The organism is Salinimicrobium tongyeongense (genome assembly GCF_026109735.1).
Lineage (GTDB): Bacteria > Bacteroidota > Bacteroidia > Flavobacteriales > Flavobacteriaceae > Salinimicrobium > Salinimicrobium tongyeongense.
The window spans coordinates 1,036,644-1,151,986 of sequence record NZ_CP069620.1 but is presented as its reverse complement, the minus strand read 5'-3'; the positions used below and the strand labels follow the sequence as shown (position 1 = coordinate 1,151,986).

At 44.3% G+C, this 115,343-nt stretch carries 105 protein-coding genes, 2 tRNA genes and 1 pseudogene (2 of these 108 cut by a window edge); 56 read left to right on the top strand and 52 right to left on the bottom strand.

Annotated features, from left to right (window positions below):
- The 5 genes in view from JRG66_RS05035 to JRG66_RS05015 are tightly spaced (at most 11 nt apart) and all read right to left on the bottom strand, a layout consistent with a single transcriptional unit that may run on beyond the window.
- Positions 1 to 484: the 5' portion of a TPM domain-containing protein gene (locus JRG66_RS05035; protein WP_265164689.1), read on the bottom strand. It extends 311 nt beyond the left edge of the window; the window shows 484 of its 795 coding nt (coding positions 1-484); its start codon is at positions 482 to 484; its stop codon lies off the left edge, out of view.
- Positions 484 to 918, bottom strand: coding sequence for a TPM domain-containing protein (locus tag JRG66_RS05030; RefSeq protein ID WP_265164688.1), 435 nt, complete (start codon positions 916 to 918; stop codon positions 484 to 486). The genes JRG66_RS05035 and JRG66_RS05030 overlap by 1 nt, the downstream gene beginning before the upstream one ends.
- Positions 919 to 929: 11 nt before the next feature.
- Positions 930 to 1,526, bottom strand: coding sequence for a LemA family protein (locus JRG66_RS05025; protein ID WP_265164687.1), 597 nt, complete (start codon positions 1,524 to 1,526; stop codon positions 930 to 932).
- Position 1,527: 1 nt separating this feature from the next.
- On the bottom strand, positions 1,528 to 1,860 hold the full coding sequence (locus tag JRG66_RS05020) for a MerR family transcriptional regulator (RefSeq protein WP_265164686.1): 333 nt from the start codon (positions 1,858 to 1,860) through the stop codon (positions 1,528 to 1,530).
- Positions 1,860 to 2,837 (bottom strand): M23 family metallopeptidase, encoded by a 978-nt coding sequence (locus JRG66_RS05015; protein ID WP_265164685.1) that lies wholly within the window; start codon positions 2,835 to 2,837, stop codon positions 1,860 to 1,862. Before JRG66_RS05015 ends, JRG66_RS05020 begins: the two co-directional genes overlap by 1 nt.
- A 123-nt stretch (positions 2,838 to 2,960) precedes the next feature.
- Between JRG66_RS05015 and alaS the strand changes: the two genes are divergently transcribed.
- The 3 genes from alaS to JRG66_RS05000 all read left to right on the top strand — a co-directional run bounded on the left by alaS (position 2,961) and on the right by JRG66_RS05000 (position 7,320).
- A complete protein-coding gene (gene alaS, locus JRG66_RS05010) occupies positions 2,961 to 5,573 on the top strand; it encodes an alanine--tRNA ligase (RefSeq protein ID WP_265164684.1) in 2,613 nt (870 codons plus the stop codon).
- Between the two features lie 133 nt (positions 5,574 to 5,706).
- Entirely contained in the window at positions 5,707 to 6,648 is a 942-nt protein-coding gene (locus JRG66_RS05005; protein ID WP_265164683.1) for a GSCFA domain-containing protein, read from the top strand.
- A gap of 57 nt (positions 6,649 to 6,705) precedes the next feature.
- Positions 6,706 to 7,320 (top strand): DUF4230 domain-containing protein, encoded by a 615-nt coding sequence (locus tag JRG66_RS05000; protein ID WP_265164682.1) that lies wholly within the window; start codon positions 6,706 to 6,708, stop codon positions 7,318 to 7,320.
- Here JRG66_RS05000 and JRG66_RS04995 read toward each other — a convergent pair whose 3' ends face one another.
- The 6 genes from JRG66_RS04995 to JRG66_RS04975 all read right to left on the bottom strand — a co-directional run bounded on the left by JRG66_RS04995 (position 7,321) and on the right by JRG66_RS04975 (position 12,610).
- On the bottom strand, positions 7,321 to 9,078 hold the full coding sequence (locus JRG66_RS04995; RefSeq protein ID WP_265164680.1) for an aromatic amino acid hydroxylase: 1,758 nt from the start codon (positions 9,076 to 9,078) through the stop codon (positions 7,321 to 7,323).
- A 12-nt stretch (positions 9,079 to 9,090) separates the two neighbouring features.
- Complete coding sequence (locus tag JRG66_RS15640; protein WP_371875335.1) at positions 9,091 to 9,387, bottom strand: type II toxin-antitoxin system RelE/ParE family toxin; 297 nt, start codon at positions 9,385 to 9,387, stop codon at positions 9,091 to 9,093.
- Entirely contained in the window at positions 9,372 to 9,605 is a 234-nt protein-coding gene (locus JRG66_RS04990) for a hypothetical protein (RefSeq protein ID WP_265164678.1), read from the bottom strand. The genes JRG66_RS15640 and JRG66_RS04990 overlap by 16 nt, the downstream gene beginning before the upstream one ends.
- A 221-nt stretch (positions 9,606 to 9,826) precedes the next feature.
- Entirely contained in the window at positions 9,827 to 10,363 is a 537-nt protein-coding gene (locus JRG66_RS04985) for a DUF4136 domain-containing protein (RefSeq protein ID WP_265164677.1), read from the bottom strand.
- 18 nt (positions 10,364 to 10,381) lie between these two features.
- On the bottom strand, positions 10,382 to 12,430 hold the full coding sequence (gene hutU, locus JRG66_RS04980) for a urocanate hydratase (RefSeq protein ID WP_265164676.1): 2,049 nt from the start codon (positions 12,428 to 12,430) through the stop codon (positions 10,382 to 10,384).
- 6 nt (positions 12,431 to 12,436) lie between these two features.
- Positions 12,437 to 12,610, bottom strand: a complete 174-nt coding sequence (locus JRG66_RS04975) for a C1orf53 family protein (RefSeq protein WP_265164674.1) — start codon at positions 12,608 to 12,610, stop codon at positions 12,437 to 12,439.
- 33 nt (positions 12,611 to 12,643) lie between these two features.
- Between JRG66_RS04975 and JRG66_RS04970 the strand changes: the two genes are divergently transcribed.
- On the top strand, positions 12,644 to 12,970 hold the full coding sequence (locus JRG66_RS04970; RefSeq protein WP_265164672.1) for a hypothetical protein: 327 nt from the start codon (positions 12,644 to 12,646) through the stop codon (positions 12,968 to 12,970).
- A gap of 16 nt (positions 12,971 to 12,986) precedes the next feature.
- On the opposite strand, the gene JRG66_RS04965 is transcribed toward JRG66_RS04970, so the two are convergent.
- Positions 12,987 to 14,354 carry an FAD-containing oxidoreductase gene (locus JRG66_RS04965; RefSeq protein ID WP_265164671.1) on the bottom strand — a complete coding sequence of 456 codons (1,368 nt, stop codon included), beginning with the start codon at positions 14,352 to 14,354 and terminating at the stop codon, positions 12,987 to 12,989.
- Between the two features lie 119 nt (positions 14,355 to 14,473).
- On the opposite strand from JRG66_RS04965, the gene JRG66_RS04960 reads away from it, so the two are divergent.
- The 3 genes from JRG66_RS04960 to hemL are packed head-to-tail and all read left to right on the top strand — an operon-like array spanning position 14,474 to position 17,515.
- Positions 14,474 to 15,412, top strand: a complete 939-nt coding sequence (locus JRG66_RS04960; protein ID WP_265164670.1) for a 1-aminocyclopropane-1-carboxylate deaminase/D-cysteine desulfhydrase — start codon at positions 14,474 to 14,476, stop codon at positions 15,410 to 15,412.
- Positions 15,413 to 16,216 carry a glucosaminidase domain-containing protein gene (locus JRG66_RS04955; RefSeq protein WP_265164669.1) on the top strand — a complete coding sequence of 268 codons (804 nt, stop codon included), beginning with the start codon at positions 15,413 to 15,415 and terminating at the stop codon, positions 16,214 to 16,216.
- A gap of 9 nt (positions 16,217 to 16,225) precedes the next feature.
- Positions 16,226 to 17,515 carry a glutamate-1-semialdehyde 2,1-aminomutase gene (hemL, locus tag JRG66_RS04950; protein ID WP_265164667.1) on the top strand — a complete coding sequence of 430 codons (1,290 nt, stop codon included), beginning with the start codon at positions 16,226 to 16,228 and terminating at the stop codon, positions 17,513 to 17,515.
- A gap of 103 nt (positions 17,516 to 17,618) precedes the next feature.
- On the opposite strand, the gene JRG66_RS04945 is transcribed toward hemL, so the two are convergent.
- Positions 17,619 to 19,136 (bottom strand): GH3 auxin-responsive promoter family protein, encoded by a 1,518-nt coding sequence (locus tag JRG66_RS04945; protein WP_265164666.1) that lies wholly within the window; start codon positions 19,134 to 19,136, stop codon positions 17,619 to 17,621.
- A gap of 107 nt (positions 19,137 to 19,243) precedes the next feature.
- Between JRG66_RS04945 and JRG66_RS04940 the strand changes: the two genes are divergently transcribed.
- Positions 19,244 to 20,038, top strand: coding sequence for a DUF2797 domain-containing protein (locus JRG66_RS04940; protein WP_265164665.1), 795 nt, complete (start codon positions 19,244 to 19,246; stop codon positions 20,036 to 20,038).
- A 130-nt stretch (positions 20,039 to 20,168) separates the two neighbouring features.
- On the opposite strand, the gene JRG66_RS04935 is transcribed toward JRG66_RS04940, so the two are convergent.
- Positions 20,169 to 22,826, bottom strand: coding sequence for an AsmA family protein (locus JRG66_RS04935; protein WP_265164664.1), 2,658 nt, complete (start codon positions 22,824 to 22,826; stop codon positions 20,169 to 20,171).
- Between the two features lie 173 nt (positions 22,827 to 22,999).
- On the opposite strand from JRG66_RS04935, the gene folK reads away from it, so the two are divergent.
- Positions 23,000 to 24,124, top strand: coding sequence for a 2-amino-4-hydroxy-6-hydroxymethyldihydropteridine diphosphokinase (folK, locus tag JRG66_RS04930; protein WP_265164663.1), 1,125 nt, complete (start codon positions 23,000 to 23,002; stop codon positions 24,122 to 24,124).
- Positions 24,125 to 24,230: 106 nt separating this feature from the next.
- Here folK and JRG66_RS04925 read toward each other — a convergent pair whose 3' ends face one another.
- From JRG66_RS04925 to JRG66_RS04915, 3 genes are all read right to left on the bottom strand, one after another.
- Complete coding sequence (locus tag JRG66_RS04925) at positions 24,231 to 25,061, bottom strand: IS3 family transposase (protein WP_265163187.1); 831 nt, start codon at positions 25,059 to 25,061, stop codon at positions 24,231 to 24,233.
- An 8-nt stretch (positions 25,062 to 25,069) separates the two neighbouring features.
- Positions 25,070 to 25,468 carry a transposase gene (locus tag JRG66_RS04920; protein WP_265163188.1) on the bottom strand — a complete coding sequence of 133 codons (399 nt, stop codon included), beginning with the start codon at positions 25,466 to 25,468 and terminating at the stop codon, positions 25,070 to 25,072.
- 103 nt (positions 25,469 to 25,571) lie between these two features.
- Positions 25,572 to 26,114: an RNA methyltransferase gene (locus JRG66_RS04915; RefSeq protein ID WP_265164662.1), complete on the bottom strand. Its 543-nt coding sequence runs from the start codon at positions 26,112 to 26,114 to the stop codon at positions 25,572 to 25,574.
- Positions 26,115 to 26,333: 219 nt separating this feature from the next.
- On the opposite strand from JRG66_RS04915, the gene mutS reads away from it, so the two are divergent.
- From mutS to JRG66_RS04900, 3 genes are all read left to right on the top strand, one after another.
- On the top strand, positions 26,334 to 28,919 hold the full coding sequence (mutS, locus tag JRG66_RS04910) for a DNA mismatch repair protein MutS (protein ID WP_371875343.1): 2,586 nt from the start codon (positions 26,334 to 26,336) through the stop codon (positions 28,917 to 28,919).
- Positions 28,920 to 29,037: 118 nt separating this feature from the next.
- Positions 29,038 to 29,110: transfer RNA gene (locus tag JRG66_RS04905), tRNA-Gly, on the top strand.
- Between the two features lie 85 nt (positions 29,111 to 29,195).
- Positions 29,196 to 29,281 (top strand) — tRNA-Leu (locus tag JRG66_RS04900).
- A gap of 162 nt (positions 29,282 to 29,443) precedes the next feature.
- Here the strand turns inward: JRG66_RS04900 and JRG66_RS04895 are convergent.
- Positions 29,444 to 30,670, bottom strand: a complete 1,227-nt coding sequence (locus JRG66_RS04895) for a multidrug effflux MFS transporter (RefSeq protein WP_371875334.1) — start codon at positions 30,668 to 30,670, stop codon at positions 29,444 to 29,446.
- 131 nt (positions 30,671 to 30,801) lie between these two features.
- Positions 30,802 to 31,137: an ArsR/SmtB family transcription factor gene (locus JRG66_RS04890; protein WP_265164658.1), complete on the bottom strand. Its 336-nt coding sequence runs from the start codon at positions 31,135 to 31,137 to the stop codon at positions 30,802 to 30,804.
- Between the two features lie 268 nt (positions 31,138 to 31,405).
- Between JRG66_RS04890 and JRG66_RS04885 the strand changes: the two genes are divergently transcribed.
- Positions 31,406 to 34,030: a PAS domain-containing sensor histidine kinase gene (locus JRG66_RS04885; protein WP_265164656.1), complete on the top strand. Its 2,625-nt coding sequence runs from the start codon at positions 31,406 to 31,408 to the stop codon at positions 34,028 to 34,030.
- Between the two features lie 2 nt (positions 34,031 to 34,032).
- Positions 34,033 to 34,410: a response regulator gene (locus JRG66_RS04880; protein WP_265164654.1), complete on the top strand. Its 378-nt coding sequence runs from the start codon at positions 34,033 to 34,035 to the stop codon at positions 34,408 to 34,410.
- Positions 34,411 to 34,843: 433 nt separating this feature from the next.
- Here the strand turns inward: JRG66_RS04880 and JRG66_RS04875 are convergent, their stop codons facing one another.
- The 3 genes from JRG66_RS04875 to JRG66_RS04865 form a co-directional block, all read right to left on the bottom strand.
- Positions 34,844 to 35,089, bottom strand: coding sequence for a hypothetical protein (locus JRG66_RS04875; RefSeq protein WP_265164653.1), 246 nt, complete (start codon positions 35,087 to 35,089; stop codon positions 34,844 to 34,846).
- A 173-nt stretch (positions 35,090 to 35,262) separates the two neighbouring features.
- A complete protein-coding gene (locus JRG66_RS04870) occupies positions 35,263 to 35,502 on the bottom strand; it encodes a hypothetical protein (protein ID WP_265164652.1) in 240 nt (79 codons plus the stop codon).
- Positions 35,503 to 35,604: 102 nt separating this feature from the next.
- Positions 35,605 to 36,843, bottom strand: a complete 1,239-nt coding sequence (locus JRG66_RS04865; RefSeq protein ID WP_265164651.1) for a 3-deoxy-D-manno-octulosonic acid transferase — start codon at positions 36,841 to 36,843, stop codon at positions 35,605 to 35,607.
- Between the two features lie 83 nt (positions 36,844 to 36,926).
- Here JRG66_RS04865 and JRG66_RS04860 point away from each other — a divergent pair, with 83 nt between their 5' ends.
- Positions 36,927 to 38,060 (top strand): DegT/DnrJ/EryC1/StrS family aminotransferase, encoded by a 1,134-nt coding sequence (locus tag JRG66_RS04860; RefSeq protein WP_265164650.1) that lies wholly within the window; start codon positions 36,927 to 36,929, stop codon positions 38,058 to 38,060.
- A 137-nt stretch (positions 38,061 to 38,197) separates the two neighbouring features.
- Here JRG66_RS04860 and fabD read toward each other — a convergent pair whose 3' ends face one another.
- From fabD to JRG66_RS04835, 5 genes are all read right to left on the bottom strand, one after another.
- Positions 38,198 to 39,079 carry an ACP S-malonyltransferase gene (gene fabD / locus JRG66_RS04855; RefSeq protein WP_265164649.1) on the bottom strand — a complete coding sequence of 294 codons (882 nt, stop codon included), beginning with the start codon at positions 39,077 to 39,079 and terminating at the stop codon, positions 38,198 to 38,200.
- 184 nt (positions 39,080 to 39,263) lie between these two features.
- Complete coding sequence (locus JRG66_RS04850) at positions 39,264 to 39,764, bottom strand: pyridoxamine 5'-phosphate oxidase family protein (RefSeq protein WP_265164648.1); 501 nt, start codon at positions 39,762 to 39,764, stop codon at positions 39,264 to 39,266.
- Positions 39,765 to 39,855: 91 nt separating this feature from the next.
- Positions 39,856 to 40,752 carry a fructosamine kinase family protein gene (locus JRG66_RS04845; protein WP_265164647.1) on the bottom strand — a complete coding sequence of 299 codons (897 nt, stop codon included), beginning with the start codon at positions 40,750 to 40,752 and terminating at the stop codon, positions 39,856 to 39,858.
- Entirely contained in the window at positions 40,700 to 41,191 is a 492-nt protein-coding gene (locus JRG66_RS04840) for a dihydrofolate reductase (protein ID WP_265164646.1), read from the bottom strand. Before JRG66_RS04840 ends, JRG66_RS04845 begins: the two co-directional genes overlap by 53 nt.
- 2 nt (positions 41,192 to 41,193) lie before the next feature.
- Positions 41,194 to 41,643 (bottom strand): 2TM domain-containing protein, encoded by a 450-nt coding sequence (locus JRG66_RS04835; RefSeq protein ID WP_265164644.1) that lies wholly within the window; start codon positions 41,641 to 41,643, stop codon positions 41,194 to 41,196.
- A 64-nt stretch (positions 41,644 to 41,707) separates the two neighbouring features.
- On the opposite strand from JRG66_RS04835, the gene JRG66_RS04830 reads away from it, so the two are divergent.
- On the top strand, positions 41,708 to 42,778 hold the full coding sequence (locus JRG66_RS04830) for an aminotransferase class V-fold PLP-dependent enzyme (protein ID WP_265164643.1): 1,071 nt from the start codon (positions 41,708 to 41,710) through the stop codon (positions 42,776 to 42,778).
- Between the two features lie 125 nt (positions 42,779 to 42,903).
- On the opposite strand, the gene asnA is transcribed toward JRG66_RS04830, so the two are convergent.
- The 10 genes from asnA to JRG66_RS04780 form a co-directional block, all read right to left on the bottom strand.
- Positions 42,904 to 43,926, bottom strand: a complete 1,023-nt coding sequence (asnA, locus tag JRG66_RS04825) for an aspartate--ammonia ligase (RefSeq protein ID WP_265164642.1) — start codon at positions 43,924 to 43,926, stop codon at positions 42,904 to 42,906.
- Between the two features lie 329 nt (positions 43,927 to 44,255).
- On the bottom strand, positions 44,256 to 44,537 hold the full coding sequence (locus tag JRG66_RS04820) for a DUF427 domain-containing protein (protein WP_265164641.1): 282 nt from the start codon (positions 44,535 to 44,537) through the stop codon (positions 44,256 to 44,258).
- A complete protein-coding gene (gene egtD / locus JRG66_RS04815; protein ID WP_265164640.1) occupies positions 44,534 to 45,508 on the bottom strand; it encodes an L-histidine N(alpha)-methyltransferase in 975 nt (324 codons plus the stop codon). Before egtD ends, JRG66_RS04820 begins: the two co-directional genes overlap by 4 nt.
- 120 nt (positions 45,509 to 45,628) lie before the next feature.
- Positions 45,629 to 46,042, bottom strand: coding sequence for an energy transducer TonB (locus JRG66_RS04810; protein ID WP_265164639.1), 414 nt, complete (start codon positions 46,040 to 46,042; stop codon positions 45,629 to 45,631).
- A 15-nt stretch (positions 46,043 to 46,057) separates the two neighbouring features.
- Positions 46,058 to 46,432: an energy transducer TonB gene (locus JRG66_RS04805; protein WP_265164638.1), complete on the bottom strand. Its 375-nt coding sequence runs from the start codon at positions 46,430 to 46,432 to the stop codon at positions 46,058 to 46,060.
- Between the two features lie 31 nt (positions 46,433 to 46,463).
- Entirely contained in the window at positions 46,464 to 47,288 is an 825-nt protein-coding gene (locus tag JRG66_RS04800; protein WP_265164637.1) for a thymidylate synthase, read from the bottom strand.
- A gap of 278 nt (positions 47,289 to 47,566) precedes the next feature.
- Entirely contained in the window at positions 47,567 to 49,279 is a 1,713-nt protein-coding gene (locus tag JRG66_RS04795; RefSeq protein WP_265164635.1) for a nucleoside transporter C-terminal domain-containing protein, read from the bottom strand.
- Positions 49,280 to 49,291: 12 nt separating this feature from the next.
- Complete coding sequence (locus JRG66_RS04790; RefSeq protein WP_265164634.1) at positions 49,292 to 49,912, bottom strand: bifunctional nuclease family protein; 621 nt, start codon at positions 49,910 to 49,912, stop codon at positions 49,292 to 49,294.
- 84 nt (positions 49,913 to 49,996) lie between these two features.
- Positions 49,997 to 50,965 (bottom strand): electron transfer flavoprotein subunit alpha/FixB family protein, encoded by a 969-nt coding sequence (locus JRG66_RS04785; protein WP_265164633.1) that lies wholly within the window; start codon positions 50,963 to 50,965, stop codon positions 49,997 to 49,999.
- Positions 50,966 to 51,059: 94 nt separating this feature from the next.
- Positions 51,060 to 51,806: an electron transfer flavoprotein subunit beta/FixA family protein gene (locus JRG66_RS04780; RefSeq protein WP_265164632.1), complete on the bottom strand. Its 747-nt coding sequence runs from the start codon at positions 51,804 to 51,806 to the stop codon at positions 51,060 to 51,062.
- Between the two features lie 165 nt (positions 51,807 to 51,971).
- Here JRG66_RS04780 and JRG66_RS04775 point away from each other — a divergent pair, with 165 nt between their 5' ends.
- The 4 genes from JRG66_RS04775 (at position 51,972) to JRG66_RS04760 (ending at position 57,621) form a co-directional block, all read left to right on the top strand.
- Entirely contained in the window at positions 51,972 to 52,952 is a 981-nt protein-coding gene (locus JRG66_RS04775) for a pyruvate dehydrogenase complex E1 component subunit beta (protein WP_265164631.1), read from the top strand.
- 315 nt (positions 52,953 to 53,267) lie between these two features.
- Positions 53,268 to 53,783, top strand: coding sequence for an inorganic diphosphatase (locus JRG66_RS04770; protein WP_265164630.1), 516 nt, complete (start codon positions 53,268 to 53,270; stop codon positions 53,781 to 53,783).
- A gap of 326 nt (positions 53,784 to 54,109) precedes the next feature.
- On the top strand, positions 54,110 to 56,476 hold the full coding sequence (locus JRG66_RS04765; protein ID WP_265164628.1) for a sodium-translocating pyrophosphatase: 2,367 nt from the start codon (positions 54,110 to 54,112) through the stop codon (positions 56,474 to 56,476).
- A gap of 113 nt (positions 56,477 to 56,589) precedes the next feature.
- Positions 56,590 to 57,621, top strand: a complete 1,032-nt coding sequence (locus tag JRG66_RS04760) for an App1 family protein phosphatidate phosphatase (protein ID WP_265164627.1) — start codon at positions 56,590 to 56,592, stop codon at positions 57,619 to 57,621.
- Between the two features lie 82 nt (positions 57,622 to 57,703).
- On the opposite strand, the gene JRG66_RS04755 is transcribed toward JRG66_RS04760, so the two are convergent.
- From JRG66_RS04755 to JRG66_RS04730, 6 genes are all read right to left on the bottom strand, one after another.
- The gene (locus tag JRG66_RS04755; protein WP_265164626.1) at positions 57,704 to 58,357 is read right to left on the bottom strand and encodes a sterol desaturase family protein; all 654 of its coding nucleotides are present in this window, start codon (positions 58,355 to 58,357) and stop codon (positions 57,704 to 57,706) included.
- A gap of 204 nt (positions 58,358 to 58,561) precedes the next feature.
- On the bottom strand, positions 58,562 to 59,179 hold the full coding sequence (locus JRG66_RS04750; protein ID WP_265164624.1) for a deoxynucleoside kinase: 618 nt from the start codon (positions 59,177 to 59,179) through the stop codon (positions 58,562 to 58,564).
- A gap of 257 nt (positions 59,180 to 59,436) precedes the next feature.
- The gene (locus JRG66_RS04745) at positions 59,437 to 59,802 is read right to left on the bottom strand and encodes a DUF6122 family protein (protein WP_265164622.1); all 366 of its coding nucleotides are present in this window, start codon (positions 59,800 to 59,802) and stop codon (positions 59,437 to 59,439) included.
- Positions 59,803 to 60,023: 221 nt separating this feature from the next.
- Entirely contained in the window at positions 60,024 to 60,341 is a 318-nt protein-coding gene (locus JRG66_RS04740; protein WP_265164620.1) for a hypothetical protein, read from the bottom strand.
- Positions 60,342 to 60,388: 47 nt separating this feature from the next.
- On the bottom strand, positions 60,389 to 60,742 hold the full coding sequence (locus tag JRG66_RS04735; protein WP_265164618.1) for a DUF4870 domain-containing protein: 354 nt from the start codon (positions 60,740 to 60,742) through the stop codon (positions 60,389 to 60,391).
- Positions 60,743 to 60,864: 122 nt separating this feature from the next.
- The gene (locus JRG66_RS04730; RefSeq protein WP_265164616.1) at positions 60,865 to 61,368 is read right to left on the bottom strand and encodes an outer membrane protein; all 504 of its coding nucleotides are present in this window, start codon (positions 61,366 to 61,368) and stop codon (positions 60,865 to 60,867) included.
- 313 nt (positions 61,369 to 61,681) lie between these two features.
- On the opposite strand from JRG66_RS04730, the gene JRG66_RS04725 reads away from it, so the two are divergent.
- Positions 61,682 to 62,446 (top strand): LytR/AlgR family response regulator transcription factor, encoded by a 765-nt coding sequence (locus tag JRG66_RS04725; protein WP_265164615.1) that lies wholly within the window; start codon positions 61,682 to 61,684, stop codon positions 62,444 to 62,446.
- On the top strand, positions 62,424 to 64,547 hold the full coding sequence (locus JRG66_RS04720; protein WP_265164614.1) for a tetratricopeptide repeat protein: 2,124 nt from the start codon (positions 62,424 to 62,426) through the stop codon (positions 64,545 to 64,547). The genes JRG66_RS04725 and JRG66_RS04720 overlap by 23 nt, the downstream gene beginning before the upstream one ends.
- Before the next feature lie 1,125 nt (positions 64,548 to 65,672).
- Here the strand turns inward: JRG66_RS04720 and JRG66_RS04715 are convergent.
- On the bottom strand, positions 65,673 to 68,954 hold the full coding sequence (locus tag JRG66_RS04715) for an amidohydrolase family protein (protein ID WP_265164613.1): 3,282 nt from the start codon (positions 68,952 to 68,954) through the stop codon (positions 65,673 to 65,675).
- Between the two features lie 154 nt (positions 68,955 to 69,108).
- Here JRG66_RS04715 and JRG66_RS04710 point away from each other — a divergent pair, with 154 nt between their 5' ends.
- Both JRG66_RS04710 and JRG66_RS04705 read left to right on the top strand, forming a co-directional pair.
- Positions 69,109 to 69,738 (top strand): transposase, encoded by a 630-nt coding sequence (locus JRG66_RS04710; RefSeq protein WP_265164612.1) that lies wholly within the window; start codon positions 69,109 to 69,111, stop codon positions 69,736 to 69,738.
- A 241-nt stretch (positions 69,739 to 69,979) separates the two neighbouring features.
- Complete coding sequence (locus JRG66_RS04705) at positions 69,980 to 72,427, top strand: zinc-dependent metalloprotease (protein ID WP_265164611.1); 2,448 nt, start codon at positions 69,980 to 69,982, stop codon at positions 72,425 to 72,427.
- Positions 72,428 to 72,738: 311 nt separating this feature from the next.
- On the opposite strand, the gene JRG66_RS04700 is transcribed toward JRG66_RS04705, so the two are convergent.
- The 5 genes and pseudogenes from JRG66_RS04700 to JRG66_RS04680 form a co-directional block, all read right to left on the bottom strand.
- Positions 72,739 to 73,185: a universal stress protein gene (locus JRG66_RS04700; protein ID WP_265164610.1), complete on the bottom strand. Its 447-nt coding sequence runs from the start codon at positions 73,183 to 73,185 to the stop codon at positions 72,739 to 72,741.
- A 107-nt stretch (positions 73,186 to 73,292) separates the two neighbouring features.
- On the bottom strand, positions 73,293 to 74,123 hold the full coding sequence (locus JRG66_RS04695) for an IS3 family transposase (RefSeq protein WP_265163187.1): 831 nt from the start codon (positions 74,121 to 74,123) through the stop codon (positions 73,293 to 73,295).
- 8 nt (positions 74,124 to 74,131) lie between these two features.
- Positions 74,132 to 74,530 carry a transposase gene (locus JRG66_RS04690; RefSeq protein WP_265163188.1) on the bottom strand — a complete coding sequence of 133 codons (399 nt, stop codon included), beginning with the start codon at positions 74,528 to 74,530 and terminating at the stop codon, positions 74,132 to 74,134.
- A 70-nt stretch (positions 74,531 to 74,600) separates the two neighbouring features.
- A pseudogene (locus tag JRG66_RS04685) lies at positions 74,601 to 75,235 on the bottom strand (NAD(P)-dependent oxidoreductase).
- A gap of 630 nt (positions 75,236 to 75,865) precedes the next feature.
- The gene (locus JRG66_RS04680; protein WP_265164608.1) at positions 75,866 to 77,230 is read right to left on the bottom strand and encodes an acyl-CoA dehydrogenase family protein; all 1,365 of its coding nucleotides are present in this window, start codon (positions 77,228 to 77,230) and stop codon (positions 75,866 to 75,868) included.
- Positions 77,231 to 77,358: 128 nt separating this feature from the next.
- On the opposite strand from JRG66_RS04680, the gene JRG66_RS04675 reads away from it, so the two are divergent.
- From JRG66_RS04675 to JRG66_RS04665, 3 genes are all read left to right on the top strand, one after another.
- Positions 77,359 to 77,739, top strand: coding sequence for a PH domain-containing protein (locus tag JRG66_RS04675; RefSeq protein WP_265164607.1), 381 nt, complete (start codon positions 77,359 to 77,361; stop codon positions 77,737 to 77,739).
- 122 nt (positions 77,740 to 77,861) lie between these two features.
- A complete protein-coding gene (locus JRG66_RS04670; RefSeq protein WP_265164605.1) occupies positions 77,862 to 78,758 on the top strand; it encodes an SDR family oxidoreductase in 897 nt (298 codons plus the stop codon).
- A 28-nt stretch (positions 78,759 to 78,786) separates the two neighbouring features.
- A complete protein-coding gene (locus JRG66_RS04665; protein ID WP_265164603.1) occupies positions 78,787 to 79,398 on the top strand; it encodes a phosphatase PAP2 family protein in 612 nt (203 codons plus the stop codon).
- 82 nt (positions 79,399 to 79,480) lie between these two features.
- Here the strand turns inward: JRG66_RS04665 and metK are convergent, their stop codons facing one another.
- Positions 79,481 to 80,737 carry a methionine adenosyltransferase gene (gene metK / locus JRG66_RS04660; RefSeq protein WP_265164601.1) on the bottom strand — a complete coding sequence of 419 codons (1,257 nt, stop codon included), beginning with the start codon at positions 80,735 to 80,737 and terminating at the stop codon, positions 79,481 to 79,483.
- A gap of 385 nt (positions 80,738 to 81,122) precedes the next feature.
- Complete coding sequence (locus tag JRG66_RS04655) at positions 81,123 to 81,755, bottom strand: porin family protein (RefSeq protein WP_265164600.1); 633 nt, start codon at positions 81,753 to 81,755, stop codon at positions 81,123 to 81,125.
- Between the two features lie 1,087 nt (positions 81,756 to 82,842).
- Between JRG66_RS04655 and JRG66_RS04650 the strand changes: the two genes are divergently transcribed.
- From JRG66_RS04650 to JRG66_RS04585, 14 genes are all read left to right on the top strand, one after another.
- Positions 82,843 to 84,147, top strand: coding sequence for an O-acetylhomoserine aminocarboxypropyltransferase/cysteine synthase family protein (locus JRG66_RS04650; RefSeq protein ID WP_265164599.1), 1,305 nt, complete (start codon positions 82,843 to 82,845; stop codon positions 84,145 to 84,147).
- Between the two features lie 54 nt (positions 84,148 to 84,201).
- Positions 84,202 to 85,215, top strand: a complete 1,014-nt coding sequence (locus tag JRG66_RS04645) for an alpha/beta fold hydrolase (RefSeq protein WP_265164598.1) — start codon at positions 84,202 to 84,204, stop codon at positions 85,213 to 85,215.
- A complete protein-coding gene (locus JRG66_RS04640) occupies positions 85,178 to 86,248 on the top strand; it encodes a homoserine dehydrogenase family protein (RefSeq protein ID WP_265164597.1) in 1,071 nt (356 codons plus the stop codon). Before JRG66_RS04645 ends, JRG66_RS04640 begins: the two co-directional genes overlap by 38 nt.
- Positions 86,249 to 86,258: 10 nt before the next feature.
- Positions 86,259 to 87,428, top strand: coding sequence for a trans-sulfuration enzyme family protein (locus tag JRG66_RS04635; RefSeq protein WP_265164595.1), 1,170 nt, complete (start codon positions 86,259 to 86,261; stop codon positions 87,426 to 87,428).
- Positions 87,429 to 87,509: 81 nt separating this feature from the next.
- Positions 87,510 to 87,923: an RrF2 family transcriptional regulator gene (locus JRG66_RS04630; protein ID WP_265165406.1), complete on the top strand. Its 414-nt coding sequence runs from the start codon at positions 87,510 to 87,512 to the stop codon at positions 87,921 to 87,923.
- A 121-nt stretch (positions 87,924 to 88,044) separates the two neighbouring features.
- Positions 88,045 to 88,296, top strand: coding sequence for a DUF2061 domain-containing protein (locus JRG66_RS04625; protein ID WP_265164594.1), 252 nt, complete (start codon positions 88,045 to 88,047; stop codon positions 88,294 to 88,296).
- A 2-nt stretch (positions 88,297 to 88,298) separates the two neighbouring features.
- Positions 88,299 to 88,928, top strand: a complete 630-nt coding sequence (locus tag JRG66_RS04620; RefSeq protein WP_265164593.1) for a phosphoadenosine phosphosulfate reductase domain-containing protein — start codon at positions 88,299 to 88,301, stop codon at positions 88,926 to 88,928.
- Between the two features lie 31 nt (positions 88,929 to 88,959).
- On the top strand, positions 88,960 to 91,053 hold the full coding sequence (locus JRG66_RS04615) for a ferredoxin-like domain-containing protein (RefSeq protein WP_265164592.1): 2,094 nt from the start codon (positions 88,960 to 88,962) through the stop codon (positions 91,051 to 91,053).
- Positions 91,046 to 91,831: a uroporphyrinogen-III C-methyltransferase gene (gene cobA, locus JRG66_RS04610; RefSeq protein ID WP_265164591.1), complete on the top strand. Its 786-nt coding sequence runs from the start codon at positions 91,046 to 91,048 to the stop codon at positions 91,829 to 91,831. Before JRG66_RS04615 ends, cobA begins: the two co-directional genes overlap by 8 nt.
- An 11-nt stretch (positions 91,832 to 91,842) precedes the next feature.
- Positions 91,843 to 92,436: a precorrin-2 dehydrogenase/sirohydrochlorin ferrochelatase family protein gene (locus JRG66_RS04605; protein ID WP_265164590.1), complete on the top strand. Its 594-nt coding sequence runs from the start codon at positions 91,843 to 91,845 to the stop codon at positions 92,434 to 92,436.
- Positions 92,429 to 93,490, top strand: coding sequence for an NAD(P)/FAD-dependent oxidoreductase (locus tag JRG66_RS04600; protein WP_265164589.1), 1,062 nt, complete (start codon positions 92,429 to 92,431; stop codon positions 93,488 to 93,490). The genes JRG66_RS04605 and JRG66_RS04600 overlap by 8 nt, the downstream gene beginning before the upstream one ends.
- A 148-nt stretch (positions 93,491 to 93,638) precedes the next feature.
- Positions 93,639 to 94,064, top strand: a complete 426-nt coding sequence (locus tag JRG66_RS04595) for an OsmC family protein (protein ID WP_265164587.1) — start codon at positions 93,639 to 93,641, stop codon at positions 94,062 to 94,064.
- A 14-nt stretch (positions 94,065 to 94,078) separates the two neighbouring features.
- Entirely contained in the window at positions 94,079 to 95,167 is a 1,089-nt protein-coding gene (locus JRG66_RS04590; protein ID WP_265164586.1) for an acyloxyacyl hydrolase, read from the top strand.
- Positions 95,164 to 95,934, top strand: a complete 771-nt coding sequence (locus JRG66_RS04585) for a head GIN domain-containing protein (RefSeq protein ID WP_265164584.1) — start codon at positions 95,164 to 95,166, stop codon at positions 95,932 to 95,934. Before JRG66_RS04590 ends, JRG66_RS04585 begins: the two co-directional genes overlap by 4 nt.
- A 513-nt stretch (positions 95,935 to 96,447) precedes the next feature.
- Here JRG66_RS04585 and gldA read toward each other — a convergent pair.
- Positions 96,448 to 97,347 (bottom strand): gliding motility-associated ABC transporter ATP-binding subunit GldA, encoded by a 900-nt coding sequence (gene gldA, locus JRG66_RS04580; protein WP_265164582.1) that lies wholly within the window; start codon positions 97,345 to 97,347, stop codon positions 96,448 to 96,450.
- Between the two features lie 304 nt (positions 97,348 to 97,651).
- On the opposite strand from gldA, the gene JRG66_RS04575 reads away from it, so the two are divergent.
- The 15 genes from JRG66_RS04575 to JRG66_RS04505 form a co-directional block, all read left to right on the top strand.
- The gene (locus JRG66_RS04575) at positions 97,652 to 98,479 is read left to right on the top strand and encodes a prephenate dehydratase (RefSeq protein ID WP_265164581.1); all 828 of its coding nucleotides are present in this window, start codon (positions 97,652 to 97,654) and stop codon (positions 98,477 to 98,479) included.
- Positions 98,476 to 99,624 carry a pyridoxal phosphate-dependent aminotransferase gene (locus JRG66_RS04570; protein WP_265164580.1) on the top strand — a complete coding sequence of 383 codons (1,149 nt, stop codon included), beginning with the start codon at positions 98,476 to 98,478 and terminating at the stop codon, positions 99,622 to 99,624. Before JRG66_RS04575 ends, JRG66_RS04570 begins: the two co-directional genes overlap by 4 nt.
- Positions 99,621 to 100,469 (top strand): prephenate dehydrogenase, encoded by an 849-nt coding sequence (locus JRG66_RS04565; RefSeq protein WP_265164579.1) that lies wholly within the window; start codon positions 99,621 to 99,623, stop codon positions 100,467 to 100,469. The genes JRG66_RS04570 and JRG66_RS04565 overlap by 4 nt, the downstream gene beginning before the upstream one ends.
- Before the next feature lie 7 nt (positions 100,470 to 100,476).
- A complete protein-coding gene (locus tag JRG66_RS04560; RefSeq protein ID WP_265164578.1) occupies positions 100,477 to 101,559 on the top strand; it encodes a bifunctional 3-deoxy-7-phosphoheptulonate synthase/chorismate mutase type II in 1,083 nt (360 codons plus the stop codon).
- Positions 101,560 to 101,716: 157 nt separating this feature from the next.
- Complete coding sequence (gene rsgA, locus JRG66_RS04555) at positions 101,717 to 102,673, top strand: ribosome small subunit-dependent GTPase A (RefSeq protein ID WP_265164577.1); 957 nt, start codon at positions 101,717 to 101,719, stop codon at positions 102,671 to 102,673.
- Positions 102,670 to 103,122 (top strand): D-aminoacyl-tRNA deacylase, encoded by a 453-nt coding sequence (gene dtd, locus JRG66_RS04550; protein ID WP_265164576.1) that lies wholly within the window; start codon positions 102,670 to 102,672, stop codon positions 103,120 to 103,122. The genes rsgA and dtd overlap by 4 nt, the downstream gene beginning before the upstream one ends.
- 104 nt (positions 103,123 to 103,226) lie before the next feature.
- A complete protein-coding gene (locus JRG66_RS04545) occupies positions 103,227 to 105,149 on the top strand; it encodes a transglutaminase family protein (protein WP_265164574.1) in 1,923 nt (640 codons plus the stop codon).
- Positions 105,150 to 105,159: 10 nt separating this feature from the next.
- A complete protein-coding gene (locus JRG66_RS04540) occupies positions 105,160 to 107,142 on the top strand; it encodes a DUF3858 domain-containing protein (protein ID WP_265164573.1) in 1,983 nt (660 codons plus the stop codon).
- Positions 107,142 to 107,468: a nucleotide pyrophosphohydrolase gene (locus JRG66_RS04535; RefSeq protein WP_265164572.1), complete on the top strand. Its 327-nt coding sequence runs from the start codon at positions 107,142 to 107,144 to the stop codon at positions 107,466 to 107,468. Before JRG66_RS04540 ends, JRG66_RS04535 begins: the two co-directional genes overlap by 1 nt.
- Entirely contained in the window at positions 107,469 to 107,729 is a 261-nt protein-coding gene (locus JRG66_RS04530) for a hypothetical protein (protein ID WP_265164571.1), read from the top strand.
- Between the two features lie 2 nt (positions 107,730 to 107,731).
- Positions 107,732 to 108,964 (top strand): 3-phosphoshikimate 1-carboxyvinyltransferase, encoded by a 1,233-nt coding sequence (locus JRG66_RS04525; RefSeq protein WP_265164569.1) that lies wholly within the window; start codon positions 107,732 to 107,734, stop codon positions 108,962 to 108,964.
- A 130-nt stretch (positions 108,965 to 109,094) separates the two neighbouring features.
- Positions 109,095 to 110,144 carry a tRNA preQ1(34) S-adenosylmethionine ribosyltransferase-isomerase QueA gene (gene queA, locus JRG66_RS04520; protein WP_265165405.1) on the top strand — a complete coding sequence of 350 codons (1,050 nt, stop codon included), beginning with the start codon at positions 109,095 to 109,097 and terminating at the stop codon, positions 110,142 to 110,144.
- Positions 110,145 to 110,460: 316 nt separating this feature from the next.
- The gene (rlmN, locus tag JRG66_RS04515) at positions 110,461 to 111,516 is read left to right on the top strand and encodes a dual-specificity RNA methyltransferase RlmN (RefSeq protein ID WP_265164567.1); all 1,056 of its coding nucleotides are present in this window, start codon (positions 110,461 to 110,463) and stop codon (positions 111,514 to 111,516) included.
- Between the two features lie 66 nt (positions 111,517 to 111,582).
- Entirely contained in the window at positions 111,583 to 112,560 is a 978-nt protein-coding gene (locus JRG66_RS04510; protein ID WP_265164566.1) for a polyprenyl synthetase family protein, read from the top strand.
- Between the two features lie 177 nt (positions 112,561 to 112,737).
- Positions 112,738 to 115,343, top strand: partial view of a helix-turn-helix and ligand-binding sensor domain-containing protein gene (locus JRG66_RS04505; RefSeq protein WP_265164565.1) — the 5' portion only. 139 nt of this gene lie beyond the right edge of the window; only the first 2,606 of its 2,745 coding nucleotides appear in the window; its start codon is at positions 112,738 to 112,740; its stop codon lies beyond the right edge, outside the window.

The following is a 115,343-nucleotide window of genomic DNA, read 5'->3' as shown; positions in this document are numbered from 1 at the left end:
GTACCTGGAAAATTGCAGTTGTACCCGCATCTAATCCGCGGTAATAACTTCCGGAGCGAAATTCAGGGAGTATAACGCCTTCAATAATTTGTTTGGAGAGGGCATCGGTAAGTGTACTTTCAATTCCGTAGCCGGTGGAGATCCAGATCTTGCGTTCGGTTTCAGCAAGTAAAATCAATATTCCGTTGTCTTCTTCGGCCTGCCCCACGCCCCATTCATGAGCCCATTCGGCAGCATAGGTGCCAATGTATTCGCCCTGCAAAGATTCTATTGTGGCAATAACGATTTGCGTAGAGGTAGTATCGGCGTAATTGATAAGCTTTCGTTCCAGGGCCTGCTCTTCCTGCGAAGAGAGTACTTCAGCTTCATCATAAACACTGGTTTCCAAAGAAGGCCTGGGAGGAATATCCCTTTGCGCATAAGCCGTAAGGCCAAGGCTGAAAAGGGCGATTAGAAGAAGGGAATTCCGAAGTAAATTGTTCATTATTTGGATATTTTATCCGAGAGTTCATTGGTGTCATCTTCGCTCCAGGGAAAATGTTCCTGTAATTCCTTGCCGGCCATAAGAATACCGTCTATAAGGCCCTGTTTGAATTCACCATTTTTGAACCTTGAAGCAATGGCATCTTTGGTAGTTTCCCAAAAATCCGGGGGCACAACTTTATTGATGCCTTTGTCGCCGTAGATCACAAACTGCCGGTCATCTATGGCAACGTAAATGAGCACCCCGTTATCTTCTTTGGTGTTGTCCATCTTCAGTAAGTGGAAAACTTCCATTGCGCGGTCCCAGATCTTGCCTTTGCTGGTCTTTTCAATATGTACCCGAATTTCTCCCGAAGTTTTATTCTCTGCCGCTCTAATGGCTGCCACCACTTCGGCTTCATCGGCTTCAGAAAGAAATTCTTCTATTTTTGACATTTTTGGGACTTTTAGGAATCAAAATCTACTTCGGGTGCGCTTTCAGAACCAGGATCGGCTTCAAAAAGAGGCATTCTCTCAAAACCATACATGCCTACAATAAGGTTATTAGGAAACTTCCTGATGTAGGTGTTGTAATCCCTTACCTGTTCGTTGTACCGGTTTCTCTCTACGTTAATTCGGTTCTCTGTGCCCTCAAGTTGTGACTGTAACTGCTGAAAATTCTGGGTTGCCCTAAGTTCGGGATACCTTTCTACGGTTACGAGCAATCGCGACAAAGCTGAAGAAACTTCTCCCTGTGCCTGCTGAAACTGCTGAAGGTTCTCCTGGGTGATATTGCTGGCATCAACGTTCACAGAAGTTGCTTTTGCACGGGCTTCTATCACATCGGTAAGCGTTCCCCTTTCAAAGTCTGCCGCGCCTTTCACGGTGTTGACCAGGTTAGGGATGAGGTCGCTTCGGCGTTGGTAGGCGCTCTCAACCTGTGACCAGGCAGTTTGTGCTGTTTCCTGCTTTACTACGGCATTGTTGTATTTTCCAACGGTTAACAGGTAAAGACCTAAGACAATAGCCCCAATGATCAATACGGGGACGAGCCATTTTTTCATATTACAGTTCCTTTTTTAAATTGTTTAAAGTGGATTTTATATTCTCCAGCTTTCTAATGATTTCAAAGTTAGACAATGTTTTCCGGCTTTTCTCTTCCTTGAGATGGATTTTTGCGCCCTCGAGGGTAAAGCCTCTTTCTTTTACCAGGTGGTAGATCAACTCCAGGTTCTTGATGTCTTCTTTGGTAAACTTGCGGTTGCCTTTTGCGTTCTTCCGGGGTTTTATGGCATCAAATTCCTTCTCCCAAAACCTGATGAGGGAGGTGTTCACCTTAAAGGCTTCGGCCACTTCGCCAATAGAGTAGTACAGTTTATCTGGAAGGTCTACATGCATTAATCCAGAGATTGGTTTTCAAGTTGTGCCTGCTCCAGGATATCGTCATATTCGGCCGGAGATAAATGTCCGTAATAGAAGTTGATGGGATTGATCTTCACATCATCCTTAAAGATCTCGTAGTGCAGGTGCGGCGCCTGTGAACGCCCTGTGCTGCCCACAAAACCTATAAGATCTCCGCGCTGTACCTTTTGCCCTCTCCTCACGTTGTACTTGTAAAGGTGGGCATAAAGGCTCACGTAGCCATAACCGTGATCTATCCTTATATGGTTTCCGTACCCGCTGGAACGGTTATCGGCCCTTTCCACAACCCCGTCGCCGGTTGCGTATACAGGAGTTCCCCGGGGAGCTGTAAAGTCCATTCCGTAATGGAATTTTCTCACCTTGGTAAAAGGGTCTGTGCGCCAGCCGTAACCCGAAGCCATCCTTTTAAGGTTCTCATTCTTTACCGGGATAATGGCCGGGATAGAAGCCAGCAGGTTCTCTTTATCATTGGCCAGTTCAATGATCTCATCTAGGGAACGCGATTGCACCACCAGCCTTTTGGTAAGCATATCCAGCTTTTTGTGGCTTTCAATAATAAGTTTAGAATTGTCAAAGCCCTCCAGGTCTTTATAGCGGTTTATCCCTCCAAAACCGGCAAGCCGCTGTTCTTCGGGGATGGGGTTGGCTTCAAAGTAAAGGCGGTAAATGTTGTTGTCGCGATCTTCTACATTGGCCAGTACGCTCTCAATTTGCTCCATTTTGCGGTTGAGAAGGCTGTACTGTAATTTCATATTTTCAAGTTCCCGGGAAAGTGCTTTTTCCTTGGGGGTCTCGAGCTGCGGGATGTTGAGGTAGATCACCAGGAGAATAAAGCCGGCCAGGAAGGTCCCCAGCACACTAAGAGCAGCAATTCCAAGGCGGCGGCCTTTCTTGCGCTCAATCTTTTTGTAAGATAGCGTCTCGCTGTCGTAATAATATTTAACCTTAGACATAAGTTAAATTATTCTATTTTTGCGTTACTTAATATGTTGCAAAAACAGTGCAACAATCAGCTTGAGAAACGAACAAATATAAAAATTGTTTTCCCGACAGCATAATATTAAATTTTAGCCTTCATGAAATCCCAGGAGATACGTTCTAAATTCCTCGAATTCTTTCAAAATAAATCCCACAGCATAGTACCATCTGCGCCCATGGTGGTCAAAGACGACCCCACGCTCATGTTCACCAATGCAGGGATGAACCAGTTCAAGGAATTCTTTTTAGGTAACGGGACACCTACCAGCCGTCGCATCGCCGATACCCAAAAATGCCTGCGCGTGAGCGGGAAGCACAACGACCTTGAAGAGGTGGGCAAAGACACTTACCACCATACCATGTTCGAGATGCTTGGCAACTGGAGCTTTGGGGATTATTTTAAAAAGGAAGCCATTCACTGGGCATGGGAACTGCTTACCGAAGTTTATAAACTAAATAAAGCAGACCTGTATGTTTCGGTTTTTGAAGGCAGTGAGGAAGAAGATTTGCCTGTAGATCGGGAAGCTTTAGATCTATGGAAGGCAATAGTGCCCGAAGACCGCATTATCTACGGAAATAAAAAAGATAATTTCTGGGAAATGGGCGATCAGGGGCCGTGCGGACCTTCTTCTGAAATCCATATCGACCTTAGATCGGCTGAAGAGAAGGCGAAAACTCCCGGAAGGGAGCTGGTAAACAATGACCATCCGCTTGTAGTGGAGATCTGGAACCTGGTTTTCATTCAGTTTAACCGAAAAGCCGATGGTTCCCTCGAAAAACTTCCGGAGAAACATGTAGATACAGGCATGGGCTTTGAGCGCCTTTGTATGGCGTTGCAGGGCGTAAAATCAAATTATGATACCGATGTTTTCACCCCGCTCATCAAGAAGATTAGCGAGGTGACAACTTCAGAATACGGGAAGAACGAAGAGACCGACATTGCAATCCGTGTAATTGCCGATCATGTGCGGGCGGTATCTTTTGCCATTGCCGACGGGCAGTTGCCAGGTAGTACCGGCGCCGGTTACGTGATTCGTCGTATCCTTAGAAGGGCCATTCGCTATGGCTTCACTTTCCTCAACCAAAAAGAAGCCTTTGTTTATAAACTGGTTGAGACGCTGGCAAGCCAGATGGGAGAAGCATTTCCCGAACTGCGTTCTCAGCAAAACCTCATCACAAACGTAATTAGGGAAGAAGAAAATTCCTTTTTACGCACACTTGACCAGGGGTTGGTGCTGTTGGACCAGATCATGCAGGAGAGCAAAGACAAAAAAGTTTCAGGCCAAAAAGCCTTTGAATTATATGACACTTTTGGATTCCCAATTGACCTTACCGCGCTTATCCTGAGTGAAAAAGGCTACAGCCTTGACCAAAAGGAATTTGAAGCCGAGCTGCAGAAGCAAAAAGATCGTTCCAGGAATGCCTCGAAAGTAACTTCCGGCGACTGGCAGGTGGTGAAGGAAGCAGAGACCGAAGGTTTTGTGGGCTACGACAGCCTTGAAGCCGAGGTGGAGATCTTGCGCTACCGCAAAGTGGAATCTAAAAAAGAAGGGGAGCTGTACCAGCTAGTCTTCAGCAAAACGCCATTTTATCCTGAAGGTGGAGGCCAGGTGGGCGACAAAGGAACTCTGGAGTCAAAAAATGGTGCTGTAAATTACATTTTAGACACCCGCAAGGAGAACAACCTTATCATTCACCTCACCAAAGAACTTCCCGAAGATCTTTCGGGTACTTTTTCGGCCAAAGTAAATGCTGCACAAAGAGCGCGTACCGCAGCCAATCATAGTGCCACGCACTTATTGCACCAGGCGCTCAGGGAAATCCTGGGGCCGCACGTGGAGCAAAAAGGTTCCATGGTACAAAGTGATTATTTAAGATTTGACTTCTCTCACTTCAGCAAGGTTTCTTCGGAAGAATTGCAGCAGGTAGAGGATTTCGTGAATTCAAGGATTGCTGAAAAACTTCCGCTTGTTGATAATCGCGAAATGACCTATCAGCAAGCAATAAACGACGGCGCAATTGCCCTTTTTGGGGAGAAATACGGGGACAAAGTTCGCGCTATTCGCTTCGGAAAATCCATGGAGCTCTGTGGTGGTACGCATGTTGGGAATACCGCCGATATATGGCATTTTAAGATCATTTCTGAAGGGGCTGTTGCTTCAGGAATCCGCAGGATCGAAGCTATTACCAATGAAGCTGCCAAAGAATATTTTACTGCACAAACCCAAACTTTTGGCGAGATCAAAGTCGTGCTCAAGAACGCCAAAGATCCCGTGAAAGCAGTGGTGAACCTGCAGGAAGAAAACGCCGAATTAAAAAAACAGATCGAAGCTTTGCTTCGTGATAAAGCCAAAAACCTGAAAGGGGATCTTAAAAATCAGATCCGGGAAATTAATGGCATCAACTTCCTCGCTCAAGAAGTAGATTTGGATATAGGCGGCATCAAAGACCTTTCTTTCCAGTTGGGGGATGAAATGGAGAATCTATTTCTACTTTTTGGTACCCGGCAGGATGAAAAAGCAATGCTCTCCTGTTACATTTCAAAGAACCTGGTACAGGAAAAAGGTCTAAATGCCGGAAAGGTAGTAAAGGAACTCGGTCGTTACATCCAGGGCGGCGGCGGCGGACAACCTTTTTACGCGACTGCCGGAGGTAAAAATCCGGGAGGATTGAACGAGGCCCTGCAAAAGGCTGAGGAGTTTGTGAAATAAGATTTGTAAATCGTCTAAACCTAACAGGTCTCCAAGACCTGTTAGGTTTTTAATAAGGATATCAGAAATTAGATTTCAGACCTCACAGGTTTCAAAAACCTGTGAGGTCTTTAAAGAGGATATTTAAAATCAAATGGAATTCCGTACTCAAGTTCCCGTAACTCCGCAAGAACCAAAAATCGGTTACTCTTCAAAAGTGCTGCTTTTAGGTTCCTGTTTTGTGGAAAATATCGGAAATAAACTGGAGTACTTCAAGTTCCCAAACCTGCTTAATCCCTTCGGAATTCTTTTTCATCCTGCGGCCATTCACAACTTCTTAAAAAGGGTAAAAGAGCAGTACATTTTTACTGAAGCCGATATTTTTTACCACAATGAGACCTGGAAATGTTACGAAGCCCATTCCGATCTTAATTCCGTAGAAAAAGAGGAGATCCTGAACAAACTGAACGCCGCCGTGCAGGAAACCCGGGAGTTTTTGAAGACGGCCACTCATGTGGTCATCACGCCGGGAACAGCCTGGGGATATAAACTGAATGAAACAGGGCAGCTGCTGGTGGCCAATTGCCATAAAGTGCCGCAGGCGAAATTTAGCAGGGAAATAACAGAGGTGAAAAATGCCCTTTTTGACACCTCAGAAATTGTGAGGTCGCTAAATCCTTCAGCCCAGATTATCTTCACGGTTTCCCCAGTGCGACATTTAAAGGATGGTTTTGTTGAAAATCAGTTAAGCAAAGCCAAATTGATCACTGCAATCCAGGAAAGGGTGGCTTCAGAAGAAAATTGTTCCTATTTTCCTTCGTATGAGATCATGATGGACGAGCTGAGGGATTACAGGTTCTATGCTGAAGATATGCTGCATCCTAATATTGTGGCGGTAGATTACATTTGGGAGAAATTCAGGCAGGGCTGGATAGCTTCAGCAGCTTCCGAAGTCATGAAGCAGGTGGATACCATCCAAAAAGGGCTTTTACACCGGCCTTTTAATGAAACTTCTGAAGCGCATCAGAAATTCCGAAGAAATCTTCAGCAAAAAATAGAAAAACTCGAAAAAGAAGTACCTCAGATTCGTTTTTGAGAGAAATCTTCACATTTTCTTCAAAAAAAGCCTCCTCCTAATTCGTATTTTTAGAACATGAAGAAATACATTCTTGGTGCCCTTGCAGTACTGCTTATTTTCATGGTTTACCGCTATTTTGAGAACCGGAATGCCGAAAGAGACTGCCTGGAGGAAAGTACTGCGCTTATTCAGCAGCAAATTAAGAACGTTGGGAAACTTGTGGTGACCGAGGGGACTTTTTCTCAGGTCTACACTTATAAAGACACTAAAAACAGGTTTCTGGATGTGCTCCCAGCCCGAAAAAGGGCACTAATTATCGTGAATACGAAAGCGACGGTGGCGTACGACCTGAGTAAACTGGTCACTGAAGTTGATGTTGAAAATAAAACTGTGCACATAAAACATATTCCGGAAGAAGAGATCAATATCTATCCCGATATTAAATACTACGACATCACCCAGGACTACCTGAACCAGTTCACGGCCGATGATTACAACAAGATTAAAACGCGCATCAATAGATCAATGCGGGAAAAAGTGGAGAATTCCACTTTAAAATCCAACGCCAAAAACCGGCTGATAAGTGAGCTGCAAAAGATATATATCCTCACTAACACGCTTGGCTGGACGCTTACCTATAACGACCAGGAATTTAGCGCAGAACAGGAAATGCAGGAGCTAAAACTTTAATTAGGACGTTACCAGCTCAGGTTTAACCAAACCGATGCCGTTATCGATAAGGTGTGAAACTTCTGGCCTCCTTTGTTTAACATCTTCGAGATGTTCCAATACTGCCGAAGCCAGTTTCTCATCCTTCCCGCTGGCAAGTTCAAAGATCTCTACGGAAAGCAGCCAGTCTTTAGGGTGGTATTTTTTAGCAAGATCAAAAGCTGCTTCAAGGGAGAATTTGGTGTTCCTGCCCTGCCTTATATTTCTAACAGATTCGTAGAGGGATTCCAATTCCTCCCGCTCCGCTGTTTTTTTACTTTTAATGGTAGTCGAGGAAGGAGTGTGGGTGATTAGGTTAAAGGATTTGGCATCTGCAGGTCCTGCAAAAGCCGAGATCACTTCTTTTCCAATGGCCATATCATAATTTCCCCACTCTGGCTTAAACAGCACCTCATCTTTCCAGGTGACGGTGCAATTCTTTAAACTAATAAGTATAATCTTTCCCTGTAAATTCCTGGTGCCGGTGATGATCTCCCCCTTAACAGTTATCCCGCCTTCAAACTCAAAATTCACCTGTTCGCCTTCATAAATATCGTAAGCTCGCAGGTCTCGCGGACTCATATCTTCAATGGCAAGGTTGATGCCTTTTAACCTTCCAACGGGAGAGCCAAAGCCATCGGGATGGTTTTTCCTGCCGTGGCCCACCAGTTCTTTTTCTCTGGCAGCCAGGGCAGTTTCTCCGGTTGTTTGGAAATAAACCGGTTTTCCATGATCTTCGATCACGCGGGTGAAATTACCCGAGATCTGTATCCCGGTGCTGAGTTCTATTGTCCCAATATTTTTGGAATTTATAAGTTTTTGAAGGCCTTCCAGGCCGCCAACACGCAGCGCCATTTTATTGGCAAACTGTTCCAGGACAAGGCTTAAGTGAGCAAAGTCGGGTGTTACGTACAGCTGTGGCTGGGGTTTTGTAATGTCGAATTCCTGCTGTGCAGCTTCAATGGTATAAGGTATTTTCTTCACCTTATCGGTCATGCACCAGGCACTCTCCCCAATCGAGGAAAGGAGGCCGGCGCCATAGATTTTAGGGTTTTCGGGCGTGCCTATGAGGCCGTATTCTACGGTCCACCAGTGCAGGTTTCTTATCTGCGCCATTTCGCTTTGTTCCCGCTGGTCGTTTTGTAATTCATCTACCTTTTTTTCGGCAGCTTCGATCTCTTCCTGCGGAGTATCTTCGGCTTCTTTAATGATGGAAAGGTGGCGAATGGCTTCATAGATTTCGTAATCTTTTGCGCTGGAAATGGCTTTGCAACCAATCTCTCCAAAGCGGCGGAGGTATTCGGCGTATTCGGGATTTGCAATGATGGGGGCGTGGCCGGCACCTTCGTGGATAATATCGGGTGCCGGGGTGTATTCTATGTGTTCGAGTTGCCTGATGTCACTGGCGATCACCAGTACATTAAACGCCTGAAATTCCATAAAAGCTGCAGGCGGAATAAAACCATCAACCGCTACTGCGGCCCAGCCAATTTCTTTGAGGATCCTGTTCATCCCGTACATATTGGGGATATGATCTATGGAAATCCCTGTTTGTTTTAGTCCGTCGAGGTAAGAGGAGTGGGCAACTTTGCTAAGGTAATCTACATTTTTGCGCATCACATATCTCCACACTGCCTGATTAATTGGCGTGTAGTCCTCATAATTCTGAGGTTTTATGAACTGCTTCAGGTGTGCCGGAAGCCTGTCAATAATTTCATTTGACTCAAATTCTTTTTCCATAGCTATATAAATTTACGGAAGTCTAAATTTCTCTGGATCCTGCCTGGAATCCCAAATAGTTAGAATATAAACCTTATTATTTTTGAGTTCGTAAAACATGAGATAATGGAGGATAATCTTAAACCGAACATTACCATTTGAAGTAGGTTTTCCTATGCCTGAATGTTTGGATATTAAATGGCTGGCTTCCTTGAACAGTTTATTTAATTTTTTACTGTAGGTATCAGATTTATTCTTTTTAATCCAGAATTTCAAAATTTCTGAGCGTTTTTGTACAGCTAAAGGAGACCAGACTATTTGTTTAGCCATTCATCAAAATCTTTTTCAACCTGATCAGATGATATTCCTTCTCCACGACTCAATTCTTCCCTGGCCTGAGTTATTTGGGCCTCTTGATCTTCGTTTAACTGATAAAAGGTATCATCAAAATTTAGGTTAAGAAGTCTCTTAACTTCATCAAGAACATTCTTATCATCAATTTTTCTGATTCTATTAATCAAAGCCTCGCGATCTTTTAAATTTCCCATACTTAAATATAATAATCACTCAACCAACTCCTGGGTAACCCGTGTTAAAAATCAAAAAATAAAATCTTCTGCTGTTTACCAGTTGAGTCAACAACAGGTTTTAAAGATACAAAAATATTAGGTTTGTAATATATTGGTTACCACATGAATAGGTCTCATGAAGAAACAAAAAAGCCGCTAATCTTTTAATATTAGCGGCTTTAGTTTGGGGGGCATTCATCTTAATTCATGGAAGGCGGATATTTCTCCAGGATCTCTTCCACAATTTCATTTATTCTCTCTTGTTTTTGTTCCACTTTGGTAGAAAGGGCTGCAGTGCCCATACCCTGCCAAACCAGTTCTTTCTTTTCGGCATCTACAAGATCAATGTAAAGGGTGCCTTCGGTAGTAGAGCTTACGGTGTTATATCCAGAACCCCAATACCATGGGTGCCAGCCCCACCCATAACCATAGCCGTAGGCGTTGTTGTAGATGTTCACGTTCTCTTTGGTCTTGGTGAAAATGCTGATAAGTAGATCGGGATTGTCAGACTTGGAGAAACCTTTTTCCTGCATTTCCTGGTCTATGGCCCTTAGGATACGTTTTTTGTCAAGATCAGAAATTTCTGCCTTGTCAATACCGGGTTTAAAGAAAGCATAGGTTTGATACTGTGAAAAGTTCACTTCCCTGTCGTAATCTGTCGCCACTTTCACGCTACTGCAGGAAGTCATTACCAGCACGAACAGAACAAGGATTGAAGTAATTTTAATCGCTCTCATATAAATAGTGTTTTAAGGTTAAGTGTCCAATAAGCGGTCGTCCACAAGGTTGGGTATGGTTACTTTTAAGCGGGGTTCTGCTTTCATCGCGCGTTTTATGGCGAACACAGCGCCTTCGTTTCGGGCCCATGATCTACGGGCGATCCCGTTGTTTACATCCCAGAATAACATTGAGTTAAGCCGCCTCTCCGACTCTTTATTACCCTCAAGAACCATACCGAATCCGCCGTTGATCACTTCACCCCAGCCTACACCGCCTCCGTTATGGATGCTCACCCAGGTGGCACCTCTAAAGCTGTCGCCAATAACATTCTGGATGGCCATATCAGCTGTATAGCGGGAACCGTCGTAAATATTGGAGGTTTCGCGGTAAGGAGAATCGGTGCCTGAAACATCGTGATGGTCACGCCCCAAAATTAACGGTCCAATTTGCCCCTTTTCGATAGCTTTGTTGAAGGCTCTTGCAATTTCTATGCGACCTTCAGCATCGGCATAGAGAATCCGGGCCTGTGATCCCACTACCAGTTTGTTGGCCCTGGCACCTTCGATCCACCTGATGTTGTCCTGCATTTGCTGCTGAATCTCTTCGGGAGCTTTTTCCTTTAATTTCTGAAGCACTTCCCGTGCAATCTGGTCGGTTTTCTCCAGGTCTTCTTTTTTTCCTGAAGCACATACCCAGCGGAAGGGGCCAAAACCATAATCAAAGCACATGGGCCCCATGATGTCCTGCACATAACTTGGATATGCAAATTCTTTGTCTTCTCCTGCTGAAGTTCCGCTCACAAAATTACCTGCCTCATCTTTGTAGATTTTAGCACCTGCCCTTGAAGCCTCCAGTAAAAAGGCGTTTCCATAGTCGAAAAAGTAAGTGCCTTTTTTGGTGTGGCGGTTAATGGCTTCGGTTTGCCTTCGCAAACTCTCACGTACTTTTTCTTTAAAGGCTTCCGGATCGTGGCTCATCATCCCGTTTGCTTCCGAAAAGCTTAACCCGGCAGGATAATAGCCTCCTGCCCAGGGGTTGTGCAGGGAAGTTTGGTCACTGCCCAGGTCTATATGAATGTTTTCTTCATCGAATTTTTCCCATACATCTACCACGTTTCCGAGGTAAGCAAAAGAGATGGTTTTGCCTTCCTTTTTTGCTGCAGAAACTTTTTGTGCCAGCACATCCAAATCTTCAACAACTTCATCTACCCAGCCCTGGGAGTGGCGGGTTTCTACTGCTTTTGGATTCACTTCGGCACAAACCGTAATGCAGCCGGCGATGTTCCCGGCTTTGGGTTGTGCGCCGCTCATGCCGCCCAGTCCTGAAGTAACAAACAGAGCAGACCCTTCCCCCGGCTCCCTCCCTGGAATGGAGGGGGAGTTTTTAGCTATTTTACGCAAGGCATTCAGCACCGTGATCGTAGTGCCGTGAACAATTCCCTGCGGCCCAATATACATGTAGCTTCCCGCAGTCATTTGTCCGTACTGGGTTACGCCAAGGGCATTGAATTTTTCCCAGTCGTCCTGTTTAGAGTAATTGGGGATCATCATCCCATTGGTGACCACTACGCGTGGTGCATCTTTGTGTGACGGGAAGAGTCCCAGCGGGTGACCTGAATTCATGACCAGCGTTTGCTCTTCGGTCATTTCGGCTAAATATTTCATCACCAGCCGGTACTGTGCCCAATTCTGAAAAACAGCCCCATTTCCGCCATAGGTAATCAATTCATGCGGATGTTGGGCCACTTTAGGGTCCAGGTTGTTCTGTATCATGAGCATTATGGCCTTTGCCTGCTCACACTTTCCGGGATATTCCGAAACTGGCCGGGCGTACATTGCGTAATTGGGGCGCAGGCGGTACATATAGATCCTGCCGTAGGTGTCAAGTTCCTTGCGGAATTCGGGTAGCAGCTCTTCGTGATGTTTGCTGTCAAAATACCTGAGCGCATTGCGCAGGGTGAGTTTTTTTTCTTCAGCAGAGAGAATGTCCTTGCGTTTTGGAGCGTGGTTTATATTGTAATCATAATCTTGTGCAGGAGGCAGGTTTGCCGGAATACCTTCTAAAATGGCATTTTTGAAGTCCATATAGAATTATTTTTTCTGTTGATTGGTTTTTTTGTTGAAGCCGTAAGGGCAGTGGCGGCAGCCGCTTTCGCAGCAATAACCCCGCTTGAGGTGGTATTGTTCGGTAAAACAGCGGTAGCCTTCGGGGGTGAGATAATAATCCCCTTCTTCAAGAGGAATTTTTTTTCTTGAAAAACTCATATCACAAAAATAGCATTTTCTTATCTTGCCCTAATGTTTGTGGTGGTAAATAAATTTATTCTTGCCAAACACTTTGATGGCGTAGTCCTTTGGCCGTTCATTGTGGTAAAGCGGGAAGAGCTGAAAAAGAACCCTGTTTTTATGAACCACGAGCGCATTCACCTCAAGCAACAGCTGGAGCTACTGGTGATCTTCTTCTTTGTATGGTACTTTTTTGAGTATTTCATCAGGCTCATAAAGTACAGGGATTCCTACAAAGCCTATAACCGGATTTGTTTTGAGCGCGAAGCCTATGCTAACGAAAGAAACCTGAAGTACATTCCCAACCGTAAGTTCTGGGATTTTAGAAAATACCTTTAAAAAGCCTTTTTCAATGCTATAGATCCCGAAGCTTTTCAAGCATGGTGGGAATGAGTTCGCTCACCGTGGGATGAATATGTACGGCATCCCGCATTACCTGGTAGGTCGCACCTGCATACATCTGGTCAATAACGGAGTGGATGTATTCATCTGCCCCGGTTCCTAAAAATGTTGCTCCCAGGATCCTGTCGGTTTCGGCATCAATGAAGATCTTCATTTTTCCGGCGGTCTCTCCTTTTTCTTTGGCGCGGGCAACCTTCTCCATGGGCATTTCAGCAACTTTGGCTTTTATTCCCTGGGCTTTGATCTGTTTTTCATCGAGACCCACCCTGGCAAGCGGAGGATCAATGTACGCGGCATAGCAGGGAAAACGATCAGACAGTTTTCTCTTTCTCTCCTCAAAAAGCTGGGAATTCACTATTTGAAAATCGTTAAAAGAGGTGTGGGTAAAAGCCCCTTCGCCGTTACAATCTCCCAGAGCCCAAATGTGCGGGACTGATGTCTGTAGCTCATCATTTACTTTAATGAATCCGCGGTCGTCCAGTTCCACGCTGGTTTTTTCCAGCCCTAGCTCATCGGTATTTGGAACTCTGCCCACGGCCAGCAGTAAATGCGAGGTCTGTATGGTTTTGCTTCCTTCTTCACAGTTATAGGTCACTTCAATCTCTCCATCTTTTTCAGCAGCCTTGATACAATCAGAGTTCAGCAGCACATTGATGCCGCTTTTTCTGATGATCTCTGTAATGGCTTCAGCAATATCGTCGTCCTCTTTTTTCATGAGGGCCGAACCCCGTTCCAGGATGGTCACTTTGCTTCCAAAGCGGCTGAACATCTGGGCAAATTCCAGCCCCACATAGCCGCCGCCAATCACCACCAGGTTTTCTGGCACCTCATCGAGCTGAAGCATACTGCGGTTGGTGAGATAATTGACAGCTTCAAAATCTTTGGGCACCCTGGGCCTGCCGCCCACGTTGATAAAGATCTTTTTCGCCGTTAATTCTTCCCCGTTAACCAAAATTGTGTGATCATCGAGAAACATAGCTTTTCCACGGAAAAGGCTAATATGCTCATCCTTTTCAAAAGTTTTTTCGAGACTTTTATGAGAATCAGCTATTAGTTGATCTTTTCGGGCCTTGATTGTTTTGAGATCTATCTGCACCTTTCCTTCAATATTCACGCCCATTTCGCGGCTGTTCCCGGCGATAAAAGCCCTGCGCGCCGAGGCAACATAGGCTTTTGTGGGGGTACAACCCGTGTTGACGCAGGTGCCCCCCAGAGCCCCTTTCTCAATAATGGCAGTTTTCAATCCGTTTCTGGCGAGGCTGGCAGCCAGGGGCGGGCCTGCCTGTCCCGTTCCAATGATAATGGCATCAAATTTTTTCATGAAGCTGAATTAATTTCAGAAATTAAATATACTTTTTGACAAACCGGTGTTTGTTTCTTATAATTAGTTCTTAATATTTGCAGCATTGTGGTTAGCCCGCAATAGTTTATTTTCTGAAAATGATTCAACCCGCAAATCTTTTTAGCAATCCCTCAAAAGTGCCCAATCAGTTTATTGCTGAAGTAAATGGCGTTTCAATCTACCTGAAGCGGGAAGACCTTTTGCACCCTGAAGTATCGGGCAACAAATTTCGAAAGCTGAAGTATAACATCAACGAAGCTACCTCTCAAAAAAGGCAAATTCTGCTCACCTTTGGCGGGGCTTTTTCGAACCATATTTCGGCCACTGCGGCGGCGGGAAAACTTGCGGGTTTTAAAACTATTGGCGTTATAAGAGGTGAAGAGCTGGGAAAAGACCTTGAGAAGACCCTTCAGGAAAATCCAACTTTAAGGTTTGCCCATGCCTGCGGAATGGAATTCCATTTTATAAGCCGGAGCGATTACAGGGAGAAAACTTCCGAAGTATTTATTGAAGACCTGCGGAAGAAATTCGGAGATTTTTACCTGGTACCGGAAGGCGGCACCAACGAGCTGGCGGTAAAAGGCTGTGAGGAAATTTTGCTTCGGGGAGATGCCGAATTTGATGTGATTTGTTGCGCGGTGGGCACAGGTGGAACGATTAGCGGGATCATTAATGCTTCCGAAGAACATCAGCAAATATTGGGATTTCCGGCTCTAAAAGGGGATTTTTTGAAGCCGGAGATAGCACGCTTCAGCAAAAAAAATAACTGGGACCTTATAACAAATTACCATTTTGGAGGTTATGCTAAGGTAGACCGGGAGCTAATTACATTTATCAATACCTTCCGAAGCAGCTACGGCGTACAGCTGGATCCGGTTTATACGGGAAAGATGCTGTACGGTATTTTTGACCTGGCCCGGGAAGGATATTTTTTGAAAAATACTCGTATTTTAGCCATTCATACGGGAGGCCTGCAGGGAATTTCCGGAATGAATAAGGTGCTCGAAATGAAAAATTTACCCACAATTTTGATGTAGATGAAAGTTGCTTTAAAAATCCTCACTCTTCTCTTGCTGATTTTCAGTGTGGCTTGTGGCTCGGGAAAGAAAGCCAGGAAGGCCTCTAAAAAAGAAGTGCCTGCTGTTGTAGACAGAAATGCCCCCCGCCAGGCTAAGACCCAGGTGCCATCAACCCCGCGTACTTATTCCGACAAAATCGAGGCATATATCCATGAATTTGCACCTATTGCCCAGGAAGAAATGCGACTTTACCATATTCCTGCCAGTATCACTTTAGCCCAGGGAATCCTGGAGAGTGGGGCGGGAGAAGGGCAGTTGACCCGCAGGGCAAACAACCACTTTGGGATTAAATGCCATGGCTGGACCGGTCAAAAGGTCTATCACGATGATGATGAAAGGCAGGAATGCTTCAGGAAATACAAGGATCCGAAATATTCTTACAGGGATCATTCGCTTTTTTTAGCCGAAAGAAGGCGCTACGCAGCTTTATTTGATCTCGACATCAAAGATTATAAGGGCTGGGCCAGGGGCTTGAGAGCTGCAGGCTATGCTACCGACAGGAAGTACCCCGATAAACTTATTAGCCTTATTGAAAGGTACCAGTTATACCTTTATGACGGCGATGCCTCTGCACGCGACATAGCATATTCGGCGCCGCAAAATGCCGGGAATTCCTCAGCCAGGGAGTACACGGTGCAGCGGGGAGATACGTTGTATTCTATCTCTAAAAAGCACAATATCACTGTAGAACAGTTACAAAAAATGAACAACCTTAGAGGTACGAACATTGGCATTGGCCAAACGCTTTACGTGCCTCAATAAATCAAAATTATGATCTATAAAAGAAGCAGCGAATTGTTTGCTGCAGCTAAAAAAGTTATTCCCGGCGGAGTGAACTCTCCCGTGAGGGCGTTTAGTGCCGTGGGCGGAGAGCCTATATTTATAAAAGAAGCCAGGGGAGCCTATATTTATGATGAAGACGGAAATAAATATATAGACTATATCAATTCCTGGGGGCCGCTTATTCTTGGCCACGCTTTTGAACCCGTGGTGAATGCGGTGGTTGAAAAGGCCAAAAAAGGGACTTCTTTTGGAACGCCAACAGAACTAGAGACGACTATTGCCGAACTCGCAGTTTCTATGGTGCCAAATATTGATAAAATACGCATGGTGAATTCGGGTACCGAGGCCACCATGAGCGCGGTACGCCTTGCCCGTGGCTTCAAGAACAGGGATAAGATCATCAAATTTGCAGGCTGCTATCACGGGCACTCAGATTCATTTTTGATTCAGGCAGGCAGCGGGGCAGTGACCTTTGGAACGCCCAATAGTCCGGGGGTTACCAAAGGAACGGCAAAAGACACTTTGCTGGCAACCTATAACGATCTTGAGAACGTAGAGGAGCTGCTTGAAGCCAACAAAGGCGAAGTAGCCTGTATTATTTTAGAACCTGTGGCAGGGAACATGGGATGTATCCCTCCAAAAAAGGGATTTTTGGAAGGTCTTCGCCAGCTTTGTGACGAGCATGATGTGCTGTTGATATTTGATGAGGTAATGACCGGCTTCAGGCTTGCAAAAGGCGGGGCACAGGAAGCTTACGGAGTGGATGCTGATATCGTCTGCTTCGGAAAAGTGATTGGTGGTGGATTACCCGTGGGAGCCTTCGCCGCCCGGAATGAAATAATGGATTACCTCGCACCAACCGGACCTGTTTACCAGGCGGGAACCTTGAGCGGGAATCCGCTGGCAATGGCAGCAGGATTGGCCATGCTCCAGGAACTGAATAAAGATGCTGAAATTTATAACAGGCTGGAGGAAAAAACTGCTTACCTGCATAAGGGAATCGGGAATGTGCTTAACCGGAATAAGGTTGTCCACACTATCAATCGAAAGGGGTCTATGATCTCGGTACATTTTGGAGAAGAACCGATAATAGATTTTGCATCTGCAGCACGATCTGCGGGCAATGGAAAATTCAAGAAATTCTTCCACGGGCTGCTGGATCATGGTGTCTACATTGCACCGAGTGCTTTTGAAACCTGGTTCATTACAGATGCGCTCTCTTATGAAGATCTTGATGCGACCATAGAGGCAGTGCATCAGGTGTCGAAGGAGTTGTAGGACTACATTACATATGAAGCTAAACCTCACAGGTTTTCAAAACCTGTGAGGATTTCTTTTTTAAAACATGAGCTTATAGCCTTAGGACACTCACTACTCAGTCCTACTTCCCATTCATCTCCAGCAATTCCTCAAGATACGTGCGTTGGTTGGAGAGCCTGGGAATTTTGTGCTGGCCGCCCAGTTTATCTCTCTTTTTAAGCCAGTCATAGAAGAGTTTTTGCCTTGCTTTATGAACTTTGGGAGGGTTGAGGGTCATGTTATTAAAACGTTTTGCCTCATAATCGCTGTTAATGCTTTGCAGGTGATTGTCAAGACATTCAGCAAAGAAGCTGAAATCCTGCGGCGGTGTCTTAAATTCGATCATCCATTCATGCGCGCCTTTTTCCTTGTTGTGCATAAAGATTGGGGCAGCCGTATAATCAACAATCTCGCAATCGGTTTGTTGAGAAGCTTTCTTCAGGGCTTCTTCGGCGTTTTCAATGATAAGTTCCTCCCCAAAAACATTGATGTGGTGTTTTGTTCTGCCCGTAATTTTTATGCGGTAAGGGTTTACCGAGGTAAAACGTACCGTATCCCCAATCTTATAGCGCCACAATCCGGCGTTGGTGGTGATGAGCACCGCATAGTTTTTTCCCAGCTCCACTTCAGAAAGCGGAATGACCCTTTCTTGAGGAGTGCCAAAGCCTTCCATGGGAATGAATTCATAAAACACACCGTAATCGAGCATTAGCAGCAGTTCTTTAGATTCATTGGAATCCTGGATGGCGAAGAATCCTTCCGAAGCATTATAGATCTCAAAATACTTGAAGTTGCTTGAAGGCAATATCTTTTGATATTGATCTACATAGGGTGCAAAGTTTACGCCGCCATGAAAGTAGACCTCCAGGTTTGGCCATATCTCAAAGAGGTTGTTCCTTCCCGAAGCCTCAAGGGCATTGTTGAGCAGTACCAGCATCCATGAAGGTACCCCGGCAAGGCTGGTGACATTTTCTTTAATGGTCTCGTTGACAATTGCCGGCATCTTCACTTCCCAGTCGCTAAGCAGAGAGATTTCGTTGCTGGGGGTGCTGCTGAATTCTGCCCAAAACGGCATATTGTCGATTAGAATGGCCGAAAGGTCACCGAACTGGGTGCCGTTTTGCCTGTAAAGTTCTTTGCTGCCGCCAAGCCTTAGGCTCTTTCCGCTAAATAACTGTGAATCGGGATTGTTGTTGAGGTACATGCACAACATATCTTTACCTGCGGCATAGTGGCAGTTCTCCAGCGACTCATCGCTCACCGGGATAAATTTGCTTTTGGCGTTGGTGGTGCCGCTCGATTTTGCGAACCATTTAATGGGCGTGGGCCAGAAGATGTTGGTTTCGCCGCGGCGGCTGCGTTCTATTTGAGGTTCAAAATCTTCGTACTGTTGTAGGGGTACCCGTTCTGCAAATTCGCGGTAGGTCTTCATGGAAGCAAAGTCGTATTTTTGCCCCACTTCGGTATTTTTTGCTTTCTGAAGGAGTTTCTTTAGCAGTTCCAGCTGGACGTCATGCGGATATTTTATGAACAATTCCATTTGGTGAATACGCTTTTTGAGAAACCAGGAAGCGATTGAATGTACTAACGGAATTGGCATTTTTTCTTTTTATCTTTAGCCCCTTTAAACCGGGTTGTAAACGGTTAAAATTAAAACTATTCTTACAGCTGGCAAAAAAATTAAACAGCGATAAAATACTCTTTTCTATGACTTATGAAGGCGTGCTCAAAAAAATGAAAACCGAACTGGCAGAAACCGTGCAGTATTATCTCATTTTTGAGCAGGATTTCCTCAATGTGAACCAGGTGCTCGATAAGCGCATTGCTATCAATTTTCTCAATTATGAATGTTTGGGCTGTGGCAAAAAAAAGAAGGTTTTCGCCAACGGAGTTTGTTATAACTGTTTTATGGAACTGCCCGAAATGGGCGAATGGGTAATTCGCCCCGAACTTAGTAAGGCGCATTTAGACCAGGAGCACCGCGACCTGGAGTTCGAAAAGCGGGTGCAGCTGCAGCCGCATGTGGTATATCTTGCCAATTCCAGTAATGTGAAGGTGGGCGTGACCCGCAAAACCGAAATCCCAACCCGCTGGATCGACCAGGGGGCTCATGAAGCCATTGAAGTGGTTGAGGTGCCCAACCGCTACCTCGCCGGGATTACCGAAGTTGCCCTCAAGGAACATCTTTCAGACAAGACTAACTGGCGCAGCATGCTCACCAACGATCTTAAAGATCTTGATCTTGCGGCTATTCGCGACAACATGAGGCAGTACCTGCCGGAAGAAGTTCAGGATTATTACCTGGCAAATTCAACAGAGCTCGAGATTAAATTTCCGGTGCTTGATTATCCTGCAAAATGTAAATCCCTCAACCTCGCAAAAACGTCATTTTACGAAGGGGTTCTAAAAGGCATCAAAGGCCAGTACCTCATTTTTGAAGACGGGATGGTGTTTAACGTGCGAAAACATGAAGGTTTCAATGTTAATCTTTCCCTTAAATAAGTGATCAGTTAGCAGTCATCAGTGGTCGGTGATCAGAAAAATTTGATCATGCCTTCCGGAGAGTTAGAGAGCATGTACTCTCCGGTTTTACAGCATATGTAAAGTTATTTGCGACAACTACACTAAAGCATTATTGATTTTGGGTAGTATCTTTTTTCTTTCTGGAACCACCCAAAATTCCACCCAAAATGTCTCTTGCAGTTTCTTTTACAGCATCACTGGTATTCTTGCGCGCAATTGAATCTTTTTGCGTGGGAGTCCGTGTGGTCGTGGTATCGGCGGTGTCCTTGTTTTTTCCGCCGCTAATGAGTTCGCTTAGAACATCCCGGCCTTTTTCCTTCAGGTTCTCTTTCTGCGTGTCAACAATTTGCTGGGTAAGGTTGCCTACGGCCTGCTGAACGTTGACGTTGATATTGGGGTTGCTAAAGCTTCCGGTAATGTTCACGGGTAAACCAACAGTCATTTTTTCCTGTTCCTGGGCGCTAAGACGCGAAAGCGTGGTGCCTATCTGGCTGCCAAGATATTTTGCAGGTATTTCTAGGGCCACCTTGTAATTCATGTCCATATCAAATCCATGCGTGCCCGAAGCCCTGGCTTTAATTCCTTTTATATTAAAATCGAACGGCTGTACTTCTACCTGCCCGTTATTGAAGCTTAGCCTGGTCTCCAGATCCTTTAAATTAAGATCGTTAAGGTCAACAAAGGTAAGGCTCTGGTCAAGCTGTGAAAGTAGCGCGGTCTGCGCTGGGTTCACCCTTGCACCAAGCACTTTTGCAAGCGCGTTTCCGGTTAGGGTTTGCAGCTGCGGGGTGAGGTCATCGTTCAGGTTTCCCCGCAGGTCGATGTTGGTGGTAAGTTCTCCCTGCAAAGCCTGTGCAATTGGGGCAAGATTCCTTAGCAGCTCCATATCTTTAAAGGCCTGTACAATATCAATAGACTGTAAACCAAGTTGCATGGAGAAATTCGGGATGGCATCTTTGGTGGAAACCAGTCCGTTTAAAAGGATATTTCCGGCAAAAATACTTGAGGAAACATTAGATAAAGTAGCCGTCTCGTCTACAATTCTTAAACTTCCGCTGGTGTTTTCCAGAACCAGATTGTCATAACGGACTTTCTTTGCTGAAAAGTCTATGTTGGCATCCAAAAATGACGGGATTTTAATGGCTTCATCTCCCGGCACTTCAGTGGTGGTAACAGGTGTAGCTTCAGCTTCTTCACTTACAGTTTCTTTGACCATAAAATCATTGACAGAAAAAGTATTGGAAGTAGCAGTAAAGTTTCCTTTAAGCTTTTGATCAGTGAACAAGTAGCCCATTAGGTTTTGTATGGTTCCGTTAACGGCAAGATCGGTTTGGCCTGTGGTCAATACGGTATTTTCGAGGCTCACCGTACTTGGATTGAACTTCAGGTTTGCAGCAGAGAGTTTTATCTCATTGGGAATTTCGGGGGAGGTGTAACTAAAATCTCGTATTACTGCTGTACCGCTGCTCTTCACGTTTTGATACTGTTCATTTTCGAGGGAATTCATGTCAAAACTTGTAGTGAGATTGGCAGTGACAATCCCGTTGAGGTCCTGCTCCAGGTCAAGCGGGTAGGCCCGGGTGATGTTCGCGAGGTTGATGGTACCCTGCAGTGCCAGGTTCACGAGCATATTTTCGGTAAGGTTTTTAATGCTTCCGCTGGCTCTAAAGGCATCCTGGTCTATCCTGAAGTTGAGTTTGTCGATATTCAGGTAAGTGTCTTCCACCAGCCCGGTGTCATTCTTTAACACGGCGGCAATAGTTATGTCTTCCACAGCCTTCGGAAGGTCGGGGTACTTAAATGCGGCATTGTTTGACGCCACATTGATCTGCATTTTAGGAATGTAAGTCTCATCTACAATCCCCCGGATGAAGCCATCTACCACAAAATCTCCCGTAGTTTCGACGTTCTCAATATTTTTTGCGTATTCTTCAGGCATCACCGCCAGGAAATTCTTGAAAGAGGAAGTGGGGGTCTTAAAACTGAGGTCTACTTCATTATTCTCTTCATTGACCTGCACATAGCCGTTAAAAGTAAGCGGGAGCTGATTGATAAGGGCTTCGTTTTCCAGAAAAGTGTATTTCTGGTTTTCTAGATCCATTTCAAAATCGGCTTCCAGTTGCAGTTTGTTCCGGTTCAGGTAATTTACGCTGTCCATCTCAAAGCTCACAAGGGCGGTAGAGTAGGTGCTAAGGGTTGAGGTGCTGGCCGAAAAATCGCCGGTTCCGCGGTGGTTTAGATCTTCCACCAAAAATACCATTTTTGAGCCCTTATCTACGTATTTCACCCGTGAATTGTTGATTTCATAGTGCTCCACATCAAAGCTAAAGCCACCGCCCTGTGAAGTGGTGGTAGTAATGGTGTCCTGTACGGCAATGTCGTAGTTGCTGTTTCCCAGACTATCAACAGCGATGTTCAGAAAGGTATTGTCGATCTTTAAAGCGTCAATCTTTTTGGGTTCACTTCCGCCTTTAAAAAGTTGGGCCAGCGACATTTCAAGCGTGACCTCTTCGCTTAAAACCAGCGTGTCCCCTTCAAAAGGTGCCTGGTTAATGATCTTTAAATTCTGAATGGCCAGGGTGGCATCGGGGAAGTTCCTGAAAATGCTCAGGTCAATATCTTCAAAAGTGACCGTGGCATTCACGTTTTTGTTGATGGTTTCCTGTACCAGGTCTTTCAGCTGCCTTTCAAACAAGAAGGGCGTTAAGAACAACAGAAGCAAGATTACTCCTAAAACAATTCCCAGTATTTTTAAAAACTTTTTCATTTTGTGGTCTTTTTTGGTTTCATCTTCCTGAAAACCTGCTTAAAATAACAAGTAGCCGAAGGTCTTCATTTTGTTGAAACTCTTTAAAACAAAGTTAAGGGTATGTGCTTTTGTTTTGTTTAATTTGCTGTGAAATACTTGATCCCGTCTTACTAAAATTTTCTTAAGATCTCTTGAACCCTTTAAAAACAGTATTTATAGCTCTTGGAAGCAATGAAGGTGCCAGATTTGCTTTTTTACAGCAGGCCGTTGAAGAAATTCAGAAAAAAACAGGAGAGGTAAGGGCGGTTTCAAAAGTGTATGAGACGCCGGCAATGGGTTTTGAGGGCGGGGCTTTTCTCAACGCCTGTATTGCCGTAGAAACCCGTTTTAAGCCCCGCAAAATCTTAAAACAGCTGCTCGAAATTGAAAAAAAGCTGGGGCGGGAGAGAAAACCTGGCAGCGGATACCAAAACCGGCCCATAGATCTAGATATTTTACTTTTTGGAGATGAAATCATCACATCGGAAGAGCTTACGGTGCCGCACCCGCAAATGCACCAGCGCGATTTTGTGCTGGCGCCGCTGGCCGATATTGCTTCGGAAGTAAAACATCCCCTAAAAAAGCTGTCTGTAAATGCCCTTTTTGACACCTTAGAAAAATCGGATTTAAAGCTTATTTCTGAAGAACTTCAGCTTCCGAAGAAATTTTCTTTTTCCAATTTTAATTACATCGCGGTTGAAGGGAACATCGGGGCAGGAAAAACCAGTTTTGCCACTATGGTCTCCCAGGATTTCAATGCAAAACTGATTTTGGAAAGGTTCAAAGACAACGCATTCCTTCCGAAGTTTTACGAAGACAAATCGCGTTACGCCTTCCCGCTGGAAATGTCATTTTTGGCCGACAGGTATCAGCAGCTTTCAGACGATCTTGCGCAATACGACCTGTTTAAAGATTTCGTGGTTTCCGATTATGATGTTTTTAAATCCCTCATTTTTGCAAAGATCACCCTGCACGAAGACGAATATTCGCTTTACCAGAAGCTGTTTCACATCATGTACAAAGAGCTGGTGAAGCCCGATCTTTACGTGTATTTCTATCAAAATACCGAAAGGTTGCTCGTAAATATCAAAAAGCGCGGCAGGGAATACGAACAAAATATTGAAGCCGATTACCTGGCAAATATTAACCGCAGTTATTTGTCCTTTATCAAGTCGCAGCCGGGGCTGAACGTAAAGATCATCGATATTTCTGACCTGGATTTTGTAAAAAGAAGGGAAGATTATTTGCAGTTACTGGAGGAAATTACTTTACAGTGATCAGTGATCAGTGCTCAGTCTTCAGTGATCAGTCTTCAGTGATCAGTCTTCAGTGTGCAGTTTAAAACTTTAAACTTCCCTGATTAGTGTTGACCGGTTTTAGATATTAATTTTCATTATCAAAAATAGTAATAATTGGTCTTTCTTCTGTTTTGAGGGTTGACCAATAACTAATGAACTCTTCAGGGTTTCTTTTCTCTAAATGATCATGGGATCTTTTGGTGTTATAATTTTTTACTGCTTTGTTCACCTGGTTCTTGAGTTGGCTAAAGGATTGTGGCTTCCAGTGATCCAGATACTCCTCTTTTATTGTTCTATTGATCCTCTCGGCATATGCATTGTCCTGAGCACTTAAGGCCATACTTATAGTGGTCGTATTTGATTGTAAGAGTTCAGTATAAGATTTGTACGTATACTGGCTTCCTCGATCTGAGTGATGGATCTTAGGAGCTTTGTTTTGTTTTAAAGCCATCTTCAAAGCTTTTAAATTTGCTGTCCCTCTCATATGATCAGAGACTTCATAACCGACTATTTTCTTGGTGTAAACATCAATTATAAATACTGCATAATAAAATTTGTCTCCTACCCGATAGTAAGTAATATCGCTTTGCCATACTACCGAAGGTGCATTGATCTTTATTCCTTTAATTTTATTCGGATAGTAGATATTACCGGCAATGGTTGTGCGTCTATAATTCTTCTTTCTTTTGAGACGATAACCTAATTGCATAAAAGTCTCTACAAAACGATCTCTCCCAATAAAATCAGGCTTTAAAGTATAGTACATTTTTTCCACCCCACAACCAGGATGATCTCTACGAATATCATCAGCTTCAGACATTAATTCCATCAAACGATGATCAAAAATTCTTTGTCTTCTAGCATATTGATGGACAGCTTGTTTACTGATCCCAATGCCTTCATAGAATTGATTCATGGAATAACTCACTTTTTCTTTGTTTTTCCTGAACCAGTTGATTGTGGGGTGCTGTAGTTTTTTTTAATGTCGATATCGAGTTCTGACTTAGCCAGTTCGATCATCTTTTCTAAATAATCCAACTGTATCTGTTTACGCCCTAAAGCTGCTTCCAGTTCCTTGTTTTTGGCCTCCAGCTCTTGCATCTTTTTACTGCTACTGTCTTTCATTTCTACAACTCTATAACCTTTCTCGTTAAAGGTAGAAAATTTATGAATCCAGTTATAGATCATAGACCGTGACATTCCGTGAAGCTTAGACAGTTGAAATACACTGTACCTGCCACTTTCATAATCATTCACAATTTGTCTTTTGAACTCATCGGAGAATTTCCGATGTTTACTGAGCAATCGAATATTTGACTTCATGTAAGTTGATTTTATGGTCAACCTATATCAGGGACGTACAACTTATATCTAGAACAGGTCAACATTAATCAGGGAAGTTCTATTTTTTACTTTCCACTTTCCACTATTCCAGAAGTTTCATTTTAGAAAACACATCCCACATTACAACGCCTGCGCTTACAGAGATATTGAGAGAATGTTTACTGCCAAGCTGTGGGATTTCAAGTACGCCGTTACTGACAGAAACTACTTTTTGCTGCACGCCTTTTACTTCGTTCCCAAATATGAGGGCGTATTTTTGCCCTTTTTGAGGGGTGAAAGCATCGAGGAATTCGGCACCTTCGGCTTGTTCTACCGAGTACACCCGCACTTCCTGCTGCTGCAGCTCTTTCACCAGTTCAAGCGCATCTTCGCGATACTCCCAGGCCACGGTTTCGGTGGCTCCCAAAGCGGTTTTCTGGATATCTTTATGAGGCGGGCAGGCTGTGATGCCGCAGAGATAGATCTTTTCAATCAAAAAGGCATCGGCAGTGCGAAAAACGGAGCCTATGTTATTGAGGCTCCTCACGTTGTCTAAAATGACAATTACCGGCGTCTTTCTGGCCGACTTAAATTCTTCAGTAGATTTTCTATCGAGCTCGCTGTTTTTCAGCTTTCGGTTTTCCATAGGGCAAAAATAGAGAATTCAGCAGTACTTTCAGAAAATAGCGGGGCGGCGAATTTCACTTCAGCTTAAATTTAAAATGATGGTTGACAGGTTGTGGATAAAAGTTTGAAAATGAGAAAAGGGAAGATTATCTTTAAAGGGAGAGAATGTATATTTTAGCCCTCAGCAAAAAAAATGAGTCCAGTGTCAGGAAAAGCAGAGAAGAAGATCACGCCCTTAATGCAGCAGTACAACAAGATCAAGACGAAATATCCTGATGCCATGTTGCTGTTTAGGGTGGGCGATTTTTACGAGACTTTTGGGGAAGATGCTGTAAAGGCCTCCCGAATTCTCAATATTGTGCTCACTAACCGCAACAATGGGAGTGAGCGCAGTGAACTGGCCGGTTTTCCACATCATTCCCTTAACACTTACCTGCCAAAACTGGTGAAAGCCGGGGAGCGGGTAGCCATTTGCGACCAGTTGGAAGACCCCAAGCTCACCAAAAAGATCGTAAAGCGAGGGGTGACCGAGCTGGTAACGCCGGGAGTGGCCATGAATGATGAGGTACTGCAAAGCAAGACCAACAATTTTTTATGTGCGGTTCACTTCGGAAAAAAGGCTTTGGGAATATCTTTTCTGGATGTTTCTACGGGAGAATTCCTGGTTGCTGAAGGCACCGCTGATTATATAGACAAGTTGTTGCAGAATTTTAGCCCCAGTGAAGTGCTGGTGCCAAAGCAAAAGAAAAAGGAGTTCTACAACAGCTTTGGGCAGGATCACCATGTCTTCTTTTTGGAAGACTGGGTGTTTAAACACGATTATGCTTACGAAAACCTCAATACCCACTTCAACACAAAATCTTTAAAGGGATTTGGGGTAGAGCATTTGCTAGAGGGCATTGTTGCGGCAGGGGCTGTACTTTATTATCTGGGCGAGACCCAGCACCATCGCCTGCAGCACATTACCGGCATTACACGCATTGCCGAGGAGGAATATGTGTGGATGGACAGGTTTACCATTCGCAACCTGGAGCTTTACACTTCTAACGCTCAAAACGCGGTTACGCTGCTCGATGTGATAGACCACAGCATTTCGCCAATGGGCGGCAGAATGTTAAAACGCTGGCTGGCCTTACCGCTTAAGAATTCAGAAAAAATAAAAAGACGGCACCGGGTGGTGGCTCACCTGGTAGAGAATACCGATAGGCTCGAAAAAACGAGGAGCCACATCAAAAAGATCAGTGACCTGGAGCGTCTTATTTCAAAAGTGGCCACCGGGAAGGTATGTCCGCGCGAAGTAGTTCAGTTAAAGAATTCTTTGGAGGCAGTGATCCCTGTAAAGGCCCTGGCAACGGGCTCGGGAGAAGAGGCACTTAAAGTGCTGGGGGAGAATTTGCAGAGCTGTGATTTGCTTCGGAATAAAATAAAAGAGACGCTCTACGAAGATGCGCCGGTGAATATTCAGAAAGGGAATACTGTTGCTGAAGGTTTTTCAGCCGAACTGGATGAACTTCGAAAAATAGCATTTTCGGGTCGCGATTATTTAGACAAGCTGCTGGAGCGGGAAAGTGCAGCCACCGGCATCACTTCCCTTAAGATTGGGAGCAACAATGTCTTCGGGTATTATATAGAGGTGCGTAACGCCCATAAAAACAAGGTGCCCGAAAGCTGGGTGCGAAAGCAAACTTTGGTTAACGCCGAACGTTATATTACTCAGGAGCTAAAAGAGTATGAGGCAAAGATCCTGGGGGCCGAAGAGAAAATCCTGCAGCTGGAACAGGAGATCTTTACAAAGCTGGTCACCTGGATTGGAGATTACATTCAGCCGGTACAGCAAAACGCTACCATTATTGGGCAGTTAGACTGTTTGTGTTCTTTTGCACAACAGGCACTTCTTGAAAATTACAGCAAACCCGAAATAGACGATTCTTTTGATCTTGAGATCATTAACGGGCGGCACCCAGTTATTGAAAAGCAGCTGCCGCTTTCGGAAGCTTATATTGCCAACGATGTTTATCTTGACCGGGAGAATCAGCAAATCATCATGATCACGGGGCCAAACATGAGTGGTAAGTCGGCCATCCTGCGGCAAACGGCTTTAATAGTACTCATGGCCCAGATGGGAAGTTTTGTGCCTGCCGAGGCGGCAAGAATCGGGCTTATAGACAAAATTTTTACCAGGGTAGGAGCCAGTGACAACATTTCTATGGGAGAATCTACTTTTATGGTAGAAATGAACGAGACCGCCAGCATTCTGAACAACCTTTCGGAAAGGAGCTTAATTTTGCTCGACGAGATTGGCCGGGGGACGAGTACCTATGACGGGATTTCCATTGCCTGGGCGATCACCGAATATTTGCATGAGCATCCGGCAAAAGCGAAAACTTTGTTCGCCACTCATTATCACGAGCTGAATGATATGGGCGAGACCTTTGTCCGAATTAAGAATTTCAATGTTTCAGTAAAAGAACTGAAAGATAATGTGTTGTTCCTGAGAAAGCTGGTGCCGGGAGGCAGTGAGCACAGTTTTGGGATTCATGTGGCCCGAATGGCCGGGATGCCGCAGCAGGTGTTGAGAAGGGCCAACAAAATTTTAAAAAAACTGGAAGATTCCCATGGCATGAAAGAGAAATCGGGTGCCTTAAAGAAATCGGCAGAAGAAGATATGCAACTTAGTTTCTTTAATCTTGATGATCCTATTCTGGAAGAGCTCAGGGAAGAGATTCATCATCTTGATATTAATACACTTACGCCTGTAGAGGCTTTGATGAAGCTCAATGAGATTAAGCGGATGCTTACCAGCAGGCAGAAGGCGGGGGTTTAAGCAAGGGGATGGCAGATGAAAAAAGCCTGTTGTTTTTTAAAAAAAATCTTTGCCAGTTTCAGAAATGTATTAAATTTGCACCGCAATACTCTCCTATAGGAGGGAAGTTCTTTAAAACGCGAAAATAGCTCAGTTGGTAGAGCGCCACCTTGCCAAGGTGGAGGTCGCGGGTTCGAATCCCGTTTTTCGCTCTGAAATGGAGAAACCCGGGTTGCCCGGGTTTGTTTTTTAAACACGTTGGGTTTAAAACTCAATGAGCTCCATGGAAAATTCCACGCTCGGATGGTGGAATTGGTAGACACGTTGGACTTAAAATCCAATGAACAGCAATGTTCGTGCGGGTTCAAGTCCCGCTCCGAGTACAGAAACCCTTGTTAATCACCTGATTTTCAAGGGTTTTTTGTTTTGTGCCTATTCTTTTTGTAAATAAATTTTGTGCAGCCGAAGAACTCATACTATTTAAATATAGATGCTAGGTTTCTTGGTAAATTCCCGGTAATTGCTCCATTCTTCCTTTAAAATATTTACCTGGAGATCAACACCATTGCTCTTTTCTCCTTTGCCTGAAACCGGAAGAGTAGAAATGAGCTTAAGCTGAGGCAGACAAGGATGGTGAATGCCAGTGGGAGCATGCTAATGCCTGTGAACTTACTTATCACAAATGAAGCCACAGCGCCCAAAATCATTTTTAAGCTTCCTACCAGGGCCGATGCCCGTCCTGCTTTTCTTTCAAACGGATACAAAGACAGGGCTGTAGTGTTGGGATTTTGAAATCCCATCAAAAAAAGGATCAGGAACAACAACAGGATCGTGATGTAGAAATTTCCACCGAAGAAACTGTTCAGCACAAAAAGTGTGGAGAGGCCTACAAGCACAATACTAATCACCATAGTCACTCTAAAGGTGGTATAGCGTTTCAATACCAGTCGGTTTAACTGGCTTCCTGCTATTAAGCCGGCGGCATTGAGTCCAAATAACCAGCCAAAATATGTTTCGCTCATATCAAACCTGTCCATGAACAATACGGGGGCATTGGAAATATAAGCGAACATGGCGCCTATGGTCAAACTTCCGGCCAGGGAGAAGGTAAGGAAGATTCTGTTCTTAAAGATCCCCATATATTTTGAAGCCATATTTTTGAATTCCAGTTTTACCGATTCGTCGGGGGCCACACTTTCGGGAAGAAATTTAAGAACGCTAAAGAACATGAGGCCTGCAAATACAGCCAGCACAAGGAAAATGCTGTGCCAGGAAAAATGGGAGATCACCATTCCCCCAACCGTGGGGGCAATAATAGGTGCGCCCCCCATGATCAACATGAGGAAAGAAATTGCCCGGGCTACTTCTTCGGAAGGGAAAATATCCCGAACTACCGCCTTGGAAGCCACCATTCCTGCCGATGCTCCCACCGCCAAAAAGAAGCGGGAAATGATGAGCCACATAAGGTTGGGCGAATAAAAACAACTCATGGCTGCAATTACATAGATCACCAGCCCAATAAGCAGGGGGCGCTTACGGCCATACCTGTCCATAATCGGGCCATAAGCTAACTGTCCAAGCGCGATCCCGATAAAATAGCTGGTGAGTGAAAAACCTACCTGGGCTTTTGTTATTTTAAACTCTTCTGCGATACTCTCAAAGCCGGGCAGGTACATGTCTATTGAAAATGGCCCCAGGGCAATCAATGTTCCCAGCACCAAGAGTATGATCTGTTCCCGCTTTTTGTTTCTTACTTCATATTCTTTTTGCATCGTGCAAATTTCTGCTACATCCGCATTAAAACCAATTAGATTCAGGGCCTTAACAAATTATTATCCGAAAAGGTTATAGGAGGATGAAAATTCCTTTCAATCAAAACATATTGTTACAAAAGCTATAAAGGCTAGCAACACTCATTTGATGCAGGATCTTCAAATTTGTTAAAGAGTACATTGAATTTATTCTGAATTTCTTTCCAGCGCTGCGGATTGATGCAATAACATACCCGGGTGCCTTCAATGGTTCCCTGAATTATCCCGATTTCCTTTAGTTCCCGAAGGTGCTGACTTATAGTAGCCTGTGCCAGCCCCAGTTCATTTACCAGGTCTCCATTGATGCAGCTGTTAGATCTTAACAGGAATTCAATAATGGCAATTCGCGCCGGGTGAGCCAGGGCTTTGGCAGCCAGTGCCACTTCGTTTTGAGCTTCTGTGAAGAGGTCGGTTTTTGTTATTCCCATTTTATTTTTTCTGCTTTTTGTATTGCAATATTACGATATAAAAACCTGAAGCGAAAGCAGGTCCAAAAATGGCATTTTTACTGAAAGTTTTAGAATCAGTCTTACACATCTTAATTTAGGCTGAATTATTGGTGAATTCGCCGCCTTAGCTCCTGTTTGATCTATTTAAAGTGACAATATTGATTTATTATTAAACTTTGAGATTTCTTTTGTACAATAGCAATTTGAAAAGTTTATTTTAGCTTTTACCCTAACGAAAATCATTTTTATGAAGAGTAGCCAGGTGCCTTTTAAGGAAGATCCTGAACAGATTGAATTTGCTAAAAATATTCTCATTTCCCTGCACGATCCCGTGGTGGTGGTAAATGAAGAAGGAAGGATTTTGGCTGCAACTGAAAGGATGTACGGGATTTTTAAAACGCTTCCCGGTAACCTGGAGGGGGAATATCTGGTTCCTTTACTTGAAGATAAGAAAGAGCCTGCACAACTCTGTCACCTCCTGGAAACCCTCATGGCTTCACAGGAAGCAGTAAAAGACTTTCAGGTGGTGCTCTCTTCCCCCAACCTTAAAAGACATCGTTTTTCGATCAATGCAAACCGGCTCCCGCAGTTTAAAGGGAGTACCGCATTTCTTCTCAGTTTTACTGAAGTCAACATACTTCACAAGGGAAGTATTGATTACCGCAAATTACTCAACGAGGTGCTTTCTGAAGCTCCGGGTTTAATTTGCACGCTGCGTGGGAAAGATCACATTTTTGAACTGGCAAACGACAAGTACCAGGCACTTTTGGAATACCGGGAGATCATTGGTAAATCTGTTAAAGAAGTGCTTCCTGAAGTAGAGAACCAGGGTTTTATAAAAATGCTCGATGGGGTCTATAACAGCGGGAAGAGTTTTATTGGTAAGGAAATAAACCTCGACCTTAAAGGCGAAAACGGCGGGAAAAGCATTATCCTCGATTTTATTTACCAGCCCATTAAGGATGTGAATGGAAAGGTAGAAGGCATTTTTGTGCATGCCATAGATGTGACCGAAAAGGTGCTCAACCGCCAGAGCCTCGAAAACAGTGAAAAAGAGCTGCGAAACGTCATAGATACGGTACCGGTAATTATCTGGATCACCAATCCTCAGGGGCAGGGGAATTACCTCAACAAAGAATGGTATGAATACACAGGCCAAACCCGGAAAGAATCTCTGGGTGCCGGATGGCTGCAGGCAGTTCATCCCGAAGATCAGGAAATAATCTACCGGCAGTTCATCCAGGCTCATGAATTGAGAAAAGAATATTATTCCAGGTTCAGGCTGCGCCATAAAAACGGTGCTTACCGGTGGGTGGTAGACCGCGGCCGGCCAAAATGGACTGCCGAAGGTGAATTTGAAGGCCTCATAGGTACGGTGACCGATGTACACGATGATCATCTTAAAGAACAGGTGATACGTGAAAATGAACACCGTATTCGCTCTATTGTAGATCAGGCCACGGTGCCAACAGCGGTGTACACCGGAAGGGGGATGACCATCGAGCTGGCCAATGATGCCATGATCAACCTCTGGGGGAAAACCCGTGAAGTGGTAGGAAAACCCCTGCAAGAGGCGCTCCCCGAACTTGAAGGCCAGCCTTTTTTCGACCTGTTAGACAATGTATTTACTACCGGCGAAACCTACTGGGGAAAAGAAGACCGGGTAGACCTTATGCGTAATGGCAGGATGGAAACCGGCTATTACAACTTTACCTATAAACCGCTGCGGAATGAGGAGGGTGAAATTATTGGGGTCCTCAACATGGGGCTTGATGTGACTGAAATGGTCGAGTCAAAAACCCTTCTGAAGGAGAGGGAGCGCCACTTTAAGCTCATGGCCGATCTCATGCCCGGAAAGGTCATAAATACTGATGCCACCGGGAAACCTATCTTCTTCAATCAAAACTGGCTCGATTATATAGGCCTCGACTTCCACGAACTGCAGGAACAAAATTGGGAAAGCTGTATTCACCCTTCCGAAGAACAGGAGTTTAAGAAAAAGTGGCAACATTCGCTTAAAACCGGGAAGAATTTTGAAATGCAGCTGCGGCTAAGGGATAAGGAGGGCAAATACCTGTGGCACCTTAGCAGGAAAGAAGCGGTGAAAGGGGAAGACGGTAAGATCACCATGTGGATTGGGATTAGTACCGAGATCCAAAGGCTAAAAGAAGAAGAAAAGCGCAAAGAAGATTTTCTCAAAATGGTAAGCCATGAACTAAAAACTCCCGTGACTTCCATAAAAGGCTATGTTCAGCTGCTGCTCAACCTGCTCGACAAATACAAACTGGAAATCCCCGGGAATGTTCCGCTTAAACCTTCCCTGGAGCGCATAGATAACCAGATTGTACGCCTCACCAGGCTCATCGCCGAAATACTAGACCTTTCAAGGCTTGAAGAGAACAAGCTCGAACTTAAAAAAGAAGTTTTTGACCTTAATGCCATGGTAGAGCAAACCATTCAGGATATTAAGCTCACCAACACGCAGCACCAAATGGAGGTCTTTCATGCTCACCGGGCCAGGGTATTTGCCGATAAAGACAGGATAGGGCAGGTGCTAATCAACTTTATTACCAACGCCATTAAGTATTCGCCAGATAGCCAGCACATTCAGATTCACGTGCTAAAAGTGGGAGAAGATAAGGTTGCCGTGAGCGTGCGCGACAAGGGGATTGGAATTGACCCTAAGTTTCATAAGAACATCTTTAAAAGGTTCTACAGGATAGGCGTGGAGAGCAAAGAAACCTACTCTGGTTTCGGGATAGGCTTGTATCTTGCCAATGAAATTATTGATCGCCATAACGGCTATATTGAAGTAAAAAGTAAAATAGGGGAAGGATCAGACTTTAGTTTTGTGCTTCTTGAAAACCAATAAAAATGAACAAAAAAAAGATACTGGTGGTCGATGATGACTCCGGAATAGGGGAAATGCTCAAGACTTTGCTTGAGTTCTACGAGTTTGACGTTATCGTTACGCCAAGGCCCGAAGAGACTGAAAAACTCATCCTTCAGGAAAATGTTGATCTGGTAATGCTGGATATGCTCATCTCGGGTGTTAACGGCACCGATGTTTGCGCACGCCTTCGCAACAACCCCGAAACCCGGGATATTCCCGTGCTCATGATGTCTGCCCTGCACGATGCGGGTTCAAAATGCAGGGAAGCCGGTGCGAACGATTTTATTGCAAAACCCTTCGAAATGGATGACCTGGTTGAAAAGATCAACTCCATCCTGGGGCAAAAAGTGGCAAACTGATGGGTGTTTTTCTGCGGAAATTTGTCTGGAGCTCAGCCATAAAACGTCATATAATTTGACACTTTTGGAAGAACAGCATTTTTTTCTTCGGAAAAAGTACAACCCCCTGAATTTAAAGACTAAAAAAGCCTTTTCTGCTGAAGCTTTTCAGCTAAAAAGGCTTTTTTAAATCTAAATCTTCAGAAATAATAAGCCGGAATAGCTTTTTTGGGACTTTTATGCTTCCGAAGCTTGCGGGGAGGTACTATTTCGGTTCTAAATACCAGATTTTCGCCTCAACAAAGCAAAGTACCACCTAATTTATGGGCTCGTAAAATTATCCGTTTTTTCTGTCTGAGATAGGTAGTCAAAAATGCCATTTTTGACCACCTGTCTTTCTTCCTTAAAAATAAAAAAGCTGCCCGCGGGCAGCTTTTTCCAATCTTTGTTCAGGTTAGTTTTGTGCTTCTAAATCTTCGTGCTGTACCTGGTCATCGGTCTCGTGAATTTCTTCATCTATTTCCCTTTTCACCTTGTCGGCACCTTTTTCCACTTCTTCGGCAGCACGCCTGGTTCCGTCTTCAATATCTTCCCCAATGGCCTCTACGGCATCCTGGGTTTTTTCCTGGGTAGACTCCCTGCAGGAATAAGTGACCAGAGACATCCCGGCAATTACAACACCTAAAATTATCTTTTTCATACTTCTGTTCATTAAAAAGAGGCTGCCCAAAATGCAATGCCATGGTCTTCCTGATTTTTACTTCAGAATCTAAAAAAAATCCAATTCAAGATTTCACCAGAACCTGAAATCAGCTTCAGGTTGACACAAACACGGCTTTTTAGGCAGCCTCTAAATTTTTAAAAGGAAAAAGTCTACTGGATATCGTCAGTATTGTTAACTTCTTCTTCGATTTCCTGCTCAGTTTGTTCAGCAGTTTCTTCTATTTCATTTCCTGCGTCTTCAAGACCAGACTCAATGTCTTCTCCTGTTTCTTCAAGATCAGATTCTACTTCTTCCAAGTTAGTTTCCACATTCTCTTCAGTAGTTTCTCTACAAGAGTAGATAGAAAGAGTAAATGCAGCTACAAGTAATCCTAAAAATAATTTTTTCATGTTAGTATGTTTAATTAGTTGAAACAAATTTAAACTATTTTTTATATATGCAAAACAGAGTTTCAATAAACTCTCGTTCATGCTGTTAAAGCAAGGTTATTTTTATTTGTTTTTTAAGAAATAATTATAAATTCTCTCTGTGGCTCCCTTGTTTTGTTCAATAAAAGCTACCGAATTTGAACCTGTTTTTTCCCTGAACTCCCTGTCATTAACCAGCTTGTGAAAAATCTCATTTGCCTGGGTACTATTTTCTGCTGAAAAGAGTCCGCCGGCTTCCATAAGTTCTTTTGCTTCCGGAAATTTCTCAAAGTTATGTCCAATCACCACCGGAACCCCAAAAGCTGCCGGTTCCAGGATATTGTGCAAACCGGTATTTCCGGCCGCACCGCCCACGTAGGCAATATGGGCATAGCTGTAGATCTTTGTAAGCAATCCCACGGTGTCAATAATGAACACGCCGGCATCTTTAAGCGGTTTGCCTTCTTTTTCTGAAAACAATACCGATTCTGCTTTCAGCTTTGACTGTAAACCCTGAATTTTTTCAGCTTTTATGGCGTGCGGAGCAATAATGAACTTTACGCCTTGATGATTCCTGTTAATGAAGTCTACAATTAAATCTTCATCTTCGGGCCAGGTGCTTCCTGCCACAACACAAAGCTTATCGCCCACAAATTCTTCGATAAACTGCAGCCGGTTGTCCTGTTTCAGTTGCGCATTTACCCTGTCAAACCTCGTGTCCCCGCTTACTTTACAATTTTCAAAACCTATTTGCTGTAAAAGCTGTTCCGATTTTTTATTCTGAACAAAAAAGAACTCAAAAGCTTCGAGGTACTGCCGCATCCATTTTCCGTAGGGCTTAAAGAACAGCTGATTCTCCCTGAAAACCCCTGAAATTAAAAGGCTCCTGATATTGCTATTTTTGAGCGCCTGTAAAAAGTTGGGCCAGAATTCATATTTTATGAACAGCGCCCAGTCGGGATGTGCCACTTTCAGGAATTTTTCGGCATTTGCAGGCGTGTCCAGCGGGAGGTAGGTAACCACATCGGCTACTGAAGTATTTTTCTTTACTTCAAAGCCCGAGGGGGAAAAGAAACTCAATACGATCTTGTGCCCCGGAAAAATTTCTTTCACCTTCAGAATTACGGGTACTGCCTGTTCATACTCTCCCAGGGAGGCGGCATGAAACCAGATGGTCTTATCGCCGGGGGCAATTTTTGAAGCCAGGTCTTCAAAAAGGCCATTTCTTCCGTCGCTAAATTTCCGAAGTTTTTCACTGTACCTGCCGGCCAGGGGAAGCAGGTTTTCTGTGGCTTTAACCGCTATATTATAAAGAAAATGCAATTGGGTGTTTTGAGTGCTAAATTAAGAAATTAGCATTGGGAATACTGGCATTCTTTGTATTTTCGTAAGCCTAACATTTTAAGATGAAAAAATTACAAATGGTTGACCTTAAGGGTCAATACGAAAAAATAAAAGATACAGTCAATCAATCTCTGCTCGAGGTACTCGATACCACGGCATTTATCAATGGCCCCGAAGTTCATGCTTTTCAAAAGGAGCTGGAAGAGTACCTTGGGGTGAAACATGTGATTCCCTGTGCAAACGGGACAGATGCCTTACAAATTGCAATGATGGGCCTTGGTTTGAAACCCGGAGATGAAGTGATCACTGCCGATTTTACCTTCGCAGCTACCGTTGAGGTTATCGCACTGCTACAGCTTACCCCTGTACTGGTTGATGTGGAGCCCGATACTTTCAACATAGACCCAGATGCCATTAGAAAAGCAATTACCCCCAATACCAAAGCCATAGTGCCGGTTCACCTTTTTGGACAGGCGGCAAACATGGATGAGATCATGGAAATTGCGCGGGAGCATGACCTTTATGTAATAGAAGATAACGCCCAGGCTATAGGTGCAAATTACCATTTTAAAGACGGTACTGTCAAAAAAGCCGGAGCTATAGGTCATGCGGCATCTACCTCTTTCTTCCCCTCGAAGAACCTGGGTTGCTATGGCGATGGCGGTGCCATTTTTACCAATGATGATGAGCTTGCACATCGCATTAGGGGTATTGTGAACCACGGTATGTATGAGCGCTACCATCACGATGTGGTAGGGGTGAATTCCCGGCTTGACAGTTTGCAGGCTGCTGTGTTGAGGGCAAAACTCCCTTACTTAGACCAGTATAATACAGCGCGGCAGGAGGCTGCCCAAAAATACACCAGCGCTCTCGAGAATGTGGAAGGGCTTACAGTTCCTTATACCGAAAGTTCAGCCGATACGCATGTGTACCACCAGTACACCATAAAGATTGCCGACGGAAAAAGAGATGCGCTTGCAAAACACCTTTCAGAAAAAGGAATTCCCTTCGGAATATATTACCCCATCCCGCTGCATAACCAAAAGGCCTACAAGGATGAGCGGTACAGGGAAGAAGATTTTGCGGTGACCAATCAGCTGGTGAAAGAAGTGATCTCCCTGCCAATGCATACCGAACTGGATGATGAGCAAATTAAATATATTACCAGTACCATCGCTGATTTTCTGAAAAAATAGCCTCTTTAAAATATCTTTTTCAAAGCAAAAAACCCGAAGCCAAAAGCTTCGGGTTTTTTGTACCAGTATTTTTGAAGTTTCAGTAAAGCTGGGTATTCAAAATCTTAAGGATCTTAATTCATTGCTCCAACCCGCAACTAAATCTCTGCAGACCTTACCTGGGCAGTGCGGTCTATCTTTTTAACCAGTCCCTGTAAGACTTTTCCGGGGCCCACTTCAATGAATTCTGTAGCACCGTCTTTGATCATATTTTGTACGCTCTGGGTCCATTTTACCGGAGCGGTAAGCTGAAAAATGAGGTTTTTCTTGATCTGACTCCTGTCGGTGACAGCAAAAGTAGATACGTTCTGGTAAATAGGACATACAGGCTGGTGGAATTCAGTTTCTTCTATTGCTGCCGCAAGTTCTTCTCTTGCCGGTTCCATAAGAGGAGAGTGAAAAGCCCCGCCCACTGGGAGGATCATTGCCCTCTTTGCGCCTCTTTCCTTCAGTTCTTCACAGGCTTTTGCAACCGCCAGCTGGTCTCCCGAAATTACCAGTTGCCCGGGGCAGTTGTAATTTGCAGCAACCACCACGCCCTGCACATCGGCACAAATGGCTTCTACCAGGTGATCTTCAAGTCCTAAAACCGCGGCCATGGTAGATTCTTCAAGCTCACAGGCTTTTTGCATGGCCAGGGCTCGTTTTGAAACCAGCTTTAAAGCATCTTCAAATTTTAAAGTGCCGTTGGCAACCAGGGCCGAAAACTCTCCTAATGAATGCCCTGCAACCATGTCGGGCTTGAATTCGTCGCCCAGCACCTTTGACAAAATAACCGAATGAAGAAAGATCGCGGGCTGCGTCACCTTTGTTTTTTTAAGGTCTTCAGCGCTTCCTTCAAACATGGTCTGGGTGATAGAAAACCCCAAAATATCATTGGCTTTTTCAAAAAGTTCTTTTGCTAGTGGGGACTTCTCGTAGAGATCCTGGCCCATTCCTGTGAATTGAGCTCCCTGTCCCGGAAAAATATATGCCTTCATAATAAATGATGATTAGACTGCAAAATTAGTAAAATAAAAGAGGCTGACTAAAAAGCGCTGCCGTCTTACCTGTCAAATGCTTTTGATGATAAGGCTTTGATGTTTAAAAGCCTGTGGTTCAAAAACAATTTTTGGGGTGGGCAATGCTACTTTTCAGCCAGCCTCTCCTGTCTAAAATGGGGTTCTAAAGCTTCAGTTTTCCTTTTTCACCTATGTCTTTATGATCACCGGTAATGGCACCAACCCCCATTTTAAGAAGCGCAACATATTTATTGGTTTTGGTATCCCAAAAATAGGCTTCCCCAGGGGTGACCTTAATCGCCGTAAGCTGCGGGTCATCTGGGCCGTCAAACCAGTTGTCGGTTCTCGGGTTGTAAAGTTCATCAAGCACCGCTCTGTCTTTGGTAATTTCCGCTTTTCCGTAGAGGCTTAAAAACTCCATATCGTCGGGGTCACTGTAAAGCAGGTGAACGTCGGGGTTGAGCTCCAGGTCTTTGTTGTGTTCGCTATTTCCCATGCTAATAAACCAGACATTTCCCTGCTCATCCACTTTTTTGGTGGTCATGGGAATGGCATTAATCGGTCTTTTTTCAAGCCCCGTAACCATCATGGCTACTTTAATGTCATCTACCAGTGTTCTGAATTTCTTTTGTGATTCCTCTTTATTTAAATTTTCTGTGCTCATAACTTTTTTTGATTTATCTAATTAAATATAAAGGAATTAGAGGCCTTTCCCCTCTAAAGAACTGCTAAAAGAAAGAGTCTGGCTGTTAAGATTATGAAAAGCGCTGTATGATCTCTTTTACCTGCGGAAGGTAACTGCGCCCAAAAATATTGAGGTGCACCAGCAGGTAATAGAGTTGCCAGAGGGGAATTCGCTGTTCCCAACCCGGCTGAAGCTGAAAATGTTCGTTGTAGGTCTCAAATACTTCCGCAGGGTAACCGCCAAACAGCTGCATCATGGCCAGGTCCATTTCTCTGGGCCCGTAGCAAACTGCAGGATCTATGAGGCAGGGCAAACCTTCGGCATTTACAAGGTAATTTCCGCTCCACAAATCCCCGTGGAGCAGGGCAGGAGGTTCCTGCGGAATTTCTTCTGAAATATTCCTGTAAAACCCTGAAAGATCTCCCAGTGAAAAACCATTTTCTGAAGCCATTCTTACCTGCGGCTCCAATCGCTGGTTTATATAAAACTCAGCCGCTTCTGTTTCGGGTGAGTTGTACTGCCTAAGGCTCCCAATATAATTGGAATCAGAGAACCCGAACTTCTTTGCTGAGGTTTTGTGAAGCTTTGAAAGCTGCTCTCCAAATACCTTCCAAAAATGCCCTTTTTGGCTCCCTTCTTTTTTGTACTCTAAAAGAAGATAGGCTGTATTTTCGATTTCCCCCAGGCCAAAAACTTCTGGCACATCAAAAGCACGGGCTTGCAGCAGGGTTTCCAGCCCCTGTTTTTCGGCAGCAAACATACCGGGAAAATCTTCAGCCGAATTGATTTTTATTACTTTTTTAGCTTCCGAAGTATTTAAAAGGTACACCTCATTAATGCTGCCGCCGGCCAGCGAATTAAGGCCATTTAAGACAAAGCCGTGTTTCCTGGCCACTTCTTCTATGAGGTCGCGGTCATTGCGCACGTTCGTAGGTGAGATAGGTGAAAGCGTATTTGTGCCGCTCATCTACAGGATGTTCCTCTTTTGCCACCAGGTTCCAGTTTTTCTCATCAAAATCGGGAAAATAGGTGTCGGCTTCAAAAGTGCCATGTACGCGGGTGAGCTCAATGGCATCGGCTTTTTCCAGGGAAAGCCTGTAGATTTCACCGCCGCCAATCACAAATGGCTGCGGGTCATCTTTGGCCACTTCAAGGGCTTTTTCCAGGGAATTCACCACTATGGCTCCTTCCGGCTCATAATCTTTTTGCCGGGTAATGACCACATGCGTGCGGTTGGGAAGCGGTTTTGGAAAGGTCTCAAAAGTTTTGCGCCCCATAATGATAAAATGGCCGGTGGTGAGCTTTTTAAAACGTTTAAAATCATCGGGCAGGTGCCATACCAGGTCTTTGTCCTTACCCAACTCGTTGTTTTCTCCGGCAGCGGCAATTAGAGTGACTTTTCCCATTTTTAAGAATTTATTGGAGCGTCCGGGTCAATTGGTTTTTTGGTGGTGGGCGGGATGTAGGGTTGCCCCTTTTCGGGCAGCGGGTAATCTTTTTCCACTTTTTTCTGAAGTTCGGCAATTTTCTTTTGCTGCTTTGCCACCAGCCTGTCTACCTGTTCATTTTCCCAGTCTTTTCCGAAGAATTTATTGGTCACATACACATTGAAAACGTGAATGAGCAGGAGCAACGCCCAGAAAATAATGGCCCACACAAACCAGTCTATTCCAAAAGGGTTGATGTTGCGGCCAATGTCAAAGATCACATTCAGCAGGATCAAAACCACCGATCCCAATAGAAAAACTATAAAATGTTGGTACAATCTTCTCTTTTGCCGCGCCCGCATCTGCGCCCTTTCAATTAACCTGCGCTGTTCGGGATCAATTTTTGAAGCACTATTCTTTTCCAGCCCCATATTTAAACGTAATTTTAGAGATATTCTCAAATTTATTGATTTTACTGCGGAATCTTCCCTGTTTATGAAGAATTTTAAGAAACACTTTCCCCTTTTGGAACAGTACACTTACCTGAATACGGCGGCTTCCGGATTAATGTCTGAAAATCTGCTGGAATTCAGGCATGAGCACGACCTCGACTTTCTCATTGGGGGCAGTTTATTTCGGGATAAACGGGACTCTCTCTTTCTAAAAGTAAGAAAATCGGTGGGAGATCTGTTTGGCTGTGCCCCCAACCTTGTAGCACTTACGCCCAATTTTTCCTTCGGATTTAATACCCTTTTGGAAACCATTGACCGCAGCAAGAAGATCCTGTTGCTTAAAAATGATTATCCCTCAGTAAACTGGGCCGTAGAATCTCGCGGGTTTAAGGTGTGCCATGCGGAAATTGACGAAAACCTGGAGGAGAATATTGCTGAAGTTGTTGCGCGTGAAAAACCGGATATTTTCGCCTTTAGCCTCGTGCAGTACATCAACGGGATTAAAATTGACCCCGATTTTCTCCTGAAGCTGAAAAATGAAAATCCCAATCTGCTGTTTTTTGCCGACGGCACCCAGTATTGCGGTACCGAAAAATTTGATTTTGAAGCCTCGGCCCTTGATGTGCTTGGGGCCAGTGCTTACAAGTGGCTCAATGCAGGTTACGACAACGGATTTTTCCTGTTTAAGGAACACATGCAGCAGGAGATTGCCCCTGCCAGTTTAGAAGTGAAGGCGTTGCAGGGAAGGAACAAGCCTCACCAAGGCAGCTTTATCGGCAAATTTGAACCCGGCCACCTCGATACTTTAAACTTCGGAAGCCTAAAAACCGCGATAGATCTGCTAAAACAGGCCGGTATTGACGAGACTGAAGCCAGGATCAAAGATCTTGCTGCTCTTGCAAAGGCCAGGCTCGCTGAAAAGGAAATGCTAGAGCCCGCAGTGCTGAACAGAAAGTTACATTCTTCGATCTTTAACATCAAAGGAGATGACAAGTTGTTTCAGAAGCTTCGCAGCAACAGGATCATCTGCTCGCAAAGAGGAGAGGGGATAAGGCTTAGTTTTCACTACTTCAATACTGAAGAAGACCTGGAACACCTGCTGAAGCAGTTATAATAAAGCTACCCAAAAATGGCATTTTTGAGTAGCTTTATTTTGTGACTGTTCCGTAAATACAAAGGCCTCACAGGTTTTTAATACCTGTGAGGCCTGGTTAAGGTTGAGGCGAAGTTTTTATGTTTTTAAAGTAAAAACACGCCTTCAGATTTTAACTCTTCCCGCATTTCTTCGGGCCAGATGCTCGCCTGCACCTCTCCAATGTGCTTTTTTTGAAGCAGGAACATGCAAAGTCTCGATTGCCCTATCCCGCCACCAATCGTTTGCGGAAGTTCTTCTTTTAGTAACTGCTCATGGTAATAGAGGCTTTTGCGGTCTTCGGCTTTCCTCTCCTGCAGTTGCAGCTCCAGGGTTTTCTTGTCTACTCGAATTCCCATTGAAGACAATTCAAAAGCCTGCTCCAAAACCGGGTTCCAAACAAGAATATCGCCGTTAAGGCCTTTTGTGGCGGCAGAGGTGGGGGTGCTCCAGTCATCATAATCGGGCGCGCGGCCGTCATGAGGTTCCCCGCTTTCCAAAATTCCTCCTATACCAATTAAAAATACGGCTCCAAATTCTTTAGCTGCCCTGTCTTCACGTTGTTTTGGGCTGAGGTGGGGATATTTTTGCAGCAGGTCTTCGGTGTGTAAAAAGCTGATTTCTTCAGGCAGGTCGAGGGAGAGGAGAGGGTACTTTTTAGTGATGGCAGCCTGTGTGGCGAGGATGGAAGAATATATGCTGCGCACCTGGGTTTTCAGAAATTCCAGGTGTCGTTCTTCGGGCAGCATTACCTTTTCCCAATCCCACTGGTCTACCGAAATGGAATGTATGGGGCCCAGTTCTTCGTCGGGCCGCAGGGCTTTCATATCGGTCACGATTCCCATTCCCGATTCCAGTTCGTACTCCCGTAACCTTAGCCTTTTCCATTTGGCCAGAGACTGCACCACTTCGGCGCGGCGTTCCTGCATTGCTTTTATTGGAAAACCTACTGGCCTTTCTATGCCGTTGAGGTCGTCGTTAATGCCGGTACCGTGAAGTACAACGGTGGGTGCCGAAATTTTTACTAGCGAAAGCCGCTCTTTCAGGTGTTTTTCAAATTCAGATTTTACAAAGTCAACGGCTTCTTCAGTTGCCAGCTTTTGTGATAATTGTTGTAAGGTAGTTTTCATAATGTTTGTTTTAAATGTTTAAGAAAAAAAAAGCCCGCCCCGGGAAGGAGGCAGGCTTTAAAGCACAGAAATCCTCTCCCCCGGGTGGCGGACTATTATTATTGATATTATTATTTTGAAGTAGTTTCATATTCACGCAAAAAAAAAGCCTTTCCGGGTGGCGGAAAGGCTTTGAATATTGTTTAAGGGATCTTGTTATACAATAATAGCTTTCCGCAACCTGATTTGATTCAGATTGTTGTTGAAATTATTATTGTTATTATTGAAAATCACCTGATTTCTTTCTTTTGATTTTGGTAAACTTAGAACAAATTTTTTAGACCGCAAATTTATTTTTCAACTTTCACACCTTTCCAGAAGGCCACGTGGTTTTTAATTTTTGCTGCCCCGGGCTTTGGTTGTGGATAAAACCAGGCGGCATCGGGGTTTTTTTCATCGCCCACTTTGAGGTGAAAATAAGAGGCTTTTCCTTTCCACGGGCAGGTGGTATGCGTGTCACTCAGTTGAAAAAAATCAGAATTTATAGATTCCGGGGGGAAGTACTGGTTGTTCTCAACTTCAATGGTTTTATCGCTTTCGGCTATTACTGTATTGTTCCAGATTGCTTTCATGAGCTTGTTCTTTTAAAAAGGTAATTTTTGAAGCAGCTGTCTTTGTCGGCCCAACAGCCTGTAATCTCCAACCCTGCTTCTCTGGCCAGCCAGGCGATGGAGGTGTCGTCATATTTTTGGGATACTTCGGTATGTATGGTCTCCCACTTTTGAAAATGCACCTGGAGGTCAAGGGCATTTATTGCTATGGTTTGTTCTTTTTTACTTACCAGGAAGCTTTTGGCCACTCCTGTTTCAGGGTCGTAAAGGGGCCAGTGCATAAAATCTTCAGGATCAAATTCGGCATCCAGTTCCCGGTTCATGCGCACCAGCAAATTTTTGTTGAATGCTTCAGTTACTTTGGCCGAATCGTTGTAAGCATCGAGGATTACCGCGGGTTCTTTTTTTTGATCTACTCCCATAAAGAAAAGGTCTTTTTCATGCATTGCAGAAGATATTTTCTTTAGAAAGCTCACAGCTTCTTCGGGAGTGAGGTTACCGATATTTGAGCCCAGAAAAAGGATGACCTTTTTGCGGTCGCGATAGTCGGCCAGGCGGGAGAGCACTTCAGCATAAGTGCCCTGCTGCGGCTCTACTTCTACTGCCGGATACTCCTGTTGCAGGCTTTTGCTTAGCTGTTCCAGCACATTTTTGCTTATATCAACCGGCAGGTATTTGTAATCGTAGTTTTTTTCTTCAAAGTGGCTTAACAGCACCTTTGTCTTTTTCCCGTCACCGGCACCAAGTTCTATAAGGTCAAAACCTTCTAAAGAGGCAAATTCATCTCCTAATTCTTCCCGGTGGCGCTTAAGGATCTGGTATTCCTTGCCCGTGAGATAATATTCGGGCAGTTCCATGATCTGCTGAAAAAGCTCATCTCCTTTCTCGTCATACAGAAATTTTGAGCTTATTTTTTTAGGATAGGAAGTAAGGCCTTTGAAGACGTCTTCTGCAAACTGGGTCTTGAATTCCGGAGGTTTGGTGTTGTTCATAAGGGAAAAATTTCCGGCAGATTTACCTTTTTTGGAGAATAAAAAAAGGAAACCCGCAGGTTTCCTTCAAATTTAAACTTTTAAAAATCCCTTTTAGTTAAAGGAATAATAAGAATGGGTTTAGAACGTAAAAGGAACTTTATAGCTCACTTCTACGGGTTTCCCGGCCATTTGCCCCGGCTCCATTTGTGGAATGGCAAGAATGATTTTCTTAGCCTCTGCATTGAGTTCCTTTTTAGGTCCTTCCACTTTGGTGACCACGGGCTTTCCTTCTTTATTAATAACGAAAGAAACTATCGCCTTTCCCCTTATGTAATTACCGGCCTCATCTTTTGGGAACTTGTAATTTTCCCTTAGATGCTGGGTGAGCTTTTCCTTAAAGCAGGTTTTGGAAGGGCCCGAAAAATCTTCACAACCCGGCCAGACCGGAGGGGTCTCTTTGGTAGTAAGCCTGTTTTTGGAAATACTTACTCCTTCCTGTGCAAACGTTGTTCCTGCAGTAAAGAGGAAAAGGACAAAAAATAGTTTTTTCATGATTTGGGGCTTTTTTTAAAAGCGGTAGGTGGTAGTAAAGTTACGGGAATCGGGTTTGCCGTTCAAAGTCCCCGGCTTCATATCTGGAATCTTTTTGAGCATTTCCCTGGCGGCTTCATTCACCAGTGGCTCAGAGCCCTCTACCGATTTTACCACAACTTTTCCTTCTTCATTGATATCGAAAGAGACTTTGACCTCTCCCCTAACGTAGGCGTTCTCTTTCATTGGGTACTCGTAATGTTCCCGAACATGGGCATTTAGTTTTTCGTTAAAACATTCAGATTTGTCTTCAGCGTCTTCGCAGCCCGGCCATACAGGAGAGGTTTGTTGTGCCTGGGCAGTTGCTATTCCTCCAAAGAAAAAACATGCAATAACCAATAACTTCTTCATAAGGTTTAAAAAATTTAAAATTGAACAAAAATTAAACCGCTACCCGGCCTTTTATAGCAGGATGCGGATCGTAATTTTCCAATTTAAAATCTTCAAACTTAAAATCAAAAATATTTTTTACTTCCGGGTTCAGTTTCATTACGGGCAATGGCCTCGTATCTCGCGATAGCTGCAGGTTTACCTGCTCCAGGTGGTTGTTGTAAATATGTGCATCGCCAAAAGTGTGGATAAAGTCTCCCGCTTCATAACCGCATACCTGCGCAATCATCATAGTGAGCAGGGCATAGGAAGCAATATTGAAAGGTACGCCGAGAAAAATGTCTGCACTGCGCTGGTAAAGCTGGCAGGACAATTTGCCGTTGGCAACGTAGAACTGGAAAAACGCATGGCAGGGAGGGAGCGCGGCTTTTCCATTCGCCACATTTTCTGAAAAAGATATTGAAGTATCCGGCAGTACCGAAGGGTTCCAGGCAGTAACCAGCATGCGGCGGCTGTTGGGGTTGGTCTTTAAAGTTTCCACGACCTCTTTAATCTGGTCTATATCTTCGCTGTTCCAGTTACGCCACTGGTGACCGTAAATGGGGCCCAGGTCACCGTTTTCGTCGGCCCATTCGTTCCAGATGCGCACCCCGTTTTCCTGTAAATATTTAATATTGGTATCGCCGTTGAGGAACCAGAGCAACTCGTAGATAATAGACTTAAGGTGGAGCTTTTTGGTGGTGACCATAGGGAAACCTTCGCTCAAATCAAACCGCATCTGGTAACCAAATACGCTTTTGGTACCGGTTCCCGTGCGGTCTCCTTTTTCGTTTCCGTTTTCAAGAACGTGTTTTATAAGATCGTGATATTGCTTCATTTTCTTTAGGTTTCTCGGCCACTGTGTAAATGGCTGAATTGTGTCTATTTCTTTCTCATTATCCTGATTCTCAGAAACAGATCAGGCTGCTGAATCTCTGCTAAAATAAAAAACCGGCACTACAGGAATACCGGTTCTTACATTTTTTTTATTTTATTTATTAACTAAGCTGTTGAAAATTGTACTGTGGGGACTGCTGATGGATTTACGTAAGTACTTGCTTTCCTTTTTTCTCTTTGCCCTCCTATATCTTCAACTTCTAACTTCTAACTTCAAGTTTATCCAATGATCATCCCGGCAATCGTTGCTGAAAGCAAAGAAGCGAGGGTTCCGCCAATTAGAGCTTTCATTCCAAATTCAGACAGGGTTTTACGCTGCCCGGGTGCCAGGGATCCAATTCCGCCAATCTGTATCCCGATAGAAGCGAAGTTGGCAAATCCGCATAGCATGTACGTAGCCATGATGATGGATTTTTCATAGGTAAGGCTAAGCGCGTTCACCGGATTTTTAAGTTCGGCCAGCTGAATGTAGCCAACGAACTCACTGGCTGCCAGTTTTATTCCCAGCAACTGCCCCATGAGCATCATATCGGCTTGTGCTACCCCGATAAGCCACATGAGCGGAGCAAAAATAATTCCGAGGAGAGATTCCAGAGATAACCTGGCATATGGGGTGTTTGCCGCCATAATACCGTTAAGGCTGGTCCAGTCTCCAATTTTTCCGAGGCCGTAATTGATCATGGCTATAAAAGCAATGAACACGAGGAGCATTGCAGCAACGTTGGCTGCGAGCTTTAAACCTTCGGTAGTACCGTTGGCAATGGCATCCAGGATATTAGATCCAATTTTGTCGGAAGAGACCTCTACATCGGTCGTGATCTTGTCCTGCTGCGGATAAAGGATCTTGGAAATCACAATAGCTCCGGGTGCTGCCATGACCGATGCTGCCAGCAGGTGCTTTGCAAATTCCACTCTTAGAGCAGGATCATCGCCACCCAAAAAGCCTATATAAGCAGCCAGTACTCCACCTGCCACGGTAGCCATTCCGCCAATCATGACCAGCAGGATCTCAGACCGGCTCATTCTTTCGAGGTAAGCCTTGATCATAAGCGGGGCTTCTGTTTGGCCTAAAAAGATGTTTCCGGCCACACTTAAACTTTCAGGGCCCGAAATGCCCAATAACTTTGTAAGTACCCAGGCCATTCCCTTTACCACGATCTGAATCACGCCCAGGTAAAAAAGTACCGAGGTAAGCGCCGAAAAGAATACAATGGTGGGTAGTACCTGGAACAGGAAGATAAAGCCGTAACTTTCTACACTCATCAGTCCGCCGAGCAAAAATTCACTCCCTGCCGCGGTGAAATCGAGGATGAGCACAAAAAAATAACCTACGGTCTCAAATATTTTTTGAACTATAGTGATCTTTAAAACCCCAAAAGCCAGTAAAAGCTGTGCGCTTAACCCCACCAGAATGGTCTTCCAGTTGATGGCCCTGCGATTGCTGCTGAAGATAAAGGCGAGTAAGATTAGCGAGACCATTCCCAATGCACCTCTCCAGAAGCTTGTAAAGGTAAAGCCCTGGTTGGGGATTACGGTCTTTGCCGTTTCTACCGGCAGTACTTCTTGTACGGTCTGCGGAACTTCTTTAAGGGAATAGGTGACATCTCGGGAGCTGAGTACCAGCGTGGAATCGGTTAGGGTATTTACCCTGAAGTTTTGAATACTGTCGCCCGGGTTGTCAAAGAAAAGGACTAAAACATCATTTTGAAAGACATAATTTCCGCTTGAGCTGGGAGAATCTTCATTGGTAAGGCTGAGTTGAAAATCCCCATTGTCCAGTTTCAGATAGTCATTTCCGGGGGAGATGTCAAAAATGGTGTTTTGGGGGCTGCCTTCAACGGCTTCAAAGTCCCAGGTTTTAGAAATGGATTGTGCAAATAATGGGGAAATTCCGAAGAAGATCAGGAACAGGAAGCACCAGATTTTATTCATTATGAATGGGGGTTATTTTCGCTTGGAGATCTCATCTCTTATACGGGCCGCTTTTTCATAATCTTCGCTTTTCACGGCCTGGTCTAACATGTTGTTGAGTTCGTTGAGTGATAGTTTCCTATAATCGGGTTGGTCCGATTTTATCTCAATTTCTTTTGAAAAGAGTTCATCTACAATAATATCTTCTTTCTCCTGCTCTTCTTTTTCCTTTTCGGCATCTCCCTTGAGGTAAATACCGGCCTTGTCCAGGATGTTCTTATAGGTGAATATTGGGGCCTGAAACCTTAGGGCCAGTGCAATGGCGTCGCTGGTCCTGGCATCAATGATCTCCTCGATCTTATCGCGTTCACAAATGAGGCTGGAATAAAAAACCCCGTCTACCAGCTTGTGGATGATCACCTGTTTTACAACAACCTCAAACCTGTCGGCAAAATTCTTGAAAAGGTCGTGGGTGAGGGGGCGGGGAGGTTTGATCTCTTTTTCAAGAGCAATGGCGATAGATTGGGCTTCAAAAGCTCCAATGACTATAGGGAGTTTGCGTTCTCCTTCCACCTCGCTCAGGATTAAGGCGTAAGCCCCATTCTGTGTCTGGCTGTAAGAAATTCCTTTAATGTTAAGGCGCACTAAACTCATACTTCAAAAATACAAAAAAAGCTGTCTCAACGGGCAAAATACCTAATTAAGACAGCCCTTTTAACGGCTTGCAAGTTAAAAAAATTATGAGTTACCAGCCTTAAATTCCTTTAATTTTTCGGTGAGTTTAGGCACTATTTCAAAGGCGTCTCCCACCACCCCGTAATCGGCAGCTTTAAAGAAAGGCGCTTCGGGGTCGTTATTGATCACTACCTTTGTTTTTGAGGCACTTACTCCTGCCAGGTGCTGTATTGCCCCGGAGATTCCAACGGCAATGTAAAGATTGGCCGCAACGGGCTTACCGGTTTGGCCTACGTGTTCGCTGTGAGGCCTCCAGCCCATGTCGCTCACGGGTTTTGAACAGGCTGTTGCTGCTCCCAGGGTTTCGGCAAGTTCTTCAAGCATACCCCAGTTTTCAGGGCCTTTCAACCCTCTTCCGCCAGATACCACTATTTCGGCATCGGCAATGGTCACCTTGTCGGCTGCTTTGTCTACAGAAACCACATTTACCGCAAAGTCTCCTTCAGAAAGGGAAGGGGAGAAATCTTCTTCAGTAGCTTCTGCCTGGTTTTCTTTTAATCCGAAGGCATTTTTGGAAAGACCAATGATCTTCACATCTGTAGATAATTTGGTGAAGTTAAAGGCCTTGTTGGTAAACGCTGTTCTTTTTACCTGAAGCGGGTCTGTGCCTTCTGGCAATGCCACCACGTTTGAAGCGTACCCGGCCTCTAGTTGTACCGCCAGTAAAGGCGCTAAATACTTTGCATTGGCACTCTGACTTAGAATGATCACTTTTGACCCTTCTTTTTCAGCTGCCTGTTTAATGGCATCGGCATAAGCTTTAGCGGTAAACTTTTGAAGCTTCTCGTCGTTTACCTTTAATACTTTGCTCACCCCGTATTTTCCAAGGTCGCCTGCACTTTGCGCATTGAAGGAAACAGCTGTAACTTCTGTCCCCAGCATGTCGGCAACCCCTTTGGCATAAGAAGCCACCTCAAAGGCAGTCTTCTTAAATTGTCCTTCTTCAGATTCTGTATATACTAATACTGACATATTTTTTTCTTTAAATTCCAATTAACAAATTCCAAATTCCAAAGCCTCTAGTTCAAACCTTAAACCTTGAACCTTAAACTTTAAACCCTGAACTCTAAATTACTTTCGCCTCATTGTGGAGTAAATTCACTAATTCATCCAGGTTGTCTGCATCAACTAATTTGATATCTCCTTTTGGTTTGGGTTTTTCAAACTTAACGGCTTCAGAATGAGTTCCGGCCTCTACAGGCTCAACCACGTTAAGCGGCTTTTTTCGTGCCTGCATAATTCCGCGCATGTTGGGGATGCGAAGGTCGCTTTCCTGAACAATTCCCTTTTGGGCACCAACCACTAAAGGAAGTTGCGTCTTCAGCGTTTCTTTTCCTCCATCGATTTCGCGGGTAACCGTAGCTTCATTTCCTTCTACTTCCAGACCTATACAGGTGTTCACGAAATTTGCCCCAATTAGACCAGCTACCATTCCGGGAACCATTCCGCCGTTGTAATCAATAGATTCACGCCCGGCAATAATAAGATCGTAACCGCCATCCTGTGCTACTTTTGCCAGTTGTTTTGCAACGTAGATCCCGTCTGTAGCGGGAGTGTTAACACGTATGGCATTATCGGCGCCAATAGCCAGGGCTTTTCTCAATGTAGGTTCGGTTTCGGTGCCGCCCACATTCACAACATCTACTGTTGCACCTTGTTTTTCTTTGAACCACATGGCCCTGGTGAGGCCAAATTCATCATTTGGATTGATCACGAACTGAACCCCCGCGGTGTCGAATTTTGTATCACCTTCAGAAAAATTAATCTTTGAGGTGGTATCAGGAACGTGACTAATACACACTAATATTTTCATATTTCTCAGAATTTTGTAAATAAAAATTATAAATAGATTACGAAGATACACAAAACCTAAGGAAAATTACTGTGCATGCATAAGAAATTTTTGTCCTTAAGTTAGCCATAATCCTTGATTGAATTACTATTTTTGTGTTTCGAAAATTTTAATCAAATACGTGTAATGAAGACAATCCAATTCAGGGAAGCAATTGCCCAGGCCATGAGCGAAGAAATGCGCAGGGATGAATCTGTGTACCTTATGGGAGAAGAGGTTGCTGAATATAACGGTGCCTATAAAGCATCTAAAGGGATGTTGGATGAATTTGGTCCAGATCGCGTGATCGATACCCCTATTTCCGAATTAGGTTTTTCCGGGATAGGTGTTGGTAGCGCCATGAACGGAAACCGTCCCATCATAGAATTCATGACCTTTAACTTTTCCCTGGTGGGAATTGACCAGATTATAAACAACGCTGCCAAAATGCGCCAAATGAGTGGCGGGCAGTTTAATATCCCCATTGTGTTTCGCGGGCCAACAGCTTCGGCAGGTCAATTGGGTGCGACGCACTCACAGGCCTTTGAAAGCTGGTATGCCAATACACCGGGGCTAAAAGTAATTGTGCCTTCTAACCCTTACGATGCAAAAGGGCTTCTAAAAGCCGCCATTCGCGATGACGATCCTGTGATCTTTATGGAATCTGAGCAAATGTATGGAGACAAGGGAGAAGTGCCCGAAGAAGAATATGTATTGCCAATTGGGAAAGCCGATATTAAAAGAGAAGGCAGTGATGTAACCATTGTTTCCTTCGGAAAGATCATCAAGATCTGTTACAAGGCAGCTGAAGAACTTGAAAAAGAAGGAATTTCATGTGAGATCATCGACTTGCGTACCATCCGCCCGATGGATCATGAGACCATCCTGGAATCTGTGAAGAAAACCAATCGTTTGGTGATCGTCGAAGAAGCCTGGCCATTTGGCAACGTAGCTACAGAGATCACTTACCAGGTACAGTCACAGGCATTCGATTTCCTTGATGCACCTATTGTAAAGATCAATACCGCCGATACTCCTGCGCCTTATTCTCCGGCACTGCTCGAAGAGTGGCTGCCAAATCACAACGATGTGATCAAAGCAGTGAAGAAGGTGATGTATAAGGACTAAAACCTTTCAAAAATGACATTTTTAGAGCCTCCTTTTTGGGAGGCTTTTTTTTAACCCCTAAATCCCCCGAATTAAAATTTGGATTCGTGTTGGAACTTAGTACTTGTAATTTGTTGTCTGGAATTTGTAGCTTGAAATTTGGTGCTTGGAATTTGTAATTTGTTGTTTGGAATTTGCTCCGCTTTTTGTGAAGAAAAACCTAAACTTTTTGTTCAGGAGCAACTTCTGAATGTTTTATATCTGCTTAAAACCGAATGAAGTATTATATTTGCCGCCCCCTAAAGGCAAAAACAGACTTAAATATATAATACAGTAATGAGTAAAACATTTGATGTTCTTATCGAAATCCCCAAGGGAAGTCGAAATAAATATGAATACGATTTCGAGCTAAAGAAGGTGCGTTACGACAGGATGATCTTCTCTTCTATGATGTATCCTGCAGATTACGGGTTTATCCCCGAGACCCTCGCCCTTGATGGCGACCCGCTAGATGTACTGGTGCTGGTTACAGAGCCCACTTTTCCCGGTTGTGTGATGGAAGTAAAGCCCATTGGTGTATTCCACATGGCCGATGAGAAAGGGCCCGATGAAAAAGTGATCTGCGTACCGGTTTCCGATCCTATCTGGAACAGGCTTAACGACCTTGGCGATGTGAATGGCCACCTTATAAAGGAGATCGAGCATTTCTTCCAGGTTTACAAAGACCTTGAGCAAAAGAAAGTAGATGTTGAAGGCTGGGGCGATGTTAATGAAGCAAACGCTATCATCAAAGATTGTATTCAAAGATATAAAGATAGCAAGGGGGAAAAAGGTAATTTCTCTATCCTTTAATTTCTTCTGAATCTAAGACAGGAGGCTGTCTGGTAAAGCAATTTTCGGCAATCTTAAGATTGGATGGAAGGCTTTCCCGGGCAGCCTTTTTTTTAATGGGTCTCTTTGATTTCCTTCCAAAAATGGCATTTTAAGCTTTCATTTTAAAAGAAATTAAACTTCCGGGGCATTTCCTTTCAAAAATGCATTTTTGCCCGTCCATCTCCCGTTATGGCTGAGAATAAGTAAATATTTCCTTTAAGATTATGAGAAAGATCATTTTTATTAAGCCATATTTATCCCTCTTTTGCTAACTTTAACAGCATAAATAAAATTAACAAAAAATTATGGAATCATTGATGATTTGGTTGCCGGCTATCCTGGCAATCATAGGGCTCATTTTCATGTGGGCAAAACGCGCCTGGGTTTTAAAGCAGGACGCGGGAGACGGAAAAATGAAGGATATTTCGTCTCACATTTATGAAGGAGCTCTTGCTTTTCTTAACGCCGAATACAAGATCCTTACTATTTTTGTTATTGTAGCCAGTATCCTGCTGGCAGGAATTTCTTTTATTGTTCCAACCACTCATATTTTAATTGTTGTAGCCTTCATATTTGGGGCTATTTTTTCGGCTTTCGCCGGAAATATCGGGATGCGCATTGCAACCCAGTCTAACGTAAGAACTACCCAGGCAGCAAGAACAAGTCTGCCGCAGGCCTTAAAAGTGTCATTTGGAGGCGGTACCGTTATGGGGCTTGGTGTGGCCGGGCTTGCCGTTTTAGGGTTGACCACTTTTTTCATCATCTTCTTCCACGTCTTTATGGGCGGGGAATGGACCGATGTTCACCAAATGACCATTGTGCTTGAAACCCTTGCCGGGTTCTCGCTTGGGGCCGAATCTATCGCCCTTTTTGCCCGTGTGGGTGGCGGTATCTACACCAAGGCAGCCGATGTGGGTGCCGACCTGGTGGGAAAAGTGGAAGCCGGTATCCCCGAAGATGATCCGCGCAACCCCGCCACCATTGCCGATAACGTGGGCGATAACGTGGGTGACGTAGCCGGGATGGGTGCCGACCTCTTCGGAAGTTATGTGGCTACCGTACTTGCCGCCATGGTACTGGGTAACTATGTGATCAAAGATATGGGCGGTAATATTGTTGCTGAAGGTTTCGGCGGAATTGGGCCCGTACTTCTCCCAATGGCCATTGCCGGTTTCGGGATTATTTTCTCTATAGTAGGAACCCTGCTGGTAAAGATCAGCAGTAACTCGGTTAAAGAAGCTGAAGTACAATCGGCGCTTAACCGCGGTAACTGGATCTCGATCGCGCTGGTGGCAGTTTCGTCATTCTTCCTGGTAACCTGGATGCTGCCCGAAACCATGCAAATGGAATTCTTTGGCGAAGGTGCGCAAACCATCTCCTCAATGCGGGTGTTCTATGCTACTTTGGTTGGGCTTGTAGTTGGAGGTGTGATCTCTGCCGTGACCGAATATTATACAGGCCTTGGTAAAAAACCTGTGCTGTCTATCGTACAAAACTCCAGCACCGGTGCCGGGACCAACATTATTGCAGGCCTTTCTACCGGGATGATCTCTACCTTCTATTCTGTACTTCTTTTCGCAATCGCTATCTGGGCGTCTTATGCCTTTGCTGGTTTCTACGGGGTTGCCCTTGCGGCTTCGGCCATGATGGCTACCACTGCAATGCAGCTGGCCATTGATGCCTTTGGGCCAATCGCTGATAACGCCGGAGGTATTGCCGAAATGAGCGAACTGCCTTCCGAAGTTAGGGAGAGAACAGATATTCTCGATTCTGTTGGAAACACCACGGCTGCAACCGGAAAAGGTTTTGCGATCGCTTCGGCAGCCCTTACTTCTCTTGCCCTTTTTGCCGCCTATGTGACTTTTACGGGCATTGACGGGATCAACATTTTTAAGGCCCCTGTGCTTGCCATGCTGTTTATTGGAGGAATGATCCCCGTGGTGTTCTCTGCCCTTGCTATGCAATCTGTAGGAAAAGCAGCTATGGACATGGTGAACGAGGTGCGTCGCCAGTTCCGTGACATTCCGGGAATTATGGAAGGCACCGGGAAACCCCAATACGACAAGTGTGTGGAGATCTCTACCAAAGCAGCGCTTCGCGAGATGCTCCTGCCTGGCCTTCTCACCATTGGCTTCCCTATTATCATCGTGCTTGTTCCCATGGCTTTGGGATATGAGAACCGCCTTATCGCCGAAATGCTTGGAGGCTACATGGCCGGGGTGACCGTGAGCGGGGTGCTTTGGGCGATCTTCCAGAACAATGCCGGCGGTGCCTGGGACAATGCCAAGAAATCTTTTGAAGCCGGGGTGATGATCAACGGCGAGATGACCTACAAAGGGTCTGAAGCCCATAAAGCAGCCGTGACCGGTGATACGGTTGGAGATCCTTTTAAAGACACTTCAGGGCCTTCCATGAACATCCTTATTAAACTTACCTGTCTTATCGGGCTGGTGATCGCCCCTATTTTAGGTCAGGATATGGAAGTTGCCACCACGCCCGAAGTTGATGAGGTCACTCTAATTCAGGCTGAGCAAACCGAGGCTGTTGCTGAATTTTCAGTCGATAAATCTGAAACCCTTGCCAAGGCTGATAAAATAGCTGAAGCAGTAAAAGCTGCCGAAGAAAAAACTTCAGAAGGGAATATTTCCGAAGTCACCTCCCAAAAAGAGTGATTTCCGAAGATATTTGCTAAAGTATTTTTAAAATCCCCTGCAACTGCGGGGGATTTTTGTTTTTAAATGTAACTTGAAAGAGGTGTCAAAAATGCCATTTTTAAAACCCTTTTATGAAGCTTCTTTCCAGGCTCAAAAAACACCTTACCGCAAAACCCGAAGTAAAACTGGCCACTTACCGCAGTTACGGCACTGCCAGCCATCTTTACCTGCTGGGTCGCGCCATTGATGATGATAAGCTGAAGATGCACGAAGACCAGAGCTTTTTTAGAACCCTGGCCAACACCTATAAGCAGTTTGACAGCTATGAAATTGCCAACACCGAAGTTTCCCTGGAACTTCCCGATGGTACTGTGCTTAATGCTATGACCAATGCTGAAGGCTATTTCCTCTTTGACAGGACGATTTCCATAAACCTGAAAGAATTTGCCGATGAGGGTGGCTGGCTAAGGCTGAAGGCTTCCTTTTCAAATGAAGTGCCCAACAGCATCATTACCAGTAACAACAATTTTGAAGCTGAACTGCTCATCCCGCCTGTTAAGGCAGCTTACGGGGTGATTAGTGATATTGACGATACGATTTTGCACACCGGGGTCACTTCTTTCCTGAAATGGCGGGTGATCAAAAATTCCCTTTTTAAGAATGCTCACAAAAGGATCTCGCTGGAAGGTGCGCCCGGGTTTTATCGCGACCTGCACGCCGGGAAAAAAGGGGATGAACAGAACCCTGTCATTTACTTGAGCAACAGCCCCTGGAACCTGTATCAATACCTGAAGTTGTTCCTGCAAATCAATGATTTTCCAAAAGGTCCCATCCTGTTGCGGGATTTTCGAACCCCTTTTGACAGAACCCTAAAACCTGAAAAACCGCATAAGCAAAAGGAGATCATCAATATCCTGAAAACCTATCCACACCTCAGTTTTATCCTGATAGGCGACAGCGGCGAACACGACCCGGCCATTTACACCGAGATCGCTGCTCAATATCCCGACCGTATCCTGGCCATCTACCTGAGAAGCGTAAAGCACCGCCGACAAATGCGCAGGGTAAGAAGTATAGTCGATAATTTTGAGACCGTTCCCATGCTCCTGGTAGAAACCTCAGAACAGGCCCGTGAACATGCAAAAGAACACGGATTTATTTAGCTATTTCCCACTCAAATAACCACAATTTAAATTCTCTCCACTCCGAAATCCCGTCTACAGACTAAAGCCTTCCGCCTACAGGCTAATCAATATACCCGCTTTTTCGCTCTACCGGACTTTTCCTGGGCATAGTCCTGAAAACATAATCCCAGAGAGGAGAGGAAACGCCAAATGCGCGGTCAGGCTCGCGGTAGTGGTGAATGGCGTGGTGGTGCCACAAAACCTTCAGGAAATTTTTTGGGACCCTAAAGGCATGAACTGAATAATGTATGGCGAGATAACCGGCGTAACCCACAAGAAAACCTGCTAAAAACCCAAAGACGAGATCTCCCAGTACAGCCCTGTAAACGATGAACAGAATTGTGGCAATGAGCAGGCTAAGCACCGGCGGCATGGCCAGGCGCGATTTGTCTTTGGGGTAATCGTGGTGCACCCCGTGCATGGTGTACGAGATATTCTTTCGCCTTGGCGTGGTGGCGGGAATGTGGTAGAGGTAGCGGTGCATCAGGTATTCTACCAGGCTAAAAAAGAAGAGTCCGCCAAAGAACAGCAGGATCATCTGCGGAACTTTAAAACCTTTCTCTATGATCCCGTAGTAGATGAGCAGGGCGGCGATCCCAAAAAAGATGATCAAAGGTGCCGAAATATGCGTGTGGGTAAGCCGTTCTAAAATCGGGTTTTTGAAGAGTTTGGGGGAGCCTTTGTGTTTTGGCCTCTTGAGCTTTTGAGATTCCATAGCAATAATTTTAACCAGGTGAGAAATTTTTCTCACTAAGTTAAAGCACTCGGCTTCAAAAGTCAAGAGGGAAATAAACCTGCTGCAGAAACAGAGGTTTAAAGTTCAGGAATAATGAATTGCGAATTTTTTGGAGCAGAAGCCTTCCGAAGAAACCTCTTTAAAAAATACGTTTCAAACTTAGAAATGTGAACTATAAACCAATTATTTAAAAAGGCCATTGAGTTCCCCATCAACCCGGGTGATGATATTCCCAAGGTCTTCGGGGTTGTCTACAAAGTTGATGTTATCAACATCAATGATAAGCAGATTTCCTTTGTTGTAGTTGTGTACCCAGGCCTCGTAGCGTTCGTTTAGACGGCTTAGGTAATCAATGGAAATGGAATTTTCGTAATCCCTGCCACGTTTATGGATCTGTGAGACCAGGTTGGGAATGCTGCTGCGCAGGTAGATCAACAGGTCGGGGCCCTGCACCACGCTTTCCATAAGGTCAAAAAGCGAGCGGTAATTTTCGTAATCGCGGTTGGTCATAAGGCCCATGGCATGCAGGTTGGGCGCAAAGATGTGAGCATCTTCATAGATGGTGCGATCCTGAATGATGGCTTTGCCGCTTTCCCTAATTTCAAGGATTTGGCGGAAACGGCTGTTCAAAAAGTAGATTTGCAGGTTAAAAGACCAGCGTTCCATTTTGTTGTAGAAGTCTTCGAGGTAGGGGTTTTCCAGTACGTCTTCATATTGAGCTTCCCAGTTAAAATGTTTTGCTAGTGATTTGGTAAGGGTGGTTTTTCCCGCCCCAATGTTTCCCGCAATGGCTACGTGCATGTTCAGTGAATTTGGCTGTTGATAGATGAGTGGTGAAAACTTCAGGTGGTAAATATAATGGAAATAGATATTTTAATAAAAGATAAAAATTGGTTATTGGGGATTTGAAAATGGTTAACAGGGGAAAGGTTTATGAGCAATTTGCTCAAGGTAAATTTGTTAATTTGAACGCTTAGTAAGCTTATGGCTAACTGCTAAAGCCATTGGTGAATTTTTAATTACTTCGGAAATTACCTGTCAAAAATGGCATTTTTGGATCATATTCCGCGGAAGACTTCCGAAGCAGCACAATTTCCGCATTTAGACAGCATCCAGAGGCAATCGATGAAATCGGTGATCATGTGAAAGGCCAGGCCAATCATTACCAGCCGTATGATCTTATGTTTAATGAAAATGGCACCAAGAAAGTAGAGCGGAACAACATATTCGGAATGTAAAATGTGAAACCCGATGCTGCATCTCTCAGCCTGAAATATTGGAGTGGCGAGCAAATGATCGAGGTCTACCAGCATGGTGGCGAGCAGGATGAGCCAGTATTTTTTCCAGTTCGTTTTGTCGTACCAGTACGCAATAGCACCAATGAAGATGAAATGTAAGAAGTAATGAACTAGTGTTTGCAGCAAGCGGTTCCGGGTTTAAGGTTCAAGGTTCAAAAATTCAAGGTTCAAGGTTCTGGGTTCATCACTCAAAACCAATATTCCATATTCCATATTCAATATCCAATTAAGAACCGTAAATATATAAAACGCGAAATGGATGAACAGTTTTCACTGTCCATCCATTTTCCAGATCTAAAATTCACTCCCCCAAATGATTTTAGACCTTTTCTTTAGAATGGTTAATATTAATCTACGGCTTCTTCACTACAATTGTAATTCTCGATTTCCTCGTAGTATTCCTGGTAATTATCTTTCCAAAAAGGACAGTCATTATAGTTGTCGTAAAAATCGAGCAAAGCATCTTTATAGGCTTCGCAGGTTTGTGGAGTCGGGTTTTGTGAGTATGCGATTAAAGCTTCTTGAAATTGTTCACTATTGGCTTCAAAGTTATTACAGCCTGCAATATTATCATCGGAGTTATTTGAATCGTCTTCAGAACAGGACTGAATTCCTAAAAAGCCCACGAGCATGATCATATATAGTATTGAAGAGTTGATTTTCATAATTTCGGTTTTAAATAGTCAGTTTGAGATTAAAAAAGGGAGAAGTTTTAAATATTTTTAAACCATTCTTCAAATTTGCTTCCCAAAACAGGAACAGGTTTGACTTTTCCGTTAATGGCATTTATAAGGCCCATGATCCACAGGTATAACAGGAAGAGAGAGCCAAAGAAACTTATTAACCAGCCTAGGATGGGGACCATTCCTATGGCGAAAACTGCAATTCCAAGAACGGTGAGGCCCATGGATTGCCTAATGTGCCAGGCTGCAAAAGCATCTTTTTTTTCATTGTTCATTACAAAGGCTACAACAAGGCCAATAATAGTGAGGTAGGCTATAACTGCAATTGTAATATCTTCTGTTTTGTCCTTTTTAGTTTCAGCATGTGTATTTCCGGTTTCCATAGCGTGTATTATTTAATTCCAAATTTTTTATGTTGTGTAAGGTGATCTGCCGGACTTGCATAGGGAAAATAGCCGGGCAAAAAATGCTTGGTTAGTAAGGTCTTTCTGTAAAAATTTCAATTCTAGATATTGAATTTTATACCGGCTGCGATCACTAGCTGGCTTCCGTCTATAATGACATATTTAGCTTCAGCAAAAGGAGTGATGCTGCTTCCTATATCGAAATTCGCACCTGCACCCAGATTGAGGCCAAACCTGCCGTCACTGGCTTCCATAGAGCCTCCTATAGGCGAATCATCATAATCTATGCTCACATGGGTGTAATTGAGGCCGGCGAGTCCATAAAATCCAAAATCTTCCCTGTCTGTAAAATAGTAATTCGCATTTCCATTTATTTCCCACCAGTTTACATTGATCCCGTATTCATCCTTCGGAAAAAAATAAGTGAATCCGGGAGAAATATTAAGGTTCTCCATAACGGGAAATTCTGCATTCACCCCAATCCCCAGGTTTTCAATCTCGGTTCCATAAGCAAGCATGGCACCAAAACGGGTATCGTTCTGGGCTGTGGTAACAAAGCTTCCAATAAAAAACAGGGCGGTAATAACAAGTAGTTTCGTTTTCATTTTTTAAGTTTTTAAAGTCGGTTATTAAAGGTCTTTCAGAAATTACTATTTCTCATTGACTGGTGTAAATGTCTAAATATAAATTACTTACACGGGTGATAATTGAGTGTAGCGGGCTTTTGGATTAGTTTGTACTGCCGGGGAATTATTCTGTTGTATACTTTGTGAAATAAGTGGGAAGCACCCACCACTCTAATTCAAACCCTGCCTAGCCTAATGAATATCAGTATTTTACCCTCTCATGTTTTTAAACATCATTTATAAAACCTACATTTAGTATGATAAAGAGTTCACTGTTTGAAGTTTAACCCAAATGAGAGTAGCAATTGTAGATGATGAGGTGCATTGTGTAGAGGGCATGGTCCTGCACATAAAGAGCAAGTTTCCTGAAGCTGAGATTGTCTTTAAGGGAACCCGCCCGCAGGATGCCTTACTGACTCTGCCTAAAGTTAAGCCCGACCTCTTATTTCTTGATGTAGAGATGCCGGGAATGAATGGGTTTGAATTGCTCGACCAGCTTTCTGCAGAAAATTTTGATGTCATTTTTACAACTGCCTACAGCCAGTATGCGGCACAGGCTTTTAAGGCCAAGGCTGTTAATTACCTGCTTAAGCCCATTGATGAAACCGAATTTGAAACCGCTGTGCTACAATGGAAGCAGGAAAGGGAAATGAAGAACAACCTTCCTTCTGAAAAGATGAACGAGCTGCTGGATCACATGAAGCGGGAAGGGATCCTGAAGAATAAGATTGCGGTGCCGGTGACCGAAGGTTTTGAATTCATTGAAACCAATGAAATTTTATACTGCCAGAGCCAAAATAATTACACCCTCCTGTTTACTGTAGGTAACCGGAAACTTGTTTTGAGCAAAACTCTCAAGGATTTCGAAAAACTCCTCGATAAGTATTTCTTTATCCGCATTCATAAATCCTTTCTCATCAATCCAAATTACATGAAAAAGTACTATCGCAATGACGGCGGGTACCTTGTGATGCAGGATGGGAAGTCTATACCGGTAAGCAAAAGTAAAAAGGACCTTATCACTAATTTATTTGATGCAATCACCAAAACAGCCTGATATCTCAAAACATGAATTCTCTATACTGAAGCTATTTAAAAATACTTGGGAAATATCCTGCAGCCGTAAGTTTTTCATCACTTTCCTGTTTCTTCTGCTGCAGTTCAATTTCGGATTTTCCCAGTCAGGGCTGGACAGCCTGAAAACTTCTTTTGAGAATTCCTCAAATGATTCCCTTAAAGTAGTCCAGGGCTTACAGTATTTAAGAGCATTGCATAGGAGTGAGCACGAGGAAGAAACCGAATACGCGCTCGCCCGGAAAATAATTGAGAATGCATTAAACACAGGAGATTCACTCCTATACGCCAGAACCCTGGATAATCTCGGGTTGCTTTACAGGTACCATCAGCATTATGACCAGGCTTTGCCCCTGCACATCAAGGCATTTAACCTGGTGGAGCATATGGATATAGATCCCGTTTATAAAATGATCTTTGCAAATAATGCCGGTGTGGCAGGCAGGTACGATCAGAGATATGATACTGCGGTGTCCTATTACATGAAGGCTTTAAAAATAGCCGAAGAGGAGAACGATCTCAAAAATATTGCTATTGCAGGCAACGGGATAGGTAACACTTTGGGGAATATTCCGGGGAGGCAGGATGAAGCTCTGGCCTATTTTGAGCGTTCCCTGGAAGCCGAAAAGCAAAGGGACAACAGCCTGGGAGTCGCTATGAACTATCTTTCCATTAGTGACCATTATATCAATAAAAAAGAATTTGTAACTGCCCGGAAGTACCTGGATGAACTTCTTAAGATCAACCGGGAAAGGAATGATGATTACGGTCTTGCTATCACTTATGAATTCTACGGGAAATCGTATTTGGAGGAGGGGAAAGATATGGAACGCGCTGCCAATTATTTTGAAGATGCCCTAAACAGGTTTGAAAACCTGGGAGATGCCCACCAGCAGGCCCAGATCCTGGGGAGCCTGGGAGATGTGCATTTTAATCAGGGAGCATTGGCAGCAGCCCGTAATTATTATGAGAGATCCTTAAATCTTGCCAAAGAACTTAATCAGCATGGGTTGATCATGCAGAATTCCTATCAACTGGCAGAGATCCTCGAAAGACAAAACCAGCCTTCTGCAGCCCTGCAATATCTTAAGCAGGGGAAGGCTTATGAGGACAGTATAAAGCTTGAGGAACAAAATGTTGAGATCGCGGCCCTTATCCGGCAATATGATATCGAGAAAAAAGAAGATCATATTCAGCTGCTCGAAAAAGACAAGGCCTTGCAGCAAACCCTTTTGGACAATCAGCAACAAAAACTGGAACGGCGCAGGATCCTAATGATCCTTCTTGGTACGGGCCTATTGTTCATCCTGGTGATTTTCCTGTTGCAGTACCGCAACCATCAAATGAAAAAGAAGGTGAATGCCCGCATTTTGGAAGAGGAGAAGGCGAAGATGAAGGCCATTTACGAGCGCAACCTTGCCCGGGCAGAGATCCTCGTCACGCGCCTGCGCATCAATCCTCATTTTATCTTTAACAGTCTCAATGCGATCACTTATCTCATTCAAAGTCAGCAGAACGCCAAGGCTATGAAGTACCTCGTGGTTTTTAGCCGTTATACCAGGATGGTGCTGGAAACTTCGCAAAAACACGTGGTACCCTTGTCTGAAGAACTGCAGCTAACCCAATATTATTTAACCCTCGAAAAGAACCGTTTTGAAAAGGATTTTACTTTTGAGATCAAAGGAGATGATGCTCCCGAAATTTCTAAGTTCATGATCCCGCCTTTACTCCTGCAGCCCCTTATTGAAAATGCCATTTGGCACGGACTCCTGCCCAGTAAAAAAGAAGTGAAGATCTTACTGCTTGAAGTTATTCCTGAAGGGGAGGAGGTTAAGATCATAATTGATGATAACGGGGTAGGAAGGACTTTTACTGAAAAAAGGTCTTCAGAAAAGGAGCATAAAAGCATGGGGATGAAGATCCTGAAGGAGCGGGTAGAGCTTTACAATAAGAGTTATTCGGGGCATATTGATTTTGAAATCATTGATAAGAAGGACGAAGCAGGGAATCCTGAAGGAACCCGGATTGTTTTTAAGTTGCAGCAAAAGATCCACTCCAAAAACCCCGCAGAACTTTTATCCTGAAGTTTTTTGTTGTGTTCTCCCATGCTGCTGAAAAACAGTTTAATCAATGGAATAAAAAACTCCTCGAAAATGCCATTTCTGACACCCCGCTAAAAATTAATTTCTTTTTCCCAGCCCTAAAGGGGAAATGGGGTTTTTAAGTTGATATTTCAAAATAGTTGGGCTAAAGCCCTTTTCATTCCACTTTTAATCCTCCGGCTAAAGCCGGAGGCAATTCATTGCTCCTGTGGGCTACTTTTGTCCCCTCCTTCGGAGGGGTGCCCGCAGGGCGGGGTGGGAGAGAACAAAATTCCTTCAATTGCCCCCACCTTCAGGTGAGGGACTAATTAGATAAATGGCATAGGGCTTTAGCCCAATCCGAATCCCTGAGGGACGGCATATATTAAAAAAGTGACTCTAAAATAATTGGATAAAAAACCTCTCTAAAATGCCCTTTTTGACACCCCGCTAAAACCCCATTCCTTTTTCCCAGTCCTAAAGGGGAAATGGGTTTTAAGTTGATATTTCAAAAGAGTTGGGCTAAAGCCTTTTCATTCTACATTTAATCCTCCGGCTAAAGCCGGAGGCAATTCATTGCTCCTGTGGGCTACTTTTGTCCCCTCCTTCGGAGTGGTGCCCGCCGGGCGGGGTGGGAGAGAACAAAAATTCTTCAACTGCCCCCTCCTTCAGGTGGGGGATTTAATATAAAACTAGTTCCAGGGCTTTAGCCCAATCCGAATCCCTGAGGGACGGCATATATTAAAAAGGCGGCTCTAAACTAATTCGATAAAAAACCTCTCAAAAGTGCCATTTTTGTCACCCCGCTAAAAATTCATTTCTTTTTCCCAGCCCTAAAGGGAGGGAATGGAGTTTTAGACAGAGATTCCCTTTTTTCTTATTCCGGCTCCCTTTTGAGCTTCCAGCAGGATGAGATTTCTCCCTCCGGTCGAATTGACAAAAGTATCCCTACTTGAAGGTAGGATATCAAAGAAATAAAAACAATCCAGACTTTAGTCTAAATAAAAAGCCGAAATCTCAAAGGATTTCGGCTTATCCATTTTCTAAAATCTATCGTCTCATGTCTAATATCTAGCAGCGCAGCGGTCTAATCATCCATTATTCAATATTCAATATACATTATACTTTTTAATGCGCCATACACCCATGTGCATGCACTTCCTCGTGCCATCCAAAGGAAGGGTTGTAGTTGTTGTTCTCCCAGTAAAAATTAAGTCTTTCCTTCGGATGGTTTCCTATTTCGTTCATAGTGCTGGCATCATACAGCCTTCCGTTTATCATCGTGTAGAGGATGCTGTTGGTGTTCTGGATATCTTCCAGCGGATTCTCCTCCAGTACCAGCAGGTCAGCGAGTTTTCCGACTTCCAGACTTCCGATCTCGTCACCCAATCCAAGATATTCGGCTGAGTTGATAGTGGCAGTTTTTAAAGCTTCCATGTTGCTCATGCCTCCCATTTGTATCAGCCATAGCTCCCAGTGTGCTCCTAGGCCCTGTAACTGTCCGTGCGCACCCATGTTCACTTTTACGCCGACATCAGAAAGTTCTTTTGCTGTTTCTGAAACCAGAATAGGTCCGTGCTCATACTCTTCTTCAGGTAATTTGGTGCGGTGTCGCGAACGGGAGTCGATCACTGAACGCGGAGTGAACTCCAGCAGTTTCTCATTCTCCCAAACATTGTGCTTATCATAGAAATAATATTCCCCGTTGATCCCGCCGTAATTTACGATGAGCGTTGGAGTATAGCCGGTGCTGGAGTTGCCCCAAAGTGTCTTGATGTCTTTATAGACCGGCGCGATTGGGATGTTGTGTTCAATCCCGGTATGCCCGTCCACGATCATGTTCATGTTGTGAAAGAAAGTGCTTCCGCCCTCAGGCACCACGTTCATGTCGAGTTCTTTGGCGGCCTGCATCACCTGCTGGCGTTGCTCCCGGCGCGGCTGATTGTAACTTTTTACCGAAGTCGCCCCAAAAGCTTTGGTTCTTCTCAAAGCAGATCTGGCATCTTCGAGGCTGTTGATCTCGGCTTTGAAATCTCCTTCAGCACCATAGAGAATGATCCCGGTGGAGTAGAGGCGTGGGCCAACCATGTCACCGCTTTTGATGAGTTCGGCCATTCCGAAGACAGTTTCACTCAAAGCTGAAGGATCATGCGCAGTAGTAACCCCATAGGCCAGGTTTGCAAAAGCAGGCCAGTGCTGCTGCGGCGTTAATCCATATCTAAAGGCGCCAATGTGGGCATGGGCATCTACCATTCCGGGCATGATGGTTTTGCCCTGCACATCGTAAACCTTCGCATTTTTCGGCACATTTACTTCGGAAGCATTTCCTATCTGCACGATCTTGTTTGCTTCGATCACGATACTTCCGTTGTCGATCACTTTGTCGCCGTTCATGGTGATGATACGCGCATTGGTGAAAGCGATCTGTCCTGAAGGAACATCGGTCTTTACTTTTAATCCAATCTTTGTGCCCTGTTCGGTAATTGGCGGAATGGAGTCTGCCGAGTTCTCTAAAAAGGTAAAACGCTCGGTAATTTTATTGGTGAAATATTCATCTCCCAACGTCCAGTGTACATTCTGGCTGTCATTAGACCAGTGAATGTTGATCCCTGCATCTTTCGCCAGCTGACTCACCGGAACTGTCTTGGAATCGGGCCCAATTTCCACAGGCTTTCCTGTCATTAACAGCGGAGCCACGTATGCTTTGTGCAGGTTGCTAAAGGCCACCCATTTATTGTCGGGGCTTGGTACGAGCCGCCCGCCGTATTTCGATTCCATGTGCGTGCGCTCGTCTTTTCCGTTGAGGTCAACACTTTTCAGCTTCTTGGTAAGGCTTCCGAATAAATATCCGCCCGTTTGGAACAGGATGCGGTCATTATTGGTGTTGAATATCGCGAATTCCCCCTCATCATTGATCTTTCTCAGGTTTTCTCCGGAGGCGTTCATCAAATAAATTCCGGGGTTTTTTGTAAAAGTCCTTCCGAGGTCAGAATTTCCACCTTCCTTGTTGAAGACGATCATGCGGCCGTCGCTTGAAAAAGAAGGGTTGCGAAAAATGCCTTTTTCGGCAGTCAGTTTTTTGGCATTCCTTCCGTTAAGGCCAACTGTTCTCACAGCGCCCATATTATTGTCGCTCCAGGTCACGTACACGATGCTCTTGCCATCTGGGGAGAAAGCCGGTTCAAATTCAAATTCTTCAGCTTTGGTGATCCTTTCGGGAGTTCCCTTGGGAAGGCTTTTCTTCCACAGGTAACCCACGGCATTGAAGACAAGCGTCTTTCCATCGGGGGAAGTGACGGCGTGGCGAATTACCTTCGGATTAAATTCTTCGGAAAATACCTCGTGCTTCACGTGATGCGTCTCTGCGATTTTGATGCTGTTGTTCACCTCGAACGGAATTTCAGAAACACCGGCGTTTTCAATATTTGCTTTTTTGATCTTTCCCTGGCTCCAGAAAATGATCTCCTGGCTGTTTGGCATCCAGCCAAAACCGGGATACACGCCAAAGATGGCCCAGGCTTCCTGCTGATCTTTGCTCAACTGATCATTAACCGGCCATTCCTCGCCTGTTTCGAGGTCGTGGATGTAAAGCACCGAGCTGGTGCGCACGCGCTTTACAAAAGCCAGCTTCTTCCCGTCGGGTGACACCTGTGGTCTCGCGGCACCGCCAGGTCCGCCGGTAACACGGTCGATCTCGCCTGTTTCGAAGTCATAGCGGTTGATCACGTAGATCTGGTTGTTCGGGTCTTTGTTATACTGAAAAGCCCCTCCCGGATACACATCCTGACTGTAGTACAGGTAGCGGCCATCGGGCGAGATGCTGGGCTCGTTGATATCCTGTTGCTCGTTGGCTTTTTCTACCAGCTGAATCCCCGCATCGCCTGCACCTATGTGGTACATCCACATCTCACCGGCTCCCAGCGAGCGGCCCGAGGTGAAGTGCTTACGGGCGACAATTGCATTGCCGTCGGGCATCCACACCGCATTGTTGAGCAGCCTGAAGCTCTCTTTGGTTAGCTGTTTTGCATCGCTGCCATCGGCATTCATGATCCAGATGTTATCGCCACCACCGGCATCGCTGGTAAAGGAGATGCTTTTCCCGTCGGGGCTAAAGCGCGGCTGCACATCATAGGCCATACCGCTGGTAAGTGCCGTGGCTTTCCCGCCGGTAGCGGGCATAATATAAATATCCCCTAAAAGGTCAAAAACGATCTGCTTCCCATCGGGGCTTACATCGAGGTTCATCCAGGTACCTTCATCGGTATTGAGGGCAACTTCTTTAATGTTCCAGTCGGAGGTGTAGGGATCGTTGACATCCCATTTTTTGTCATCTTTTTTTTCTTCTTCCTGCGCAAAAATGGCAGAGGTGGTCATTAGCAGGAGTAATGCCAGTAGGGGTTTGTGGATCATAAGTGAAATTTGAAAATTTTAAGAGGGCTAAATATAGGGATTTTTTGAAGGTTTTATTGCTGAAGGGGCAACAGGGAAGGCATTTAAAAATACCTTTCAAAAATGCCATTTTTGACTATCTTTAAAATGCCTCCCCTAACAAATCACAATATTTATGTCGGCAAAATCGGGGAATAAATTTCGGAATGGATCCATCCGGTTGCAGCATTGGGATTATGGATGGGATGCAGCATATTTTATTACTATTTGTACCAAAGACCGGAAACATTTTTTTGGAGAGGTGCAGGATCGAGAAATGAAATTGTCACCGGCGGGTGCCATCGCCAATGTGCTGTGGTGTGAAATATTACACCATGCAAAAAATGTGGAATTGGGGGAACTTATGGTGATGCCCAATCATATTCACGGAATTATTATTTTGAATGGGAATAAACCACCCTGGACAATGGATGTTAATGACAGGCCTGCGGGCTCAAGGCATGCCTTGAGCCCGCAATCAATACCACAACAATTTACCGATGGATTAATAGATGAACCCAGCACCCCGGAATCTGAAAAAACAATCGGGCAAAAACGGTTTCAAAATCAGGGAAAAAATACCATTTTCTCTATTGTAGGTTCATATAAATCGGCCGTGACCAAACATGCAAACCGGTTAAATTTAGAATTTGGCTGGCAATCACTCTTTTTCCATCATATCATCAGGGATTCCAGTTCTTTTCAGAATATTTCGGCATATATTCAAAATAACCCCCGGAACTGGAAGGAAGATAATTTGAGTTGAAAAATAATTCTCAAATTCAAGCACCAAATCAAACCATAAATTCCAAGTCACAAATTCCAAAATCCAGGCACCAAATTCAAAATTCCAAATTCCAAATTCCCTGGCCAATAGCCAAAAGCTAACAGCCAAAAGCTTTTCCGCTCTAACTTCGTCCTTCTAAAATCGTACTTCTACATCCTACTTCCCATTTCGTAGTTATAACTTCATTGATTATCTTGGGAACCTTAAATCCCATTTAACCATGATGAAAAAGTTACCGATGTACGGACTGCTTTTGGCGGTTGGTGTAAGTTGCCAGACGCAAAAAGGAGTACCGGCACCAAAGCCTGATGCTGCGGCACAAAAAAAGACGCAAGATGGCACCAAGCCTTACAAAGAGGTGATCACGGCGGCTGCAAAAAGCGATGAAGGCCTGTTCACCACGCATTTTGTAGGTGATAAGTTATATTTTGAGATTCCGCTTAACATGCTTGAAAAAGATATGCTGCTGGTGAGCCGCATTGCCGGCGTGCCCGCGGGTTTTGGCGGTGGCTACGTCAATGCCGGCTCCAAAGCCAATGAGCAGGTGGTGCGCTGGTCAAAAAGGGGAAACCACATAGACATGAAAGTGATAAGTTTCGAGAACGAGAGTGATGAAGGTACCCCAATATATCAGTCGGTTGCCGCCAATAATTTCTTTCCTATCCTTTTCAGCGCGAAGATCGCGGCTTATAATGACGATAAAACTTCCGCAGTAATTGAGGTGAGCGAACTGTTCACAGAAGAAGTAGCTGCCATAAACGGGGTTTCACCCGATCTTAAGAAGCGTTACAAAATAAAGAGGCTCGATAAATCCAGGTCGTATATAGACCAGGCAAAAGCTTTTCCTGAAAACGTGGAGGTGAAGCACGTGATGACCTATGAAGCCGAGGAGCCGCCCGAAAGGGAGCAGGCAGGAACCATTACCATGCTGATGAACCAGTCTATGATCCTGCTGCCCGAAGAAAAGATGCAGCCGCGCCTGGCCGATCATCGTGTGGGCTGGTTCACTACCCGTAAGTACGACTACAACAGTGACGAGCTCAAGAGTGATGACTACAGGATTATTAACCGCTGGAAACTTATCCCCAAAGATATTGAAGCTTACAAAAGAGGGGAGCTGGTAGAACCGGTAGAGCCTATTGTATGGTACCTTGATCCTGCAACGCCTGAAAAATGGAGGCCTTATTTTAAACAGGGGATCGAAGACTGGAATGTGGCTTTTGAAGCGGCAGGTTTTAAGAATGCAGTGATCGCCAAAGATCCGCCGACAAAAGAAGAAGACCCCGATTTTAGTCCGGAAGATGTGCGGTATTCGGTGGTGCGTTACGTTGCCAGTACCACCAGAAATGCGATGGGGCCAAGTGTGACCGATCCGCGTACCGGGGAGATTATCGAAAGTGACATCATCTGGTACCACAACCACCTGCGTTCATACCGCAACCGTTACATGATCGAGGCCGGTGCCCAGCTGGAATCGGCCAGGACCCTTAATACCCCCGAAGAGGAGATTGGGGAAATGATGCGCATGGTGATTGCGCACGAGGTAGGCCATGCCCTTGGTTTGCCACACAATATGAAGGCGAGTTCGGCTTATGCTACAGATTCGTTGCGTTCTCCTGAATTCACTCAAAAATATGGGCTAACGCCTTCCATCATGGATTATGCCCGGGTGAATTATGTTGCCCAACCCGAAGATAAAGGCGTTCGCTACATCAGGATGATGGGGCCCTATGACCTTTATGCCATCAACTGGGGCTACCGCTATATTCCTGAAGCCAGTTCTTCTGAAGCAGAAAAACCCATTCTAAGCGAGTGGATACTTGAAAAAGCCGGGGATCCTGTTTATGAATTCGGAAATGGTTACGGCGGAATTGATCCGCAGTCGCAAAGGGAAAGTCTGGGCGATGACCAGGTGAAGGCCAGCGAGTACGGACTCGCAAACCTGAAAAAAGTGGTTCCGAATTTAGTGGAATGGACTGCAAAAGATAATGCCGATTATTCCGAATTATCTGAAGTTTACCGGGAGCTTACCAGCATGTGGCGAGGTTACGTTTCTCACGTGGTGGCGAATGTAGGCGGGGTTTACGAAACCCGAAAGACCGCCGATCAGGAAGGAACGGTGTATACCCATGTTCCTAAAGAAAAACAAAGGGCCGCACTGGCCTTTTTGAACGAACAGGCGTTCTCTACACCCAACTGGCTGTTAAACCAGGAAATACTGGCGCGCATTGAACCTACGGGTGCCATTGAACGGGTACAGAACCTGCAAAGCCGTGCGTTGAACGATCTTTTAGATGAAGACCGCCTGCAACGTATGATCACCAATGAACAGGTGAACGGCAGGCAGGCATACACGGCGGTAGAAATGATAAATGACCTTAGAAAAGGCATTTTTGAAGAGCTATACAGAGCTAAGAAAGTTGATGCTTACAGGAGGAGTATTCAGCGGGCTTATGTAGATGCCGCTGCCGAATACGTTCAGAATTTAAAAAAGGAAGAGAGAGATGAGGTGGCTGCCACCGATGTGATCGCCTTGATGCGCGGAGATCTGGAGCAGTTACGCAGGGATCTTCGATCCCGCAGAAACAGGACCAATGATCAATTGAGCGTCTATCACTGGAATGACCTGATCGCAAGGATAGACCAGGCCTTAGATGTGGACGCGTAAAACATACAGCTGATTTTATAGATTTTATCAAACAGGTTTATTTCACAAAAATCCTCGCTACAAAGCGTGGATTTTTTGTTGAATGTGATTATGAAGAAAGAAACAAGAGACAGGATTAAGAATTTCAGAATGGCACTGCCCACAGATGATTTTTCAGTGAAGACTGATGACTGACCATTGATGATTGATTTTTTTACTCCCATAAAAGGTTTCCCGCAGATCTCACAGATTTGCGCAGATAATAAAATGAATATTTTTAAATTTTATTTTTTACTGATGACTGACCACTGAATACTGATCACTTTAAAAAATCACTCCTCGATTGGAATTGTCAAAATGGGAATACTCGCTTTTTTCAGCAGCTCCAGGGAAACACTTTCCTGTAAGAGGTTGTGCAGAAAGCTGTGCTTATGGGTGCCCACAATAAGCAGGTCAGATTTTAACTTTTTTGCCTCTTCCAGTACAGCTTCAATGGTAGAACCCTGAATGAGCAAAGCTTCTTTTTCAATATTTTCACTAAGGAAGGTGTCACAATACATTTGCAGGTTGCGATGTTCTTCCCGAAATTCTTCTGCTTTAAAGTCTCTTATGTACTGCGGCCCCGGTTCATAGCCTACAAAATCGGGGTTGGGAGCTGCGACATGCAAAACCCAAACCTTGGCACCAAATTTTAGGGCCAGGCCTTCGGCATATCCCAGTAAATCTCCTACGGCATCATTAAAATCTACAGCTACCAGAATGTTCTTTAGTTCTTTCATGATGTTGGTTTGTTTGTTGTTTGTTGTTCGTGGTTTGTCGCTTACGGAAATTTATAAAATGATATTTTTACTAAACTTCCCTGATTAGTGTTGACCGGTTTTAGATATTAATTTTCATTATCAAAAATAGTAATAATTGGTCTTTCTTCTGTTTTGAGGGTTGACCAATAACTAATGAACTCTTCAGGGTTTCTTTTCTCTAAATGATCATGGGATCTTTTGGTGTTATAATTTTTTACTGCTTTGTTCACCTGGTTCTTGAGTTGGCTAAAGGATTGTGGCTTCCAGTGATCCAGATACTCCTCTTTTATTGTTCTATTGATCCTCTCGGCATATGCATTGTCCTGAGCACTTAAGGCCATACTTATAGTGGTCGTATTTGATTGTAAGAGTTCAGTATAAGATTTGTACGTATACTGGCTTCCTCGATCTGAGTGATGGATCTTAGGAGCTTTGTTTTGTTTTAAAGCCATCTTCAAAGCTTTTAAATTTGCTGTCCCTCTCATATGATCAGAGACTTCATAACCGACTATTTTCTTGGTGTAAACATCAATTATAAATACTGCATAATAAAATTTGTCTCCTACCCGATAGTAAGTAATATCGCTTTGCCATACTACCGAAGGTGCATTGATCTTTATTCCTTTAATTTTATTCGGATAGTAGATATTACCGGCAATGGTTGTGCGTCTATAATTCTTCTTTCTTTTGAGACGATAACCTAATTGCATAAAAGTCTCTACAAAACGATCTCTCCCAATAAAATCAGGCTTTAAAGTATAGTACATTTTTTCCACCCCACAACCAGGATGATCTCTACGAATATCATCAGCTTCAGACATTAATTCCATCAAACGATGATCAAAAATTCTTTGTCTTCTAGCATATTGATGGACAGCTTGTTTACTGATCCCAATGCCTTCATAGAATTGATTCATGGAATAACTCACTTTTTCTTTGTTTTTCCTGAACCAGTTGATTGTGGGGTGCTGTAGTTTTTTTTAATGTCGATATCGAGTTCTGACTTAGCCAGTTCGATCATCTTTTCTAAATAATCCAACTGTATCTGTTTACGCCCTAAAGCTGCTTCCAGTTCCTTGTTTTTGGCCTCCAGCTCTTGCATCTTTTTACTGCTACTGTCTTTCATTTCTACAACTCTATAACCTTTCTCGTTAAAGGTAGAAAATTTATGAATCCAGTTATAGATCATAGACCGTGACATTCCGTGAAGCTTAGACAGTTGAAATACACTGTACCTGCCACTTTCATAATCATTCACAATTTGTCTTTTGAACTCATCGGAGAATTTCCGATGTTTACTGAGCAATCGAATATTTGACTTCATGTAAGTTGATTTTATGGTCAACCTATATCAGGGACGTACATACTGACCACTGACCACTGACCACTGAATACTAATACTCTTTCTCCCTGTCAACCACGTTCTTCAATTCCTTTCCTTCTTTCATTCTCTTATAATTCTCAAGAATCTGCGGCACTACACTTTTGGGATGGGTAATACTTGCTATATGTGGAGACACTTTGATCTTTTCGTTCTTCCAGAAAGGGTGTTCTGCGGGTAAAGGTTCCTGCCGGAAAACATCGAGGGCAGCGCCAGACAGATGTTTGGTATGGATCATCTCCAGCAGGTCATCGTCTATAAGATGTTCCCCCGGGCCACGTTGATCACATAAGCCCCTTTTGGGAGCTTCTCAAAAAGCTGTTTATTCAGGATGTTTTTTGTTTTGGAAGTCAGCGGCAGCAAATTCACCAGTATTTGGGTATTTTTTAAAAACTCCTGCAGCTGTTCATCGCCGTGGTAGGTAGTCACGCCCAGAATTTCCTTTTTAGTCTTTGACCAGCCGGTGACATTGAATTTATTCCGGATCAGTTTTTCGGCGACGCCCACTCCCAGTACGCCCATGCCCATTATTCCCACCTGTGTGTTTTCTGGCCGCCCGTAAGCCTTTGGATTCCATTCGTGGCTGCAATGGTGTTCCTTCAGGTTTCGCAGGTATTCGAGAATAAGGGAAAGTACAAACACGCTCATGTCTTTGGTGAGCTGTTCATCAACCAGGCGGGTGATCTTTATGTGCTTCGCAATTTCTTTATCGCCAATAATGTGATCTATGCCTGCACCCATAGAGGCTATTACTTTCAGGTTTGGGTAATCGCGAAAAATTCCGTGCGGGTGCTTCCATGAAAGTACATATTCCACTTTTTTGGGATCTTTAACTTCAGGATATACTTCCAGATCTAAATCTGGTGCTTCGGCTTTCAAGGCCTCTATCCAGGCTTTAGGATCTTTCTGCGGACTCATGATTAGAAATGACATTGGCTGGGTGATTTTCTATTAAGAGACTAGATGCTAGAAGCCAGAATCTAGACTTTTTTATTTTTTTACTGCTTACGTGATACTGCGAACTGCTTACTTTTTCTCATCCTCACCCCGCCTCTTCAAAAGAGAGGAGCTTTTCACTAATTCCGTTTCACCACTCCGCTCTCCACTTCACAACTGCCAACTTAAAACTGTACCCTGGTTACTATAAGTCTTGGCTCTTGGCTCTTGACTCTTGACTCTTGGCTCTTGGCTCTTGGCTCTTTTTTAACTGCCAGCTTAAAACTGTGCACTGCCTACTTCATCTTGGCTGTAAGTTCCAGCAGCGCAGCGGTCTTATGCCTAATTTACAAACGCACTATAGCCCGTGATCGCCCTTCCCACAATAAGGGAGTTGATCTCTTTGGTGCCTTCATAGCTGTAAATGGCTTCGGCATCGGCTACAAAGCGGGCAACGTCGTATTCCAGGAGAATCCCGTTGCCTCCCATCACTTCGCGGGCCCTGCTCACCACATCGCGCATTCGCATGCTGGTATAGACTTTTGCTAAAGATGCATGCTCATCCTTTAAAAGTCCCTGGTCCTGGAGTTCAGATAACCTGAAACAGAGCGTTTGCATAGAGGTGAGGTTGGCGATCATTTCAACCAGGTGGTTTTGTATAAGCTGATAGGAAGCAATTGGCCTTCCAAATTGTTCCCTTTTCTTGGTGTATTTCAAAGCACTTTCATAAGCACCCCGGGCACAGCCCACAGCCTGCCATGCTACCCCTGCCCGGGTCATTTTAAGCACTTTTGCCGTATCCCTGAATGATTCTGCTTTCTGAAGTCGGTCGCTTTCAGGTACTTTGCAATCGTTTAGAGTGATCAGGGCGTTTTGCACGATTCGCAGCGCCATCTTGTCTTCCATTTTTTCAGCCTTGAAGCCGGGGTTGTCTTTTTTAACCAAAAAGCCTTTTACCTGGTTGGAGTCTTCATCACGCGCCCAGATGATGATCACATCGGCAAAAGTGGCATTCCCAATCCATTTTTTCTGTCCGTTGAGTACCCAATGCTCGCCATCCCACCTGCAGGTAGTTTCAAGCCCGCCGGCAGCACCGCTGCCCACGTTGGGTTCGGTAAGGCCAAAGGCGCCAATAGTTTCCAGGCGCTGCATCTTTGGGAGCCATTCTTCTTTTTGTTCCTCGCTTCCGCAGAGATAAATAGAGCCCATGGCCAGCCCGCTGTGTACGCCAAAGAAAGTGGAAATGGAAACATCTACCCGTGCGATCTCCTGCGCAATAATGCCCTCCATCAAAAATGGCAAATTTGGGCAGCCGTATCCTTCATAAGGAACTCCGGTAATGTTGAGCTTCTTGAATTTTTCTATGATCTCAAACGGGAATTTTGCCCTGTTCCAGTGGTCGTTCACCAGGGGGCGCACTTCGTCTTCCATGAAGTTGCGCACCTTTAGCTGAAGCTCTCGCTGTTCTTCGGAAAGCTTCAGGTCGAGCTGGTAAAAATCCCCGTCAATAGGTGGCAGGTCGTGCTGCCCTTTCCGGCGTTTGGTCTTCAGCATTTTCATGAGCCCCTTGAGCTGATTGTCATCCAGCTGCCCCAGGGTTTGCATGGCTTCAGAAAGATCTATTTGTTTGTTGATCTTCGCCAGCTGGTCAAGATCAATGTTCTTTAAAAGGTTGATGGTGTTTCTCACTTTTCCGAAGAAGGCCATAGTACAAGGTTTTTCTAAAAATAGGCATTAAAGCGAAGGCAGCTTGTTAAAGCTTTCTCAAAGGCCACGATCCAGAAGCTCAAAAAATGGATTATTTGTTTTAAATTTCCTGAAAAACACAAATCACCATGGGAATTTTTTCATCTTTAATGGGCAATGCCGGGGCGGTAGACAATCAAAAACTACAAAGTGATTTCGCGCAGCTGTTGTGCGATTCCGAAGTAATTGAAGCGGGCTTTAAGATATTCAGGGACACCTTTATCTTTACTAACAAAAGGCTGATCCTGGTAGATAAACAGGGGCTTACCGGGAGCAAAACCCAGTATTTATCCATAAGCTACAAAAGTATTTCCCGGTTTAGCGTGGAAACAGCAGGGACTTTTGACCTCGATGCCGAGCTAAAGATCTGGATTTCTTCGGAGCAGCAGCCCAGTATTTGCAGGAGGTTCAACAAATCGGTAAATGTCTATGAGGTTCAGAAACTTTTGGCGCAACATGTACTAAAATAGACTTTTAGCAAAATTTTAGTTTCCTTCATTTCTGTGCCGCGAGTTACTTTCCGTAAATTCATGCGGAAACATGAGGTGTCAAAAATGCCATTTTTGGAACCTCTTCAAAAAAAGTATGAGCTATGAAAGATGACAACAAAGAAATGAAGCACCCGCAGAAAAAGGAAGCACAACCTCCTTTTAAAGATCAGGAGCGGCAGCAGGACACGCCGGGAAAAGAAGCGAAAATGCAGCCTAAAGTAGATCACGGCGAAGAATCTTATAAAGGATCGGGCAAGCTGGAGGGCAAAAATGCCATAATTACCGGCGGAGATTCGGGGATTGGAAGAGCTGTGGCTATTGCCTTTGCCAGAGAGGGCGCCAATGTGCTTATCGCTTACCTTAGCGAAGATAAAGATGCTGAGGAAACCGCAAAACATGTGCGGGAAGCCGGTAAAAAAGCTATTTTAGTGGCCGGTGATGTGAGCGAAGAGGCACATTGTAGAAATATAGTGCAAAAAGCCGTAGATGAGTTTGGGCAAATTGATATCCTGGTGAACAATGCAGCTTTTCAAATGGCGCGGGAGAGCATACAGGATATTCCGAGTGATGAGTGGGACAAGACTTTCAAGACCAATATCTATTCGATGTTCTACCTTGTAAAAGCCGCAGAACCTCATATGAAGCCGGGAAGTACCATTATTAACACCACTTCTATCAATGCCTATAAACCCCACCCAAAACTCCTTGCCTATGCGGCCACCAAAGGAGCGATCCAGAATTTTACGGCTAACCTGGGGCAAATTTTAGCACCCAAGGGAATCCGTGCGAATTGTGTGGCGCCGGGGCCGGTCTGGACGCCTTTGATCCCTTCAACCATGCCGATGGACCAGGTAGAGAACTTTGGTAAGAATACGCCCATTGGCAGGCCGGGGCAACCGGCAGAACTAGCCGCGCCTTTTGTGCTTCTGGCTTCCGAAGGATCCAGTTATATGACTGGTTCTACAGTACAGGTTACCGGAGGAACCCCCACTATTTAGTTTAACCCTGAAATTGCAATAATTTTTAATGAACTATTCCCCGAATTCAGATCCTGAAGCAATTAGGTTTTTTGCGGCCAGGCTAAAAAAGATTGTTTTTCTTTTCCTGTTTGGCCTTCTGCTAAGCCTGCCTTCAAACATGCAGGCACAGCTTATTGAACCCAACAGTGAGGCTGTAGAAACCAGCGGCGATATTATCCTGCTGGCACTGCCGGCAAGCGCAGTGCTCACCACTGCGCTAATGAAAGACAGGCAGGGCTTCTGGCAGTTCAGTAAAGGTTTTGCAACTAATATAGCGGTAACGGTGGGGCTAAAATATGCCATTAACAAGAGGCGCCCGTTTAACAGTGGCGGGCAGGCTTTCCCCTCGGGCCATACGTCCATTACTTTTCAGGCGGCTTCCTTTATTCACAAACGCTACGGATTTAAATACGGAATCCCGGCTTATGCCCTTGCCGGCTGGACGGCCTATAGCCGTATTAACGCCACCCGGCACGACGGCTACGACATACTTGCCGGGGCGGTGATAGGTATAGGCAGCAGTTTTATATTTACCCGGCCTTACCTGCAGGAAAATGTGCAGGTCACATTTAACAGCGGGGAAGATCAATTTCTGTTGGGGCTGGTTTACAGGTTTTAAAGCTAAAAAACCAGGCGCTACAGCAATAAAAAGGGAGGCCGATTTTAAAGTCGGCCTCCCTTTTATGGTTTTATTGCAGGTCTTATATTTTGAAAGCCTCTTTTACCTTGTCAACCATATCGAGTTCTTCCCAGGTAAACAGGTTCACTTCAATGGTCTTTTCTCCGTTGTAGGGGCTCTTAAAGATCTTTCTTTCTTTGCGCGGCTCTTTTCCGAAGTGGCCATAGGCAGCGGTTTCCCTGTAAATAGGATTTCTAAGGCCCAGCCTGTCTTCAATGGCAGCAGGCCTCATGTCAAAGATCTCCAGCACTTTTTCTGCGATCTCCCCGTTGCTGATGTCTACTTTTTTGGTGCCGTAGGTTTCCACAAGCAGAGAGGTGGGTTCTACCACGCCAATGGCGTAAGAAACCTGTATCAACACCTCATCGGCCACTCCTGCAGCCACTAGGTTTTTGGCGATGTGCCTTGCCGCATAAGCCGCTGAACGGTCTACTTTACTTGGGTCTTTCCCCGAGAATGCGCCCCCGCCGTGAGCACCTTTTCCGCCGTAAGTATCTACGATAATCTTTCTTCCGGTAAGGCCGGTATCTCCGTGAGGCCCGCCAATAACAAATTTTCCGGTAGGGTTGATGTGGTATTTGATCTTGTCGTTAAACAGCTTTTGAACGTACTCTGGAAGCTGTTCGATCACCCTCGGAATAAGGATCTCGATAATATCCTTTTTTATCTTCTCCAGCATTCGCTGGTCATCTTCATCAAATTCGTCGTGCTGGGTAGAGACCACGATAGACACAATGCGCTGTGGCACGTTGTCGTCACTGTATTCTATGGTTACCTGGCTCTTTGAATCGGGCCGCAGGTAAGTGATGTCGTCATTTTCGCGTCGCAGTTTTGCCAGCTCGATTAAGATCTTATGGGAAATATCCAGGGCCAGCGGCATGTAGTTAGAAGTTTCTTTAGTGGCGTAACCAAACATCATTCCCTGGTCGCCCGCGCCCTGTTCTTCCTTGTTTCCGCGGTCAACGCCCTGGCTTATGTCCTGGGATTGCTCGTGGATCAAAGAAATCACCCCGCAGGAGTCCCCGCTAAATTTATAGGCCCCTTTGGTGTAACCAATATCGTTGATCACATCGCGGGCAATAGACTGCACATCCAGGTAGGTGTCGCTCTTTACCTCACCCGCAAGCACCACCTGCCCGGTGGTAACAAGGGTTTCGCAGGCAACTTTAGATTCGGGGTCAAAAGCGAGAAAATTGTCAAGTAAGGTATCGCTAATCTGGTCGGCAACTTTATCGGGGTGGCCTTCAGAAACACTTTCTGAAGTAAATAAATATGGCATGCTTCTTTATTTTTTATGAGTTAAATTCAGAAAAAATTTGACAGGAAGCGCTAGAGAAGTTGTCACTGCTTTAGCATTTTAGAGGGTTGCAATCAGTCAAATTTTTCCCTGTGATTTATCAGCAGCAAATGTATAAAATTTGTTTTAAATCAGCCGCTTTATCTCAGTTTTAAGAATAATTTGGGCGCTCCGGTTCTCCCTGCCGGTCGTACCGTCTGGCTTTCGCGGGTCGCTTCCCTAAGCCCCGGGCTTAGGGAGAGCTCCAACAACCGCTCAATCCTTAGCGCTTCAGCTCATTTTCCTTTTAAAAATAACCATCAAAAAAGGCCTTTTTGAGAGGGTACCCAAAAAAGCCTTTTTTTAAGCTGGTTAGTTTGAAATAAACCTAGAACTGCTCTACAGTATCTTCGGCTTCATTTTTTGAAAGGAAGATCTGTACCCCCAGGTTAATGCCAAGGGAGTGGGTGTAGTTGTCGTTACCACCACCGGCAAGGCCGCTGTACTTCAGGCTTGCATCGAGCGCCACATTTTCGTTGAGGAACAGGGAGTAACCCGGGCCAAACCCAAAGGCAAAGCCGTTTGTGGTATCCCCGTCTTCAATGTTGCTTCCGGCCAGCCCAGCGTTGGTTTCAATGAAGAACTGCCCTGCAGGCACCTCGTCGCCAAGCTCAATGTCTTCGGGGGTTAAATAGTACCGGCTAAACGCCTGAATTCCGTAGATGAACATGTTGCTGGTCTCGTCATCATCTCCCGCCGGATTGTAGTAACCCAAATTGAGGATTCCACCCAGCACAAAATCGTCATTTATAAAATACCCCATTTTTGGGCTCAAGCCTATGTTGTAACCCGAATCTTCTTCGAGCCCAAGGTTAAACCCGAACAGGCCATTAGTGGCGGTAGTGGTGACGCCGCTACCCAAATCGGCCCCCAGCATGATGTTTCCTTCCTGCAATTGTGCGTGGGAGGTAGCTGTAAATCCAAAGATCATAAGGCTAGCTAACAGTAATACTCTTTTCATAACTTTCATTTTTAAAGATTTAAACGTTTTCTCCCTTTTTCAGGGAAATCAAATTCGGTACGAAGGTAGACAGGCACTGAGTTCTGGCGGAATTTTTAATACATTTTAATAGCAAATTCACGTGAGTTTGTGAAACCGGCACGGGGTTCTCTTAAAATTTGTAAAAAAATAAACACCTTTTAGAGGAGTCGGGCGGGGAAGGGAGGAGATAAGCCTTCAGGAGCTGGAAAAATTCAGTATAAATACCTGGGTGGTGCATTTTCTATTAAAAAGCAGAAAGAAAAATAATTTTATGTGGCTTAAGCTGCTGTATTTACTATGGTTTGCCCGGCATTTTGAAAGGTTTAAATTACAGGAGGGCAAAAAAAATGAAAATTTATTTTGGAGAAATGAATTTTCTGTCGTTAACTTTGTGACAGAACAAAACGAGAAATGAACCAGGTAATTTGTAATATGATGTGCATGATGTGGAAACCTTCCGCAGCGCGTCCTATTGCATGATCCTGAAAAGATAAAATTTGCAAGAAGCCGCTGCCACCGCAGCGGCTTTTTTGTTGCAGTAAAAATTAAAAAGCTGAGGTGCCAAAAATGGCATTTTTGACACCTCTTTCAGAATTGAGTTTGATAGATAAAAAAAGAAAAATGTATAAAGCAGTAGCCATGATAATGTGTTGTATGATGATGTGCATGATGTGCGCCCCACCAGCTATTGCCAAAAAATGAGGATCTAAGTTAGTTATATATTGAGTACTAAAAATCCCTTTGGCAAGCCAGCCAAAGGGATTTTTTTTAACAATCCGCCCCGTCCTGCGGGCACCCCTCCGAAGAAAGGGAAATTTAGAAGGAAGATTTGAGTAGACAGCAGGCAGAAGCAAACAATGAACAATTATCAAACAACAATGAGTAGAAAACAATAACAGGGGAAAACCGAATGAGATCTCTCGTCGCATCTCCTTTCTCCGAAAGAAAATGCGCTGTCGAGATTACAAAAAAAGAGAACCGGGAACCGACAATTGCAACAATAAATGACAAACCGATTAACAATTAACAATTAACTACTATTCCTTAAACCTTAAACATTGAACCCATGAGTACAGTACAAAAATTTTCGACCAACGCCCTGCATGCAGGACATGACGTAACAGCAAATGGAGGCACAAGAGCAGTTCCCATTTACCAAACTACTTCTTATGTGTTTAAAGATTCAGACCACGCTGCGAATCTTTTCTCCCTGGCAGAACCCGGATTCATCTATACCCGGTTGAACAACCCTACAAACGATGTACTGGAACAAAGACTGGCAGCCCTCGAAGGTGGGATTGCGGCTGTGGTAACAGCATCGGGAACTGCAGCTATCAGCACCACCCTGCTCACATTGCTTAAAGCCGGAGATCATATTGTAGCTTCCAGCAGCCTTTATGGAGGCACCTATAACCTCTTAAGTGTCACCCTGCCAAGGCTGGGGATCACCACTACTTTTGTAGATCCACAGGACGCACAAAACTTTGCCGATGCAGTTAAAGAGAACACCCGTGCGGTATTTGCCGAGTCGCTGGGAAACCCGAAACTGGACGTGCTTGACCTCGACGCCATTTCTAAAGTAGCCAAAGCGCATAAAGTGCCATTTATTGTTGATAATACGGTAGCGACTTCAGCACTCGTAAAGCCTATTGAACACGGGGCCGACCTTGTAATTCATTCCCTTACCAAATACATTGGCGGTAACGGAACTTCTTTGGGTGGAGTCATCATAGATGCCGGAAAATTCGACTGGGCCAACGGCAAGTTCCCTGAGTTCACCGAACCTTCTCCCGGGTACCACGGCCTGGTTTACCACGAGGCTTTAAAAGAAGCGGCCTTTATAGCAAAAGTAAGGATTGAAGGCTTGCGGGATCTTGGTGCCGCGCTGAGTCCGTTTAATGCTTTTCAAATTATTCAGGGACTGGAAACTTTAGAGATCAGGATCAAAAAGCACAGCGAGAATGCTCTGGCTCTGGCAAAATGGCTTCAGCAAAAAGAGGAAGTGAGCTGGGTGAACTATCCGGGGCTGGAAACGAGCGAATACTATGAACTGGCTCAAAAATACCTTCCAAAAGGGCAAAGCGGCCTTATCACTTTTGGCGTAAAGGGCGGGTATGAAGCCGCAAAGGTACTGGTTGATGAGACCAAACTTTTCTCCCTGCTGGCCAATATTGGTGACACCAAATCCCTGATCATTCACCCGGCGAGTACCACTCACCAGCAACTCAATGATGAGCAGCAGGAATCTACCGGCGTAACCAAAGATCTTGTAAGACTGTCTGTAGGCCTTGAAGATCTCGAAGATATCAAAGCCGATTTAGAACAGGCACTGGCTGCGGCTGTTTCAAAGAAGAATGTGAAATCTGTTTAAACCCAAACTGGGAACAGCCGGAAAACCTCCTCTGTTCCAGGCAAACGATTATTTATGTTACAGGAGATCATATTTCCACATTTTCAAAATTCAGCCGGCAGCTTTCAGGAAATACGGGTGTTTTATCGCATTTTTGGAAGGGAAACTGGCACGGCACCGGTGGTGCTGGTAAATCATGCCCTCACCGGCAATGCCGATGTTTCGGGAGAGACAGGGTGGTGGAAGGAGCTTATTGGCCCCGAAAAGTGCGTTGACACCAATAAATTCACGGTCCTGGCGATCAATGTGCCCGGCAATGGCGCAGGTGGGGAAAAAAGGCAGCTGTTGCACAACTACAGCGAGTTTAACCTCGATGATGTGGCCCGCCTATTTTCGCTGGTGCTTGAAAAGTTGAATATTGATAAACTTTTTGCGGCCATAGGCGGGTCTATAGGCGGAGCCCTGGTTTGGCACCTGGCAGCTCTTAAACCAAACCTTATCGAGAACCTTGTGCCTATCGCGACCGACCTCAAAGCGACCGACTGGGTGCTGGGGCAGTGCAAGGTGCAGGACCAGATCCTTAACAATTCGGCAGATCCCATTCACGATGCGCGAATGCATGCCATGACCTTTTACAGGACCCCGGCCTCTTTTTCTGAAAAATTCCGAAGAAAAAAGAATGAGGAAAACGCCCAGTTTGAAGTTGCCAACTGGTTGAGCCATCACGGCAGGAAGCTGGAGGAACGCTATGAACTTGCATCATACAAGCTCATGAACCACCTGCTCACCACAATAGATATTTCGGGAGGCAGGGAAAAACCTTCAGCCGCCGCAAAAACCATCAGCGGGAATATCCATTTGGTTGGGATAGATTCCGACTTGTTTTTTCTTCCGCAGGAAGTAAGGGAAACTTACAGGGAGCTTTCCGAAGAGAAAAAAAATATACAGTATCACGAGATCAAATCAATTCACGGGCACGATGCTTTTCTTATTGAATACGAGCAACTGTCACAAATTCTAACCCCCATTTTTAAACAAAATGTCACTCATAATGAAGAAAATAAATATAGTCCTGTTTGGAACCGGTAACGTAGGGAGTAAACTGGTAGCACAATTGCTGGAGGCCCGCGAATCGCTGCGCCAGAAAGAAGGAGTAGAGCTCAACCTTCCGGTAATTGCCAATTCTACCAGGGCATATTTTCAAAATGAGAATCAGCAGCCCTCCTGGGAAGCCGATCTCAACACTCTGGGCTTTGCGTACAAACTTGATGATATTTTGGAATACGTGAAAAAGCAGGGCTATGAAAACCTCATTGCCGTAGATGCAACGGCCAGTGAAGATTTTGTAGACAAATATTTTGAGCTCATTGAGGCCGGTTTTCACATAGTTGCGGCCAATAAAGTGGCAAATACCCGCTCTTCAGAATTTTATGCGGGGCTGCGGAAAAAATTGCAGGAGCACAACAGGCATTTCTTTTATGAGACCAACGTGGGTGCAGGTTTGCCAGTTGTGGAAACGCTGCGCAACTTTCACAGGTCAAACGAGCGGGTGACAAAGGTAAGAGGTGTATTTTCGGGTTCTCTCAGCTACATTTTCAATACCTATTGTGATGAGGATAAAGCTTTTTCTGAAGTTCTTGCCGAAGCCGGAGAGAAAGGCTTTACCGAACCCGATCCGCGGGTTGACCTTTCGGGGAAAGACGTGGCCAGGAAATTACTCATTCTGGGCAGGGAGCTGGGGCTGGAGAAAGAATTTGAAGAAATTGACATTCAAGACCTGGTGCCGGTGCATCTTAACGGGCAGTCTACTTTACAGGAATTTCAGAAAAACAAGAAAGACCTCGATCCGGTTTTTCTCAACCTGAAGAAGGAACTTGGGCAGGACGAAGTGATTCGGCACGTGGGAGAGCTGAATGTTGCCCTGGGAACGCTTGAAGTGAAGCTGGTAAAAGAGAAGAAATTTTCAGCTTTTGGGGCACTTAAACATGCCGATTCTTCTTTTGAGATCTACGCCGAATCGTATGGAGAACGGCCGCTGGTGATACAGGGAGCCGGTGCCGGGGCAGCAGTAACGGCCAGGGGAGTGGTCTCGGATATTCTTCAATTAGCAGAAAAATTATAAAAACAAGGCTATGTCACAGATAGAAACACAGGCAGTTCGTACCCAACTGGAGCGCACACAGTACCAGGAGCATTCGTCTCCGCTTTTTCTCACCTCAAGTTATGTTTTTGGAGATGCCGAAGAAATGAGGGCTGCTTTTGCTGAAGAAAAGGAACGAAATATATACAGCAGGTTTAGCAACCCCAATACTTCAGAATTTGCTGAAAAAGTGGCACTTTTGGAAGGTGCAGAGGCAGGTTTCGCTTTTGCCTCGGGCATGTCGGCTGTGTATTCCACACTGGCCAGTCTTCTAAACAGCGGCGATCACATTGTATCATCAAGATCTGTTTTTGGATCAACCCACAGCCTTTTTACTAAGTATTTTCCGAAGTGGAACATTTCGCACAGCTACTTTAATGTTCACGAAGAGGAGAAAATCGAAAGCCTCATAAAGCCGGAAACGAAGATTTTGTTTGCCGAATCTCCTACAAATCCGGGGGTGGATATTCTGGATCTGGAAAACCTGGGAAGAATAGCCAAAAAGCACAACCTGCTGCTTATTATAGACAACTGTTTTGCCACGCCTTACCTGCAGAACCCGATTAAATTTGGTGTCGACCTGGTGATACATTCGGCCACCAAATTAATGGACGGGCAGGGCCGGGTGCTTGGCGGCGTGACTGTTGGCCGCGCAGACCTGATAAGGGAAATTTACCTGTTCTCACGTAATACTGGTCCGGCTTTATCCCCGTTCAATGCCTGGATCCTGTCAAAAAGCCTGGAGACGCTGCCGGTAAGGCTTGACAGGCATTGTGAGAACGCCCTGAAAATAGCTGAACTTTTGGAAAAGGAAGAAAATGCCGAAAATGTGAAATATCCCTTTTTGAAATCCCATCCTAAATATGAGGTGGCAAAGAAACAAATGAAGCTGGGCGGCAATATCATTTCGTTTGAAATAAAGGGAGGATTGGAAGCAGGGAGGAAATTCATAGACAACTTACAACTCTGCTCCAGGTCCGCCAACCTGGGAGACACCAGGACCATCGTCACCCATCCGGCGTCAACCACGCATGGCAGGCTTTCAGAAGAAGACAAACTGGAAGCCGGGATTACTCCCGGCCTGGTGAGGATTTCGGTAGGACTTGAGCACTGGCAGGATATTTATGCCGATTTACAAAATGCTTTAAACCTGAAAAAATAAAAGGAAATGGGAGTAATTCAGCAGAAACGGGAGAGGAGGATTTCGCAGCATAGAAAGAAGATAAATAATTATCTTCGCCTTATGCTTTCAAAAAAGACAAAATACGGGATAAAAGCCCTTACCTACATTGCGAGGCAGCCGGCAAAGAAACCTGTGCAAACTTCAGAGATCGCCGAAAGTGAGAATATCTCCCATAAATTTTTGGAAAGTATTCTGGTTCAACTGCGCAAAGCAGGATTTTTGGGTGCCAAAAAGGGCAAGGGAGGAGGATATTATCTCATCAAAAACCCGGCTGAGATCCCAATGACGGCCGTGATAAGGATCCTGGAAGGGCCTATAGCCATGGTGCCCTGTGTGAGCCTTAACTACTATGAGAAATGCGATGACTGCAAGGATGAGGTGACCTGCTCTGTGCACCAGCTTATGATACAGGTGCGGGACAGTACTTTGAAGGTGCTGGGCAATAATACCCTAGCCGATATCACAAAACAATAACAGGCACGCAGTTAATTAAAATGTAAATAATCGGTCACAACAGCCGATTTAGGAAAATATTTTATTTTCTTTGTCTAATAACCTACTATTCCGATAGGGTAATAGGATTAAAATAAGGATTATGATATTAGATCGGGTATTCTCCAGGAGAAGTGAAAAGAAAGAAAAGGCTTCAGAAAAGCCGGTACGGAGCATTGCTAAAGCAATAAGCTGGAGAATTATAGGAACCCTGGATACCATACTTGTATCCTGGTTCTTAACCGGGGAAATTAAGACGGCACTGGCAATAGGAACGGTAGAAGTGATCACTAAGATGCTGCTCTACTTTGGACACGAAAGAATATGGAACAAGATCAATTTTGGAAAGGGATAAATATGAAAAAGTTTACACAAGAAGAGCTTGAAAATTTTAACAGGCACTTACAGGGGATTCCGCCCGCAGAAGTAATTCAATGGGTGATCGATAATTGCCACCGTCCGGTGGTCACTACCAACTTCAGGCCTTATGAAGCAGCTATACTTCACGCCTGTGTAGATATCCTGCCCACTATAAAAGTGATTTGGTGTGATACCGGCTATAATACGCCCCAAACCTACAGGCATGCCAAAGAAGTTATAGACAAGCTGAACCTCAATGTGAAGTTGTATATGCCTCTTCAAACAGCTGCCTATAGAGATGCCATTTTTGAGGGCATACCCCAGGTAGATGATCCCAACCATGCCGAGTTTACCCGGCAGGTAAAACTCGAGCCTTTTCAACGCGCCATGCAGGAGCATGAGCCCGATGTTTGGTTTACCAATTTGCGGAAAGGACAAACTGCTTTTCGGGATAGTATTGGCATTTTGAGTTACAGCAAAGACGGAATATTAAAAGTGAGTCCTTTCTACCACTGGAGTGACGAAAAGCTGGACAAATATCTTGTTGAAAATAACCTCCCCAACGAATTCAGATATTTTGATCCCACCAAGGCGTTAAGCAACCGGGAATGTGGTTTACACACCTGATTACCTGATATAAATCTTAAAGAGAAAAGAAATGCAAAGTTTTAGAACCGAAATAGAGAACCCCATTGTACAACAGGACATAATTGACCTTGAAAAAAAGATCAGGTTGTTCAGGGAAGGAAAGGCAGATGAAGAAAAGTTCAGGAGTCTCAGGCTAGCCCGCGGGGTTTACGGGCAACGCCAGGCAGGTGTTCAAATGGTACGTATAAAATTGCCTTTTGGGAAGGTTACCTCTCAGCAGTTACACCGGATAGCCGATGTTTCCGATGAATATTCTACCGGAAGATTGCATATCACCACCCGGCAGGATATACAGATACATCATGTAAGCCTGGATAGGACTCCCGAGTTGTGGGCGCAGCTGGAAAAAGATGATATCACTCTTCGCGAAGCCTGTGGGAATACGGTGCGTAACATCACGGCCTCACCAACAGCAGGAATTGATGTGAAGGAACCATTTGATGTTTCACCCTATGCGCATGCCGCTTTCCAGTTTTTTCTGCGGAATCCCATCTGCCAGGAAATGGGTAGGAAATTCAAGATCTCCTTTTCGGCTTCAGAAGAAGATACGGCGCTGAGTTATATCCACGACCTCGGATTTATCGCCAAAATAAAAGACGGGAAACGCGGATTCAAGGTTATGCTCGGCGGCGGACTCGGTTCCCAGCCGCGACACGCCGATGAACTCTTCGACTTTTTGGAGGCAGAGAAAATTATTCCGCTTATAGAAGGAGTATTGAGAGTGTTTGATCGTCACGGGGAGCGTGCAAAAAGGATGAAAGCCAGAATGAAATATCTTATTAAAGATATAGGGAAAGAAGCTTTTATGGAGCTGGTGGAAGAGCAGCAAACTGCTCTTTCAAAGGAAGCTGTGCACTTTGATCTCGAAGCTTTTAAAGAGGAGCCAGACCTTCCAAAAGTGGAAATTCCGGAAGTAATTATTGAGGATCGAAAAGCCTATGAGGAGTGGAGAAACACCAATGTAGCTGCCCAAAAACAGCAAGGTTTGTTTGCTGTTGGCGTGAGAGTGCCGCTGGGAGATTTCTATACCGGGGCAGCAAGAAAACTGGCCGATCTTATTAGCGATTATGCAGGCAATGAACTTAGATTTACGCTAAGGCAGGATATTTTGATACGTCACGTACGGGAAGACTTGCTGCCGTTCTTTTATACTCGTTTAAAAGAATTAGGTCTGGCAGAAGCCGGATATAATAAAACCGTTGATATCACCGCCTGCCCCGGAACAGATACCTGTAACCTCGGCATTGCCAGTAGTACGGGGATTGCCGATGTACTGGAAGATGTTCTGAAAGAAGAATATCCGCAGTTTGTGAATGGCCGTGATATTACCATTAAAATAAGTGGATGTATGAATGCCTGTGGCCAGCACAACATGGCCGAGATAGGTTTTCAGGGAATGTCGATAAAAGTGGGTAAAACAGTAGCCCCGGCCCTGCAGGTATTGCTCGGCGGTGGCACCCTTGGAGACGGCGAAGGCAGGTTTGCAGATAAAGTGATAAAAGTGCCCAGCAAACGCGGACCGCAGGCACTGAGATTGCTGCTGAATGATTTTGAGAAAAATTCTGCAAGAGATGAAAAGTTTGTGAGTTACTACGACCGGCAGGGGAAAACCTATTTCTATGACCTGCTCAAGGATCTTTCAGATACCAGCACAACTACTTCTGAAGATCTTGTCGATTGGGGCCACACGCAACCATACATCAAGGCGGTGGGAGTAGGCGAATGTGCGGGAGTGGTCATTGACCTTATCGCTACCCTGTTGTTTGAAAGCGATGAGAAAATACAGAATGCACAAACTGCCCTTGAGAGAAAAGTATGGTCAGACAGTATTTACCATTCCTATTCTTCACTGGTGAATTCGGCCAAGGCTTTGTTGTTGTCTGAAAATGTTGCTACCAATACCCAGGCGGGGATCATAGCCCAATTTGATGAACTTTTCGTGGAGCCGGGAAAAATAGAATTATCCACTTCTTTTAAAGACTTTGTTTATCAAATGAATGAACATGAACCCACAGAAGAATTTGCAAAAAAATATTTAGAGGACGCGCAGCTATTCCTTAAGCGGGTAGATGCTTATAGAACAAAGGAGGTGCAAAATGTATAATGAACCAAAATTAAGCGTAGTAGGTGCTGGTCCGGGAGACCCCGAATTGATCACCATTAAAGCTGTGAATACTTTGAAAGCAGCCAATGTGGTATTATACGATGCCCTTATCAACAGAGAATTACTGGATTATGCACCCCAGGCAGAACATATTTTTGTAGGGAAGCGTAAAGGCAGTCACTACTATTCCCAGGATGAAATTAATGATCTGATCGTGAAATATGCCCGGGAACGCGGCCATGTGGTACGATTAAAAGGTGGCGATCCTTTTATCTTTGGGCGTGGTTCTGAAGAAATTGATTATGCCAGGAGCCGTGGGCTTGAGACCGCCGTGGTTTCGGGAGTGACTTCTTCTATTGCTGTGCCGGCAGCTTCGGGCATTCCCCTTACAAAAAGGGGAGTTTCTGAAAGTTTTTGGGTGATTACGGGAACTACTACTCAGCGAAAACTTTCAGAAGATGTCCGGCTTGCGGCTCAATCAACCGCTACCGTTGTCATCCTGATGGGAATGGGGAAACTGCACGAGATCGTGGATATCTTCAGTCACTTCGGAAGAGAAGATACACCCGTGGCGATCATTCAAAATGGAACTACCGTGAATGAGAAGTCCGGCTTTGGCCGCATCCGGGATATCGAAAAAGTGGTTTTAAAAAAGAAACTCTCCTCTCCGGCGATTATCGTCATTGGAGATGTAGTAAACGAAAGGCCAAAATTACAGGCTCTTTTTGAAAGTGTGATCAAAGAGAATGAATATCTAAATTCCCCAATTCGGAGCTAGGGGTGTGGATTATGGAAGAAAGAAACGAATTGTACCCTGTTTTCCTAAAGGTAAATAAGCTCAATATCCTCATTGTTGGCGGCGGAAATGTAGGGCATGAAAAATTGCATTTTCTGCTGAAGTCCAGCCCGAATGCGAATGTGGAGGTGGTGGCAAAGGAGTTCCTTCCGGAAACTGAAGCTTTGGCCAAAAAACATGATTTGAAGATCACCAAAAGCAGGTACAAAAAAAGTCAGCTGAAAAAGCGGCATGTGGTTATTGCTGCCACCAATGACGAAAAGCTGAACAGGCGCATCTATACCCACGCGAAAAAGAGGTTTTTACTGGCCAATATAGCAGATACTCCCGATTTATGTGATTTCTATATGGGCGGGATCGTCAATAAAGGTCATGTAAAGATCGCTATTTCAACGAATGGCAAATCACCTACCACAGCCAAGCGACTACGGCAGTTTTTTGAAGAGGTGATCCCCGATAACATCAACCAGATGGTTGAAAACCTCAATGAGTACCGCTCGACCATCAAAGGAGATTTTGATGAGAAAGTGAACCAGATGAACAAAATAACCGAATCCTTAAAAGCAAAAAAAGTAAGTAATGATTAAAACAGACATCCTCATCATAGGTGCCGGACCCACCGGATTGTTCACGGTATTTGAAGCCGGACTTTTAAAGCTAAAAACACATTTAATAGATGCTTTGCCGCAGCCCGGCGGCCAGTGTTCAGAAATTTATCCCAAAAAGCCCATTTATGACATTCCTGCTTTTCCTGAAATTCTTGCCGGCGATCTGGTGAACAATCTCATGGAACAGATCAGGCCTTTTAATCCCGGCTTCACCCTGGGCGAACGGGCCGAAACCATCGAAAAGCTGGAGGATGAAACTTTTGTGGTGACCACAAATAAAGGTACTCAGCATAACGCGCCGGTGGTCGCGATAGCTGGCGGATTGGGATCTTTCGAGCCACGCAAACCGCCCATTCCAAATATTTCTGATTTTGAGGATAATGGCGTGGCTTATTTTATAAAAGACCCCGAAGTGTACCGCGACAAAAGAGTAGTTATCGCCGGGGGAGGAGATTCGGCATTAGACTGGGCAATTTTCCTGGCCGATGTCGCTGCTGAAGTTGCCCTGGTTCACAGGAGGAATGAATTCAGGGGCGCACTTGATTCGGTAGAACGTCTTTCTGAACTTGCCAAACTGGGTAAAGTAGAGCTTATCACAAATGCCGAAGTAGTGGGGCTAAAAGGAGAAGAGCGTCTGGAGCAGGTGGTCATTCGGCACAACGATACTGCCCGTGGGGAGGAACTGAAATCTACAGATCATTTCATCCCGCTATTCGGACTTTCTCCAAAGCTGGGACCTATGGCGAATTGGGGGCTGGAAATTGAAAAAAATGCCATTAAGGTCGATAATTCGTATGATTACCAGACCAACATTCCTGGGATCTATGCTATTGGAGATGTCAACACCTATAAAGGAAAGCTAAAGCTGATCCTCTCCGGATTTCATGAAGCCGCCATCATGTGCCAGAGTGCCTATCAGCGAATCCACCCTAACAAAAAGTACGTTCTAAAATATACTACTGTTGGCGGGGTAGAAGGATTTGACGGTACCAAAAAAGAAGCCAAGCGGGAAGTGGTACAGAGTATTGGATAAATCTATTCTAATTTACTTCCATGTTGTATTTCATTTTACTCCCTTCCCCTTGGGAAGGGTGGGGGATGGGATGAAGGGCCGGGGATGGGGATAAAGGGATGGGATTAGGGAAAAGTTTTTTCCTAACTTTGCATAAATTCCACGATAAATGAAGATCCATCTTAAGAGACTTAACGAAAACTACCATTTTGAAACCAGAAATGAGCGTGGAGATGTAGTGCATCTCGACAACAAGAGCGAACCCAGCCCGCAGGGAGCAAGCCCCATGGAGCTACTGCTTATGGGTATTGCCGGTTGCAGCAGTATTGATATTGTAATGATCCTCAAAAAACAGCAACTGGAGATGACTAATCTCGAGATGGATGTAGAAGGATTCAGAGTGGATGGTGCAATTCCAAACGTCTTTAAAAGAATCCACTTAAAGATATTTATAGATGGGGATATTCCCGAAAATAAAGCTAAAAGGGCAGTAGATCTTTCTCTCGAAAAATACTGTTCGGTAGCAAAAATGCTGGAAAAAACAGCCGAGATCTCTTCAGAAATCATCCTCAACGGTTCGCCGGTAAATCAGTAAGTCCGGCACCTTCCATGCGAAAATTGCTGCTGCTCATTTTGTTGTTTTCTTCGGAAGTTTTTTCACAGGAGAAAGATTTTTCCGTAGAAGCGAATTATTTCTACGGAAGTATTTGGGAGCACAACCGCAATATTTCTCATTTGATCACCGAACATCCTCACGGAGTGCTGTTGCATTTTAACCGGAAAACCTACGGAGATCAGGCCTGGGAACGCCGCTATAACTATCCCAATGTGGGTTTTTCCCTCTCTTACCAGGATCTCAAAAATGAGCATTTGGGAGAGAATTTCGGCGCCTACGCCCACCTGGGCTTTTATTTTCTGAAGCGGCACCTTTTGCTAAAAGTGGGTCAGGGGCTGGCAGTTACTACCAATCCGTACCATCCCGATAAAAATTACCAGAACAATGCTTATGGCTCCCGGCTTCTTAGCTCCACTATTTTTACCGGAAACCTGCAGTTCGAAAATATCATTGGCGGCCTGGGGTTCCAAACCGGCCTTTCGCTGATCCATTATTCCAACGCCGATTTTATATCGCCCAACAGCTCTACAAATACCCTGGCTCTAAGTGCCGGGTTAAATTACGACTTCAACCATGAGGTTCAAAGAGAGTTCATACCTAAAGATCCAAAAATGCCATTTTCGGCACCTTTTCGGTACAACCTTGTATTACGTGGCGGGGTGAATACTACCGGGGTCATTGGTTCAGAATCTTATCCATTTTTAACGCTTTCGGCTTATGCAGATAAAGCTTTAAACCATAAAAGTACCCTGCAGGCGGGTGCCGAATTATTCCTTTCACGTGCTATGGAGGAGTATATTTACTATTATTCGGTCGCTTTTCCACTGGTGGGTACTACGGGTGATGAAGATGCAAAGCGCGTAGGAGTATTTGCCGGCCATCAACTCACTTTTCGAAAGCTTTCCCTAATTACTCATCTTGGATATTACATTTACTATCCTTATGATAAGTATGTAGACAGGGTGTACAACAGGGTAGGTTTGCAAAGGGAGATCTGGAACGACTTTTTTGGTTCTGTAACGGTACGTTCTCACGGGGCAAATGCCGAAGCTGTGGAATTTTCAATAGGATACCGCTTATGAAACAGCTGCTGAAAAAATCTCTTCTGAATTTGCCATTTTTGGGCCTGATACTTTTTATGGCTTGTAATACTGAAGATGCTCCCGATTGTTTTCAAACCGCCGGAAGCATGATCGAAAAAGAGTTGCAGGTAGGCCCTTTTGAAGAGCTCATGGTTTATGAAAATATTGAGCTTTTTATTGAACAGGGAGAAGACCATAAAGTAATAGTAAAAACAGGTGAAAACCTGATGAACGAAATTTCTGCTGAAGTAATCGACGGCCGACTTATTCTCCGGAATGGCAACAGCTGTAACTTTGTGCGGGATTATAAACTCACTTCCATTTATGTGACGGTACCCAACCTTACATGGTTACAAAATGCAGGAAACCGGGTGGTAAAAAGTGTGGGAGAATTGCATTTCCCAGACATCTGGCTGCGCAGCCTGAACCAGGAAGATTCAAATGAAGTATATACCGTAGGGGATTTTGACCTGCATCTGGTGTCAGATTATGTGCGGGTAACGGGAGATGATTTTTCGAACTTTTTCCTTCAGGGGGAAACAAATTATTTGGATCTCTATATCGCCAACGGCGATGGCAGGGTTGAGGCACAGGAACTGACTGCCGGCACTGTTGAAATTCAGCATCGGGGAACCAATAAGTTGTTTGTAAATCCGCAGCAGGTGTTGAGAGGAGAAATAAGAAGTACGGGGGATGTGATTTCTGTTAACCGCCCGCCGGTGGTGGAGGTGGAGACCTTTTATTCGGGGAAGTTGATATTCGAATGAAAAGAGGTTCTTCGGCACAGATCACAGATCCGCGCTAACAGGTGAAGATGGCGCAGATTTACAATCCGCGACAAATACTTGAAATTGTTTGAAGGTTTTCGTATTCAAACCTAACAGGTTTCTAAAACCTGTTAGGTTTAGTTGCTGGAAATCAGCACGGATCACAGATCCGCGTTATCTGTTTCCGTTTCTCCTTGTTGCGGTTTTGATTAGTTGGCGCGGATTTGAAATCCGTGCCGGGTTATCATCAAACCTGCAGGGTCTTTTTCTGACCTTGTAGGTTTTGGTTGTTATTTAAAATTCCACAGAAATTAATTGCCCCGACTTTTAAGTCGGGGATAATAAAGAGGATCTTCACCCAGGGCTTTAGCCCAATTCTAAATTCCGAAATGGCAGGAATTTGCAGATCGTTTCGTAATATCATCGGTCTGCCAGGTCTTTTTTACCTTTAGGTTGATCAAAAAATATAGACCTGCAAGGTTTTCAAAACCTTGCAGGTCGGGTAGAAAAACCCTACTTCTTCAGCGTTAGCTCTGAAAATAAATTCTCCAGGTTCTTATTCTTCCGGTTGAGCTGTAAGGTCTTCAATCCATTGTCATGTGCAAAATCAAAAACGGTAGGGCGCATGTCTTTTTCAGTGTCAAAATAGAGTTCATAAACGAATCCGCCGGTGTTCCTGAGGTCCATAAGGTGAGGCAGGCGATTGAGGGCAACTTCTTCAATTCGGTAATCAAACTCCACTTCAATGATCTGCATCTGCTCATCGCGCAGCTCCTCCAACCTTTTATCGGCAACAATTTTTCCGTGGTTGATGATGATCACCCGCTCACACAAAGCTTCTACTTCCCGCATAATGTGGGTGGAGAGAAAGATGGTTTTTTCCTTTCCAATTGTTTTGATCAATTCCCTGATCTCTACCAGCTGGTTGGGATCGAGGCCTGTGGTGGGTTCATCGAGGATGAGCACATCGGGGTTGTGCAGAAGTGCATTAGCCAGGCCTACTCTCTGCCGGTAACCTTTAGAGAGCTGCTCGATCTTTTTATTGGCTTCGGGTAGAAGTCCGGTTTGGAGAATAACCTCTTCAATACGGCTTTTTGGTACCTTATATATAAGGGCGTTAAACTCCAGGTATTCCCGCACATACATTTCGGTATAAAGGGAGTTGTGCTCGGGGAGGTATCCGGTGCTTTTTTGTGCCTGCAGCAAATCTTCTTCAAGGGCAAAGCCGTTTACAGTGGCTTCTCCCGAAGAAGGTTGTAAATAACCGGTAAGGATCTTCATAAGTGTAGACTTTCCTGCGCCATTGGGGCCTAAGAACCCCACAATTTCCCCTTTTTGGATGGAAAAGGAAACTTCATCGAGGGCTTTTTGTTCTCCGTAGTACTTAGAGACCTTGTTTACCAGTATTGACATAACAGCTTTTTTTCAAAAGTAAATCATCTTTTTTATAAGGCAGAAAATTATTCAGAAGAATTCAAATGTTGTTAAAATTAGCGAAATCGTTCTCGTTGTTTTTTCAGGAAAAAACATTGTTTTTTGAAAATATATGCTACATTAGCTTTTCACAAAGAGAAAAATGAACAATTTATTTATCTGGAACGCCTGGTATTACTTTTATTTCTATTTCAGAGATAAGATCGGGAGTGCCGTATAATTAACCAATATTATAACTGAAATCCCGATGTAAGCATCGGGATTTTTTTTTGCCAAAAAGTATATGCAGGAAAAAATAGCCATACAGGGAATAAAAGGATCATTTCACCACCAGGTTGCACGGGAATATTTTGGAAAGGAAGTTCCGGTAGACGAATGCCAATCGTTTAGGGAAGTTGTTGACAGCTTATTGACCAACCGTTCTGTAAGCGCAGTCATGGCGATAGAGAATTCTACTGCGGGTACCATTCTCCCCAATTACGCCCTTATTGATGATAATAATCTACAAATTAAGGGTGAGCATTACATTCCTATTTTTATGAACCTCATGGTGCTGCCTGGGCAGAAGATCACCGATATTAAAAAAGTGTGTTCTCACCCAATGGCCCTCCTGCAATGCCAGACCTTCTTTAAAGACCACCCCCACATGGAGCTTATTGAAGATACCGATACAGCCGAGGTGGCCAAGAGAATTAGAGAGCAAAATCTAACGGGAGTTGCAGCTGTGGCCAGTAAAGCCGCTGCAAATATCTATGACCTTGAAATTTTAAAGGAAGGCATACAAACCATGAAAAGCAACTCTACCCGTTTTCTGGTGCTTTCGTCAAAGAACGCAGCTCCCGTGGTTACCGGCGCAAATAAGGCTTCATTAAAATTTGTCCTGGAAAACAAAAGAGGAAGCCTGGTAAGCGTGCTCAATATATTGAGGGATTTTGATCTAGACATGACCAAAATTCAGAGTGTGCCGGTGATTGATGTGCCCTGGAAATACGCATTCTTTATCGATGTGCTTTTCCAGGACGAAGAAGAATTACAAAAAGTATTAAACATACTTTCGGAATTAACCGAAGAATTAAAGGTGTTAGGAATCTATAAAAACGGCTTATTATGATCGCACAGGCCAGTCGACTAAACCACGTTGAAGAATACTACTTCTCAACAAAACTGAAGGAAGTAAGGGCGTTACAGGATTCGGGGAAACCCATTATAAATCTGGGAGTGGGAAGCCCAGATCTACAACCGCCACCGCAGGTGATGACGGCTCTGCACCAGGCGCTGCTCAATCCGTCGGCGCACCAGTACCAGCCGTACCGGGGAACCAATGATTTCAGGAAAGCCATAGCAGAGTTCTACCAGAATTTCTATAGTGTGGCCCTTGACCATGAAACTGAGATCCTTCCTTTAATGGGGAGCAAAGAGGGTATTACCCATATTTCCATGGCGTTTTTAAATGAAGGGGATGAGGTGCTGGTGCCAAACCCGGGCTATCCTACCTATGCTTCGGTTAGCCGGCTTGTTGGAGCGAGCACAGTTCTGTATAACCTCAATGAAGAAACCGGCTGGTTGCCCGATTTTGAAGAGCTTGAAAAAAGGGATTTGAGCAAGGTAAAACTGATGTGGGTAAATTATCCTAACATGCCCACCGGGGCAGTAGCTAAAAAAGAGCTTTTTGAGCAACTCTACAGGTTTGGAAAAAAGCACAGCATACTTGTTGTGAACGATAACCCCTACAGCTTTATCCTCAATGAAGAACCTCAAAGTATCCTTAAGTATTGTGAGGACATGGATGGAGTACTCGAGCTAAATTCCCTAAGCAAGAGCTTCAATATGTCGGGCTGGCGCATCGGGATGTTGTGCGGCAGTGAAAAACATATCAACACGGTACTCAAAGTAAAAACGAATATGGACAGTGGCATGTTCTTTCCCCTGCAGGCAGGAGCGGCAATGGCACTGCGGCTTTCCCCGGAATGGTTCAGCGAGCAGAATAAGATCTACCAGCGGAGAAAGGAAGAAATCGTAAAACTTGCTACAGCTTTAAAATGCAGTTTTTCTGAAGATCAGGCCGGGATGTTCCTGTGGTGCAAAGTCCCGCAGGGAAATACTTCAGAAGGATTTGTAGAACATCTGCTGAAGAAATACCACATCTTCGCAGCCCCCGGATTCATTTTTGGAAGTCAGGGAGAAGGCTATATCCGGTTTTCTTTATGCGCTTCGGAAGAAAATATTATAAAAGCCTGTAATAGATTAACGGCATGAAAGTTCATATTATAGGTTTAGGTTTAATTGGTGGCTCGTTTGCACTGGGGCTTAAAAAGGCTTTTCCGGGAGTGGCGGTCACGGGCAGTGACGCCAGTGAGGCGCACCTGTTAAAGGCCCAGGAGCTTAAACTTATTGACGGCCCGGCTACTTTAGAAAAAGCTAGAGAGGCAGAAGTATTAATTATTGCGGTGCCGGTTGACGCTGCCCGAAAAGTGGCTCTTGAGGTTTTGGATGCGGTGGGTCCCAATACGCTTATTTTTGATGCTGGTTCGACCAAGGCAGGTTTGTGTGAAGCAATAGCGGCACATCCCAATAGAAGGAATTTCCTTGCCGCACACCCCATTGCCGGAACCGAATTCTCTGGCCCCGAAGCAGCAATAGAAAACCTTTTTCAAGCCAAGACCAACATCATTTGTGAGGTAGAGAAAACTGCTTTTAAACTTCAGGAAAGGGCGCTGGAGATCTTTCAGAAGTTGGGAATGCGCATCAGGTACATGGATCCTGCGTCGCATGACAGGCACATCGCCTATGTCTCTCACCTTTCTCACATCAGTTCTTTTATGTTGGGAAAAACAGTGCTTCAGAAAGAGCAGAACGAAAAAGACATTTTTGACCTGGCAGGCAGTGGATTTGCTTCTACGGTGCGGCTGGCAAAAAGTTCACCCGCCATGTGGACGCCAATATTTCAGCAAAATAAGAACAATATTCTCGAGACCCTCGAAGAGTACATCAATAATCTTTCAGAATTCAGGGATCTTCTCAAAAATGACAATTTTCAGGAGGTTTTCAGAGAGATGGAAAAGACAAACCACATAAAAACAATTTTGAACGGAATAAACTGATTAACTAATGGAAAACAAGAAAGAACTCAGAACCTGGCTAGACAATTTTGGATTGGAACATCCTCTGGTAATTGCGGGGCCATGTAGTGCCGAAACCGAAGAGCAGGTGCTTAAAATTGCGCACCAGCTAAAAGATACCGATGCTACCGTTTTAAGAGCGGGAATCTGGAAACCCCGTACCCGCCCGGGTAATTTTGAAGGCGTTGGTGCTCTGGGGCTAAAATGGCTGCAAAAGGCAAAACAGGAAACCGGGATGCTTACCACTACCGAAGTGGCGAGCCCGCATCACGTAGATCTTGCGCTTGAGCATGATATTGATATCCTGTGGATTGGTGCCCGTACTACGGTTTCCCCTTTTATTGTTCAGGATATTGCCGATGCCCTTAAGGGAACCGACAAGGTGGTGCTGGTGAAAAACCCCGTAAACCCCGATTTGTCCCTGTGGTTGGGTGCAGTTGAAAGGTTCTACTCCTGCGATATCAAGAACCTGGGTGTGATTCACCGCGGATTCTCTGCCTATGAAAAGACCAAATACCGAAATAACCCTGAGTGGCAGATTGCCATTGAACTGCAGAATAAGTTCCCTGATTTGCCGCTAATCCTCGACCCGTCGCATATTGCCGGAAGAAGGGACATCATTTTTGACCTTTGCCAAACCGCGCTTGACCTTAATTATGACGGACTCATCGTGGAGACGCATTTTGACCCCGATAACGCCTGGAGTGACGCAAAACAGCAAATCACACCTGCCACTTTGGTGCAGATCATGAAAGACCTCAAAATTCGGAAAGAAGTTTCTGAAAGTGAAGAATTTCAGAATAAACTGCACAATTTAAGGGCACAAATTGATGTGACCGATAACCAATTGATTGAATTGCTGTCAAAAAGGATGAAAATTTCCGACGAAATTGGGAGGGTGAAAAAATCTCAGAACGTTTCTGTGCTTCAAACCAAAAGATGGAACGAAATTCTGGGGAAAATGGTTCTGGAAGGCGAGCAGCACGGGCTAAGCGAAGAATTCATCCTGCGTTTGTTCAAAGCCGTGCACCAGGAATCTATCAATCACCAGGAAAAGATCATGAAACAATAGATTTTGCGGGTTATTAAAGCACTTAGTTTCCGGTTTAAAATTCTAATCTAATTTTTTCTTGTTAATTTGTTGTGGTAAAAAATCTCCTTCAAAAATGCCATTTTTGGATAGTAATTCAGAAGAAGTTTTTGGAGGAGCCTTTTTTGAAAAGCACTAAATGAAAGGAACTGTTTATAAATCTACCGGAAGCTGGTACCAGGTGAAAGCCGATGACGGCAGGTTTTTCAAATGCCGTATCAAAGGGAAATTCAGGATCAAGGGGATTAAAAGTACCAATCCCGTGGCCGTGGGAGACCGGGTGGAGTTTAAACTGGAAGATAGCGGCGAAGAGGAGCAGAACGGCGTGATTACCGGCATTGGGGAGCGTGAGAATTACATCATCCGTAAATCGGTTAACCTTTCGAAGCAAACCCATATCATTGCCTCGAATATAGATCAGGCTTTTTTGCTGGTAACGCTGAATAATCCGCCCACTTTTACCACTTTTATAGACCGTTTTCTTGTTACTGCGGAAGCTTATCACATCAAAGCCATTTTATTGTTCAACAAGATTGATACGTATAAACCCGAAGAGCTTGATGAGGTGAAGTACATGGCAGCCATGTACAGGCAAATTGGTTATGAATGTATAGGAATTTCGGCCAAGACAGGAAAAAATGTAGAGCAGGTAAAAGAGCTTATGCAGGATAAGACCAGCATGATCTCGGGCCACAGCGGCACCGGGAAATCTACTTTGATCAATGCCATTGAACCAAAACTCGATCTAAAGACCACCAAAATTTCTGAACAACACCGGCAGGGGCAGCATACCACTACTTTTGCTGAAATGTTCGATCTCGATTTTGGTGCCCGCATCATAGATACCCCCGGCATTAAAGGCTTTGGGGTGGTAGACATGGAAAAAGAGGAATTGGGAGTTTACTTCCCCGAGTTCTTTGCGCGCAAGCAGGACTGTAAATTTTACAACTGCCTGCACCTTGAAGAACCAAAATGTGCCGTAAAAGAGGCACTTGAAGCCGGGGAAATCCCCTGGTCCCGTTATAAAAGCTATCTGCAAATATTAAAAGGCGAAGACGAACAAAACTATCGCTTTGATAACCATCAACAGGAATGAGAGCAGTAATTCAGAGGGTTTCTGAAGCATCAGTAATTATAGAAGGTGTCAAAAATGCCGAAATTGGTAAAGGTTTATTGATCCTTATAGGCATAGAAAATGAAGATGCCGGTGAAGATATTAGCTGGTTGTGTAAAAAAATTGTGAATATGCGTATCTTCAATGATGCCAGTGGCGTAATGAACGATTCGCTGCTTGATGTAGAGGGCGAGGCCATTGTGGTAAGCCAGTTTACGCTGCACGCCAGCACCAAAAAGGGCAACAGGCCAAGCTATTTTAAAGCCGCCAAACCCAATGTGGCCATTCCGCTGTATGAAGAATTTGTGTCTGCTTTTGAAAAAGAACTGGGCAAAAAGATAGGGACAGGAATATTTGGTGCCGATATGAAGGTGAACCTTCTTAATGATGGCCCTGTAACGATCATAATTGATTCAAAGAATAGAGGTTAATTTGTTACGGAACTTATTTTTCCTAAAATTAAAAACTTAAAAATGTGTTAAAAAGAGTTAAAATACTATATTAGCAGAACCAACCTATAGTTCTGTCAATGTTCATGTTCCGCTTATTTTTTATTTTATTCCTGTTGTTGGTACCCTCTTCAACAGTGCTTTCCCAAAGCTCTCCCTACTCCATAGATCTTATTGATGCCCCTTTGAAAGAAAATGCACATGCAGTAGTTCGTGAGCAGCTGCTGTCAATTACTGTAAATTCAGTTGATAAGATGAGTATGAACAGTCGTAAAGTGATCACGATCTTGAATGAAAATGGAGATCGTTTTGCATTTGCAGGTGACTTTTACAGTAACAACATTAAAATTAAAGGACAAAGCCTTTTGATCTATGACAAGAACGGAAATGAAATCAAAAAGTTTAAGGCAAAGCATTTTACAGACCGCAGTGCCACTTCATCAGGCACATTGTATAGCGATACAAGAGTTAGTTATGCCGATTTTACCCCCAATGACTATCCGTACACTATTGTTTATGAAAGTGAAGTGGAGACAAATAGCACCATTTTTTTGCCCGACTGGAATCCTGTAAGGGGTTTTAATGTAAGTGTGGAAAAATCGAGCTACCAGGTCTTAATTCCGGAAAATATTGAATATAGAATTCAGGAAAGAAATCTTGACAGCCTGGAGCTGGTAAAAGATAATTCAGGAAACCAGCTTATCTATACGCTAACCAATTTTCCTGCCTATAAGTATGAACCATTAAGCCCGTCCCTTGAAGATTTTACTCCCGGTTTACAGGTGGCCTTAGATGAATTTGCCCTGGTTGGCGTGAAAGGAAGCGGTGCCACCTGGAAAGAATTTGGAAAGTGGCAGTATGATAATCTATTGGCAGGCAGGAACAAGCTTCCGGTCGCAACTATTAATAAAATCACCGCGCTAACAGCAGGAGCCAAAGATGATGTAGAGAAAGCCAGGATTATATATGATTATGTTCAGCAAAATTCGAGGTATATAAGCGTGCAGTTAGGCATTGGTGGCTGGGAACCTATTTCTGCCGAAGAAGTTGACAAAGTGAAATACGGAGATTGTAAAGGACTCACCAACTATACTAAAGCCCTTCTTGATTCTCAAGACATCACTTCATATTATGCAGTAGTGTATTCTGGCGAAGACAAAAAAGATATAGACCCGGAATTTGTTTCAATACAGGGCGATCATGTTATTCTTAATGTTCCCAGGGAAAATGAAGAGGATATCTGGCTGGAATGTACCAGTCAAACCCTTCCGTTTAATTATCTGGGAGATTTTACAGATGACCGGCATGTGCTGCTGGTAAAACCTGAAGGAGGTGAAATTGTTAAGACCAAAACCTATTCCCCTTCAGAAAATGTACAGGAAACAGCAATACGCATAAGCTTAAAAGAAGATGGAAGCTATAAAGCTGCTTTTGAAAGAAAGAGCAGGGGGATTTCATACGGCAACACCTATAGGATAACTTCGGCATCAGAAAAAGATCAGGTTTTGTTCTACAAGAAAAACTGGGGGCACCTCAAAGGCCTGGATCTTGAAGCGCCCCAATTTATCAATGACCGGGAAAAGCAGGAATTTACCGAAATAATCAAATTTTCAGGTGAAAAGTATCCTTCCAAAGTTGCCAACCGTCTATTAATGCCGCTCAATTTTTTAAGTGTGGCTACTTATTCGATTTCAGACCGTGAAGATCGTAAGCTGCCCATTAAAATAGGTCGTGGCACCACTGCAAAAGACCGTTTTGAATTTGAATTGCCAGAGAATTTTGAATCTGAAGCAATTCCTGAAGCGGTGAAGCTCGATAGTAAATTCGGAAGTTTCAGTTTTGAGGCAAAGCTGACCGAGATAGAAGGTAAAAAAATAATATGTGTTGAACGCTCCTACACGCTCAACGAAGGTACCTGGCCTGCAGATGCACTCCAGGAATTTCGAGATTTTATGTATTCAATCCACGCTCTGGGAAATCAAAAAGCAGTTCTCGTGCGGAGCAATTAAACCATTTATAATGAATAAGTTTTATTTTGTTGCAGCTTTTGTGCTGCTAAGTTTTGGAGCAGGCGCCCAGGACTTTCGTTTTGGAAAAGTGTCAGTTGATGAAGTTAAGGAAGAATTTCATCCTGTTGACAAAGAAGTAGATGCCGCAGTTTTATACCGCAGCCACAATGTGTACTACAGGTATGATAACGGAATTGGCTTTACACTGGTCACCGATGTGCACGAGAGGATCAAGATCTATACTAAAGAGGGCTTTGACTGGGCCACTAAAGAGATTTCTTATTATAAAAATTCCAATGACGAAGAAAGGGTGAGCAGTATTAAAGGCTATACCTATAATATCAATAATGGGAAACTCACTTCAGAAAAACTTGGCAAAAATGGCATTTTTGAAGAGGAAGAAAATGATTACCGGCTTACTACTAAAATTACGATGCCTGTTGTGCAGGAAGGAAGTGTAATTGAGTATAAATACACCTTGAACTCTCCCTTTGTTACTTCAATAGACCAAACGCCGCTGCAGTATACTATTCCCATAAACCGGCTTGAGGTAAAAATAGTGATCCCTGAATACCTTAATTTCAGAAAATATTCAAACCCTAAATCCCCTTTGATATTACCCATTACTGAAAGTACCGAACCTTTCGTTCACCTAAATAATAATGGCAGGGGCACATCAAGGCTTCAGTTTTCACAGAATGTGTATGAAGTGGCCACAAACAATGTACCTGCCCTTAAAAAGGAAGATTACGTAGATTATCTGCATAATTATGCTGCATTTTTGAAATGGGAGCTTACCTCTACAAGATTCCCAAATACTACCACAAAAAACTATGCTGAAGATTGGGAAAGTGTGGCCAAAAGCATATTTAATGACGCCGACTTTCAAAAGGAAATAAACCGGGATGGTTATTTTGAAGATGAGGTAGACCAGCTCGTGCAGGGGGTGCAATCACCTCTTGAAAAAATGCAGCTCATCTACAAATTTGTAAAACAAAAAGTGAAGTGGAACGGCTACTACGGCTTTATGCCAGAAAGCGGTGGGAAAACTGCCTTTAAAAAAGGGGAAGGAAACGTGGGGGATATTAACCTCCTGCTAACTGCCATGTTAAAATATGCCGGTCTCAATGCTAATCCCGTCGTGTTGAGTACACGCAGTAATGGCATCCCGGTTTTTCCTACCCGTACCGGGTTTAATTATGTGGTCTCTGTGATCGAATTTCCGGAAGGTGCTGTTTTACTCGACGCCACAGACCCTCATGCTGCACCGGGGGAATTGCCTAAGCGGGCAAGGAACTGGAAAGGAAGGCTCATTCGGGAAAATTTATCTTCAGACTGGGTAGATCTGTATTCTGGGGTTCTGTCATCTGATGTCTCTGTGTTAAGTTATGAACTGGGTAATGATATGGTGCTTAGGGGGAAAGCGGCGGAAAGCTATGATGGCCTCTTTGCAAAGGCATACAGGGAAGAAGTGGAAGGACTTTCTGAGCAGGTTCTTCTGGAGAATCTTGAAAAAGAGAAGGGGAATATTAAAATATCCGAAGTACGGCAGGAGAACCTTGATTCAATAGGTTTAGAGGTAAAAGAGTCTTATGTCTTCGAGTTGCAGCAGGGAGTAGATGTCATTAACGATAAAGTATATATTAAGCCATTTATCTTTAACGGCCTGGCTGAGAATCCTTTTAAAGCAGATGAAAGGCAGTACCCAATCTTCTTTGAATTCCCTATGATGACGAAGAAAACTATAAATCTTCTTATTCCTGAAGACTATGAAGTTGAATCTCTGCCCGAAAGTTCAATTGTCCAGATAAATGGAGGTGAGGGTGAATTCAAATTCCTGGTGAAACAAAACGGGAGGTATTTGCGATTTGAAGCCGATTTTACTTTGAAGAATATTGTTTTTCTTCCGGAGCAGTATACTGCCCTAAAAGAATTTTATGCACAAATGGTAGAGAAACAATCAGAAACTTTAGTTTTGAAGAAAATTATCTGATGAACATCGAAAATGCACAGGAGACCGTAGATGCCTGGATAAAGGAGCACGGGGTGAGGTACTTTAACGAGCTCACCAACATGGCCCAGCTTACCGAAGAAGTAGGGGAAGTTGCCCGTATTATTGCCCGCAGGTACGGGGAACAAAGCGAGAAAGAAAGCGATAAAGCAAAAGACCTGGGGGAAGAACTGGCCGATGTTGTCTTTGTGGTGCTCTGCCTGGCCAATCAAACCGGGATAGATCTACAGGAAGCTTTTGATAAAAAGTTGAACCTGAAGACTCAACGTGACAAAGACCGCCATAAAAACAACAAAAAGTTACTGTAAATGCGCATTTTAGAAGACGTAAAAAACTCCGATTACTGGCTGAAGGTGCTGCAACTAGGCACTGTGTTCTTTGTTGTATTTGTAGGGCTTTCCCTTATTATCTCCCATTTCAGGCAAATCATTAGCGGCGATTTTGCCCTTATCTATCAGGATGAATTTTCTGATGGGAAATGGGTGGAATATTTTCTTATCAAAGCCGTGATTAGCCTCGTTTACTCCATGTATATGACCAGTAGGAGAAAGAATTTTAAAAGAAAATAATTATGCCCCTTCACCTTTCCACCAACACCCGAAGGCTTTCGGGAAAGATTGCCGTTACCGGTTCAAAAAGTGAATCTAACCGACTGCTTATCCTGCAGGCCCTTTATCCTCACCTGGAAATCGATAATTTGTCTAACAGTGACGATACCCGGGTGCTTCAAAAAGCCCTTAATTCTGAAGATGAGGTCATAGACATTCATCATGCGGGCACGGCAATGCGGTTTTTAACGGCTTATTTCGTTTCCAAAGAAGGTAGGGAGACCGTGCTTACCGGCAGCCCGCGTATGCAGGAGCGGCCTATTGCAATTCTTGTCGATGCGTTGCGTGATTTGGGTGCCGACATTACCTATGATAAAAATGAAGGATTTCCTCCTCTGCGGATCAAAGGAAAAAAACTGCTGAAAAATGAGGTGAAAATGCAGGCAAATGTGAGCAGCCAGTACATTTCGGCTTTGATGCTGATTGCTCCTTCGCTGCCCAAGGGGCTAAAAATTGATCTGGAAGGAAAGATTACTTCTGTACCTTATATTCAAATGAGCCTGCAACTCCTGAAGCAGTGCGGAATTGAAGGAAGTTTTGAGAACAACCAAATTTCCATAGCTCCTACAGCTACAGTGCCCGCAAAACGCATAGTTGTAGAATCGGATTGGAGTTCTGCTTCTTATTTTTACAGTATGGCAGCCCTTTCAGATGCGGCAGAACTTAGTCTTACCGCCTACAGGGAGAACAGCCTACAGGGGGATAGAAGTGTGGCCGATATCTACCAAAAATTAGGCGTCAAAACGACATTTTTGGAAGGTAAGATCAGGTTGGAGAAGCTTGATGTTCAACTTCCGGAGGTATTGGAACTTGATCTTGCCAACAGCCCCGATCTTGCACAAACCATTGCTGTTACCTGCTTCGGTTTAGGTGTAAAGGCCTATTTGACCGGTCTTCATACATTAAGGATCAAGGAGACCGACAGGCTTCAGGCGTTGAAGAATGAAATAGAGAAACTGGGAGGGCAGGTTGAGATCACTGATGATACTTTAAAGCTTTCAGCTTCCGAAGAAATAAAATCAGATATTGCGATAGACACTTATAATGACCATCGTATGGCGCTTGCATTCGCGCCGCTGGCGTTAAAAGTTCCTCTTGTTATTAATGATGCCGGGGTGGTGAGCAAGTCATTTCCGGAGTTTTGGGAGAACCTTCAGCAGCTAAAGTTTTCTGTAAAAGATTCCGCTAAAGAATAAGAAATTTTTAAAAGCTGCCGTTGTGTGGCCCCGTCAATTAACAGATTTCTTAAATAAACCGGCATTTACTTGACAACCCCTATCCCGAGGTTGTATATTTGCAGCTTCTTAAAATCTATCTTATATGGGAATGAAATTATCGCACTTCAATTTTGACCTTCCGCCCGAACTATTGGCAGAATATCCTGCCGAGAACAGGGATGAAGCCAGGTTAATGGTTTTAAACAGGAAAGAGCAAACAATTGAGCACAAACAATTTAAGGATCTTATCGATTATTTTGAACCACAAGACGTGATGGTGTTGAACAACACGAAGGTTTTTCCTGCCCGTCTTTTTGGTAATAAAGAGAAGACCGGTGCCCGTATTGAAGTGTTTTTGCTGAGGGAATTAAATGCTGAAACCCGCCTGTGGGACGTGCTGGTAGACCCTGCCAGGAAGATTAGGATTGGTAACAAACTCTATTTTGGAGACGATGAAAGCCTGGTGGCCGAAGTCATTGATAACACTACTTCCCGCGGGAGAACCCTGCGTTTTCTTTACGACGGTTCTTACGAGGAATTCCGTAATAAACTTACAGAACTCGGGGAAACCCCGCTGCCAAAGTACATTAAAAGAGAAGTACAACCCGAAGATAAAGACCGTTACCAGACCATCTATGCAAAAACGGAAGGTGCTGTGGCGGCCCCTACTGCCGGGCTTCACTTCTCAAAACATTTGCTAAAGAGGCTGGAGATCAAAGGGATTGACTTTGCTGAAGTTACCCTTCACGTGGGGCTGGGAACATTTAGTCCGGTAGAAGTTGAGGATCTTTCCAAGCACAAAATGGACAGTGAAGAGGCCTATATTGAAACCCCTGCCGTGAATACCATCAATAAGGCTATTCTTGAAAAGCGCAAGGTTTGTGCGGTGGGAACTACGGTAATGCGTTCTTTGGAAAGTTCGGTTTCTTCAAACAAGACCCTGAATGAGTTTAGAGGATGGACCAATAAGTTCATTTTCCCTCCATACGATTTTAGTATTGCAAACTGTATGATCACCAACTTCCACACGCCAAAATCTACTTTATTGATGATGGTTTCTGCATTTGCAGGGCACGATTTCATGAAGAAGGCTTATGCTGAAGCTGTGAAGGAGAAATATAAGTTTTATACTTACGGAGACGCTATGTTGATCCTATAGTTTAGAATGTTCAGTGCTCAGTATTCAGTGGGCAGTTGCTTCTAAAGAAATATAACCAAACCTCGCAGGTTTTTAAAAACTTGTGAGGTTTCTTTTTTCCTTGAACCTACCTGCGCCGGCAAATCGGTTTCATATCGGCTTATTTTAGTACTCCAGTGGAATTTGGAAATTGGTGCTTGAAATTATTTGGTGCTTCGCTTTTTTGGATCACTAATTGCTTATAACCGCATATACTATAAATAATTACAGGGATTCAGGTGGAAAAAGATCTTTAATTTTAAATCTTGAATCCTGAATAACTTTGTACTTTTGCAGCGTGAAAGAAAAGAAGAAAGACATACGGGCCTTGACCAAAGAGCAACTTCAGCAATTCTTTGTTTCCCAGGGGGATAAATCCTTCCGCGGAACTCAGGTTTATGAGTGGCTTTGGGGGAAAGGAGCACATTCTTTTGAAGATATGACCAATATCTCCAAAGAGACCCGTAAAATGCTGAATGAGAATTTTGTGATCAACCACATTCGGGTAGACCAGATGCAGCGCAGCAGTGATGGAACTATTAAAAACGCTGTAAAGTTACACGATGACCTTACGGTAGAATCGGTTTTGATTCCAACTCCCTCGAGAACCACCGCCTGTGTCTCTTCACAGGTTGGCTGTAGCCTGGATTGTAAATTTTGTGCTACCGCCAAGCTGAAGCGCATGCGCAACCTGAATCCCGATGAAATTTATGACCAGGTAGTGGCTATAGACAATGAGAGTCGGTTGTATTTTGATAAGCCTCTTTCGAATATTGTTTTTATGGGCATGGGAGAGCCTCTTATGAACTATAATAATGTGCTTAAAGCTATAGAGAAGATCACCTCTCCCGAAGGATTGGGCATGTCGCCAAAACGTATTACCGTTTCCACTTCAGGGGTGCCAAAAATGATAAAAAGAATGGCCGATGAGGAGGTGAAATTTAAGCTTGCCGTTTCCCTGCATTCCGCCATTGATGAAGTGAGAACCTCCATTATGCCTTTTAATGCCACCTTTCCTCTTGATGATCTTAGGGAAGCGCTCGAATACTGGTATGCTAAAACAAAAAGCCGTATTACCTATGAGTATGTGGTGTGGAAAGATGTGAACGACAGCAGGAAAGATGTTGATGCTCTGGTGAGGTTCTGTAAATATGTGCCCTGCAAGGTAAATCTAATTGAATACAATCCCATAGGTGACGATCACTTCAAGCAGGCTCCCGAAGAAACAACCAACATGTACGTAAGGGAACTGGAGCGTAACGGAATCACCTGTACCGTTCGTCGTTCCCGCGGAAAGGACATTGATGCCGCCTGTGGCCAGCTTGCAAACAAATCAAAGGAAGTTGTCGCATAATCATCCAAAAAGGGCATTTTTGGAAGGTGCTGAAAAATTATTCTTTTAACTATCTTAGCAGCCTTTATGAAGGTAATTTCTAAAATAAAGCTGCCGGTAGAGAAGGAGATGGAACTTTTTGAAAAAAAGTTCACTCAGTCGATGTCTTCAAAAGTTGCGCTTCTAAACAGGATCACTCACTTTATTGTTAACCGAAAGGGCAAACAGATGCGCCCTATGTTTGTTTTTCTCGTAGCCAAAATGGTTGCTGAAGGAAAAGTCAACGAACGTACCTACAGAGGGGCTTCGGTAATTGAGTTGATCCACACTGCCACACTGGTCCACGACGATGTAGTGGACGATTCCAACCGGCGTCGCGGTTTTTTTTCCATCAATGCCCTGTGGAAAAATAAAATTGCCGTTCTGGTGGGGGATTACCTGCTTTCCAAAGGACTATTACTTTCTATAGACAACAATGATTTTGACCTTTTAAAGATCATTTCGGTTGCTGTGCGGGAAATGAGTGAAGGCGAATTGCTGCAAATTGAAAAAGCCCGTCGCCTCGATATTACCGAAGATATCTACTACGAGATCATACGTCAAAAAACCGCTACTTTAATAGCGGCCTGCTGCAGCCTTGGAGCAGCCTCTGTGCTACCCGATTCTAAGGAGGTGGAAAAAATGAGGCGGTTTGGTGAGCTTATAGGAATGGCTTTTCAGATTAAAGATGATCTTTTTGACTATGGCAATGAACGCATAGGCAAACCCACGGGAATCGATATTAAAGAGCAGAAAATGACCCTGCCCCTAATCCATGTGCTAAATAAAGTTTCTGCCCGTGAAAAGTCCTGGCTTATAAATTCGGTAAAGAATCATAACAAAGATGGGAAACGGGTTAAGGAAATTATTGAATTTGTAAAGAACAATGGCGGACTCACCTACGCCGTATCCAGAATGCAGGCATTTCAACAGGAAGCCCTCGCCGTGCTCGAAGAATATCCTCCTTCCCCGTACAAAGATTCTTTAATGCTTATGGTGAATTACGTCATTGAACGTAAAAAGTAATTTTTCTTCCGGCTTTCCGTAGCCATTTTTTCCAGTCATTATTTTTATTCCACTGCAGAATAACTGATGGGAATTCCACATCGAGGTTTTCTTGAAGAAATCAGTGAAAAGAAAAAAAACCGTACCTTTATTCGGTAAAAATCACTTGCACATTACTTGCTCAAATCTTTTTTTGCTATGGAAATATTTCGTTTTAATGTGTTGATAACCATACTTTTATTCTTTTCATTTACTACAGCACAACAGCTTTCCCCACCTATACATAATTATTCTTCCTTTAATTATAAAGCTGCCAGTCAAAACTGGGATATTGCTCTTGATGAAAAGGGGATAATCTATGCGGCAAACAATCAGGGGCTGCTTTGTTTTGACGGCCAACGCTGGGAGTTATTTCCCCTGGCAAGTGGTTCGGTAATCCGGTCGGTTCTTCCTCATGAAGGGAAAGTTTTTACAGGTTCTTACAGGGAATTTGGTTTTTGGGAAAGGGATTCAAAAGGGGAGATGTGTTATACCTCCCTCATTCCGCTCCTGGGAGATTATGAGCTGCAGAGTGAAGAATTTTGGGAGATCATAGCTCACAAAAATGCCATTTATTTCAGGTCTTTTGGAGCCGTTTATCGTTATGAGAACGATAAAATAGTTCCGGTTCAAAGGGTCAATGTCAACCAGATGGAGGTTTTTAACGACAGGTTGGTTGTGGCAACCGGTGAGTCAGGGCTTGTTTATTTGAATGCATCGGGAGAAATGGAGCCTCTGCCCAATCAGGAAGTGATTGGGAATGAAGTTGTGAGGGAACTAATTGTTCATGGTGACGAACTGTTGATTGGCTTAAGTGACGGGATTTGCCTTTTTGATGGTATGAACATGCGAAAGCTTGTTAACAACAAGCTTCAGCAGGAGCTGCAACAGTATGAGCTCAATCACGTTTTGTCGCTTTCTCCCACTGAAATAGTTATAGGAACCCTTAAAAATGGCATAATTCAGTTTGATCAGGCTTCCGGCAAAATCTCGTCTTATAATCGGTGGGATGGGCTTCAGAATAATACTGTACTTGCCATGGCACAGAACAAGGCTAAGGTTTGGCTGGGGTTGGACAATGGTATAGATGTGGTTGATGTATATTCTCCTTTCAGGTTTTTTACTGATGAAAGTGGGGAATTAGGGTCGGTTTACGATCTGAATTTTAATGGTAAGGACCTTTACCTGGCCAGTAATACCGGCGTTTTCAGGCTTTTCGATGATCAGATGAAGCTTTTGGAAGGGGCCGAAGGCCATTCCTGGAATCTTGAGGTGGAGGATGGGGTAATGTACAGTAACCATAATAATGGCACCTTCAAAATTGTAAATGATCGTTTTGTGCCGGTTGATGAACGCACAGGAAGTTTCCAGATCCTGAAGAATGGCCCGGGGAACTTTCTCATCGGGAATTATACCGGTATAGACCTTTACAATGAGGCTACCGGAGAAGTGCGTCGGCTTAAAGGGATTAATTTTCCTGTAAAACAGATGCTGGTTGAGAACCCTTCTACCCTGTGGGCAACTGATGCTTATGAAGGTATTTACAGGATTGGACTTGCTTCGGAAAGCGACAGCATCACTTCTGTGAAAAAAGTTAATGCCGGTTCTGCTGGGGGCAGTCAGGAGGCTGAACTTTACCGGGTGAACAACCAGATCGTGGCCTTTACCAATGGGAAGTGGTATCATTATAATCCTTTTACCCAAAATCTGGAAGTATTGAAGGAGTGGCAGGAGTATGAGGGTAAAAGGCTGCTGGGGCAGGATGGTGAATTTTTCTGGTTCATGGATTCCGATAAGAATCTACTTACCATTACCGATTTTAAAGAGGATAAGATCCTGGTGACTGCAGGGATGCTGAATAAACGAACGGTAAAGAAAAATGAGCGGCTCATCAAGCTCAACGATTCCATTTACTATATTACCCTGCATGATGGTTTTGCCCGGCTTAACCTGAAGGAGTTAAGGCAGTTTAGGACTCGTGAATACTTGAGTTCCCCCATGGTGCAAAAAATGTATGATGGTTCTGGTTATTATGATCTTAGCGAAACGCCGCATATTCCCAGTAAAAATGCGAGAGAAATAACCATTCTTGCAGGTTTACCGGTTTCAGATGCTGTGGGTATGGAGTATGAACTGCTTGGCACAAATACGCCCCCCGTGAGGGGAGAAGTGCAGGAAGGAAAGCTGCAGTTCCAAAATTTGCCTTACGATGAGTACGAGCTCAGGTTAACGGCCGTGGGTTCCCAGCAGAAGGCTTCGGTATTTAGCGTATTCAGGTTTGTGGTAGATCCGCCCTGGTATTTAAAAGATTATATGAAATTCCTGTACCTGCTTTCTTTACTGATGCTCGTGGTGCTTATCTATTATGTAAATAAACTGAAACTTCAGCAGCACCGCCGTCTTCTTAAGATCAGGTACCAAAAGGAGCATGAAGAAAAAATGAATAAGCTCGAAAAGGAACAGCTCATTAATGAAATAAATATGAAGCGGAAAGAACTGGCGAACACCACCATGATTGCCGCTAAGAAAAATGAAGTGCTTATGCAAATACAGGGGGAACTGAATAAGGACAAAACCAAATTCTCAAACCAGTACAGGCTTAAACACATTATGAATAAGATCAATAATGCGGTTAAGAATGACGACGAGTGGAAGGTCTTTGAAACAAATTTTAATGAACTGCACGAAGATTTCTTCAGGGATCTTCTTAGTAAATATCCAAAACTGAGTAACAGGGACCTTAAACTTTGCGCCTACCTTAAGAT

Excerpts from the sequence above, each read along its gene's own strand:
- JRG66_RS04700 (WP_265164610.1), bottom strand. The coding sequence starts at position 73,185 with ATGAAAGAACTAAAGAACATTCTGGTAGCTGTAGATTTTAATGATGCC.
- JRG66_RS04585 (WP_265164584.1), top strand. The coding sequence starts at position 95,164 with ATGAAACAGCTGCTGAAAAAATCTCTTCTGAATTTGCCATTTTTGGGC.
- JRG66_RS04835 (WP_265164644.1), bottom strand. The coding sequence starts at position 41,643 with ATGGGGCTGGAAAAGAATAGTGCTTCAAAAATTGATCCCGAACAGCGC.
- JRG66_RS05025 (WP_265164687.1), bottom strand. The coding sequence starts at position 1,526 with ATGAAAAAATGGCTCGTCCCCGTATTGATCATTGGGGCTATTGTCTTA.
- JRG66_RS05030 (WP_265164688.1), bottom strand. The coding sequence starts at position 918 with ATGTCAAAAATAGAAGAATTTCTTTCTGAAGCCGATGAAGCCGAAGTG.
- fabD (WP_265164649.1), bottom strand. The coding sequence starts at position 39,079 with ATGAAGGCATATATTTTTCCGGGACAGGGAGCTCAATTCACAGGAATG.
- JRG66_RS04990 (WP_265164678.1), bottom strand. The coding sequence starts at position 9,605 with ATGGGAAATTTAAAAGATCGCGAGGCTTTGATTAATAGAATCAGAAAA.
- JRG66_RS04530 (WP_265164571.1), top strand. The coding sequence starts at position 107,469 with ATGCGCATTTTAGAAGACGTAAAAAACTCCGATTACTGGCTGAAGGTG.
- egtD (WP_265164640.1), bottom strand. The coding sequence starts at position 45,508 with ATGAACAACACCAAACCTCCGGAATTCAAGACCCAGTTTGCAGAAGAC.
- JRG66_RS04540 (WP_265164573.1), top strand. The coding sequence starts at position 105,160 with ATGAATAAGTTTTATTTTGTTGCAGCTTTTGTGCTGCTAAGTTTTGGA.
- JRG66_RS04715 (WP_265164613.1), bottom strand. The coding sequence starts at position 68,954 with ATGATCCACAAACCCCTACTGGCATTACTCCTGCTAATGACCACCTCT.
- JRG66_RS04710 (WP_265164612.1), top strand. The coding sequence starts at position 69,109 with ATGTCGGCAAAATCGGGGAATAAATTTCGGAATGGATCCATCCGGTTG.
- JRG66_RS04730 (WP_265164616.1), bottom strand. The coding sequence starts at position 61,368 with ATGAAAACGAAACTACTTGTTATTACCGCCCTGTTTTTTATTGGAAGC.
- JRG66_RS04720 (WP_265164614.1), top strand. The coding sequence starts at position 62,424 with ATGCAATCACCAAAACAGCCTGATATCTCAAAACATGAATTCTCTATA.
- JRG66_RS04880 (WP_265164654.1), top strand. The coding sequence starts at position 34,033 with ATGAACAAAAAAAAGATACTGGTGGTCGATGATGACTCCGGAATAGGG.
- JRG66_RS04735 (WP_265164618.1), bottom strand. The coding sequence starts at position 60,742 with ATGGAAACCGGAAATACACATGCTGAAACTAAAAAGGACAAAACAGAA.
- JRG66_RS04920 (WP_265163188.1), bottom strand. The coding sequence starts at position 25,468 with ATGAAGTCAAATATTCGATTGCTCAGTAAACATCGGAAATTCTCCGAT.
- JRG66_RS04840 (WP_265164646.1), bottom strand. The coding sequence starts at position 41,191 with ATGGGAAAAGTCACTCTAATTGCCGCTGCCGGAGAAAACAACGAGTTG.
- dtd (WP_265164576.1), top strand. The coding sequence starts at position 102,670 with ATGAGAGCAGTAATTCAGAGGGTTTCTGAAGCATCAGTAATTATAGAA.
- JRG66_RS04770 (WP_265164630.1), top strand. The coding sequence starts at position 53,268 with ATGAGTAAAACATTTGATGTTCTTATCGAAATCCCCAAGGGAAGTCGA.
- JRG66_RS04675 (WP_265164607.1), top strand. The coding sequence starts at position 77,359 with ATGGGAATTTTTTCATCTTTAATGGGCAATGCCGGGGCGGTAGACAAT.
- JRG66_RS04695 (WP_265163187.1), bottom strand. The coding sequence starts at position 74,123 with ATGAATCAATTCTATGAAGGCATTGGGATCAGTAAACAAGCTGTCCAT.
- rsgA (WP_265164577.1), top strand. The coding sequence starts at position 101,717 with ATGAAAGGAACTGTTTATAAATCTACCGGAAGCTGGTACCAGGTGAAA.
- JRG66_RS04725 (WP_265164615.1), top strand. The coding sequence starts at position 61,682 with ATGAGAGTAGCAATTGTAGATGATGAGGTGCATTGTGTAGAGGGCATG.
- JRG66_RS04875 (WP_265164653.1), bottom strand. The coding sequence starts at position 35,089 with ATGAAAAAGATAATTTTAGGTGTTGTAATTGCCGGGATGTCTCTGGTC.
- JRG66_RS04985 (WP_265164677.1), bottom strand. The coding sequence starts at position 10,363 with ATGAGAGCGATTAAAATTACTTCAATCCTTGTTCTGTTCGTGCTGGTA.
- gldA (WP_265164582.1), bottom strand. The coding sequence starts at position 97,347 with ATGTCAATACTGGTAAACAAGGTCTCTAAGTACTACGGAGAACAAAAA.
- JRG66_RS04615 (WP_265164592.1), top strand. The coding sequence starts at position 88,960 with ATGCAAAGTTTTAGAACCGAAATAGAGAACCCCATTGTACAACAGGAC.
- JRG66_RS04915 (WP_265164662.1), bottom strand. The coding sequence starts at position 26,114 with ATGGAAAACCGAAAGCTGAAAAACAGCGAGCTCGATAGAAAATCTACT.
- JRG66_RS04790 (WP_265164634.1), bottom strand. The coding sequence starts at position 49,912 with ATGAGTTTAGTGCGCCTTAACATTAAAGGAATTTCTTACAGCCAGACA.
- JRG66_RS04870 (WP_265164652.1), bottom strand. The coding sequence starts at position 35,502 with ATGAAAAAATTATTTTTAGGATTACTTGTAGCTGCATTTACTCTTTCT.
- JRG66_RS04605 (WP_265164590.1), top strand. The coding sequence starts at position 91,843 with ATGGAAGAAAGAAACGAATTGTACCCTGTTTTCCTAAAGGTAAATAAG.
- JRG66_RS04945 (WP_265164666.1), bottom strand. The coding sequence starts at position 19,136 with ATGCCAATTCCGTTAGTACATTCAATCGCTTCCTGGTTTCTCAAAAAG.
- JRG66_RS04545 (WP_265164574.1), top strand. The coding sequence starts at position 103,227 with ATGTTCCGCTTATTTTTTATTTTATTCCTGTTGTTGGTACCCTCTTCA.
- JRG66_RS04635 (WP_265164595.1), top strand. The coding sequence starts at position 86,259 with ATGTCACAGATAGAAACACAGGCAGTTCGTACCCAACTGGAGCGCACA.
- mutS (WP_371875343.1), top strand. The coding sequence starts at position 26,334 with ATGCAGCAGTACAACAAGATCAAGACGAAATATCCTGATGCCATGTTG.
- hutU (WP_265164676.1), bottom strand. The coding sequence starts at position 12,430 with ATGGACTTCAAAAATGCCATTTTAGAAGGTATTCCGGCAAACCTGCCT.
- JRG66_RS04970 (WP_265164672.1), top strand. The coding sequence starts at position 12,644 with ATGTTTGTGGTGGTAAATAAATTTATTCTTGCCAAACACTTTGATGGC.
- JRG66_RS04755 (WP_265164626.1), bottom strand. The coding sequence starts at position 58,357 with ATGGAATCTCAAAAGCTCAAGAGGCCAAAACACAAAGGCTCCCCCAAA.
- JRG66_RS04810 (WP_265164639.1), bottom strand. The coding sequence starts at position 46,042 with ATGAAAAAACTATTTTTTGTCCTTTTCCTCTTTACTGCAGGAACAACG.
- JRG66_RS04845 (WP_265164647.1), bottom strand. The coding sequence starts at position 40,752 with ATGAGCGGCACAAATACGCTTTCACCTATCTCACCTACGAACGTGCGC.
- JRG66_RS04925 (WP_265163187.1), bottom strand. The coding sequence starts at position 25,061 with ATGAATCAATTCTATGAAGGCATTGGGATCAGTAAACAAGCTGTCCAT.
- JRG66_RS04680 (WP_265164608.1), bottom strand. The coding sequence starts at position 77,230 with ATGGCCTTCTTCGGAAAAGTGAGAAACACCATCAACCTTTTAAAGAAC.
- hemL (WP_265164667.1), top strand. The coding sequence starts at position 16,226 with ATGATCTATAAAAGAAGCAGCGAATTGTTTGCTGCAGCTAAAAAAGTT.
- JRG66_RS04560 (WP_265164578.1), top strand. The coding sequence starts at position 100,477 with ATGGAAAACAAGAAAGAACTCAGAACCTGGCTAGACAATTTTGGATTG.
- JRG66_RS04740 (WP_265164620.1), bottom strand. The coding sequence starts at position 60,341 with ATGAAAATCAACTCTTCAATACTATATATGATCATGCTCGTGGGCTTT.
- alaS (WP_265164684.1), top strand. The coding sequence starts at position 2,961 with ATGAAATCCCAGGAGATACGTTCTAAATTCCTCGAATTCTTTCAAAAT.
- JRG66_RS04525 (WP_265164569.1), top strand. The coding sequence starts at position 107,732 with ATGCCCCTTCACCTTTCCACCAACACCCGAAGGCTTTCGGGAAAGATT.
- JRG66_RS04760 (WP_265164627.1), top strand. The coding sequence starts at position 56,590 with ATGAAGCTTCTTTCCAGGCTCAAAAAACACCTTACCGCAAAACCCGAA.
- JRG66_RS04820 (WP_265164641.1), bottom strand. The coding sequence starts at position 44,537 with ATGAAAGCAATCTGGAACAATACAGTAATAGCCGAAAGCGATAAAACC.
- JRG66_RS04785 (WP_265164633.1), bottom strand. The coding sequence starts at position 50,965 with ATGTCAGTATTAGTATATACAGAATCTGAAGAAGGACAATTTAAGAAG.
- JRG66_RS04595 (WP_265164587.1), top strand. The coding sequence starts at position 93,639 with ATGAAGATCCATCTTAAGAGACTTAACGAAAACTACCATTTTGAAACC.
- JRG66_RS04510 (WP_265164566.1), top strand. The coding sequence starts at position 111,583 with ATGAAGGTAATTTCTAAAATAAAGCTGCCGGTAGAGAAGGAGATGGAA.
- JRG66_RS05005 (WP_265164683.1), top strand. The coding sequence starts at position 5,707 with ATGGAATTCCGTACTCAAGTTCCCGTAACTCCGCAAGAACCAAAAATC.
- JRG66_RS04960 (WP_265164670.1), top strand. The coding sequence starts at position 14,474 with ATGATTCAACCCGCAAATCTTTTTAGCAATCCCTCAAAAGTGCCCAAT.
- JRG66_RS04795 (WP_265164635.1), bottom strand. The coding sequence starts at position 49,279 with ATGAATAAAATCTGGTGCTTCCTGTTCCTGATCTTCTTCGGAATTTCC.
- JRG66_RS04975 (WP_265164674.1), bottom strand. The coding sequence starts at position 12,610 with ATGAGTTTTTCAAGAAAAAAAATTCCTCTTGAAGAAGGGGATTATTAT.
- metK (WP_265164601.1), bottom strand. The coding sequence starts at position 80,737 with ATGCCATATTTATTTACTTCAGAAAGTGTTTCTGAAGGCCACCCCGAT.
- asnA (WP_265164642.1), bottom strand. The coding sequence starts at position 43,926 with ATGAAAACTACCTTACAACAATTATCACAAAAGCTGGCAACTGAAGAA.
- JRG66_RS04630 (WP_265165406.1), top strand. The coding sequence starts at position 87,510 with ATGCTTTCAAAAAAGACAAAATACGGGATAAAAGCCCTTACCTACATT.
- JRG66_RS04940 (WP_265164665.1), top strand. The coding sequence starts at position 19,244 with ATGACTTATGAAGGCGTGCTCAAAAAAATGAAAACCGAACTGGCAGAA.
- JRG66_RS04650 (WP_265164599.1), top strand. The coding sequence starts at position 82,843 with ATGAGTACAGTACAAAAATTTTCGACCAACGCCCTGCATGCAGGACAT.
- JRG66_RS04780 (WP_265164632.1), bottom strand. The coding sequence starts at position 51,806 with ATGAAAATATTAGTGTGTATTAGTCACGTTCCTGATACCACCTCAAAG.
- JRG66_RS04640 (WP_265164597.1), top strand. The coding sequence starts at position 85,178 with ATGAAGAAAATAAATATAGTCCTGTTTGGAACCGGTAACGTAGGGAGT.
- JRG66_RS04850 (WP_265164648.1), bottom strand. The coding sequence starts at position 39,764 with ATGAGCACAGAAAATTTAAATAAAGAGGAATCACAAAAGAAATTCAGA.
- JRG66_RS04965 (WP_265164671.1), bottom strand. The coding sequence starts at position 14,354 with ATGAAAAAATTTGATGCCATTATCATTGGAACGGGACAGGCAGGCCCG.
- JRG66_RS04860 (WP_265164650.1), top strand. The coding sequence starts at position 36,927 with ATGAAAAAATTACAAATGGTTGACCTTAAGGGTCAATACGAAAAAATA.
- JRG66_RS05000 (WP_265164682.1), top strand. The coding sequence starts at position 6,706 with ATGAAGAAATACATTCTTGGTGCCCTTGCAGTACTGCTTATTTTCATG.
- JRG66_RS04590 (WP_265164586.1), top strand. The coding sequence starts at position 94,079 with ATGCGAAAATTGCTGCTGCTCATTTTGTTGTTTTCTTCGGAAGTTTTT.
- JRG66_RS05015 (WP_265164685.1), bottom strand. The coding sequence starts at position 2,837 with ATGTCTAAGGTTAAATATTATTACGACAGCGAGACGCTATCTTACAAA.
- JRG66_RS04645 (WP_265164598.1), top strand. The coding sequence starts at position 84,202 with ATGTTACAGGAGATCATATTTCCACATTTTCAAAATTCAGCCGGCAGC.
- JRG66_RS04665 (WP_265164603.1), top strand. The coding sequence starts at position 78,787 with ATGAACTATTCCCCGAATTCAGATCCTGAAGCAATTAGGTTTTTTGCG.
- JRG66_RS04805 (WP_265164638.1), bottom strand. The coding sequence starts at position 46,432 with ATGAAGAAGTTATTGGTTATTGCATGTTTTTTCTTTGGAGGAATAGCA.
- JRG66_RS04570 (WP_265164580.1), top strand. The coding sequence starts at position 98,476 with ATGATCGCACAGGCCAGTCGACTAAACCACGTTGAAGAATACTACTTC.
- JRG66_RS04830 (WP_265164643.1), top strand. The coding sequence starts at position 41,708 with ATGAAGAATTTTAAGAAACACTTTCCCCTTTTGGAACAGTACACTTAC.
- JRG66_RS04885 (WP_265164656.1), top strand. The coding sequence starts at position 31,406 with ATGAAGAGTAGCCAGGTGCCTTTTAAGGAAGATCCTGAACAGATTGAA.
- JRG66_RS04935 (WP_265164664.1), bottom strand. The coding sequence starts at position 22,826 with ATGAAAAAGTTTTTAAAAATACTGGGAATTGTTTTAGGAGTAATCTTG.
- JRG66_RS15640 (WP_371875335.1), bottom strand. The coding sequence starts at position 9,387 with ATGGCTAAACAAATAGTCTGGTCTCCTTTAGCTGTACAAAAACGCTCA.
- queA (WP_265165405.1), top strand. The coding sequence starts at position 109,095 with ATGAAATTATCGCACTTCAATTTTGACCTTCCGCCCGAACTATTGGCA.
- JRG66_RS04690 (WP_265163188.1), bottom strand. The coding sequence starts at position 74,530 with ATGAAGTCAAATATTCGATTGCTCAGTAAACATCGGAAATTCTCCGAT.
- JRG66_RS04535 (WP_265164572.1), top strand. The coding sequence starts at position 107,142 with ATGAACATCGAAAATGCACAGGAGACCGTAGATGCCTGGATAAAGGAG.
- cobA (WP_265164591.1), top strand. The coding sequence starts at position 91,046 with ATGTATAATGAACCAAAATTAAGCGTAGTAGGTGCTGGTCCGGGAGAC.
- JRG66_RS04670 (WP_265164605.1), top strand. The coding sequence starts at position 77,862 with ATGAAAGATGACAACAAAGAAATGAAGCACCCGCAGAAAAAGGAAGCA.
- JRG66_RS04620 (WP_265164593.1), top strand. The coding sequence starts at position 88,299 with ATGAAAAAGTTTACACAAGAAGAGCTTGAAAATTTTAACAGGCACTTA.
- JRG66_RS04890 (WP_265164658.1), bottom strand. The coding sequence starts at position 31,137 with ATGGGAATAACAAAAACCGACCTCTTCACAGAAGCTCAAAACGAAGTG.
- JRG66_RS04955 (WP_265164669.1), top strand. The coding sequence starts at position 15,413 with ATGAAAGTTGCTTTAAAAATCCTCACTCTTCTCTTGCTGATTTTCAGT.
- JRG66_RS04600 (WP_265164589.1), top strand. The coding sequence starts at position 92,429 with ATGATTAAAACAGACATCCTCATCATAGGTGCCGGACCCACCGGATTG.
- JRG66_RS04895 (WP_371875334.1), bottom strand. The coding sequence starts at position 30,670 with ATGCAAAAAGAATATGAAGTAAGAAACAAAAAGCGGGAACAGATCATA.
- JRG66_RS04750 (WP_265164624.1), bottom strand. The coding sequence starts at position 59,179 with ATGCACGTAGCCATTGCGGGAAACATTGGGGCGGGAAAAACCACCCTT.
- JRG66_RS04800 (WP_265164637.1), bottom strand. The coding sequence starts at position 47,288 with ATGAAGCAATATCACGATCTTATAAAACACGTTCTTGAAAACGGAAAC.
- JRG66_RS04575 (WP_265164581.1), top strand. The coding sequence starts at position 97,652 with ATGCAGGAAAAAATAGCCATACAGGGAATAAAAGGATCATTTCACCAC.
- JRG66_RS04995 (WP_265164680.1), bottom strand. The coding sequence starts at position 9,078 with ATGGAAAAAGAATTTGAGTCAAATGAAATTATTGACAGGCTTCCGGCA.
- JRG66_RS04765 (WP_265164628.1), top strand. The coding sequence starts at position 54,110 with ATGGAATCATTGATGATTTGGTTGCCGGCTATCCTGGCAATCATAGGG.
- JRG66_RS04565 (WP_265164579.1), top strand. The coding sequence starts at position 99,621 with ATGAAAGTTCATATTATAGGTTTAGGTTTAATTGGTGGCTCGTTTGCA.
- JRG66_RS04775 (WP_265164631.1), top strand. The coding sequence starts at position 51,972 with ATGAAGACAATCCAATTCAGGGAAGCAATTGCCCAGGCCATGAGCGAA.
- JRG66_RS04705 (WP_265164611.1), top strand. The coding sequence starts at position 69,980 with ATGATGAAAAAGTTACCGATGTACGGACTGCTTTTGGCGGTTGGTGTA.
- JRG66_RS04625 (WP_265164594.1), top strand. The coding sequence starts at position 88,045 with ATGATATTAGATCGGGTATTCTCCAGGAGAAGTGAAAAGAAAGAAAAG.
- JRG66_RS05020 (WP_265164686.1), bottom strand. The coding sequence starts at position 1,860 with ATGCATGTAGACCTTCCAGATAAACTGTACTACTCTATTGGCGAAGTG.
- JRG66_RS04655 (WP_265164600.1), bottom strand. The coding sequence starts at position 81,755 with ATGAAAAGAGTATTACTGTTAGCTAGCCTTATGATCTTTGGATTTACA.